Genomic DNA, 108,234 nt, shown 5'->3' with positions numbered 1-108,234 from the left:
GTTAACATTTTCATGGTCGTAATAGGTTCGCGTTAACAGATAATCACTGCCATTGCCGAATAACTTGGTGCTGATGATCCGGCGTCGGCTGTCCCAGGTGAATTCCGTTTTATGCACCCGCTCTTGGTTCAATACATTCGCCGGCTGTGGCGACGCGATGGAGGTCAATTTATTGGTGACGGTAGTGCTCTTCCGTTTGTTCAACCACCATTGAGTCACATCAGCCGCTTCGTACACATGCGTTTCAGTCGATTGATGCGTCACAAACTTTTGGTCGGTGGTCACCGTGGTTTTGCTCAACGGTTGCCCGTAATTGTTCAGGCTTTGTGTACTGGTCACCTGCGATACCAAGCTACCATTCTTAGGTTCGTATCGTTTACTGATGGTTTGTTCCACATACGTTAAATAGGTTTTGTTATCGATTAAACCGGTACCTTTACGATGCGCTCGAACATCCACGCGTAAATCACTGTCGTAAGGGCCATACCATTTGAGGCTGTGTTGAGTATCGGATAACAATCGACTGTCGGAATGGCGATACACTTTGACCGACTTCACCTGACCATTCATCGGAAAGCCCTGCTCAAATTCGGTTTCAGTACGTCGATTGGCCTCAACTTCAATCGCAATGATTTTCTTAAAACCTAAGTAACCGCGCCCATGAAAATTTTGACGGCCGTTTTCGTATTTAAAGCGAACGTTTCGTTTCCCAGCCACGCCATCGCTTTGACTCATTTGGTTGACCACCACCGAACGATTATAAATAAAAGGTTCAGGGTAAACGGGCGCTTCGGTCACCTCGTAAATATTAGCGTTGGCGTCGTTGAGTTTTGAATAACTAAAGTCGGTATGATTGCCTAAAGAATCCGTCACACTCTGCAATTTATCAAAACCATTCGAAACATTATTTCGATGGATTTTGTGAACGCCCCACACGGGATAATGAGCACTAGCATTGGGTCTACCTTGCGCGATGACATCCAAGTCACCGTCCAAATCGGCATCGACAATTTGCAAGTTTAAGTTAGATTCAATATTGGTGGCCGCGCTTTTAAACGTATTCGTCGCTGGATCAAACCAATATTTATTCCACCGATAAACATCCAAGTTATACGGTTGGAACATGCGACACGCTCGTAATTGAAGCATCGCTTCGGCATGGTCGCCATCGGGATTACTGGGTGCCGTAACAATGTTCAAATAGCGGTGCAACTCTAACCATTCGTCAGTCTTCAACAGTCGTTGGTTGCTGTAATACAATTCACGTTCCGCAGCTTCTTCTTCGGACAACACATAGTCGCCAGGAATGTCTTCATAACATTGCTCAACCGTTCGTGACGGCACATAGTCGTAAGTTTTCACACCCGGTGCGTAAAACTCCGTTAGACCATCCATATCCAGGTCACCCGCAACGGTGCCACTGAAGGTTACTGGCAAGTTAATGTTACTGTTCACAAATAAATTTTGCGGGTCACCGGTGTTCCAAAAAAGCGTCGAACCACAAAAGAAATCGGGATAACCGTCGGCATTCATATCCAACAGATAGTTAAACGAGCAACCCGGAATGGTCGTGTTCGACTCATTAAAGGTCGAACCGTTCGATAACAGCACGCGTTTGATATCCGTGCCACTTAAGCGATACACATCGCCTTTACCGTCGGCGTTAATATCGAGTGTCGAATATTTTTTCCAAAACATTTCGATTTCATGGATTTCGCCTTGCGCTGTGTAGCCACTGCCATTGTTTATAAATATTTGAATTCTTAATTCCGCATTTTGCGCGGGACTGGTGGTAAAGCCCGTCGGTGCCAGCAAGTCATCCAATCCATCACCATTGATGTCCAAATGCAATAAACGCAAGCCACTGATGACTTTTATCCCGGTTAAGGTTTCAACAAATTGATCGCTGTTTTTGTCATAGCGAGCCACCGCCAATTCAACCAAAGGCCGAGCGCGATAAGTATGATCAACCACATGACCACTACTGGATTTATGACCTAAGAAATCGGGAATACCGTCACCGTTAAAGTTGATGAACTGGTGCGCCATGTAATTATGTTGCACAAAATAAATTTTATCGGATTTCTCCGGATGCCCTCTTTCGATGTGAATGGTGCCCGGTCCGCTCGAATAGTTGAACGAACTTTTCACTCGATCGTTGTATCCGTCGCCATCAATATCCTGGCCGACTCGAACAAAACCACCAACCATTTGATTGTCGTTGAGCGAAAACAAGTCAACGTTTTCAAATAGGTTCGCATTCGTTTCCTCACCCCAGTTAAACACCGTCGGCATCAGACACTCGCGCTGCCCACTTGCGTCGGTCGCGCAGCGTTTAATGGACTTTAATAAACTCACACCCGAAGTTGCAGAGACCACATACCCCAACAAATATTCGTTCACCAACGTGGTGTTATTGACGTAGGTTTTAATCGCACTCACACGCTTTTTACGCAGGTGCTTACCTCCAGAAACGTACACCATACCGCTGGTCGCATCTTCCTCCCACTCAATCGATACTTTTCGATTGCCCAGCGTATTTTCGAATCCGGTGTATTGAATGTGTTGCAGTCGATGCTCACCGGTTGACGTATTGCGTTGGTACACGTAATCCATGCGATTGCCGTGTACGTCTTGCACTTTATTGATGGCCCAGGCGATTGGTAAACTTTGGCCCGCGTAAACCACTTTGGCATCGTTGGTGCTACCGAAAAAGCGTTGAGTACCGGACTGATCAAGCACTTCAAAATAACGGCTGCTTCCGCTTGAGCGTGCAATCACTTTTATCCAGCTTTCTTTTTCGGTGCGGTAAATTGAGTTTGCGGCACCGTAGCTTCCACCGACCAACACCAACCGTTCACCGTTCAAGCACAATGCGTCTTGGCTGTTAAATTGAATGGCTTTCATTTGATCGTCTTGTGCGAAAGTTTTGGCACAACGCTGAATTTGAGAAACTGCATTTAATGACCAGCCAAACCCGGCTTCACGACTGTCACTTTTACTGGAATAACTCAGAGACACATCAGGCTGCAAACCGGCACGACCGGGTGGCACCACAATTGGCAATTGATACGTTGACGCGCCGCCTTGCACATCGGCAACACCGCCCAAGTCACCGACCACTTCCTCTCCGGTAATTTCGACACCGCCATTACCACTGCCGCCATCGCTTGGATCATCAGATTGAATAAGAACCGACACCTGTCCTACCGCGCTGAATCCAGAACATGCGCTGCTGTTGCAAGCTTTTATGCGAAAGCCATAAGTCCCATTCGTTCGCGTGGTGCTGTAAGTGGTATAGGTTGTGTTGCTGATCACGGTGTTCCATGCGCCGCCGTTAGCTTGCTCCTGCACCGCGTAATACGTCACTTCGCCCGAGGGTTGATTCCAAAACACGTTAACTTGCCCGACATTATCGGCCGTTACCATCGGGGTCGAAGGTATTTCAGGTGGAGGTGTCGACACTCCCACCTTCACCACATTACTGGGTGACGACATACTGCACTCGAGTCCTGAGCCGAATCTGAGAAAACACGCTTCTACTTTGTAGGAATAATTAGCTTGTACACGGTCTGAAACCGTAAAGCTGGATGATGTGTTCGACGAAGCTTGCGTCAGTGTATAGCTGCCACCATTAACGCTTTCATACAGTCGGTGAATGGGTGGATTAGAGGTCGAACGCGTATAGGTAATGGTGTAGGTGCCATCGGCATCCGTAGCCGGCCCTTTGACATTCGTCGCAGGATAAGGCGCAGCGGCCGATAAAGTGGTAGCAAAAAACGCGGCCAAAAACAGACCGAGCGCAGATAAAACGCGGTGCATGAGTGTCCCCTGAAAAATCGGTGTGATACTTTTTTGTTTGCGAAATGTTTTTATTGGCGCAAACGGCTATTCATTTGGTGTCCCTGTGAAGCAACAACTCCCTTTTGAGACGGCGCGAAGTATCGCAAAAGTGGAAAGTTGGCTCAAGTGAGAAATGTCTCAAATGACACTCATACATTCACCATTATAGGTAAATATTCACATGCGAGATAAATCAAAAATCAAACGGAATAATACGCTGTTTTAAGAAACTTTTAACTTCGAGTTCCACTCAATGGGATACACCAATGTTCTTAAACGATCGGCCACTTATTTTGGTGTCATTTGTTTTTCAAGACGAGCGCCGTGATAGCGATCATTCATAAATGGACATTCATTCAGAGTTAAATAAAGGGCGTGAAGCTTTTAAGTTCCAATTTAAAAAACAAGAGTCCTTTAAAAACAAAAAAGCCACTCTCATTAGAGTGGCTTTTTTGTAGTGAATACAATACTTACACTCGTCGACGTCCGATTGCTAATCCAGTTAATCCTAGCAATACAAACCATCCCATTGAACCACTGCTGGCCGGTTGAACGGTATAAGGCACGTCCGATAATCCATCATCTTTTTCAACGATTCGAACGTACTCTAAACGCCAAGTCGCTGCACCGTCATCCGAACTGGTGTATTGAAAAGCAACGGTAATGTTTCCACCAATAAAGTCGGTAATATCAACTTCACCAGACTCTTTCCATTCGCGATTTCCTTCCGACCAAGCCGCTCGACTGGAAATATCAGTCCAGGTAGCTGCACTTACATCACCCGCAAAATCCGTCGAAATTAAAAGTTTTAAGTCATCACCATTGTAGTTTTTGGCAGAGCTGAATTGAACCATCGCTTCATCCCAGTCATTGGCCGTTGTATCAATGGTAGGTGACACCAGCCAGTCATTTGAAAACTCATCTCCACCAAACCCTGATATTTCAGCGAAAGATTTTTCAATGTAAGAACTCGTGCCCCACTCCATATCACTCGCTAAACTAATTGCCGTCCAATCACCAAAAGAATCATTTTCAAACTCTTCATAGCTGTAAACATTAAAATTATCTTCCATAGCGCGACCGGCATAAGCGCCACCCACATTAATGCTTTCTAATTGCCAGGTAGCCGAGCCCGTATCATCCGAAGTGTATTGGAAGGCAAACACTACTTTTTTATTATCAAAGTCTAAATCAGCGATTAAGTCGGACACATCCACTTCACCAGAGTAGGCCCACTCATAGCCACCTTGAGACCAAGTCACTCGATCAGAAATATCAATCCAAGTTGCGGTTTCAACATCAACATAATCTTCTACTTGGCCTTCTGCTTTGTAGTTTGTCGATACCAGTAACTTAATAGCAGGACCTGAAAAGTTCATTGCCGAATAAAAACTGATGGTTGGTGTATTCCAAACGCGAACATCAAAAACTGGAGAAACCAACCAATCATTAGAATCTGCATCGTCTCGGAACCCAGACATTCTAGCGAACTGAGCACCGTTATAAGAGGATTTAGCCCAAGCAAAAGACCCCGACAAATTTTCCACGCGCCATGACTTGAACCCTTTGTCAAAGTTTTCTAGCGTTTCAAATCGTGTTTCTTCGGTTTCAATAACGCCAACGGCTTTACTTCCAATTTCAATGTCATCGAGCTGCCATATAGCAGCGCCCGCATCTGAACTGGTGTATTGAAACGCGAAAGAAACAGCTTTCAATGCATCGGTATTACGCGTTCCATCTTCTTCAGTAATCATTTCCCATAATTTAACACGACCCGAGTCAACCCAATTGTAATCGCCTTCTGACCAGCTGAATAAGTCGGTAATTTCATTCCAAACCACATCAGCTTCATCAACGCCCTCTACTCCATAATTGGTAGAGTAGTAGACTTTCAGTGCATCACCGGAATAACGCGTTGCATTTTTAAATTGAAAGTAAGGGAACCGCCATTCACTCATGTCAAAAGTGGGTGAAATAAGCCAATCGTCAGAAAACTCATCGCCACCATAGCCTGAGATTCTCGCGTAGCCATTTCCATCAAAAGAACCGGCGTACCAGTCACGATTACTTGCTTTACTGACCGCAGTCCAGTCTCCTAAAGAGCCGCCAAATTCTTCTTTGTAAAGAAACTCATTGCTGGGCTCTTCGTCGGTACTGTTAACAAGAATGTTATCGAGCTCCCACTTAGCCGCAGCGCTCGGTGTCGATGTGTACTGAAACGCTAGTCGAATTGCACTTCCTTTGTATTCTGTTAAATCGATAACTCCCGACTCTGTCCAAGCGAAACCACCGCCTGACCATTCTGCCAACTCGGTAATTTCAATCCAGTTAGCACTGGATACCCACTCTACCGACGCACTTTCAGAAACATCCGTAGTGACGAATAATTTTAAATCGTCACCTGAGTATCCTTTCGCTGAATCAAATGTTAAAACAACGTATTGCTCAGAAACACTTGTTAAATCAATTTCATTTGATACAAACCAATCGTTAGAGTCTGCATCGGCTTGATAACCGGAAATAACAGCGAAATTTTCTCCACCGTAAGAACCTCGCTCCCAGTTTTCGATACTCGACAAACTGACTGGAGTCCAATTCCAGGTGTTCAAGTTTTCGTCTTCAAAGTCGTCGCTCATAATTTCCGCAGCATTAACCAACCGTAACGCTGACGCAATGATCACACTTGCGACTAATGCTTTTTTAATTAACATAATATTCACCCTACAATTCTTCTCATACCAAGAAGCTTACAGGCTTCTTGGTATGCGCTTCGTTAATTTAGAAACTGTATTTAAAGCCGGCTTTTAAACGCCAAACCGATTTATCTGCCCGGTACCTGGCAGGAGAACCATACTGAAACCCTCGGAATGGCTCAGTGTACTCATATTGACCATCGGCATTGATATCGTAATCGAACAGTGTTTGAGTGGTATCACCAAAACGATTGTAATAAATGTCGCCACGTGAACTGTCAATTAAGTTTAAGAAGTTTTGGATGGTTAAATAAAACTCACCCTTATCGTCGTTAAATAAACCGGGCAACTCTTGTCGGATCACTAAGTTCATAGTGTTGTTCCAAGGGCTACGATAAGCATTACGTTGCAAATACCCGCCAGAGGTAGGTAAACCGTTCGCTTGTAAATGCTCAATGATTTGCTCGTAAGTCAAGAGGTCATCATCGGGATGGCCGGTTCCAAAATTAACGGCCGGATCATTAGGGCCGGTTGGAATATAAGGTAAATAACTACTGCTGCTATAGAAACGTTCTGGATCACCAAAGTCGCTGTCTCTAAAGGAGCCCATAACCCAACTGTAAGGTCTGCCCGATGCTCTTTGGAAGAAAAGTCCAAAACTGGTTTTGTAGTTTTCGAAAAGCTCGGTACTGTAGTCGATGTTGATTTTTAAACTGTGCTCAGTTTCATAAGACGCTGTGGCAACAGAAGGGTTTTGGCGATCGTAAACCACGGTGTATTGATAGTTCGACTCAGCGGTAGAGTTATCGGAAGAAACAATGTCTTTTACATTTTGGTTGGTATACGAAATATCGAGTCGCAAACCATTGTCCCACATTTTGCTTGCAGAAAAGCTCGAGATGAGACTCTCACCACCTTTGCCATTGGTCATCATGATGTCATAGTGATTTAAGTCACCATTTATTGGCTCATATCGACCGTAAATAGGACGACCGTCTACGGTTGTGCCTACCTGAGCTCGAGCCAAATCAACCCAGCGAGCATCTCTTACGATGTCTTTGTAGATCACTTCAGCGGTTAAGTTCCAGTCATCACCTAAAACACCCAAGTCTTGATTGAAATCTGCCGCTAAACTGTACAGCCAATGTTTAGGCACTCTAAAGTTAGGATCGATAGGCGTTGCATTACCATCGCCAGATGCCATAGTGTTCAGAACATCCTGGTCAACCGATGAAAACGTGGTAATTTCCGTCAGGTATTGTGAGCTATTAATTTGTGAATAGTCAGGAGTAACAATGGTCACACCGTCGTTAGTAAACGCGTTAGAAATCCAAACATTTGGACGACCACCACTGAATAATCCGACACCACCTCTCACAACAATGTCTTCAAACCCACTGTATTTGAAACTCATGCGCGGCAACCACATATCGTGACCGTCTAAGCTTTCATTATTAGCAAAGCCATAACGCTGAACAAAGTTTTGGTTCAGTGTTGGGCGATCCGGTGAATGTATGTGTTCGTATCGTATTCCAAATGACAATTGTAAATCGAGGCTGTAATCCCAGGTATCGTTGATATAAAAGTTATCGTACGTGTAACGGAAGTTAGCCGCTGCGTCGTTAGCGTTATTCGTGTACGCATTTTGATAAACAAAACTCGCTGCCGTACCACCTTCAAACGCAGGCAGATTCGGATCGTTGAGCTCGAAGCCATATAAAGTACCCTCAAACTCTTGCTGAGAATCGAATTCCCAGGTGCCTAACGAGTTCGGAACAAATATATTAAACGCTTCAAGTTCTTCGTGTTGCCAGCCAAAATCAATCGTATGATCATCTAACAAATACTGACCGCTAAAGTTTATCGAAAAGGTATCGTTATGCAGTTCATTTGCGTGGCGATTACGATCGGGTCCCATTCGAATAGTACGAGTGTTTGTATCAATTTGGCCGTTTGCCGGGTTGATGTACTCCATTGGCACATCAATGGACACCGCGCCCATTCCTTTTCCTAACAAAGGGTCTTGCGTATTATCGGACCGTTTATCGGTAATTTTTACTTCCGTCGAAAAATTCGCAGTCCAGTCAGCGTACCAATGAGCAGACATGCTGGTTAACTTGTCGCCCCGATTCATCCACGACGACGTTAAGTTAAAGTCTGCATCGAAATCCGAAGACGTTGCTCGAGACCAACCCGTTGTAACCGTTCCGTCTGTACGTTGGTATGTAAAAGACGTACGGTGAAACTCATTGATATCCCAATCCATTTTTAAAAGAATTTTTTCATCTTCTTCTACAGGTGTTCCATAAAGATTTCCAGGCGTTGCACCGTAATATTGAGTTGCGATATCAACAATTCGCTGTAACACTTCTGCCTGATTAGTACCCGCTTGAGGTGTTAATGCAGGATCTTGGCTACGGTCATACTTTTCATAGTTAAAGTAGTAAAAAAGTTCGTCTTTAATGGCGGGACCACCAATGCCAAATCCCCAAGTGGTTTCATTTAAGTTCTCAATAGAACCTTCTTTCGGATCACCTGCCCAGTCACCATCAACCTTTTCGTAAAAAGCATTTCCTTTAAGTTCATTGGTGCCCGACTTAGTAACTACACTGATTTTACCGCCAGAAAAACCACCTTCAGCCGTATTAAAGGGGTTTGTTTCAATACTAATTTGTTCCACAGCATCGATAGAAATCGGTGAACGTTGAGTGGGGTAACCATTACCGTTTAAACCAAAGTCGTCATCCTGACGAACACCATCAACACTGATACTGTTATAACGAGGGTTGTTGCCCGCGATGCTCATTTTTGCTTCGTTGCCTGTTCCAATATTAACAAGCGGGTTGCGACGCAAAACATCTTTTAAGTCGCGTCCAAAAGACGGCGAGTTAGCAATGTCTTCACTGCTAAACGTACTCGCAGAGCCACTGTTCGGATAACGATAAGCCGAGCGATTCGCAGTAACGGTCACTTTATTGGTGTCATCGAGAGACAGCAGTTGCTCATTGATTTGGAATGGCGAACCGACTTCTAAATAAAGATCGTTTAATTCTTTGTCTTGATAGCTTTCAGAATCAATAATAACGGTGTAAGGGCCACCTACACGCAAGCCACTGACGACAAAAGCACCAGAAGCATTGGGCTTTACGACTTTTTCGGCACCGGTCGGTTCATGTCTGATGGTAATCGTTGTGGTTGGCGCTCCCTCTCCCATTGGGTTTAGGATGAGTCCGCGGATGGAAGATGAGGTGTCACTTGCTGCAAATATTGGCGAAGAAATAGCCAACGTTACAGCACATGCGACCGCTGAAAGCTGTTTGTTCATCATGTTTCCTATATGTTATTGCAAAATGTGATGGTCAGTTTTAAAGCGGCGCGTATCGTAGCATTGAATTGTTACATTTTTAAGAGAAAGATGAATAAAAAGTACACATCAAGTGGATCTTTGCACACAACTGTTTAAAAATTATTCAGAAAAATTTAATTGCACCGAATTGTTTCAAAAATTGTTAAAAAGTCTTCGATAAAGTCACTACTTGAAACCATCTTGCAACATAGGGTATATCATCCTCACGTTCCTTTTTTTTAAAGACACATAACCCTTGTGAATCGCATCATCCTATTATTTCTTTTCGTATTTACGACAACCATTCATTCAATTGGTGAAATATTAACCATCGGATTTGGCTCTTGCGCAAGTCAAAATCATCCCCAACCAATTTGGCCAATCATTAGCCAGCACCAACCCAACTTATTCATTATGCTGGGTGACAACGCTTATATCGATAGCGATAAAGCGGTTGATATGAAAATCGCGTATGAGCAGCTTTCAAGCAACCCAAACTTTAAAAAATTTAGGCAATCCACACCAATAATCGGCACTTGGGACGATCACGACTACGGCGTCAATGATGGTGGAAAAGATTTTCACGCAAAGCAAACCGCTAAAGCCGCTTTTATTAACTTTTTTAACTACTCGGAAGTCAACGCCATTAAAAACGTTGATCAGGGCATTTATCACAGCAAGTGGATAGAACATGATGGGCTTAAAGTGCAGATTATTTTATTAGATACGCGCTGGTATCGCGATGAACTCACTCGCACTTATTTGACTAAAGAGCAACTCGCAAAATTGAGCCTCGGCCCTTACCAACCCAACAGAGATAACTCTCGAACGTTACTGGGTAAACAACAGTGGGGTTGGTTAGAGCATCAGCTTGCTGCTCCAGCGGACTTTCGTATTCTTGTCTCAAGTATACAAGTGATTGCAGAGTTTACGGGATGGGAGTCTTGGGCGAACTTTCCAAATGAACGAGAGAAGTTGTTTCAGTTGCTCGATAAATACACCAAAAATGATATCATTCTACTCAGCGGCGATGTACACCGAGCGGAAATGTCTCAGTTTGATTATAATGGCAAGAAATACAACGAAATAAGCAGCAGTGGACTGGCAGCCAAAACCTATCCTGCAGCGCCCAATCAACATCGACTCGGCGAAGCACTCATCGATGAAAATTTTGGTTTACTTGAAATCTCCCGAAATAAATCGATTGTAACAGTAACAGGTACTTTGCATACGAAAACGGGCTCCGTCCACCAATCAATTTCACTTAAAAAGTAAGGAATACATTTGTGCATGTAAAAAAAGTCAGCTTTTTTTTAATAGTTCTCAGTTGGATTTCACCGCTATCGTTTGCTTCGACTGATGACTTTATTAATAAACTGATTCAACCAGATGAATTATCAATCGTAAAAATTTCACCTTCCGGTAATAAAATTGCCGCTCTAAAACGTATAAAAGACGAAACTCAGTTGATTATTATTGACAGCAATACGTTAAAAGACATCGACTCTTTCGAACTCAATTATCAGGATGAAATCGGCTATTTCTATTGGATATCCGACAGTCGAATCGTATTTCATATCAACAATCGAGCGAGTAACCAACCTGGACGGTTTAATGGCCTGGCAACATTTGGTGAGCTCTACTCTCTGGATCTGGATGCTAAAAAAGGGCAACTCATATTCGGCCTCCGTTATCGATACGCCAAGCAGAAAACCAAAAAAGCGAAAAGAATACAATTAAAGCATCAAGGAGTCAGTGAGTCTTGGGCGGAATTAATTTCCAAACGCCCAAATGATGAAGAGCATATCTTAATATCCTCTAAAGCTTACTCAAAAAACCAGGATAAACTGAAGCGCATTTATAAATTAAACGTTATTAATGCCGACATTGACTTTGTTGCAGAATATCCTGCAATCGATGCATATGTAAGCGTTGGCGAAGATGGAACGCTCTACTCCAGGAACAGCAAAGGAAAAATATTTTTTGACCCTCAAACATCGAAGTGGACTCAAGATAGCAATGAAAAAGTTAATACACCCACGGAAACACAGGCTTCAAATCATATAAGTCCACAAGAATCCACATCGACTTTTGATCATATTGCTGAATTAACAAAGCATTTCAATCAACAGAACGTTGAAATTCAAAACAAAGACAACAGTGAAAATTTATGGATCATCAAGGTAAGTAGCGATATCAATAAAGGCGAATACTACTTATACAACGCTTCTGTACCCAAACTAAAGTTTTTGGGTTTTAAAAATACAGCACTCAAAGACATACCTTTAGCCATGTCGTATCCCTTCAATTTTACAAATTCCAAAGGAATAGAATTGAATGGCATTTTAACGGTCCCAAATGGTTTACAAGCCCACCAACTGCCGGCCATTTTCCTTTCAAAAGACTTCAACCCCCAAATAAAATACAACGCTTTAGTACAACTGTTTGCCCAAATGGGAATTGCGACCATTCAGCTGAATACGGAGCAACGCAAAGGGCTTACCAACACGGAAAAGTTAAGCTTTTATTATAAAGAACAAATTGACGACTATATTTCAGGTATAGAGTATTTAGTTAATAATCAAATTGTGGACCAAAACAAACTCTGCAATATGGCAAAAAGTGAGCTAGCATTGAAGCATCTATTAATGAACACTCAAAAGCCAGATCTGTTTAAATGCTCGATTTACCTGTCTCCCGTGAGCAGCCTGAAAACACTTAAAAACAACGACTATTACCGCATTAAGTTTTTAAAAGACATTGACGATAATTTACTGCAGCCGTTCGACATCACTAACCGTATTTCACTTATAAAGGCGGACTCACTGGTCGTTTTCGGTGACCGACAAAAACGAATTAAAACGGAACAAGCGGAAAATCTGGTTAGACTGTTAGAGGATAACGAAAAACCGGTCATCGAATTGGAGCTAAGTTACGAAGACGACACCATTGAAAATCCCGACAATAAACGGCAATTATATAAAACCATTGAAGCGTTTGTTAGCAAAAACCTTATACAACGATAATTACAGGACCCACTCATGTTGAAACTGAAAGCAGCATCACTATCTTTGTTACTTTGTCTCGTCAGTTCATATGCCTTTAGTTTTGGCCAAACTGGCCACCGAGTCACCGGAGCGATTGCCGAGCAGTATTTATCTGAGAAAGCGCGTAAACAGATTCGCGACATCATTGGTAATGAATCACTGGCCGAAGCGTCAACCTATGTGGATGAAATGAAGTCTAATCCGCAGCACTTCTGGCAAAAAGTGGCTAACTCTTACCATTATGTCACCGTTCCGAAGGGTAAAACCTACCAACAGGTGGGAGCTCCCAGTCATGGCGATGCGGTAACCGCGTTAAAAATGTACCGTGAAGACTTGAAAGGCTCCAAAACGCCACTGGAACAAAAGCAGTTAGCATTAAAATTTATTATTCATATTATTGGCGACTTGCATCAACCTTTACATGCAGGAAACGGCACCGACAAAGGTGGCAACGATTTTAAAGTCGACTTTTTTTGGCAGCCATCTAATCTGCACAGAGTATGGGACAGCGGACTGATTGATCGTCAACAACTCAGTTACACCGAATGGACGCAATGGCTCACGCGCACCATTTCCGAAGACGATAAGAAAGATTGGTACGCCATCGATCCGAAAGACTGGATTGCAGAAAGCATTCAAATTCGCGATACCATTTACCCCAACGATCCTAAAATCAGTTGGGATTACCAATATAAGCACTTACCAACGCTTAAACTACGAATGAAACAGGCCGGTGTTCGCATAGCGCACTATCTTAATGAGATTTTTCGTTAGGCATGTGGAAAGATTTAGACCATTACGCTTTGTAGCCTGTTCCGATAGGAGGTAGCTCTAAATCGCGCTTAAAGAGCGTTCTTACAAACCGACTGAAGTCCTCGAAGGAATAGCTCCATTCGGCTTTTTAGACGCGATAAATCCTAAAAGCCATCTCAAGAATGCCTTTTGAGATGGCATCTCATTTCAAAGTTGCTCTAATCGTTTAAACCTGAGCCAACTTCTCAGCCGCTAATTTTAAAGTTTCATCGTTTTTCGCAAAACAAAGTCGAATCAACTGTTGGTTTTTGGGTGTTTCGTAGAAAACAGAAATTGGAATCGATGCGATGCCTACTTCCTCTGTCATCCACTTGGCAAAGTCCAGTTCAGGCATATCACTCACCTGTCGATAGCTTACCAACTGAAAATAGGTTCCGGCACAAGGCAATAGCTCAAATCGTGTTGGTTCAAGCAACCGCCTTAATAGGTCGCGTTTTTGTTGATAAAACGCAGGCAACTCTTGCCAATGTTCGGGATGTTCCATCAACATGTCTGCGAGAGCCGCCTGGATCGGCGTAATTGTACAAAAAGTAAGATATTGATGCACTTTGCGAAACTCCGCACTTAATTCCGGTGTCGCAATACAGTAACCCACTTTCCATCCGGTAGTATGAAATGTTTTTCCGAAAGAACTGATGACAAAACTGTGTTTGAATAGCTCAGAATATCGATGAACACTTTGATGAATTTGCTCATCAAAAATAATATGCTCGTACACTTCGTCACTGATCAAAAACAAATTTTCACTGAGCACCCGCTGTGCCAGTTGTTCTAAGTCATTTGCAGTTAATACACTGCCACAAGGGTTATGCGGCGTGTTAATAATGATGGTGCTGGTTTTGCGACTGAGTGCTTTGTCGAGCGCAGCAAAATCAATGGTGAAGTCATCGTTTAACGAAACGTGTACCGGTGTTGCACCAGCCAAGCGAATGGCCGGATCGTAGCTGTCATACGCCGGATCAAATACGATCACTTCATCACCGGCTTGTACCACCGTATGAATAGCAGCGAACAAAGCTTCTGTTGCACCCGAAGTAACCGTAACTTCAGCGTCTGCATCAACGCCACGGCCATAACAAAGCTCTGTTTTGCGCGCTATTTGTTGGCGCAAAGCGGGTAGCCCCGTCATAGGCGCGTATTGATTCAAACCTTCAGAAACATAATGAGCGACTCTTTGTTTTAAGAATTCGGGGCCATCAAAGTCTGGAAAACCTTGCGATAAATTAATTGCATTATGTTCCGCCGCCAACTGCGACATTGTTGTAAATATAGTGGTTCCGACTTTTGGAAGCTTACTTTGGCACAGCGTCATCTCGATGACTCCATCAGTGAAAGCGAAGTATTATGACACAGCCTAATAAAATGTCAGTTCGCCGGTTATTTTTTCTTTTGTCAGATTTCCCTTTTACTCAAGTTAAGTCGATGCCGGTGCAAAAGAGCAGCAATGACCAGTATAGTGTTTAAGTGACGTTAACCAAAGAGAAGAGCTGGCGCGATAAAAGCGCCAGGTAATTGGAATAAATCAGCGTCCAATTTCAATTTTACGAGATTGCTGAGGTTCGGTTTTAGGTAAAGTGAGCTCTAATACGCCATCCACTGACTTGGCAGCGATAGCTTCCGTATTAACATTATTCGGTAACGAAAACGAACGGAAAAAACTCCCGTAGCTTCGTTCAACTCGATGCACACCCTCTTTGGTTTCATCCAGTTCCGACTTTCGCTCTCCTTTTATTGTCAAGGTTCCTTCTTGCGCGGTCACTTCAATATCTTCGGGCTTCACCCCCGGGATATCCGCTTTAATAATAAAGCTTTGATCCGTCTCTTGAATATCAACCGCCGGTTGCCAATCGGTGTTCATTAGCGCGCCAGACTCGGCAGGGTATCTTTTATCGAACAGATCATTGATGTCACGATGCAACTGATCAAACATTGACCAAGGCTTATATTTCATCAAGCTCATAATATACCTCCGGTGTTTCAACAATAGAGAATTGGTTTGAACACGCTTGTCTTGGAATGTTCTACCAACGTTATTAAATAATCCGTAAGAAAATATAGATCAAAATCAAATTCTTGCTGGGTTTTCTGGCCTTTCAAAAAATAGTGTGGAAACGGACATTATTAAGCATTCTTTATTATTTTTTGTGATTTTTGTGCGCCGCAACCACAATTATAAGTTATAATTACCCACCTATTGCTGATGACTTGCCATCCGAAAGCTGATATTGCATCAAGCCCATTGGTTTGGCCATTACGTAAAGCGCAGAAAAACGTCGAAAATTCAGGAAGTTCTCCAATGCTGTTGTTGTATTTACAGCGATTCACAACATGTTTTCATAAAAACCACAGACTGATCCAAATCAATCTGTGTATTGGAGCTTCCGTGCACAATCACTTCGTGAAAACCTTAACTTAGACACTTGGAACCAACTATGACTGACACAAACACACCGTCTTATAACTATACGGTGGTACGGCAATTTGCTGTCATGACCGTGATTTGGGGTATTGTGGGTATGGGTGTAGGTGTGCTAATCGCGGCACAACTCTTATGGCCCGATCTCAATATGGATATCCCATGGCTCACCTATTCGCGTTTACGCCCACTGCATACCAACGCGGTAATTTTTGCATTTGGTGGTTGCGCTTTGATGTGTACTTCATTTTATGTGGTACAACGTACTTGCCAAGCGCGTTTGTTCAGTGATTTCTTAGCCAGTTTTGTTTTCTGGGGTTGGCAGTTAGTTATCGTTTTAGCAGCCATCACTTTACCTTTAGGTTTCACTTCTGGAAAAGAATACGCTGAATTGGAATGGCCAATCGATATTCTCATCACATTGGTTTGGGTGGCTTACGCGATCGTCTTTTTTGGAACCATTGTTAATCGCAAAGGCGCTCATATTTACGTCGCCAACTGGTTTTACGGTGCCTTTATCCTCACTGTTGCTGTTCTGCACTTGGTCAATAGCGCGGCGGTTCCCTTAAGTCTCACCAAGTCTTACTCAGCTTACGCCGGCGCCATGGATGCGATGGTCCAGTGGTGGTATGGGCATAATGCGGTGGGCTTTTTCCTAACGGCCGGTTTCTTGGGCATGATGTATTACTATATTCCTAAACAAGCCGAGCGTCCGGTTTACTCTTACCGATTATCCATTGTGCACTTCTGGGCACTCATTGCTATCTATATGTGGGCGGGCCCTCATCACTTGCACTACACCGCTTTGCCCGATTGGGCTCAGTCGTTAGGCATGATTTTCTCTCTCATCTTACTTGCTCCTTCTTGGGGTGGCATGATCAATGGCATCATGACGTTGTCTGGCGCGTGGCATAAGTTACGTACTGACCCCATATTAAAATTCCTAATTGTTTCACTGTCGTTCTATGGCATGTCGACCTTTGAAGGCCCAATGATGGCCATTAAAACCGTCAATGCGCTTTCTCATTACACCGAATGGACCATCGGTCATGTTCACTCTGGCGCATTGGGTTGGGTCGCCTTTATTTCCATTGGTGCCATGTATTACATGCTTCCCCGAATGTTTGGTCAAAAAGAAATGTACAGCATTAAGCTCATTAACTGGCACTTTTGGATAGCGACCGTAGGCGTGGTGTTATACATCTCTTCTATGTGGATCGCCGGTGTGATGGAAGGATTAATGTGGCGCGCCTTCAATGACGACGGAACCTTAACCTATACCTTCGTTCAAGCGCTTGAAGCGAAAAAGCCCTACTACGCGATTCGCCTTGCGGGAGGAGCATTGTTCTTTAGCGGTATGCTGATCATGGCTTACAACATGTTTCGTACCATGTCCGCTCCAAAACCACAAACGGCTACCGAAGCTAAACCTGTTGCCGCCTAAGGAGATCGCGAATGAAACACGAAACGATTGAAAAAAACATCGGTTTAATGGGTTTGCTGACCATCATCGTTATCAGTTTTGGTGGTTTAGCAGAAATTGTCCCATTGTTTTTCCTTAAAGAAACCACAGAACCTGTGGCTGGATTAAAACCTTACACCGCACTGCAAATGGAAGGCCGCGACATCTATATACGAGAAGGGTGTAATGTTTGCCACTCACAAATGGTAAGACCGTTCCGAGCAGAAACAGAACGTTATGGGCCTTATTCCGTTGCCGGAGAGCACGTTTGGGAACACCCTTTCTTGTGGGGTTCCAAACGAACGGGGCCAGACTTGGCACGCGTCGGTGGTCGATATTCGGATGAATGGCATCGCGTCCACCTCATCAACCCACGCGATGTGGTTCCCGAATCCAATATGCCAGGATTCCCATGGTTAGACGAAAACCTAATTGACTCCGAACTCACACCGAAAAAGCTGCGTATTTTTAAAGATCAATTTGGCGTGCCTTATAGCGAAGAGGACATTGCCAATGCCAGCAAAGAGGTAGAAGGTAAAACCGAACTCGACGCAGTAGTGGCTTACTTACAATCGCTCGGTCACGCAGCACGGAAATAACGACGATGGATATCAACCTATTTCGAGGCATAGTAACCGCGATACTGCTGGTGCTTTTTATCGCACTGGTAGTTTGGGTTTACGCCAAAAAACGTAAGTCGGGTTTTGATGATGCGGCGCAAATGCCACTCAATGAAGCCGATGATGGTATTTATTATTCGAGTGAAGAAAAAGCTAGTGACAAGTTACAAGGTGAACAACAATGAGTGAGTTTTGGAGTTGGTGGATCATTATCATCGTCGCAATAATGATTGTTGGGAGTTTTGTTGTCCTCCATCTGACCCGAAAAATGGAAGATAACGGCGAAGAAACCACAGGACATGTATACGACGGTATCGAAGAGTACAACAATCCAATGCCAAAGTGGTGGCTCAATATGTTTTACATCACACTGGTTTTCAGTATTGGATATTTGGTGCTCTACCCCGGTTTGGGTAGCTACGCTGGCTACAAAAAGTGGACGAAAGAAGGAGAATGGCAGCAAGAAGTTGAAGCTGCTGAAGCCCAATACGGTCCTATTTTCGAGCAATACTTAAACACACCTATTGAAAAGCTGGTAAAAGATGAAGACGCCATGGACATGGGCAAACGCATCTTTTTAAACGTGTGTTTTGCCTGTCACGGCAGTGATGCGGCCGGAAGTCCAGGCTATCCGAACCTGACCGATAACGACTGGTTGTACGGTGGCGATCCGGAAACCATCAAGAAAAGTATTATGGAAGGTCGTTCGGGCACAATGACAGCATTCAGTGATAAATTCAACGAAGAACAAATCACTCATCTCACCAGCTACGTAAAAAGCCTTTCTGGATCAACCGCTCCGGAACATGAAGTAAAGTTTGGCGAGCCTTTGTTTAAAGAAAATTGTGTGGTTTGCCATGGTGCTGACGGTAAAGGAAGTCAAGCTGTTGGAGCACCGAACCTGACCGACACCATCTGGTTGTACGGTGGCTCACGTAAAGTCATTGCCCGGACCATTCGTAATGGCCGTCAAGGCAATATGCCAGCACATAAAGACATACTCGGCGAAGCCAAAGTACACTTGGTAGCTGCTTACGTGTACAGCCTTTCTCAAGAAAAGAACTAACGTTTTTTTGCTTGAGGTAGGGTATTTCGTAACTTTTAAACGCTTTGCTTTGGCGGGCTCAGACCACAGGATATTGAATCGATATTCATAATCTGAGCCTTCCGAAGAATCATTGATAAGCTCGAGGACTTTAAGAAAGTGTCCAAGCCGTCTGAACAAGTCAAACGTACTCGCGATCTTTACGTCAGTGCCGAAAAAATTTATCCACGCCAGGTTCATGGTATTTTCGCGCGATTTCGAGTGCTTTCGGTTTGGGCATTACTCGGATTTTTCTATATTGGCCCGTGGTTGACATGGAATGGTCGCCAAGCAATTCTGCTAGATCTCCCCGCAAGACAGTTTCATTTGTTTGGTGTGACCTTTTGGCCACAAGACTTTATTTTCCTCGCTTGGCTATTGATTATCGCAGCGCTCGCGCTCTTCTTTTTTACCTCACTTGCCGGTCGACTCTGGTGCGGATATGCCTGCCCGCAAACGGTATGGACAGAAACCTTTATTTGGATCGAGCGATTTGTTGAAGGCGATCGCAATCAACGCATGAAACTCGACAAGCAACCGTGGGATGCACGAAAGGTGTTTTTGAAAACATCTAAGCACTTTTTATGGTTGTCTTTTGCTTTATTCACCGGTTACACGTTTGTGGGTTATTTTTCTCCCATAAAAGAGCTCACTACCAGTCTTATTGAGTGGACGTTAGGTCCGTGGGAAATGTTTTGGGTCTTCTTTTACGCATTTGCAACGTATGGCAATGCCGGGTGGTTGCGCGAGCAAGTGTGCTTGTACATGTGCCCTTACGCACGTTTCCAAAGTGTAATGTTCGACGAAGATACACTTGTTATTGCGTATGATGAAAAGCGCGGAGAAACACGAGGCCACCGTAAGAAAGCCGACAATGAATATCAATTAAAAGGGTTAGGCGACTGTATCGATTGCAAACAATGTGTGCACGTTTGTCCAACCGGAATCGATATTCGCGACGGTTTGCAATACGAATGCATCGCTTGCGCCGCCTGTATTGATGTATGCGATGACGTCATGGATAAGATGGGTTACGACCGCGGGCTCATTCGGTATTCTACGCAACACGCCATGGAAGGTGGAGAAACCAAAGTTTTGCGACCGAAAACCTGGATCTATGGCGGCTTACTCGGCGTACTACTGATTGGCTTTTTCACGGCCATTGCTTTTCGAACACCGGTAGAAATGGACATCATCAAAGATCGGAATCGACTGTATGTGGAAACGTCTGAAGGTTTGGTAGAAAACATTTATACCGTTAAAATCGCTAATATGGATCAGAAAGATCACAATTACGAGATCGAAATCTCTGGTTTACCGGATATGAAAGTGTCCGGAAATACAAGGTTTCATATTACTTCGGGAGCGGTTAAATCTTTAGCCTTTCGTGTCGCCGTCGATCCGGGCGATTTAACCAGAACGTCGAACACCATTTATTTTTCCATCCGTTCACAAGACGATGCCTCAATTGAACAGAAGGAAGAAGCTCGATTTATCGGCCCCGCATTGGCACGATAAAAAGTCATTAAGCAAGTTACGAGTGACGAATTCATCCAAGCAATAAGTTTTAAAAACGATAACCAAACACGAGCCAAATATGAAACCACCTGTAGAAGACACCAAACCTTGGTACAAACAAGCCTGGCCTTGGTTTTTAATCGCCCTACCCGGCTCGGTAGTGATTGCTGGTATTGCGACTATTATTATCGCGACACAAAACGCCGACAGCTTAGTTAAGTCAGACTACTATAAAGAAGGGCTCGCAATTAACGAATCCATTGAGCGTCAACAAAAAGCGGTCGCTCTTGGCTTAAAGCTTCACTTAACTTACAACAACAATACCCTCACTCTAAAAAGTGAAACTCAAATAACACAACCTCTGCTCTATTTGTTCGTGCAGCATCCCGTGGATGAAAATAAAGACACCACACTGGTAATGAACCCAACTGAAACGCCAGGCGTTTTTCGAGCGACCAATGTGCAACTGGCTTCTGTAAACTATCGACTCAAACTTTACCCACCCGATCAACAATGGGAAGTGCTTTCTCGGTGGCACCCAAAACAGCAGCCCAATTTTCTACTTGAGGCACAATGAGCCGGGTTTGTTTTCACTGTGAACAATCAGTACCGAAAACGCTTGAGCTAACACTCGAATGGCAACAACAAACGCGTTGGTTCTGTTGCTTCGGATGTCACGCAGTAGCGGAAGCCATCATCGAAAACGGGCTCGATGATTATTACCAATTTCGAACAGAAGTTTCCGTTAAACCAGAAAGCTTAATTCCTCAAGAATTACGTGATATCGACTTAATAGATGATCAACGTGTTCAACAATCCTTTGTATCTCGGAACGATGGGCTTTGCAGTACCGAACTGGCTATTGATGGAATGACTTGCGCTGCTTGTAGCTGGTTAATTGAAAGTCGACTGTTAAAAGAAGCCGGTGTTGAGCAAGTTCAGGTGAATCCAATCAGTCACCGACTCAAGCTCAAATGGAATGACGAACAACAACCTTTAAGTAAAGTTATCAAACTAATCCATGGCCTAGGCTATAAAGCCTATCCTTTTCAACAAAACCTGCGCGAGCAAAACTTAAATAAGGAAAATCGAAATTATCTCATACGTTTAGGAGTTGCAGGGTTGGGCATGATGCAAGTGATGATGTTTGCACTTGGACTTTACCTAGGTGACGTTGACAGCATCGATGTCACGCATCAAAATTTTCTGCATTGGATCAGCGGCCTGGTTGCTACACCCATTGTCCTTTATGCCGGGTTTCCCTTTTATCGAAATGCATGGTATGGATTAAAAGCACGACAGCTGGTGATGGATGTACCTGTTGTACTGGCGATATCGCTCGCCTACCTTGCCAGTATTTGGGCGACGATAAAAGGAAATGGCCAAGTCTATTTTGACTCCGTTTCCATGTTTATTTTCTTTTTATTGCTGGGTCGATTTTTAGAACACCGCTTACGCTTAAAGGCAACCATGGCGAGTCAAAATCAACGCCAGTGTTTACCGCTATCCGTTACTGTCATACAGGGTCAAAATCAGCAAGATATTCCACTCCATCAAGTGAGTATTGGTGATCGACTATTGATTCGTCCCGGCGAAACCATTGCCGTTGATGGTTATTTGTATCGAGGTGAAAGTCATGTGAACGAATCACTTCTTACCGGTGAGTCGACACCGAAGAAAAAGGTAACAGGTGATCACTTGCTCGCCGGAAGCATTAACGATGCTCAAGCGTTTCAAATGCAAGTGTCCGCGATTGGAGAAAACACGTACTTTTCCGCATTAGAACGTATGACAGAACAAGCCAGTTTGCATAAACCACCTATTGGGCAATTGGCCGATCGTATTGCGCATTGGTTTGTATTCTCCATTTTATTAATTGTCACTGCGGTATATGGACTCTGGTTTATACATCAACCCGATAAAGCACTTTGGGTAGCACTTAGTGTTTTGGTTGTCAGTTGCCCTTGTGCGTTATCACTGGCAACACCTGCAGCGCTAACTGCAGCTACACACCGCTTAAGTCAATTAGGTTTTTTAATCTTAAAACCCCACACACTACAATCTTTAGCGAATATAGATGTCGCCGCCTTTGATAAAACGGGCACTTTAACTGAAGGTCAATTAAAAATAGAGCGCATCGTCTCGCACAACAACATGAGTAAAGAAGAGGCTTTGCAAATTGCTTGTGCTATGGAGCGCCATCAAACGCATCCCATCGCAAAAACGTTTCACTTATTTGATGAAAGTAATGTGGCACTCGAAGCAATTATCAATCACCCCGGCTCAGGATTGTCCGCACAATCAAGTGAATCAATATTTCGATTAGGTAATGCTCACTTTTGCGGGGTAGAACCCATTGCTTTGGCTCGTGATCAACTGCCTATTTATCTCACAAAAGATCAACTACACATTGCAACGTTTATCCTTTCCGATCGGTTGAAAGAAGACGCGCCTTCACTCATGGATACTTTAAAAAAGCAACATTTGAGAACAGCCTTATTAAGTGGCGATGAGCAAGAACGAGTATCGGCATTAGGAAGCCGCTTATGCATTGATGACACATTAGGAAACTTACGACCAGAGAAAAAGGCTGAACAATTGAAAGTCTATCAAAGCCAAGGACAACGAGTCATGATGGTTGGTGATGGCCTGAATGACTCAATGGTACTGGCACAAGCGGATGTAGGTGTCGCCATAGATACAGCAACAGACATGACACAGCTCAACGCCGACGCCGTTTTAACCAGTAAAAAGCTGACAACTTTAATTGATGCGCTTTCCTTAGCAAAAGAAACCGAACGCATCATCCGGCAAAATCTGTTTTGGGCTTTAGGGTATAACTTTTGTGCTATTCCTTTAGCGGCAGCGGGTTGGATCCCACCTTGGCTGGCAGCGATTGGCATGACGTTAAGCTCTTTGATTGTGGTTTTAAATGCATTGCGATTGAAAAAACTCTAGTGAGACTTTTTCAAGCTTTTATCCATTCGAAAATCAAACGCCTGAATGATGCGAGCATTTTTTGTTATGCTCTTAATGTGAAATAATTTGTTCTTTGTAAGATGGGTGTTAGCCCATCGTTTATAACGAATCAATAATGGGTTACGCAAAGCTCCCCCCATCCTACAAACTACACAATGATTAATCCAACGCAGCACCACAGCAAGCGCACTTTATCGCTCGCTTGTCGATCTTACTAAAGCAAAACAAACATTCTTTTTGCTCTTTAACGTCTTTATTTTCTTCCTTTTTCTGTAATCGATTGATGCCTTTCACAAAGAAAAACGCTATCCATGAAACGATTAAAAAACTCATAATTGCATTGATTAAAAGGCCAAAGTTTAATGTCACCGCACCGTCTTTTTTGGCCTGAATTAAGCTCGAGTACTCACCCCCCATTTTACCTTCTTTTATCACAATAAATAGATCAGCCAAATCAACGCCACTGATCATCACCCCTAAAACTGGGGCGACCAGATCATTAACAAGGCTCGATGCAATGGTTGCAAACGCTCCTCCAACCACAATGCCGATGGCCATATCCAACACATTGCCTTTAAGCGCAAATTTTTTGTATTCGTTTATGATGACCTTCATTTTATGCACCAACCCTCAAAAGTAAAAAAACAAACACCAAACGGTTCAATAAGCATAGACAAGTAAAATGGATAAACCCCATCATTCATCGGCTGATGGGTTACGCTCCGCTCCCCACATCCTACGGCACTCTGCCACTCTTCATTTTTGAATAAAAAAACAGCTTGAAATTTAATCGCTAAGGTAGCAAACTTGACTTAAATAGCACTTACGTACCAATAACTATGATTCAATCAAAGCTCAGTACGATCTTATTTGCTCTTATTAGCGTGTCCCTTTATGGGACATTCGTTTCAACTGCTGCAGCGCAAGACCAATACGCAACCGTTTGTGCGACCTGCCACGGTGCTAAAGGAGAAGGAAACCCGGCATTAAATGCACCGGGGCTCGCCGGCTTAGACGCCGACTACATCAAGCGTCAAATACTCTTATTCAAAAATAAATACCGCGGTACGGCCAGTGATGATTTAAACGGTCAGCAGATGACAGCTTTTGCAGCTATGCTCGATGACAACGCCATTTCTGAAATAGCAACCAACGTCAGTAATTTACCCGCTGTAAACGCTCAAGATGCGATAACGGGTAACAGCGAATCGGGTAAAAAAATCTACCAATCAAACTGTGCGGCTTGCCACGCAGCCGATGCCAATGGTAATCCAGCACTAAATGCCCCCACTTTAAAGGTACAAGGAAACGCCTATTTAGTAGAGCAATTAAAAAAGTTTAAAAATGGGCAACGGGGCGAGCATCCCCAAGATAAATATGGGCAGCAAATGGCAATGATGGCGAAATTATTGGCCAATGAACAAGCCATGCACGATGTCGTTGCCTACATTCAAACGTTATAACGCCTATGCATCAATTTATTTTGTTATTACTCACCATCATTTTGTTGTTTTCAAGCAATTGTGTTGCGAATGACGCAAAAACTAACTGGAAACTTTCAGAATATTGCCCTCCTGGTTTTGAGCCCGTCGAAAATCAATGCATGTTGCGTAACCTCTATCAATTTTACGACTCGCTTAATGGTAAAGGTGTAGGCGGATTAAAAACCGCACTGCCACCACATCGAGATGGCTTTTCACCTCAACAAATCGATCTGGGACGCTATCTCTTTTTTGATCCCTTACTTTCGGCCGATCACTCGATTTCTTGCGCCAGTTGTCATCAACCGGATAAAGGTTTCAGTGACGGAATTGCACAAAGTATCGGTGTTAACAATCGATTAGCCGATCGCTCAGCTCCGAGCTTATGGAACGTCAGCTTTCTGCAATCGTTTTTTTGGGACGCACGCGCAAAAACTTTAGAACAGCAAATGATAGGACCACTCTATGCCGAAAAAGAAATGGCGAATACTCCAGAGCAACTATTAAACGATTTGAACAACAACGCTATTTACCGACAACTGTTTGCTCAAGCTTTTCCCAATCAGTCGGTCATTACTTTGGATCAAATTTACCTTGCGATCGCAGCATTTGAGTCATCGTTAATTTCATTAAACAGCCGATACGATCAATACGCACACGGGTATACTCAAGCACTTTCAAAAAACGAAATTGAAGGATTAAATATTTTTCGTTCCTTTGTCGCACGATGCGCCGAATGCCATACCCCACCATTGTTCACCAATCAACAAGTCGCCGTACTGGGTACACCTGAGCCACCAGGTAAAGCATTTGATGTGGGTGCTGAAAAAACTTACAACAATCCAGATTTGCGAGGCGGCTTTAAAGTACCCAGTTTGCGTAATATTGTTCAGTCGGCCCCTTACATGCATGCTGGACAGTTCAAAACCTTACGTGAAGCTGTCGAGTTTTATACCAAAGGTAGAGGCCATGCGGTGCCAGACGATCAAAATCTACTTTTGCATTGGCATATTTGGGAGCCGAATTTAACCGACACCGAACTGGATAGGTTGGTTGACTTTTTACACACACTAACGGATGAAAGCTTCACGCCAAGAGTTCCCAGTCAACTGCCTTCTGGATTAAACCCTATTTCTCATAATCATCAATTGGTAAGACACCCCCAAAGCAACTCAGAAAGTGTTACAGGAGAAGAATAATGAAAAAATGGCCCGCTCTCTTTCTTATTATTGTCTGTTTAGCGATCGGCTACTTTGTGGGGCAAGCGAATGTCGATAATTCGGGTGTGATTGTTGGTGATGCTAATCGGTATCAACAACAAAGTAATGATACTTCCAATCCGTATGGCAAAGTACCAACGATTATATTGCCCAAAGTGAATGGACAAGAAATCATCGTTAACGATGGCGATTCGATTCAAGCAGCTGTGAATCGTGCACAACCAGGCGATATCATCAAGGTAATGCCTGGAACCTATAAAGAAACGGTGTACATCGACAAAGACAATATCACGTTATCAGGTCAAATTATTAAGGGTGAATGGCCGACACTTGAAGGTGAAAAAAAGCTGAACGACGCTATTTTATACTCTGGCAATAACTTCACCGTAGAAAACTTCAAAATTACCCATTACAAAGGCAATGGTGTAATGGGACAAGCAGGCAATAATTTTATTATTCGCAATAATATCATTATCGATACAGGCGTCTACGGTATCTTTCCTGAGTTTGGTAAAAATGGGTTGGTCGAATACAACGTATTAACGGGTATCGAAGACGCGGCTATTTATGTTGGCATGTGCGATAACATTCATGTTGCCCACAATGAAGTGTATGGCAATGTCGCCGGCATTGAAATTGAAAATACCCGTCACGCCATCGTTGAAAACAATTACGCGCACAACAATACCGGTGGTATTTTGGTCTTCATAACGCCTGGGCTTCCCATAAAAACAACATACGATGTTATTCTTCGCGATAATTTTGTCGTTAATAATAACCATGAAAATTTTGGTGCACCTGGGTCAATAGTAGCGGGAATCCCTCCAGGTACTGGCATACTGATAATGGCTGCCGATGAAGTAACCATGGAAAACAATGTCATTGTTGGAAATGACAATGCTGGCATTCTCATTACCGATCATGGCCATGCTGCTAATTTAACACTCGATCCGGAAGCGGAACCCAACTCAGACAAAATCGCCATTTTAAATAATGTTATGTATAACAATGGGAACAACCCCATTGACGAAATTAAAGCGTTAATGCTGACTAAACTCATGAATCGAGGCCCGGATATTATTAGAGTTGGTGAAAGCAAAGAAAGCTGCATCAATAACCGCCAAAAATACTTAACTTATGGAATCGATGAGTTTGGAAGCTGCGCATTCAACACCACTTACGGCACCACCACCTACTTATTGCCTGAGCCAGTTGAACCGCGTCAAATTGCCGCAGAAGAAAAAGCATTGCGAGTGTATTATGGCGTGTGCGCCGGTTGTCATGCGTATAATGTTCGAATGATAGGGCCTCCTGTTCAAGTCATTCAAGCGCTTTATATGGACAACCCAAGCGGTATTGTCGATTACATCAGTCACCCAGTCAAAAAGCGCGAAGACTATCCGGAAATGCCTCCTCAAAATTACCTATCAGAAGATTTGAGGCTCGCCGTTGCCGAATATATGCTGACGATTACAAAATAATCGAGATGCGAGTTGCGAGTTGCGAGTTGCGAGTTGCGAGTTGCGAGTTGCGAGTTGCGAGTTGCGAGTTGCGAGAATAATGTGAATGTTTAAACTCTACTTTATCAAGATTTTAAATGCCACTACTCGAAACTCGCTGGTGTAACTTGTCTTTTTTTGCCTTATACAAGTTCAATAAAACAACTGTGATCAAACGATTTGCCGCTTTACTTTATGCATAATTTCCCCATTGCTTCGCTTTTAAAACAGTCATCCTTTGCTTTTAACTTGTTCACATACACCACAAAATAATCTCATATAAATATATTTTAAAATATTTTTTTAGTGAAACATTACTGACACAGAGTTTTGTATGCCTTTCGAATAACGACTTCCACCTGAGTGAATAAGTTTTTCTTATGACAACAACAAAAAAATATAAATTGAACTGTGAGCAATGTCACAAATAATACCCCCGTCCCACGACAAAACTCATTCATCTGATCAAGGAGATACAACCATGAAAGCTTTACTGAAAACTTTCGCATTAGGTTCGTTAACATTGGCAAGTTATACATCCTTCGCTAACGACTACATCAACATGAAAGAATTGGACTACAAAAATTTCAGCAATAATACATCAATGCATATTGTTGATACTTACGGTAACAACTGGAAAAAGTACTCCAACTTTTTGGGAAAACAAAACCAATGGGTTTGGACTTCTACTAGCAGCCAAAAAGTATACTGGTACGATGAAAATGGAAACACTCAATTACTCGTCAATTTTGATGATGTTGAAGGAACAGAGTACGCCGTCAACATCGATGGATGCACAGATACCGCCGTATTAACTCGCAAAAACACAAGTCTGCAAGTTCAAGGTGGTACATTTAACGACAGCGTTGAGCTTAATTTATCAGGCCAATGTGCTGATGCAGGTTTAGCCTCTGCCGTTTTTGCAAAGAATGTGGGGTTGGTGGCTTACAGCTATCAAAGCATTGCAGGACCAGTGACCGTTGAGATGACCAGCGCCGAAATTGGCGGCGTTGTTTACCCCATTTTTAACGGCATTGAAGTCTCTGCTCGCTTTCCTGCGGGAAGAGTTATTACCAACCAGCAATCTAAAGTTTCAGCCTATCTAACGGTCGAAAACTTCTCGGATAATGCAGAGTCCTTCCACTTTAATTCTTCACAAACTTTCGATATAGAAATTATTAACAGCAACGGTGAAGTGGTTAACAAATGGTCTGCAAACAAGCACTTTATGATGGCAATGCAAACCATTGAAATTCCTGCAGGCGGCACAAAACGCTTTGGTGGGGAAATTGACCTCGTTGACTTTAACGGTAATGCTTTAGAGATCGGCAGCTACACCCTTCGTATTGAATTAAAGGGAAGCAATCATCCTGACGCAAGTGCATTTGCGCCAGCTTACTACAAAGCCGAGTCGCCTTTATATCTTGATCAAATGGCAACAATTCAACGCCCCTAATAAAAAAACGGAAGGCGAGTATCCTCGCCTTCCATAACACTTAATATTTAATCAATCTCACATTGTAAACTTACCCTAAAAAAATCTCACATTTTTAATCAAAAAATATCAAAAGTATTACTTATCGCAAAATCAATATTCCCATATTAAATATTCCAACCTACACCTACCTACTAAGCACACTTTTTTTTGCCATTAACCCTTCTCACTTCTGCGAGTTATGTATGAATGTATTTTCAAAACCGGTGTATTTACTTGTTCTACTCACATCGTTCAACCCACTTTCATTTTCAATGGAACGAATTCAACAGTATTTGGTGTCGCCACCTGCACTGCCAGAACACTCGCAAACGTATCACGGTCAACCGCGAATTGTAGAAGTCACTTTAACAATCGAAGAAAAAGAAATCGAAATCGATGATGGCGTGTTCGCTCAAGCACTCACCTACAACGGCACCGTTCCAGCGCCTATCATGGTATTGCATCAAGACGATTATTTAGAGCTGACACTGATCAACCCATCAACAAACTCCATGCTTCATAACATCGACTTTCATGCCGCTACCGGGGCAATGGGCGGCGGAACCTTGACTCGCATAAACCCAGGAGAACAGACTATTTTACGCTTTAAAGCAACTAAACCAGGTGTTTTTGTCTATCATTGTGCTCCAGGCGGAAGCATTACTCCCTTTCATGTTGTTGCAGGTATGAATGGTGCTGTGATGGTATTACCCAAAAATGGTTTACGAGATGCAAAAAATCGTAAAATCACTTATGACAAAGCTTATTACCTAGGAGAACAAGATTTTTATATTCCACAAGATGCACAGGGAAATTTTGTCCGATATTCCGATCTACATACTGCAGTGAGTCCTACCGAAACGGTAATGAGATCTTTAACACCATCACATGTTGTGTTTAATGGTCGTGTTGGGGCACTTACGGGTACCAATGCTCTTCAAGCCGCCGTCGGTGAAAAAGTATTATTCATTCACTCTCAAGCCAATAGAGATTCTCGCCCACACATCATTGGGGGTCATGCCGACTTGGTTTGGCAAGGTGGCTCTTTTTCTAACGCGCCACTCCAAGACATGGAAACGTGGTTTGTACCGGGTGGTGCAGCCGTTGCTGCATTATATGAATTTAAACAACCGGGTATACATGCCTATGTCAACCACAACTTAATAGAAGCCGTTTTACTAGGAGCGTTAGCGCACATTAATGTTATTGGGGAATGGGATAATGATTTAATGATGCAAGTTCAACCACCGACTCCCATTTCAAACTAAGTTTTAGTCTGCTTTTAAAATGACAAATAACAACCTTTACCAAAGCTGTTATGGTAACCAGTGTACTCTAGTGCTATCCCGGTATTTTCACCTTGTGAATCAAAATTGACTTTACCAGTGACACCTACAAACTGTAATTGACCATGCAATGCTAACATTTCTGACAATGCCCGATAATTTAAGTAACTGATTTCATTGCCATCTTGAGCAGTCGCTCGACGAATTGCCGTCGGAAGCGCCAAGTCGAACTTTTCACTAAGCGATAATGCAATTGCCGATAAATAAACGGAATCGTAAACGGATGCAGCATAAAAATGCCGACTGTTTGTTTCAAGATAAGCATTTATATCTCGATTGAGTTCGGCCACTTTTTCTTTCAGAATTTTTATCGACAAACCATAAACACACGCATGCTTACCAGAATCACGCATCGTATAATTTGTGTACTCAGGTATAAATATGGGCGGTATCGGCTCTTGTTGAAATTGAATGATTTTTGCAATAACGGCCCATTGTGTTTTCTCAAAGATCAATGGCAAAAAGTAAGCTTCGACCTTCCGTTTTTTTGATTCGTCCAACTCTTCTTTAAGGGAATATTTTGCATAATCAATTGTTGACTTAAGGCCTTTCTGGTAACCAATCTTAACGCCGTAATGTTGTGATAGGTCTTCAATATTTCTCAAAAAGTCAATTCCATAACGATCATCTTGATAAAAAACAGCAACACGCTTAAGGTTTAAGCGATTCATTAGAGAAAGCACACTTTCCGACATTTTCCGATTGTTCGCGGATATTCGAAATATCAAGTCATCGTCTTTCATTTGACTAATATCGGAAGCGGTTGCGCTTGCTAAAATGAGGGGCACTTGGCTTGGAATCGCCGCTTTTATGGCAACTGAATTGACAAGGCTGGAATACATAGGACCAATAAACAGTTTAACCCGATACTTTTCGATCATTTGGTTAGCAACGTTCGCAGCATTAACAATATCGGCGGCACTGTCGCCTCGAATCAACACCAGCTTTTTTCCTAACACGCCTCCATTTTTATTAATCTCTGCCACGGCCATATCCGCAGCTCGAATATATTTAGCAAATAACTCTGGCGACTCCGAAAACGGTACCAAAATACCTATATTGACTGAATCGTAAGCCGGTGCATTATCCTTTTCATAAAATATTCCTAACGGCTTTTTTTCTCGTAATGAAACAGACATCAACTCTTTTAAACTGTAATTAAACAGAGCGTTATCCGATTCGCCGTCATCACCGAAAGTGCATGACATCCAAATCGAAATGACCGTTAATAAAACACCAACTCGAAACAAACTCACCTACACATCACTCTTTAGAATACTCAGAGTCAGCTGTCGACTGTCTTCGCTTACTCCCCACATAGCGTCACCCATACCCTGTATTCATTCAATTAAGTTGTTCATCACATAAAGTACCGAAGTCACTGTGATACGACTTATCTTCTAATACAATGCCTTCCCGATCACCCAATTCATCAAACGCAACCTCTCCACTCAAACCGGAATATTTAAATAGCGCTTCATTTTTCGGCCATTCTTTATCCAACATCACCTGAGAGTAATCAAGCGTTTGACCACCAATGTTTGTTATTGCTCGAAGGGACGCCTTCAATGATTTTCCCAACTCACGTTGTTTCAAACTTGCTGCAACAATTAAGTAAACAGAATCATAAACCAATGCGGTATAAAAGTGATGTTTCCCAACTTTTAAATACTCTTGTATTTTTTGGTTTATAACCGCCACCTTCGCTTCGTCGGTTGCAACGGAAACACCAAAAACGCACATGATTTTCGTATCCGTTTTTGGAAACTTGCCTTCGGCATAATTGGAATATTCGGGAAGATAAATGGAAGGTGATGGTCCATCATACGATTTCATAATATACTCGATAAGATCCAGTTGTTTCTTCTCGTATGTAATCGGTAAATAAAAAGCCTCAACATTTTTCTTTTTTGCCGTAGCAATATCTTCTTTAAAGTCATAAATGGAGTAGTCCACAACCTCTCGAATCGCTTTAACATAAGAAAGCTCAATAAACTGCGATTTTTTATTGGCTTTAAATAAATGAAATAAATCTATTCCATACTCATCGTTTTGATAAAAGACCGCCAGTCGCTTAATATTTCGTTTAAGAAGCTGATTAACCGAAGCGTCAGAAATTTGTTTATTGGTTGGCGCGACTCGGAAGATCAAATCATTATCCGGAATGGTTGAAATATGTGTTGCGGAAGCACTGGCTAATAGGATGGGTACTTCGTTAGGTACTGTCACTTGTAAAGCAACCAGCTCCACAAGGCTGGAGTAGACGGGGCCGATAATCGCTATTACTCGATACTTCGAGACCATTTCTTTAGCGACTGCGGTCGCCGCTTTAACGCTAGATGCGCTGTCTCCGGCCACTAAATACACTTTTTTACCACCAATCCCCCCCAACTTGTTCACTTCAGCAACGGCTATTTGGGCACCTGCTAGGAGTTTCGCAGATATTACGGGAGACGAGGAAAATGGAACAATCATTCCGATATTAATGCTGCTCTTACCCGGTTTTTCCTTATCAATGGAAAAAATACCCAGTGATTTACGTTCCTGAAGAGAAACGGCCAGCAGCTCTTTGAGTGTTAAGTCCATTAACTCGTTACCCACATCGGTCTGGGCGTTACTTCCAATGGCAAAAACAGGCAGGTTCAATAGCAGAAATATACTCAAACTCTTGGTGAACCGCATGAACCCTGGCCTTTCTTGCATAACTTTAATATAACTTTAGCACTAAACGCAGCGACATCAATTCTCATCTACGCAATCACTAAAGACTTATCCCATTGAATTTATTGAATTATTATCAACTATATTGAGCGCACTATTGTTGCAAGTCGTTTATCCGTTTATGATCGCCCGACTAATACATGAGGAAACCTAATTTGGAAGTTATTTACTGGCTTATCCCAATAGCCATCTTATTATTGGCTCTGGCAATTGCCGCTTTTATTTGGGCTGTAAAGTCTGATCAATATTCCGATTTGGAGTCTCCTGCCTATAAAATACTTTTTGATGATGACTCGGAAAACCCAGCCCCCCGCAATACCGAAAAGTCAGACAAAGACCAACAAAAAAACGATGATAGACCCCATTAATATTCGCCCTATGTCCCGGCGCAATCATCTCGCTTTTACATTAATAGGCGTTATTGGTTTTATCACAGCACTCCTATTAATGCAGTCCGGCGTCAGAATACCCGCCTATACGTTACTCCTTATCGGGTTTATGTTCCTAATATTTGGTGTTTCTAAATGGATGGAGCCCGAGTTCAGCTTTCAATTAAATGAACGGGAGTTACGGTGGTTTTTTAGGCAAGGTGAGATTCGTTTAAGTTGGGCCAACATCATCGATCTCACCCCTTTGCATGTCAACAAAGGCCAAGGTGAAACGGAATTACATTATTTGGGGCTCAAGGTGTGGGATCTTTCACCCGTAATTCACTCTATTTCACCCAGGCTGGCGAGATCTCTTTTTCATGAGTACCGGAGTTTACTGCATGTCGCTTTATTAGAAGCTCAGTTTCGAAGCGATGACATCACCCATTTGCAAGAAGATGCAGAAAGCTGGCGTATGAAAGATGGCACTAAAGTGACCGGATTAAAGGGTATGTTCGCCGCTCGGTTATCACAACTTAAACGAAACTTAGGTGCCGACCTTTATATTCCTTTAACGTCGCTTGATCGAAATCCGCACGACTTTATTCGATTGGTCAAAGAATATAAAAGTCGTACTACCGAAAGCCACACTGAACAAAAACCATCACAACTCAAACCACACAATGACTGAATCAATTTTAACGGGATTATTACTGGGGCTGGGAGGCAGCTTACACTGCGTAGGAATGTGCGGAGCAATTGTTACTGCACTCTCATTTTCGGCTCGCAACCAATCTTTTGTACAATCCAGCATCACCAATGCATTCTACAATCTTGGTCGTATTAGCACCTACGCTATTTTGGGAGTTCTCGCTGGAGTAATCAGCAATATTTCAGAAACGTTCGGAGGGTTAAGTGCGCTACGAGTGCTCGCAGGAGTATTAATGATTTTGACAGCTTTGTATTTAACCCAATGGTGGACGGGGTTACTGCTGTTAGAAAAAACCGGACAAAAGCTGTGGCAAAAAATAAAACCATTAACACAAAAAATTACGCCCTCCGCCTCGCCTTTTCACGCTTTACTTTCGGGCATGCTTTGGGGGCTCATTCCTTGCGGTTTGGTTTATTCTGCGCTCGGTATCGCTACTGCTCAAGGCGGAATTTCACAAGGTGTTGGCTTTATGCTAGCGTTTGGTATCGGAACATTCGCTCCCATGTTACTGATGGGCATTGGTTTTAGCAGTATTGCTCAATGGTTACGTAAAGCTTGGATAAGGTATTTTTTAGCGGCGATGATGGCCCTGTTTGGCGTTTGGGGAATTTATTCTGTGTTTGCGCATGGAGAACACTCCGATCATTCCAACCACTCGGCACATACTATAGAGCATTCTCAGCACCCGATAGATTCTTCACCTAATAACGAAAATCATCAACATCATCACTCACTTTCAATTGTAAAACTGAAAACACTATGAACATACAAAACGCTCCCAAAAACAATCCTTTTGTTTTATTTAGCGATTGGCTCAGCGCCGCAAAAGAATTGGATGACGTCTATTATTGCGGTATGAATATCGCGACCGTCGACCATCAAGGTAAGCCGACGACCCGTGTTGTACTTTTAAAAGAGTTCGATGAACAAGGCTTTGTTTTTTATACCAACTACAACAGCCGAAAAGGAAAAGAATTGGCGCAAAACCCCAATATTTGCGCTAACTTTTGGTGGAAAGAGTTTCAACGTCAAATTCGTATTGAAGGCGTGGTTGAAAAAGTCAGTGGAGAGCAATCCAATCGTTATTTTTACTCTCGACCAGAAGGGAGTCAGCTTGCCGCTATCGCCTCACAACAGAGTGAAACCATTGATTCTTTGGAAAAACTCGAAACTAACTTTAAAAACATCATCGATGCATACAAAAATAAGCCCATTGAGCGCCCAAAGCACTGGGGAGGGTATCGCATTGTCCCCACTTCTATCGAGTTTTGGCAGGGTCTTGACCACAGACTGCACCATCGATTGCGTTATGTAAAAACAGATAGCGGTTGGCGTACGGAGTTTTTGCAACCTTAAGGGAAAGTAAAACCTCGTAGGATGTGGTGGAGCGCAGCGAAACCCATCAATAAAATCTTTCTTTTACTCTCTTTAAATTTCGTAACGTTAAATCATTTCATTGATGAGCTGGGCTCCCATTCATCCTAAGGCTCCTGGCTTCAATGAGTATTCCAACATTTAACTACGAAACTTGGAGCCAGCAACATCCACCGCGAATACAACGTTCACAGTCACTTCTTCCCCCTCCGCATTTTTAAATGTCATCTCCCCCTCCCCTTTAAAACAAGGATGACGCGTAGGGTTTAAAACAAAAACCTCAAACGATAATTGACCCGAACCAGTGAATGACTTTCCCTCAAACCAAGGTTTGTTTAATTGCAACACCGCATGATCATCATCATTCTTTTTCGCGCCTATATCTAATTGGTAGACATTTCCCGGAGAGTAATCGATTTCTGTTTTTCGATGCGCTACAGAAAGTTGTCCTAGTTCTTGGCGAAAAGGTGTTTGGAGATAAAAATAAATGCTTTCACCAATGAACGCCCAATATCGACCACCGCGCTCTCCTTTCGCAGAGCCTTTATAGGCACCAGTCCATTTCACTTCGTATCCCAATTTTGTTGAACTGCTGCAAGAATAAGGGTTTTCTGCTTTCACGACGCTCGTACAAAGCGTCATTACCAGAACCAATACCTTAAAGTGCATCCCGCCAAATTGCATATTCGCCTCATTTTTGTCTTATTTCTCAATAAATTATACGCGATGATTCATTACTCGGCGATGCTCTAATCTAATTTCACCGAATATGATTTGAATTTCCACCAAAACAAAACACTCGGTTTGACTCTACAACCAACCGATATATCTCATTTGTTCTATACTTATGTCCAGGCAGATTGAGGATATGGCTCATAATGATGTTAAAAATGTTCTTCATATTCACTGCTTTTATTTCCATTTTTGCCCATAACGCAGCAAGCAGCGAATCTCATCAAGTCATTATCGCCGAAAATAATTGGAGCAGCCAATTAGTTGTTGCTCATATTCTAGGTAACATCCTTAAAAAACAGGGCGTTACGATTACTTATCGTCCCACCGATACTTACCGCCAATTTGAGGCCATGTCTTACGGATTGATACACATTCAAGTGGAGGTTTGGGAAGGCACCATGAAGCGTGACTTTGAAAACGAACTAGAAAAAGGAAAAATTGAAGACCTTGGCCAATATACCGCATTCTCGCGAGAAGAGTGGTGGGTCCCTGAATACGTACTAAACCTCTGCCCTGACCTACCCAACTGGAAAGCTTTAAGAAAATGCAGCAAGTTATTTCAAACCGCGGATACCTTTGGAAGAGGAAGGCTACTCACCGGACCATGGGAAAAACACTTTCAAGAACGAATTGATGCACTAAAACTGGAGCTTATTGTACACGTTGCCTCACAAGCAGAAACGCTTTGGGCAGAACTCGAAGTCGCTTACAGCCAACAACGACCGATACTTATTTTTAACTGGACACCCAACTCCATCGAGCACATGTATAAAGGCCAATTTATCGAATTCCCAGAGTTTCATTCAGATTGTATCGACGATGCGAATTGGGGCATCAATCCCGCACGGACTCACGACTGTGGAAACCCCAAGTCGGGCTGGATAAAAAAGGCAAGCTGGAAAAACCTAAAAAATCATTCACCCTGTGCTTATGATGTGACTAAAAATATGGATTTCAACAATGAGGAATTATCCGAAATCGCAGCACTTGTTGATTTCGAGGGGTATTCAAAGGAGTCTGCAGCCAAACGGTGGATCCAAGAAAACCAATCGAAGTGGCTGCTTTGGATAACCGCGAATTGTCACCATGAGAACTAAGCACAAATTCAACTCTTCCTTAAAGGGCATTCGAGTTCGAATGTACTCTGGAGTGATACTGCTACTGTCGATCATATTGTTAATCAGTATCGTTGCGACTGTGACGTTTCAGCGGATACAAGCCACCTTTTCCGATGTCATTACTCCTAGTGTCAATGCCGTTGTATTCACGACGCAACTGTTTGATGTCAGCCAATCGTTAACGGACTTCGCGCCACGTATGGTACTCAGTAGTCAGCATGCCAGCCTTTTAAACTTAACGTTACAATTTCTAAACCAGTACCAAGAGTTCATGACCTCATACAAAGAGGTTCAACGAAACCAAAAGCACCGAAGCGAGCACTTTCGGGCCCTTAAAAACCTGGCTCACGACATCGAAAAGCTTATTCGACAAATTGACTTAACCATTGCACAAAGAATCGAAACCAATACAAACCTCGAACGAATCACCCCTACCTTTATCCGTTTATTTCAAAACCTTCATAAGCAACTTCAAAAACTGCCGAGCGATAACGCAGAAGTACACCTCGAAAGCTGGCTTGATGAAATGCAAAGCGCAATCACACTACTGCTGTCCATCAGTCGTGAAAATAAGCCGAGCCTTGCCTCAGAAAGGAGAGAGTCCATTCGAAAAAAACTTAACAATGCATTACTAGAAATAAGAAAAATCGAAAACCTTACCAGTATTGACTTTGCCAGCCAACAAAGCAGGCTTAACGACCTTATTTTAGGTGAAAATGGTTATTTTTCATTACAAACCAAACTGATCACCACGCAAAAACTCGTGCGACAATTGCTGCTCAAAGAAAGAAACCTATCAAGCAAGCTAAACCAAACGGTACTTGCCTTAGCCGAGTCAATACGATTACAAGTTTTAAATAATAAAGAAAAAGCCGACAGTACATTACGACTTTCTTGGCAAGTAATAATTTCTCTTCTTTTACTTTCCATTTTCATTGCATTTATTATTCTCGTTTACTTAAATAGAAACGTGATTAAGCGGTTTAATAACCTACTGCTCAATATCAGCGGCTACATCAATAACCGTACTCCACTCGATAAATTACAAGGCAACGATGAACTCAACCAAATTCATCGAGCTCTCGAAGTACTCATAAAAAAAGTAGAGTCCAGAGAAGAAAAGCTCAAGGCCTTGGCAACGCAAGACCACTTAACTCAAGTGGCTAATCGCAGAGCCTTTTTAGAACAAGCGGAATACGAAGTAGAACGAGCGAAACGGTTGAATCACAAAGTGTGCGTGTTAGTAATCGATATCGATCACTTTAAAAAAGTAAATGATGAAAATGGGCATGAAATCGGCGACCGAGCACTTATTCAAGTCGCCAAAATTTGCCAAACTCAAGTTCGTAGCATTGATACCTTTGCTCGGCTTGGCGGCGAAGAGTTCGCTGCGCTACTCATTGAAACCAACCTTCAAGAAGCGCTCATTTGTGCAGAGCGCTTGCGCAAAGCGATCGACACCATTCCTCTCATTTTAAGTCACAAAGTGATTCAAATGAGTATTAGCATTGGTGCAGCAGAGAGCCAAGGTGAATCTGTTACAGACCTGATAAACCGAGCCGACAAAGCGCTTTATCAAGCAAAATCACTGGGTCGAAACAGAGTAGCAAGCGGTTAGTCATCAATGGTTGACTTTAAAACCAATGCTTACTCAGCTACTTTCGCTTTTTTAAATTGAGAAGCCAAAGCAATTAACGCGACCAGCACACCACCTGCAAGCACACCAACTAAAGCATTGATCAACACCGGAATCATAAAACTTAAAACCGCGCCTACCGTTGGAATAGCTTTGGCCCAATTTTCCAAAAAGAGTATCGGATCGGTTAAAAACGGTAAGCCATGAACCAAAATACCACCTCCAACCAGAAACATGGCCAAGGTGCCGATAACCGCTAAAGCTTTCATTAAAAAAGGCGCAAAAACTAACAATGCTTTACCCATCCAATGCTTTAAGCGCCCGAACAAATGTTGTACATCAGACTTGATTAGGTAATATCCTGCATCATCCAATTTTACGATTAATGCAACGAGACCGTATACACCCACCGTCATTAACAAGGCGATGGCACAAACGACACCCACTTGAACAGTGAACGTTGACGTTTTAACCGCACCTAAAGCAATGACAATAATTTCTGCCGACAAGATAAAGTCCGTACGAATCGCGCCTTTAATTTTCTTCTTTTCAAAAGCGACCATGTCGACCTTGGGGTTACGTATGGCTTCTCTCACTTCCTTTTGTTCGTTTTCTTCTTCAGACTTGTGAAACCACTTGTGGTAGATTTTTTCAAAGCCTTCGTAACACAAATAGGCACCGCCTATCATTAATAAAGGTGTGATTAATATCGGGAGAAATGCACTGATTAATAATGCCGAAGGTACAAGGATTAATTTATTTTTAAATGACCCTTTAGCAACCGCCCAAACCACAGGAATTTCACGTTCTGCGCGAACACCCGACACCTGCTCTGCGTTGAGTGCAAGATCATCCCCTAAAACGCCTGCCGTTTTTTTTGCGGCCACTTTGCTCATGACAGCCACATCGTCAAGGACCGTCGCAATATCATCCAATAAAGCTAATAAACTGACTCCCGCCATAACAGGGTTCTCCAAATCGAATTAAATACCCCTCAACTCGGGATAATGGATAAAAAGCGGGTAAATGTTTTATTTTTGGCTTAGTCAAGGACGACTTTTTAACCATTGCGTACGGGAAGCGCTTCAATGGCAACGAAAAAAAATAAAACGATTATCTGCTCAAAACTCCAAGTTTGCTTATCCCGAATTCAGGCTAATTAAGATACTTGGTCTTTATCATACCCGAATTATTACCGATAATGTTCTTCAGTGTCATTATCCGCTGTCTATAAATTATGAAGCCGTACCTATTCTTGTGCCTTTATTTGTTGTTGATCTTTTCGACACAGCCCTTGTTTGCGCAACAGGAATCACAGCCTTTGCCACAGTTGGTTATCTTGCTATACCACCATATCGATGACAAAACACCCGCAGCAACATCAACCAAAGTCGCTGAATTTAAAGCCCATCTCGACTATTTAAAATCGAATCAATTCACCGTTCTGCCTTTGAACAAAGCGCTTGATGCTTTATTTAATGGCAAACCTTTACCAGAAAAGTCGGTCGCTATCACCTTCGATGATGGCTACCGTTCCATTTACGAAACAGCGTGGCCCATGCTTCAAACGTACGAATACCCTTTTACCCTATTCATCGATACTGCCAGTATCGATAAGCAATATTCGTCCATGATGAAGTGGCATGAGCTTAAGCAAATGCAAAAGAAAGGCGTAACCATCGCCAATCATACCGTTCACCATTCTCACTTGCTTTCGCTATCCACCGAAAGTGCTTTGCAGGAAATAAAAAGCGCCCAACATCGTTTAAAGCTGATGTTGGGCACCGGCGAAAAGCTCTTCGCTTATCCTTACGGTGAATACAGTCGAGCCTTGGCTCAGCAGCTTAAAAAAGAAGGCTGGTATGCATTGGCGCAGTTTTCGAGCCCGGTTTCACGTTACAGTGATCCACAGGCCATTCCTCGATTTTCCTTTTCAGGCTCTTACGCAGAGATGAAGTCATTTGCGTTAAAAGTCAACTCAGTCGCCATGCCTGTTGTGAACATAGAGCCGGAAGATCCCTACTTACTCAACGCACAAAAATCATTCGCTCTAAAACTGGACTATCTTCCATTTGCAACAAACAGCGTCCGCTGCTTTTTTAATGGTCATGTCATTCCCCAGCTAAAATGGATGGATCACCAGCTCCATATCACACTAGATACCCTTCCACCTGAAGGCCGCTCCCGTATCAACTGTACTGCCCCCGCACCAAACAACCGGTATTTTTGGCAATCCATTCCGATTTTTGTAAAGCCCCTTCACAATCAATGGCCCGATTAAACCCATCTTTAATATTGTAAAAAAATATTAATCAACTACGCTTATTGTTTTTAGCCTTTAATATCAATAGGTTAGATAGAATTCCATTAACGTTTGAGAACTCGCACGGATTCAAACTCTGTGCGAGACTATGGCTTGATTGCCTGACTAGGTGGTCACCCCAAAAGCTTTCACCTCAAGAAGTCGAGATAACAAGATGAATAAACTCAAACTCTCGTTGGCTATATCAGTATTGACCTATGGCAGTTTATCAGCGGCATTCGCCGATCAAACCAGCCATGTGTACGGCTTACATGATCGTAGCAACAATCAAATTGCCTTTACCAACGCCACGGTCTTTACCGAGCCAGGCAAGTCCATTACCAACGCCACACTGGTGATCGATGATGGTCGAATCGTCAGCATTGAAGCTAAAGGCAAAGTGCCAGCAACTGCGCAAGTGGTCGATGCGACAAACCATATCATTTATCCCGGATTCATTGATCCTTACAGTGATTATGTTTTCGGCAAAGCAAACAACGAATCTACCTATCGAGATTCTCCGCAATACGAAGGCACACGTAAAGGCGGCAATGCTTGGAACGATGCCATTCACGCGCAAATGAACTGGGTTACCGACTTTGTTGCCGATGAATCGGCTGCAAAAACATACATCAATAACGGCTTCACAACCGTACAAAGTGCAAAAATAGATGGCATTTTTCAAGGCCAAGCGGTAACGCTTTCTCTTGGCCAAGGTATACCCAACGAATTAATTTACAACGCCCATGCGCGCCACTTTGGCTCTTTTGATAAAGGCAGTTCGGAACAGGCATACCCCAGCTCATTAATGGGAAGTATTGCACTGATCAAACAAACGTTAAGTGATGCCAACTGGTACCAAAAAGCATTGGGTAAAACCGATTCTTTAATAACGGGAGAGCCTGTTGAATACAATGCAGCTCTTGAAAGCCTGGCTGAGCTCAACAAGGTGGGAATGATATTCAATGCGGAAAATCATTTATCAACATTAAGAGCCGACAAGCTATTCGACGCATTCAAAATTAACGTCGCTTACATCGCCAACGGACATGAGTACGCCGTAATTGACGATATAAAAAACACACAAGCGACGTTCATTCTGACACCACAATTTCCCGAAAAGCCTGCCGTAGGTAGTTTCGAATCTCAATTGGATGTCTCACTGGCTGAGTTAAGGCATTGGGAACGTGCCCCTACAAACCCGGCTGTTTTAGCGAACAACAATATTCCCTTTGCTTTCACTCAGTTCGGCTTAAAAGAGAAAAAAGATTTCTGGAAAAACATTAAAACCGCCATCAAACATGGATTGTCAGAAAAAGCCGCTCTTGCAGCATTAACCACGGTGCCAGCTAGGCTTGCTAATGTCGCCGAGAGCAGCGGAAAAATAGCCGCAGGCATGCGTGCGGATCTGGTCATTGCGGATGGAAATTTATTCAAAAATGGAAAAATTAAAAGTCTTTATTTACAAGGTCAAGAGCACCCCATTATTCCTCTCGATATCACCGACTTTTCAGGAACCTACGCGTTGCAGCTGGGTGAGGTATCGCTGAATTTGGAGTTAAAACAAGACAAGCAAAAGGTGGCTGGCACACTCATTAAAGAAGAAGATAAGTCCACTATTGAGGTTCACCAAACAATCGGTAACCAAATACAATTTTCGGTCGACACAAGTCAATTGGGTATTGAAGGCATACAACGATTCAGTTTGCGGTTGAGTAACGAAAAGCTAACGGGCTTTTACCTATCTCCTTCAGCAGAAAAAATAATGGTGAACAGCGCACGTCAAACAACCGCCCAGGAGTCAAAACCAAGTAATGAAAGCTCAACGATTGAATACATCGGTCAATTAACGTATCCCAATCGTGCATTTGGGCTTAGTCAACAACCCAAGCAACAAAATTTACATATTAAAAATGCCATTGTTTGGACTTCAGAAGCAACCGGCGTTTTACCAAACACCGACCTGCTCATTGAAGATGGAGAAATTGCTGAAATTGGCACGAACTTAAAAACACCTCGAGGGTTTACCGTAATCGATGCAACGGGAAAACACATCACCGCGGGTATCATCGATGAACACTCGCATATTGCAATAAGCAATGGTGTGAACGAAGGCAGCGATGCCATAACAGCGGAAGTACGCATTGGTGATGTCGTGAATCCAGAAGACATCAATATTTACCGAGCACTTGCTGGCGGTACAACCACCGCACAGCTTCTACATGGTTCGGCCAATCCGATTGGCGGTCAGGCTCAAGTGATTAAATTACGTTGGGGGCAAAACGCCGAAGGCTTAAAATTTAAACAAGCACCCGGCTCTATAAAATTTGCACTGGGAGAAAACGTAAAACAAAGCAACTGGGGCGATAAATTTACCGTTCGTTATCCGCAAACCCGAATGGGTGTGGATACCGTTGTCAGAGATGCTTTTACGCGAGCGTTGGAATACAAAAGTGCTTGGGAAAAATACGACGATCTAAGTCGTAGCGAAAAGCAACGCACCGCACCACCGCGAAAAAATTATCGTTTGGATACGCTTTTGGAAATTATGGAAAGCAAACGCTTTGTTCATTCTCATTCGTACGTTGCTTCCGAAATATTAAGTTTAATGAAAATAGCTGAAGATTTCGGTTTTCGCATTCAAACCTTTACCCATATTCTCGAAGGGTACAAAGTCGCCGAAGAAATGGCAAAACACGGCGCGAGCGCTTCAACTTTTGCGGACTGGTGGGCGTATAAGTTTGAAGTTTACGATGCCATTCCTGGTAACACCTGCTTGATGATGGAAAAAGGCGTCAATGTTTCGATCAACTCCGACAGTGGTGACTTGATTCGACGACTTAACACCGAGGCGGCAAAATCCATCCATTATTGTGGAATGAAGCCTACGGATGCGATAAAAATGGCAACCATAAACCCTGCAAAACAATTAAAAATCGATCAATACACCGGTAGCCTTAAAGAAGGAAAACACGCCGACTTTGTTATTTGGAGCGGCAACCCGCTTTCGATTTATTCAAAAGTGGAACAAACATGGATAGAAGGTCGAAAATATTTTGATCGAGAGCGAGACGCAGAGCTTCAAATACAGTTGGCACAAGAGAAAAACCGCTTAATTCAGAAAGCATTACGCGACGATAAGTCGAATGAGAGTAACGGCAACGACAAGAGCAGCAAAGAAAAAGCCACTGCGCAAACGGTTGCACTAACCGCAGTCAATTTTTACCTGTTGAAAGATGAACCTGCCTGGCACTGCGAAGACAACTTCGACTACTGGCGCTGGAAGGCATTAAATAGCCAGCAAAACCATCTTCAACACGGAGGGCATTAATCATGAACCTATTCAAAATTCACAATGCAATGATTGCATGGCTTTTGACCGTTTCGATTCCAGCGATGTCCACCGACATCGTTCCTGGTAGTGAACAGTCTCAACCCATTTTAATTAAAAATGCCACGCTTTATACTGTCACCCAAGGCGTTAAAAAGTCTCACGATCTTCTGTTTGCCGATGGCGTCATTCAACAAATCGGTGAAAACCTTTCGGCACCAGAAAATAGTAGAGTGATCGATGGAACAGGTAAACATGTTTATCCGGGTTTAATTGGGCTAACCTCTCATCTGGGATTAGTTGAAATAGAAGCCGTGCGTGCCACACGTGACTTAGCAGAAACTGGTACAGCTACGCCTGAAGTCAAAGCGCATATCGCTTACAACGCCGATTCTGAGCTGATCCCTACGGTACGCAGCAATGGCATCACTCACATCCAAGTCACACCCTTAGGCAGTGGATTAAATGGCCAATCATCGTTGGTACACCTCGATGGCTGGAACTGGCAAGACGCACTGGTAAAAGCACAAACCGGTATGCATTTGGTTTGGCCTCAGGTAGGCATTAATAAAAATTACTGGGAAAAGCGTACACCGGAAAAGCAAAAAGAAGACAACGAAAAAGCTCAAAAGCAATTAAAAGACATGTTCGAACAGATTAAAGCATACGTTAAAGCGCGAGATGCCGATTCTGACTCAGCCATTGACTTGCGTTGGGAAGCCATGCGACCAGTGATTAAAGGAACACTGCCTTTGTTTGTGTATGCCTATGACTACCGGCAAATCGAACAGGCCATTCATTTTGCACAAAAAGAGTCGATTAAAATTGTGATTGTCGGCGCTATCGACGCTGACAAAGCAATTGGGCTTTTAAAGGCCAGCAATACGCCCGTTGTTTATACATCACCCTGGGGACGGCCCGCACGCAGTGATGAAGCGATCGATCGCGCGTTTCGTACTCCGTCAATTCTGGAACAAAACGGAGTTAATTACGCACTAGCCATTGAAGGCAGTTGGAATGTGCGAGACTTACCCTTTGCAGCGGGACAATCCATCGCTTATGGTGTATCACCAACTACGGCACTTAAATCGGTTACGCTCGAAGCCGCAAAAATATTAGGTGTTGATGATAAGCTGGGCTCTCTCGACACCGGTAAGCAAGCTAACCTAGTGATCAGCAGCGGCGATCTTTTTGACCACTTAACACATAAAGTGGAAACGCTGTTTATCGAAGGCCGAGAAGTGGATTTAGATAATCGCCAAAAACGCTTGTATCAGAAGTATTCGAAGAAAAAATAAATTTATCGAAAAATTGAATACGCACATGGATGTGCGCTTCAAGCTCAAATTAATAGGCCTTTGCGAGATGTCGTCTATAATATAACCCAAGCAATAGAGTTTTCGACATTCTGGTGACTCAAACGCTTTGGGTAAAAAATAAATTTTAAACATGGCCTACCTAATCGAATGGACAGTATTTTCCTAATATTTATATTCGAAGCCGTCATAATACTGTCTGCTATCACGGCGATTGTTGGGCACTACATACGCTCTCGCTTTAAAGACTTACGTCATGAAATTGATCGTAAGCAGAAAAAAATTGATCGGTTAAATAACAACATTAGTTTGCTGACCATGCAACTGGGCGAGGCGAGAACAGAAATCAGCAGCATCAGCTCAAACGATATCGATGCTTATTTAAAAGAGTGCATGAGCACCACTCGACAAATCATCATTCATCGCTATGGCAAAAACAATGCCGTCGCTCAAGAAAACAACCAAGCCCTATCACGACTTTCACTCGTGTTTCGGTATAAAATGCTGGAAGCTGAATACGATGCATTAACCGAAACCGATAGCCAGTCCTTAATCTGTGATAAAGTCATTAACGAAATCCGACCGTTAATTAAACGCTTCTTGTTACAACAATTCAAAGACACGACAGCTAAGGTTAGTGACAATGCTTTTCATTTATTGCAAAGTCAAAATAAAGAACTTCAAGAACAAGTAAACGACCTTCAGGAATACAAAGATTCCCTACAGGAGCTTTTGCGAAACGCCACCACACATCAACGCAGTAGTACAGGCCTCATTCAAAAAATTCAATATCAAGCGGGATTAGAAGGCGCTTCAGATGAACTCAATGAGCTAATGCAGTCACTCAATCGGCAGTTATTGGTATTTGGTGAATCCATTGGTGCTAGTGATACTAGTATCGATAAGGACTCAACTACGTTTGACAGTTTTCAAGACAATCAAGATTTGAGCGCTGTCATTGACAACAGCAGCGACGAACTGGCCAAGCTCAAGTCGATTATCGCAAACCAAAGAAAGCTTCTCGAACTTCAAGGAACACAACTACCCGAGCAAGATTCTGAAACACAAAAACGCCTCCGTGAATTTGAAATGATAATCAAAGAGTCCGACATGTGCATACAAACCCTTGAAGCGGAGCTGGATAAAACCAAGTCACAACTCATGTCATTTGTAAAAAAAGCAATGGAGTATAAAGATCAAAAGAGCAAGTCGACCATCTTAAAGTCAAAAAACTCAGAATTAAAAATTCATATTGACGAGCTCTCCCACGAAAACAGCCGACTGCAAAAAGAACTAACGAAACAGAAAAGTGCAATCAATCAACTAACACAGCAAATGGGCGACTCGGACAAATCTAAAAAAATGATTGCTAAGCTACAACAGGATGTGGAGCAAAAACGCCTTCAAATAGGACGCCTTGAACTGGAAAAAGCGATGATAGAACACCAGTTTATGGAGCTTCATGAGCTCGATGAAGAAGTCACCAAAAAAGAAGCCGCCTACCGACGACTTCTGCTGGAGCACAAAATGCTGGAACAAAGTTATCTGGAACTGTTAGATTCGGATAATGAATAAACGAAAATACTTTACGCCTATTTTAACAGCTCTAGTTTATATATTGATACAATTGTAATACCAAACTCTTAAACCGTAGCTTCGAAAGACCGACGGATGTCGCAGAATGGATGGAGCGATAACGTAGCCCATTAACTTCTGAAAATGATAAATTTTTAGCATTTTTTTGTTTCGTATTAATTTATTAATGATGATGGGTTGCATCCATCCTACGCCTGTTAACACTGGCGCGTATTAGAGTAAACTTCATACGGTTAAATAGAAAAAGCAATAAAGTCTCCTTTAAAAACAAAGACTAAAAGTAAGCCAGCAAATACACTTGCTATAGAAATAGGTTTCACCCATTTTCCTTTATAAACACCTTTATTTTGGTACTTATATTTATCTGGAGTGAGATCGATATCACCAGTGCTAGGCCCTATTTCGAACGACCATGGGATTTCACCCGTTTTATAGTGCTTTATACCACTATAAATTAAAACCGCACCGATAATTTGAAAAAAGGTTATTTCCATTAAACTTCCTTCATACTACGTACCGCAAACCGCATTTGCCTTAATTATCGTATAGAAGTCGTAGAATGGGTGGAGCGATAGCGTTACCCATCCACGAGCTATCTATTTAAAATTAGATATCAAGTCCATCATTGCACTTTGATCAACCTGAATCATCCCCCTCTTTGGTCGGTCTAAGTCTATAATTATAAAAACGATTAAAGTAATTAATGTCGATACAAGCACTATTGGTGCAAATACTCTCTTTCCACTTAAACCTGCGGAATACCCCATTATCCCGCCTGATGAAATAAACACTAGAAATAATAGAACTAATACAACTTCAGGCACCTGCATTTTCAGAAGCGCATTTCTCTTCCCTTGACTATCAAATACATCATTCAAAGACTTTACAAATACTCCAGTAGTCACAGCACGAGGATCATCTTCTGTTGCAGACACAGCTAAAGACCAGAGTTTATCTTGTATTTCAGAAATATTTTCATTATATACCGCTCTCTCTTCCATTCTAGTTAAGTCTATTCGTGCAATCTCAACTCTCAACTTGACATAGTCCTGAAGCAAATCGACAGCTTCACTTTGATATGTTTCTGGTAATAGCTTAGTTCTCAGTATTGCCGTACCGATCGAATTTGCTTCATCAATCAAGGCCATACTTCTATTGTCGTACCTCTGCATCGACATACTAAATGTAAAACCCAACAGCAATGCTAGAAGACCTAAAATGCTCGCTTGAATTGAACCCGTTAACGACTTAACTTCATCATCTGTACGAGCCTGAACAAATCGACCTACTCGATAGCCAACTTCATTTAAAACTACAATCGCAGCAAATAATAAAAAAGCAATAGAAATACTACTAAATCCATATAACCAATTTACTTGACCCATAAATACTCCCATTGAATTTAGAAAATAACGAATACTTTATCTAGTCAACATTCTGTTAAAAGCCAGCTAACACTAATTTCAATCCGCTTTTTTAGAGTCAGGAATATTAACTTCAATCGCTGGAATCGAACTAAGCTCTAACGATGTCGAAGCAAGACTTATTTTCTGATTAAAGAGTTCAAAAATCTCTAATATTTTGGTACATATTTTATCTTTAGTACTACGACGTAATTTATAGTCAACCACATACCGTAAAGAGTATTCCACCCCATGATCTTTCATAACTAAAGTAACCATCGGCTCAAGCCTTGCATCTTCTAACATATATTTCTCTGTCATTTGTCGCCATTGTTCTTTCAATTTATTTACGTAAGAATCCGTAACCTCATTCAAAATTTTAAAAAATTCAATTCGAGCTAATTCATAGTCACTTCCATATTTAACAGTTAAAGAAATTTCGTCCCAAAGAAATGGAAAGTCAGATGAATAATTAAACACTGGTTCTTTAAAAATAAAGCTATTAGCAACACGAACCACACGTCCATTATATTGATCACCATTAATCCAACCGCCACATTCCATAATTGTAGTTCGTAAAATGCCAATGTCGATCACGTCACCCCTAATGCCACCAAGTTGAACTCTATCACCAACGTTATAGAAACGTCCGAACGACATTGCAACCCAACCCGCTACACTTGAGATCACTTCTTGTAACGCAAAAGCGACTCCCGCACCAGCGACACCAAAAAACACGGTCAAACCCGAAAGTTTATCGCTAAATACAATTGAAAGTAGAAAAATTGCAGCAATATATCCGAAAAAGGTTATAAGCTTTCTTAAGCGATAGCGCCTTTCTGAACTTTCAATATATCGACCTAAAACACGTTGTGAACTTCGAACTACTGCGAATACAGCTATTATTACAAATAAAGTCGCAATAATTTTTCCAACGACAGGATCAAATAGCCATTGTTCTAATAACTCATTCATTCTTTGAATACACTTTTAACATCCACAATGTGACTTGATATAATGACATACTAATAGTATTTGGAGGGCATTTAGGTATAAATATGCTAGAAAAAGCAAAAAATCAAGGCTTTATTTTTTTCAAAATTAACAGCAAGTTATTTTTACGTTTATATGAAGAAGTGATTTAAGTCGTAAGGTGAGTTGAGTAGCAGAAGTCGTAGGATGGGTGGAGCGATAGCGTAACCCGTCATAAATTATATAACGATATTGACAAACTTTAAGCCTCCATTAAATTATTTGAAAATTTTAATGGGTTAGCACCCTTCTTATGAGCTAAAAACAATAAGTCTTCGTTAACTTTAATTTCGACAAGCTCAGTTAGCGTACAGGAAAAGATTTAGCATTCACTGAGCGTTGTCGAATGGAATTACCTAGAAGCGTCATCTCGTGAAGTTAATGACTATCCTCCAAAATAAATGATTTTTCAGCAGCCTGCTTTTTAATAGCCAAGGACAAAGCTTCATCCATACTCGCTTCTGTAGTTGCTTGTAGCTTTTTTTTCTCCGCAACAAACGCAGCTCTCGCTTCACCCAATTGCTTGATTTTCGATTGAATAGCTTTGCGCTCTTCCGCTTTTGAAGCAACGTATTTCTCTCGCTCTTCCAGCTTCATGGCACGCATAGGCTCTGGTAATTCGGAGTCTTTAACCGATGATAAATCAACCTCTTTTTCTTCCAACGCATCAACCAGATCCCATGATTTATTGTTGTAGTATGCACTGGATTTAGATTTTGCCCGTTTCGCCAACAACGCACCGGAAACTTTACTGGCATTAAGATCTTGCTTCATTTGTCGCTCTGCGCTTTCTTGCCCCTTAGTTCCATACGGAATATAAGTTTGATTCAGCTTGGCGTTAAGCTCGGCAATTTCTTTATCTTGAGGCGCTTGAATATGCACAACCTGTTGATCGGCATTGATGCTCATGTAGCTGCCATCGGCTAGAACTGCACCGGATTGCCAGGTTTCGCTAATACCCTGATTGTAGTGACCCGCGTAAATGGTATTCACCGCAATGCCTTTCTTTTTCGCAGCGGCGATAGCTTCTCGATAATGGACTGGCCCTTGAGTAAAGGGTTCGTTACCGGCAATAAAAATGGATTTAATGTCATTTGGTGACGCGCTCCACTGTAGCTGCTCAACCGCTGTTTTAATAGCGTAACCGCAATATTCATCACCGCCGTTGGTGGTGAGTGAAAACAACCCTTCCGACACACGATCCAACTCGGTAGTAAAGCTGTTCAGCTTACGCACATAACCTTTACTCTTTGCGTTACCCGTATTGCCATAATCGAACAAGGCAACTTCCAGAATAGGTGTCATACCGTTGCGTTTAGCGGATGAAAACTCATTAACCACTTGCCAGAGCTGGTTTCGAGTTTGATTGATCAACCCGTCCATACTATTGCTGGTATCGAGTAAAATAGCCAATTGAATTCTCGGTCGCTCATTAGGTTTTACAATTTGAATAGGTGGCTTTCGTTTGATTGGCTCTACTTGTGAAGGGGACTTTAAGCTTTCTTTTGTGTTATTGATTGCTTGATTTTCCGTACTATGGCTGATTGATGCACTACCAATTAAAGTCGCTATGGCTAATGATATTAACGTTCTAACGCTTTTGGGTCGGGTATCCATGTTTTCACTCCTGAGCTAGTATTGATGGAATAACTACAGGATACGAAATTGTATGGATGACTATTAGACATCCAAACGTAAATTGTTAATAGTAAAAGTTTACATTTTGTTTACATTGCTATTTAAACATATTTAAAGTGGCACTTTTCAGAGCAAAATAACGAAAGGTATTTCAGGTATTGGTAGGATGTGGTGGAGCGCAGCGTAACCCATCAAAAACTTGTTCCCCATTAATTTTTATTTAAGCGATGGGTTATCACCACCCTACGCTTACTGCCCCATATCACAAGCTTTAACAACCTGCCTTTCAACCATCAAATACTCTTACTTAAACCACTAACTCTCAACTTCAAAAAAGAACTGTCCACCACCATAATTTTCAATATTAACCAAAAAATTCTTACGGTAATCCGATGGCGACGAGTTAATTTTAACAATTTTAGGAAACGGTGTATAAACCATCTGCATTCGATACAAGTTCAATTCCGTATGCGTATCCGAATCGTATATCAGGGTACTCAGAATATTCATAATACGCTCGGTGGACGAAACAATTTTATCGGGTACTTTGTTTTCATTAATAGCTACAATAACGTCTTGCGACTCCATGCCAATAAATGCACCGCCCATGCAACACGTGGTGGGAAGGTCAAGCGTAACCACACAGCGTATGCGTTTATCGCTATCACAAAACAAACCAACCGAAAATGGCATTTGTTCTTCACTCAGAGGTTGCACTTTATCTTCAAATATTTGAAATTTGGTACGATAAAAAGCACCAAATAATTTTTGCAAGGTTTGCGTTTGTGGAAAAACAATACTAGAACCGGGACCTTCCTTAATTCCTGCTAGCACCGGAAGTATGGCTTCTTTTAGTGACGCCACAGTAAACGGTTTGTTAACAATAAACAATGCGCCAGACTCCTTCGCACTTTGCAAGTTTTCAACCGCCGTTTCAGTGGTCACCAAACCCACCTTCACTTCCAACTCTTCGGCACGAAGCTTTTGCAATAACTCCAGCCCGTTCATTTCGGGCATATGCCAATCACATAGCACTAAGTCAGGTTGCCAACTTTTTATAATATCGTAAGCTTCTTTTCCGTTTTCAGCGCATCGATATTCACAGTCTTTATAGCCAGCTTTAATTAAAACTCGCTTAACAATGTTTTGCATTGCCAAGCTGTCATCAACAATTAAAAACTTCATGAAGCTGCATCCTTGAGTCGATGTTTGCCAATGGAAAGCTTCATTATTTTATCCTTTACACCGAATACAGCGCAAACGTCTGGGGAAATTGATTCGAACGAGCTTTGACATTGAACCATCGGCAGTCCTTGTTCGCAATGAGTGCTTAAATGTTGAATAAGAGAGCCCGCCAAAACGTTTATGCATTCACCTAGAGCATCTCTTCTTTCATTTTCTGAAGTTTCCTGAAGTTTTTTATCGAAAAAATCTTCAGCAATTTTATTAACGGTTACAGAGGAGCACTCGAGCGTAAGCTGATAATTCGCTTCATTTTCAACAAGCACTACAGAAGCACACCAACACTCATTTGATCCATCAGTTGTATAACAACTGGCATCTAATAAAGACACCTCCCAACCGAGTAGTGATTCAAAGACCGAATGAGCGGCTTGTATAAGATCATCAACAACAATATGTTGCAGACTAGACTTCATGATGTAATTGCTTCTAACTCTTTTTAATCATTTAAGTAAATTATCTCAAGAAAAACAAAATCGCCGATGCTTCTAAATATTACATCTCAAACTCAATTATGGCTCAGAATAATTTATATACAAACTTGCGAGTGAATCTTAAACAATTATCTCGTAAAATTATTTTGCACTGCAATTAAACGGTCATCAAAAAGAAAAATTTACGTCATTCAGTTTTCAAAATCTCGTTGCAAAATACATAAATTAAGAGCTCCATATTACTACTCAAAAAGATAGTGCATTTGACTTGCACTCGTGATTGTTATTGCGGTGTTGATCAATATGATCATTAGTATGGCAATCGCCAAAATAGCGCACAGCAAGTGTTTAAAGAATGTCGCACTTCCTTAGCGCATACCGCGCCGTGAAACTTTTGAGTAATAGAAAACGTATGTTTGGAACTCTTAATTAAACTATGCGTGTTAAGTGTTCTTTATTTTCTTACCAATATTTACAGTTGCTTTTTGTTTGAAAAATAAAAGATCATTCAACGCCAAGTTCACCGCACTGGTGAATTTAAAACCATCAGAGATTCGTCTCTGAGTTCTCAACCGATAATTATAAAATACAGGTAATTCCTATGAATCAACGTGCTTTTAAACGAGCTCTGGCTTTGTTGGCTGGTGCGGGGTTCGCTGTGTCTGTTACAGCGGCACCACCAACAAGCTATTACGACTCAGTCAACACTTCTAACGGAACAGCGCTGCACCAATCATTACATGAAATCATTGATGATCATCAACGCTTTCCCTATACAAGTAGCAATACCGACACCTGGGATATTCTGGAAGCGGCCGATGAAGATCCAAACAACAGTAATAATGTGTTAGATATTTATAAAAATGCGAGTTACTCGAAAGTCGGCGGCGGTAATAGCTTTTACAACAGAGAGCATTCTTGGCCTAAGTCTTACGGTTTTCCAAACGATGGCAGCAGTAACTATCCTTACACCGATGCACATCATCTATTTATTTCTGATAGCAGCTACAACTCCAGTCGCAGCAACAAACCTTACGACTTTTGTAGCACCTCATGTGATGAGAAGCCAACCGACTACAACAACAATCAAGGTGGTACTTCAACACAATCAAATTGGACAACCGGCTCGTTGACAAACGGAAAGTGGGAAACCTGGATTGGTCGTCGTGGCGATGTTGCTCGAGCGTTAATGTACCTCGCGGTGCGCTACGAAGGGGACAGTCATGGTGTAACCGGTATTTCGGAACCGGATTTGCGTTTAACGGATGATTTAAACCTGATTGCACAATCCAATACCGGCAGTAATATTTCCGTTGCCTACATGGGTTTAAAATCGGTGCTGTTGCAATGGCATCAACAAGATCCCGTTGACGATATGGAGCGCCGTCGCAATGATGTGGTTTTCAGTCATCAAGGCAATCGCAATCCATTTATTGATCATCCCGAATACGCCATTTGCGTTTTCTCTAACGACTGTTCGCATTTGGGCGGGGGTTCTGGTGATACGACCCCACCGGCTTCACCTACAGGTTTATCCGCGAACGGAGGACAGGCGCAAATCAGTTTAAGCTGGACCGCAAATACCGAAAGTGACCTTAACGGTTACTATGTGTATCGAAGCGATGCTGGGGCAAACAACTTCACTCGCATCACTTCCAATTTGATCACCAGCACCCACTTTGTTGACACTTCTTTGCCTGCCAACACGAGTTACGACTATTACATTACCGCAATCGATACCAGCTTTAACGAATCGAGTGCCAGCGTCATTGTTAGCGCGACTACAGATGCTTCGGGTGGCAATTCCAATGGTGAAGTCTGGATCAATGAATTCCATTACGATAACGAAGGCACCGACACAAATGAGTTTGTTGAAGTTGCCGGAACCGCTGGGCTGGACTTGAACGGCTGGCAATTAATGGGTTACAACGGAAACGGTGGTGCAAATTACAGCAGCGTAAGCCTTTCAGGCATTTTACCCGATCAAGAAAACGGCTTTGGTACGTTGCAATTCGCATTTGCGGGATTACAAAACGGTGCGCCCGATGGCATCGCATTGGTTGATAATAACGGCAACGCCGTGCAATTCATTAGCTACGAAGGCAGTTTTACGGCAACCTCGGGGCCGGCTTCAGGAATGACATCGCAAGATGTGGGTGTAAGCGAAACGTCGTCAACGCCAGTGGGTTACTCGCTTCAATTAAGTGGAAGCGGCAGCAGTTACTCTGACTTTACCTGGCAAACCGCCAGCGTGAACACGGCTGGAAGCATTAACACCAACCAAAGTTACACCGGTGGAGGCCCAACACAACCCACCGCAGAATTTACCTTCAACTGTACTAACCTGACTTGCTCTTTCGATGCCAGTAACAGTAGCTCACCTGCGGGTGGTATCGATACGTACACCTGGGACTTTGGCGATGGAGTGACTGCAACCGGCGTTCAGGTCAATCACACTTTTAACATAGCAGGCGACTACACGGTCACGCTCGATATTTTAGCGGTCGATGGTGGTACCGATAGCACCAGCCAAACGCTAACGGTAACCGATGCAAGCGGCCCGCAAGACAGTGCAGCGTGGATTAACGAGTTCCATTACGACAACGCAGGTTCCGATACCAATGAGTTTGTTGAAATTGCCGGTACGGCAGGTCTGTCTTTAGAAGGGTGGCAATTGCTTGGCTACAACGGCAACGGTGGCAGTGTATATCGCACCATCGATTTAACCGGCGTTATCCCGAATCAGAGCAACGGTTTTGGTACTTTGCATTTCGAGTTTAGTGGTATGCAAAACGGCGCACCCGATGGTATTGCCTTAATGGATAACAGCGGCAATGTGGTGCAATTCATCAGCTACGAAGGCAGCTTTACCGCTACTAACGGTCCAGCCAATGGTATGGCATCGGTCGATGTTGAAGTTCGCGAAACATCATCCACTCCGGAAGGCTTCTCATTACAGCTCGGTGGTTCCGGAAGTCAATACACCGACTTTACTTGGCAAGCTGCAGCCACGCACACCGCAGGCTTGGTGAATAACAACCAGAGCTTTGTGGCTGTCCCTACTCAACCAACGGCAGAATACACGGTTAGCTGTACCGAACTCACGTGTACTTTCGACGCAAGTAACAGCAGTTCACCCGCCGGTGGTATAGCCACTTACACCTGGCAATTTGGTGACGGAAACGCTGCCAATGGTGTGGTAGTTGACTACTCCTTTGCAGCAGCTGGCAACTACACCATAAATCTGAGTATTGTGGCCATTGATGGTGGCATTGACAGTACCGAGCAAACGGTTACCGTAACCGAACCGAGTGTGCCCACTTACTATGAGAACGATCATCCGTTCTTTGTGTATGACTGGTTTCCGGTGTATAGCGGATTGGATGTCTTGGTTTCTTCTGAAAAAAGTACAGCAACAGTAACCGTTAACTTATCGCATTCTTATCGTGGTGATATCAGTTTACGGCTTTATTCTCCGTCAGGTCACTACTATGTGTTAAAGCGCAGCAACCGATACGATAGCAACGCTAACGTTAACGAAAGTTTCACCGTTGACTTAATGGGTGATACTCAAGGTACCTGGATTTTGAAAGTAAAAGATCATTATTTGGGTGATTGGGGTGTACTTGAAAATTGGTCGATGCAATTCTAACGACCGCTCGAAGGATCCGGTTGCGCCGGATCCTTCATTTTATTCCAGATCATTTTGCCGAATCATTAATTGAATTTCTTTTACGTACGCCTCTCTGCGCGTGGAATAGTTTACTAATCCCTTCGCTAACTTTGCACCGGAGATTTTACCCTCCTCTTCCGCCATGATTTCTCGAAGCTGTCGAAACTCTTTGTAGGCATGAAACGTATTTAAGTTCATCATATAACTACGAACAGAGTCGACGGGTGAATTGAAAACGGCCACTTCATAGGTTTCTCCCAATGGCCGATTTTTTGGAACGATTCCGCACCCCTTTTTAAAACACCACTGACCGAATAAGTTATTACCTTTGCGTGCAAAACGAGAGCGCCCCCATGCCGATTCATTGGCAGCTTGCGCTAGCACTAAAGATTCAGGAATGGGCCTAACTCTTCTCGACAGTTGAGTCAAAATGGCACCTTTCCGTTCTCGTTTATCAACGTCGATCCGGTATTTTTCCGCGAGTGCTTTTACCTCGTCCCACTGACGTTGTGACAGATATTTTTTGTGTCCATAAATTTCAAGAAAGCGCTCCAGTTCGTGCTTATCTCGCATTATTTCGCTATTCACAATTTGAACGAGTGGCCTTAAAAAGCTAAAAAAAGCTTCTTTGCGATCTCGCACAACGGTGTATTCGGAAAAATCAGGTAGGCCTGATTCAGGGTACACGTCGGACTCTTTCACTGTGGGTTTTAACAGATGAGACTTGGGAAGCGCAAACAGCCAGTACATAATTAAGGCCGTTATACACAAACTGAGCATAAACAGCCGGAATGTTCTGTCGTTTTCAATTCCGTATACCTGCATAGCAATCCTGTGACTCATATGGGATAGGGATCGGCGCGCACCTTACCACAACGGTAAAAAACAGCAACCGTATGACACTGATGCAGTCATAATTACACCAAAACCGTCTAAAATCCTTATACACTTGTAATATTTCTAGCAAAATGCGTCAAAATTATCCATAATCGCGCGTTTTTTCGCTTCAAGGCTCCACAATGCATACAACCACCGGACAATGGCAACTCGGTTTATTTTTGTCTTTAGTTACCGCAATTTTATGGGGCATCTTGCCAATTGCGCTAAAAGGGCTTTTAAAATATACCGATGCAGTCACCATCACTTGGTACCGGTTTTTAATTGCCAGCATTGTTTTAGGCGGTTACCTCGCTTATAAAAATCGTCTTCCAAACCTCAGAAAACTGAAAAGCAAAACGTTGCTTTTATTAGCAGTCATTGTTATCGGCGGCTTATTAGGCAATTACATTGTCTATATGTTCGGGCTTTCATTGACCACACCAGAAGGCGCTCAAGTCATGATTCAGAGCGCGCCAATGCTGTTACTACTCGGAGGCCTGATCATATTTAAAGAAAGTTTTAACCGCTGGCAATGGAGTGGACTCATTACCTTTTGTGCTGGGTTGGTTTTGTTTTTTAATCAACGATTTGACGAATTCTTAGCTGCGGAGGGTGAGTATACTTGGGGTATTTTTCTTGTTTTCATTGCAGGCGTGTTGTGGGCGGCTTACGCGCTGGCTCAAAAACAAATGTTGAAAAATTACCCTTCCGAAGAAATCATGATCATGATTTACATTGTGGGTATTATTGTATTTTTACCAGGAAGCGCACCAAAAGATGCTCTAGAACTCGACTCCATTGGATGGTCTCTACTGATTTTTAGCGGAGCCAATACGTTGATCGCTTATGGCGCCTTTTCAGAAGCACTTGATCATTGGGAAGCTTCACGAGTCAGTGCCACCTTGGCCATTACCCCCTTATTGACATTGTTTTTTATGCAGCTAACCGGGTATTTGTTTCCAGGTTACATCGAAGCTGAACCGATCAATGCGTTGAGTATAATTGGGGCTTTAATGGTAGTACTGGGGTCGGCAGTTACCGCATTGAGTAAAAATAAATAGTCACATTCGATAATACGCTTACTGCGATTGATTTCAATCGTATTTGTTCACTCACGTATTTCCTTCTGAGTTGCTGCCAGTTCTCTCATTAACTAAAACGCCACTGCGCAATTCACCTGGCTAAACTTTAATTTAGACCTATACTTTATGAACTCACTACAACAAGACGATTCTTCGATATATTAAATATCGTATCTGCTTTTAGGCATTGGTTGTATTCAATAGGTTACTTTTTTAATGTCACAAGATAACTCAGCCTTTAATTGGCAGGATGCACTTTCTGAAACCTATACGACCTTTTCGCGAGAGGTTATCGAATACCTACCGCAAATTTTAGGTGCTCTTTTTCTTTTTCTCATCGGTTGGACGCTCGCCTTTCTCCTTCGAATACTCGCGCGAAAAATGATTGGTGTTTTAGAACACATACTTTTACGTTCAGCTCGAAAATACGGTATTTCTCGCTCTAAAGGCCCTTCATACTCTCGTATTGGTGGCAATATTGTTTTTTGGATAGTTTTAATCTTTTTTGCGACGGCATCTGCCAATATGTTGGAGTGGAAAATTCTTGATGGTGTTACCGCTCAATTATTGGTACACCTTCCAAATGTGCTTACTGGCTTATTTATTATTTTATTAGGCTTTGCACTGGGCAACTTAACGTATTTAGGTGTTGCTAAAGCATCCGATGCTTCAGCAGCTCAACGCTCCAGTCGACTGGCTCGGTTCGCACAATTTGCCGTTGTTTTTATCGCCATCATCATTGGTGTTGAGCAATTAGGCATTCACGTTGAATTTCTAACAACCACATTCATAGTCATATTGGGTGTATTGCTTTCTGGTTTAGCATTTGGATTTGCGCTTGGGGCCAAAAGTTTTGTCGCCAATGTTATCGGTTCGCAAACCATGAGCAAACACATTAAAGTCGGACAATCTATTGAGTTAAATAACATAAAGGGGGAGCTGCTTGAAATTACCCCCACTACTTTGATTATTGAAACCGACAAAGGTTGGGCTACCATTCCAGCAAAACTGTTTCATGAACAAGTGAGTCAAATTATTTTAGAGTCGGGAAGCTCTTCCTCTCAAACACCTCACTCTACACCTCCGCCAAGCGAAGAACATCATGAATAACCTAGAGGAAATTCTCAAGGCCTTTATTCAAAAACACCCCGAAGCCGCAGCACGTGAATTAGAACTTCAACCAAAAGAAAGTGCGGTTCATTTAATTAAATCTTTGCCCGCTAATTACGCAATTAAACTCATCGAGTTTATGCTTCCACTCTATTCCTCTGCCGTATTATCGGAACTTGATCCCGATGTAGCAGCCGACTTAATCGCGGATCTAAACGCCAATCATATCGCCAATATACTTAGAAGTACGAAGCCAACCGTACGCGATAAATTGCTTGATAACCTTCCGGAAAAAAAAGCCGTGCTTTGCCGGCTTTTGCTAAATTATACACAAAGTATTGTTGGATTTTGGATGCGTCCTGACGTTTTAATGCTTTACGATGACAGTACAGTTCAAAAATCATTGTTTCAATACACGAAAACCAATAGCTTATTGATTAACAATGGACTTGCCGTTATTAATCAAAAAAAACAGTTTAAAGGCATCGTAAAATTTGTTGATTTATTGCTAGCAAAAAAAGAAACCAAAATTGCTCAATTACCTTTATTCACAATGCCAGTAATTTCAAGCCGCTTGAGCCTCGCTTCAGCACATCACCATATGGGTTGGGAAAAATATGATGTTCTTCCTGTTCATAACCGATACCAGGAGCTTATAGGATTGTTACATCACTGCGATTTGCGCCGTGGCCTATTGCAATTCCAACACGCAAGCCAAGCGGTTAAGCATAAAGATTTATTTGAGCAAATCACAAAAGCTTACTCAACATCATTATTGTCCATGTTCGATTTGTTTGAAGGACACAACCCAAGATCACGTTAACTGGAGGCTTGGTATGCCTATCGATTCAACAAACGAATCTTCTGCATTGCAGCCAGAAAATGAAAATTCGGTAAATGCATTAACTCGGGCATTTTTTCGGGATTTCCCATTTGATGCAGCAAAAAAACTCGAATCTTTGGAGCCTGAGCAGTTCGCCCAAGTTTTTGTAGAGCAACCCGCTATTTTACGATTTCGCGTTTGGGAGTACATAACCCCATCGTCAGCGGCTTCTATCATTTTACTGTTACCTGATGACATCGCGCTCGAACTGCTTTTACTCATGGATGCCGGCCCTTGTGCATCATTATTGAGCCGCTTAGACAAAACGGCTCGGGAGCGGTATCTCTCGTTAATGACAGCCAATCAAGCCAAAGAACTTCGCGAGTTATTGGACTATCCAGTGGACAGTGCTGGCTACATGATGGATACCCAAGTTATTACAATGAATATGGACACAACTGTTGAAGTTGCCATGTCGCAAATTATTCGCAGTCCTTCTAATAGGCGGCAAAGCATCTACACATTAACGGATGACATGCGGTTACACAGCCGAGTTGACCTCGTTGACTTAATTGGAACCGATCCAGACCTTCGCATCAGTCAACTCAGTCAGCCTGTTACTTTGTTTGTGCATGCACTTGACCCAAAAGATGACGTTGTTGACAAACTTCAAAAAAATGCCATCGACGTGTTACCCGTTGTTGATATCCATAACCGGTTGTTAGGAGTCATTAGGGGAGCTAATGCCATCGGCGCAATTAAAGAAAATATAGCGGCCGACTTACAAACCATGGTAGGAGCAAGTGCAGACGAGCGAGCCCTTTCTAGTAGCTTTTTCGCAGTTCGAAAACGTCAGCCCTGGCTGCAAATTAACTTATTAACAGGTTTTTTGGCCGCTTCTGTTGTCGGTATGTTTGAAAGCACCATTGCACAGTTTACTGCACTTGCTGTACTCATGCCGATAGCGGCAGGACAATCCGGTAATACGGGAGCTCAAGCGCTTGCCGTTACGATGCGAGGTCTTACTTTACGAGAAATAACCATTCGCCACTGGCTACCGGTGATGTTTAAAGAAGCCAGTGCTGGATTGATGAATGGTTTAGCCATTGCCGTCACCTGTGCAATTGGCGTTTATTATTGGAGTAACAGTTTTGGATTGGCTCTGGTTCTTGCGTTGTCGATGATTATATCGATGACCATTGCAGGAACAGCCGGCTCTCTGGTACCGATTTGTTTAAAAAAGTTAGGCCAGGATCCTGCTCAGTCTTCTTCTATAATATTAACAACCATTACTGACATTGCTGGCTTTATGTCTTTTCTTGGTATAGCGACGGCGTTAGCAAGTATGCTTCATTGATATTAGTCAACTTTAGTGGCTAAAAACTGTTTTAATATGAGTCAGTATTCACTAAGCGAAAAACGTCAATACATTCAATCTATTGCAACTAGAGGTAAATCCGATGAAGCTCGCGATACTCTCTTGCGGTCCAACGGCATACAGTACCAAACGTTTAAAAGAGGCCGCCTTGCAACGAGGTCATAAAGTTAAGGTGTTGAATACACTAAAATTTGCAATCGACCTTCAACGCAATGAACCCGACTTATTCTATAAGCAAAAAGTGCTTAGTCATTACGATGCGGTACTCCCACGGATCGGTGCTTCCATTACTTATTACGGAACAGCCGTTGTTCGACAGTTTCAAGAGATGGATATCTTTTGTGCCAATACGGCACATGGCATTAGCAATTCGCGCGATAAATTACGCAGCTTGCAAATACTCAGCCGACATCATATAGGCATACCAAGAACAACATTTGTCCGCGATAAAAAAGACGTGCTTCCGGCAATTGAACGGGTTGGTGGAGCCCCTGTTATTATTAAGCTCATTGAAGGTACTCAAGGTATCGGTGTTTTGTTGGCAGAGTCGGTTAAAGCGGCTGAGTCAATCATTGAGCTTTTACAAAGCCAAAAACAAAATGTGTTAATTCAAAAGTTCGTCGCAGAAAGTAAAGGAAAAGATATTCGCGCCTTTGTCGTTGGCGATCAGGTTGTTGCTGCAATGAGGCGCGTTGCTCAAGGACAAGAGTTTCGAAGTAACGTTCACCGTGGTGGTGTTGCAGAACCTATTGATCTGCCAAAGGAATACATAGATACAGCCGTTCGCGCAGCGCAAATTACCGGGCTTCGCATTGCTGGTGTGGACATGCTTGAAGGTAAATCGGGCCCACAAATTATGGAAGTTAACTCCTCGCCCGGCCTAGAAGGCATCGAAACCTGCACCGGTCTCGACATCGCTGGCGCGGTCATTGACTACATTGCACAACAAGTCGATTTTCCTGAAATCGATATTCGTCAGCGACTTACTGTGAGTAAAGGTTATGGCGTGAGTGAAATATATATTCCGGAAGGTTCAAAATTTGTCGGCTTAAGCATTGCCGATACAAAATTGAGAGAACAAGATATTAATGTTTTAACGTTGTATCGCGGCGAGAAAACCATTCCCAACCCTAAATCAGAACGCATCTTAGAGCCTAATGATAAGCTACTTTGCTTTGGTAAAATGGAATCCATGCGAGGCTTGGTTCCTGAAAAAGTTCGTCGTCGCCGACGTCCTAAAGTGACCGAGTTACACAACAAGTCAGAATAACTTCGGCTTTTAGAGAAACAATTTTCGCAGTTAAAGCCATGTCGTAATGGATAGGTCAATATTTTCATTGACCTATGTGGGATGGGTGTTAACTCATCTTTTTTAAAGCAACCGTTGATGGGTTTCGCAAAGCTTCAACCATCCTACAAAAAGCAATAGAATATAGGTCACTTCAAAAATGCTAGCGAAGGGTAAGTATTGATTTCTGCCATCGGCCAATTTCGGATATATTTCAGTCTAAACCTTTAAACAATCATACTATTTAGTATTTACTCTTGCTAAGATCAACAACCCAGACTTTGTGATACTCTTTAAAATTTGAATGACTATTCTTTAGCAAAGCCAGAATCATTGCCCAACGAGTGTGGCCTTCAAGTATCTGATAAGGTAAAACCATTTTTTCACCTGGACGACTTTTCGGATGTGATAGATGGCCTCCATTTTCACCAACAATAATCGGACATGGAAAGGTGCCATTACTAATCATATATTTCACAACATAAATTTCATCAATAGCGGACTGCTCACTTGAACTTAACCAGTTAATTCCTTTTTCTAGATACTGCTTTCGCTCATCGTCAAAGTGACTAATTTTAGCTAAGTCTTCTTTCGAAAATGTCTTTAATGAAAACCGCCAACTTTTCAGATCATACTTAGACCATTTTTCAATGAAGCATTCATTGTGCTCAAAAGGCCACTGTTTGATTACACATTTTGGGAAGTTTGATAGAGCACAAGGCCATTTTTTCAAATAGCTATCAAATGATTCATTGGAATCGACTTTTTGTGGAATCTTATTTGACAACATTGCAACTCCGATTCTATTATCTATTGTTCGCTATAAAAATAGCACAACACAAGTAGCATGGGTGTTAACCCATCTTTTAAAAATAATCATTGATGGGTTACGCAAAGCTTCACCCATCCTACAGAATACAACATACTTTATCGAAGCCACTAAAAAGGGTGGTGAGCGTTAGATTCTTACTCCCCTATTTCGAAGCTTTAACATTTAGAGTTAACTTAATCTATACCAAGTGCATTCTTAAATTGTTTTACAATATTATCTTCAAAACCAACAAGTGTAACCGCAGGCGCATTTTTATTTTCTTTTATAAAGCTTGATACTTCTTTCGCAGCAATTTGACAGGCACGTTCAATTGGAAATCGATACGCTCCGCAGCTTATCGCTGGAAAAGCAATCGTTTTAATTTCATGTTCAATTGCGAGTTTCATACAGTTTCGATAACACGATGCAAGTAACGACTCTTCATTTTTTTGACCGCCAAACCAAACAGGGCCAACCGTATGGATCACATATTTAGCTGGAAGATTGTAGCCTTTCGTTATTTTTGCATCACCCGTGTTACAACCTCCTAAAGTTTTGCATTCAGATAATAACTCTGGGCCTGCAGCTCGATGTATAGCTCCATCGACTCCACCTCCACCGCAAAGAGATGAATTAGCCGCATTAACGATTGCGTCGACAATCAACCTAGTAATATCACCTTTTAATACTTCTACCTTGCTCATAATTGACTCCTTAAATTTTAATTAGAATTCGATAATCACACTTCTCTATTGAGCTTTTACATTCATGTATTGCACCGGAACATGATCAACCAGCCAGACATTATTATCACTGACATAAAATTCATAACCATCTTTGTACATGCTTTCGGCATCTACTTCGATAATTATAGGTTTTCCGTAACGCAAGCCAACCGACATAGCAGTTTGCTCATTACTTGTCAGATGAACATGATGACGATTCATTTTTCGAATCCCTTCGTTCATAATCAAGCCCAGATTCTTCGATGCAGTACCGTGTAAAAGCACTTTTGGAGGTTGCATGGGTTGCAATGCCAAATCAACTTTGAGGCTATGGCCTTGACTTGCTCGAATTTTCTTTCCATCGTTACTAATAGAAAATCGCTTTTTATCATTCTCAGCGACTACTTCATCCAGTATTTCTCGTGTAATCTCGACTCCTGAAATTGCTGATTTCTCGATCAATTGTGAGATTGATGCCCACCCATTATTATCGAGCTTCAAACCAATTTGTTCGGGTTTATGCCTCAAAATAAAACTCAAATATTTCGACACTTTTTTATTTCTCACTTACTTATCCTTTTAACTACAAGTCACTTAAACTTAACAACTTCTCGATACTCACCTATAACCTCTATTTTTCCAATGATATTGTCGTTTAGTGCCTCGAGATCTTCCGCTGGTATCCACCACTCCGTATGATGACTTGCACCAACTGTTTTTATCGGGTACTTGTCCACAAACTCTTTTCTTACCTTGAATTTGGTTACAAACCCAATCCCCTTATCTTTTACATTCCAATTATTAACTTCAATTGCGTACTGCTCGTTAGTCACAGGATAAAAAATAGGTTGCTCAGGCAATCGTGCTGGCCATCGTTTGTAGCCGCTATCAATCACCAATTGTAATTCATTTCTTCCTGTAGGTCGGTACATCGTGACCGTTTCTATATTCAATGTCATTTCCTTCTCCTCTAACGTTAATTCTAAATGCAATTAACTATATCTTGCCGCCACAGGCAACCAACGCCCTTTACCAAAACTTCGTTTTTGTACTCGAATAATGGGTGGTGCCTGTCGCCTTTTAAACTCCGCTCTATCGACCATACGATGTATTTTTTTAATCTCATCGTCAGGTATTGAGTACTGCTCAATGATTTGCAAACATTGGTTTTGTTCATCTGCACTCATTAAATCGCCTTCAATGTATACTTTTAATATGGCGTCGAGCAGCGGGTAATCGGGTAATGAATCACTATCAAACTGCCCTTCTGACAATTCCGCACTGGGCTTTTTATCAATGATGGCTAGAGGAACCACTACTCGGCCTTTCAGCCCATTAATGTATTGTGCTAACGCATACACTTCCATTTTATAAAGGTCACCTAACGGATTTACTCCGCCATTCATATCACCATACAAAGTGGCGTATCCCACACTCATTTCACTTTTATTTCCAGTAGAGACAACCAATGCACCGAAATGATTACTGTATTCCATGAGTATGCGCCCACGGATCCGTGCTTGCATATTCTCCATTGTTAATCGTGAAGGCTGAACTCCAGACATACGTTCAAAGTTGGCAACCGCTAGTTTAAACTCCTCCGCAATTGGCGCTTCAATCAGGTTAATACTAAGATTTTCGCAAAGTGATTTAGAATCGTTCACACTCCCAGCGGATGAAAACTTAGATGGCATAGTTATCGCGGTTACATTTTCCGCACCTAATGCTTCAGTACAAATGGCTAATGTAACGGCAGAATCAATACCACCAGATGAGCCAACCACAACTTTATTAAAATTGCACTTTCGAACGTAATCGCGCAGGCCTAGTACCGTTTGATTCCATAACACATCAATTTCGGTAGACTGAATGTTTGGAACGATGTCGTAATGAGCATCTAAACAGTATTCGCCGATAGCCTCTTTAAACGCAGGCAATTGGTAAACCAACTTTCCTTTTTCATTCACGACAAAACTGTTCCCATCAAACACCAATTCATCATTTCCGCCAATTTGATTCACATAAATTACCGGCGCAGACGTTTTTCGCGCGACTCTATAAATAACAGCGAAACGCTCCTCTGCTTTACCAATATTGTTCGGCGAAGCATTAATGCTGATTACAGCATCCAGGCTCTCGTTCTGTAATGCTTTTACCGGATCATTTTGATAACTTAACGTGTGTGTCTTTGACCAGGCATCTTCACAAATTAAAAAGCCTATTCTTCGGCCATGTGATTCAAAAATACCAGGCTCAGTCCCGGCTTCAAAATGACGCGCTTCATCAAACACGTTATACGTGGGGAGCAGTTGTTTATGGTACTCATAAACATGCTTGCCATTCATTAGAACCGTTAACGCGTTGTGTACGCTTTTTCCTATTTTTGAAGTGCTTCTTGCTGCAAAGCCAACCACTATGCCACAAGCATTATTTCGAGTTGCGTCAGCTAATTGCTGTAATGCTTGATACTGACGATCGATTACAGACTTTCTTAGTACCAAGTCTTGCGGGTAATAGCCTGTAAGAGCCAACTCCGTACAAATCAGCAATGCATCCTCTTGCTTTACGCTTTGATAAACTTCCAATATTTTATTAACATTTCCCGCTATATCGCCCACAATAAAGTTAAGCTGCGCTAATACAAACTTCATCATCTTCTCCACTAGCACTTATTTTTTACTATTTTTCTCATTTTTTAATTCAAAAACTTGGCGTAAATAAGCCAAATAGGCTTCATCTTTACACATGGTTTTTCCTGGGCTGTCACTTATTTTTGCGACAGGTTGCCCGTTACATTGAATCATTTTCATCACAATATTTAAGGGTGTTACGCCAACATCGTGCGTTAAATTGGTACCAATTCCAAATACTAGATTTGTCGTATCGTGAAACTCAGTTAATAGTTCAAAAGCCAGAGGGATATTTAAGCTATCACTAAATACCAGCGTTTTTGACTTTGGATCGATACCGAGAACGCGATAATGCTCAATCATTTTATTAGCCCACTCAAAAGGACAACCACTGTCGTGTCTTACTCCATCAAACAACTTAGCAAAATAACGATCGAAATCACGAATAAAGGCATCTACACCCACAACATCGGTAAGAGCGATTCCCAAATCACCACGATACTCTTTTGCCCAAGTCTCTAACGCAACTTTTTGACTGTCAGCCAAACGCGGACCTAATGCTTGGAACGCTTGTAAATATTCATGCGCCATCGTTCCTAGTGGCTTCAACCCTAGTTCACGAGCGTAATAAACATTGCTGGAGCCAACCAGGTTTCGATGAATACTACGCCGTAAATGCTCCAATATATGTTGCTGCCATTGCCTGCTGAAGCGGCGGCGTGTTCCGAATTCCATTAACTTGAGCTTTTCTCCTAGCGGATGCGACTTGATCAAGTTTGTCTTTTCAATCAACCGATGTTGTCCTTCCTTCATGTCCAAATTGCTATGGTGACTTCTCGAAAAAACCTCTTCAATAATAGCGAGAACAGGCACTTCAAAAAGAATGGTGTGTAACCAAGGACCACGTACTCGAATATCCAGTTTCCCATCTTCATCTTTACCAATATGCACATATTGTTCGTTCAATTGAAACAACTTTAAAAACTGAACAAAATCGGGCTTTAAGTAATAAATGCTATTCAAGTAATGAGTTTCATTTTCAGTGAACTTAAGCTGACACAGATTTGAAATTTCTTTTCGAATCTCTGCTATTAATGGCATTAAATCAACACCGGGTGTACGGCACTTAAACAAATACTCCACTTCAGCTGCTGGGTGATGATGTAATACCGTTTGCATCATGGTGAGTTTGTACAAGTCGGTATCCAGTAATGAACGAATGACAGGCTTGTTTGAATCACCATTATTCAAAAAGTTTTGATTCGCCATTTTAAAGCCCTCTGAGCTGCTGAGTGGTATTGACGATATGAATACCCACTTGACTCATTTCATCTAAAGCGGTTGAAACCGTTTCGTCCGCGATACCTCGACATGCTTCGAGATTAACATACACCTCAAACCCCGCTTCTCTTAACTGCAATGCGGTCGTTTTTACACAGTAATCCGTTGCCAACCCACCAACAATAACGTTTTCAATTTGTCGCGTTTTTAGAAATTCGATGACGCCTGTGCTTAACGTATTTGCCAGATCGTGATAACAGGCTCCGTAAGGATGCATATCGAGCTCGACGCCTTTCCATACAAAATAATCGTATTCGGCTGGCTTTGGTAATCCGGCTATTAATTCGAAACCTTTGGTACCAGGCACCGCATGTTGATTCCACGCAATATCGACATTATCACCTTCTACTGGCGTAAACATTGGTTTATCGTCGCTGGCTACCCATACCGCTTTTGGACTGTGTGCATCTTTAGAGCCCAGCCTTAAAGCGGCTAACAGAGCTTGCTGATTAAGAGCATCGACAATGTCGGTTCCACCTGAAACCGGCAATTCATCAGGACACTCTGGAGTAAAAGCGTATTGTGCATCAACATCGAAAGATGCGGTTTTGTCGCGATTTAAAGCTTTCATATTTCTCTCTCCTTCCAGTTCAATCATAGACCAGAGTGTGTAATCTCCGTGCCTTGATTTAATATAGCACTTAATATACTATTAATAGTACACATGATGCACTATTATGTCAACAGGAGCGAAAAATGACGATCAGGCAAGTAGGTATTATCGGCTCTGCGTTTAACCCTCCGCATCTTGGCCACAAAGATGTTATTGAGCAGGTTGAGCACGAATTTGATGAAATCGTTCTGGTTCCCAGCTTTCGGCACGCGTTTGGAAAGCGTATGATTCCCTACCCTTACCGGCTGGCTATGACCAATACAATGGTGGATGTTTTATGCGAAGAGAAACAGCGGCAACATAAACCGATTCCCACCATTTTAACGTCCAGCATTGAGCAGGAAATTGCGCGCGGAAAAACCGGACCTGTGTACACCTTTGATGTATTGGAAGCAATTGAAGACAATTATCGAAACGATAATCTCAACTGCGAACTAACTTTTGTGCTAGGACCTGACAATGCCGCTTTCGAAAACTGGAGTCGATTTTACAACTACAAAGAAATCAGAAAACGGTGGAACCTGAGAGTGGTAAGCGAACGAAAACACATTCGTAGTAGTGACATCCGCTCACTGATTGCGAATTATCAACGACCGCTTCATTTATTTCAGGCAAGATTTTCTGCATTTTTAGATCAAGCTGTTGCCAATTACATTTTTAACCACAAACTTTATGGAGTAAATGCGTGAGTAAAATTAAGAGAAGTGACATTATTAAAAAGACCGAAATATGTCACGATGCCTTTTTTCAATTAAAGCGACATACCGTTCAGTACCCTCGTTTTAACGGTGAACTGAGCCGAGAGCATAAGCGAGAAGTGCTGGTTCGCCGACCTACTGTTGCCGCCCTGGTTTATGATTCCGACACCAATAAAATACTACTAACCCAGCAATTTCGTGTCGGCCCATTAGAAAATGATGACGACCCTTGGATTTTTGAACTTCCAGCTGGCATTGTTGAACCCGGTGAAGACAAAATTGAAGCCATTAAAAGAGAAGTGCTGGAAGAAACCGGCTATACAATCGAAAAGCTGGAGCCGATTGGAGAATTTTACTTAAGTGCAGGTGGCACCAATGAAGTTTCAACGATTTACGCGGCAAAAACTCAGTTGAGTCACCAGGGCATACATGGTGCAGTTGGAGAAAACGAAGATATTAAAACATATGTAGTCGAACTGGACCACGCATTAACGATGTTGAAATCACAAAAAATGAGTGCGACTTCTGCCATAGCGCTTTACTGGTTTTCCGCACAACAATTGAAAAACAAAACGGCTTGCTGATATTGAGCGTTACAATTATGACTATTGATAAAAAAGAACAAGAATTTCTTAAACAGTACAACATTCATGATTACGATGTACCACTAACCAGTGTGGATATCGTTATCTTTACAGTAATCGATAACAACGTAAATGTATTGCTAACCAAACGCAATGACTATCCATTTAAAAATCAATGGGCGATACCCGGAGGCTTTGTTGATATCCACAAAGATAAAACCCTGGAGCAAACCGCATTACGAAAGCTCAAACAAAAAACCGGTTACGATGCACCTTACCTAGAGCAGTTGGGTGCGAAGGGTAATGGGACTCGCGACCCTAGAGGTTGGTCGGTCACTGTCACTTATTTTGCTCTGGTTAATGCTGACGAAGTGAACTTTGCCGATGACTGCCGCTGGTGCAAATTAAACGATGATGGAGAAGCCGAACAAGCTCTAGCCTTTGACCATAATCTACTCATCGATGACGCTTTTCAACGCTTAAGAAATAAAGCGCAATACTCAACCATTGTTCTTCATGTATTACCGGAAAAATTCACTTTGTCTGAATTGCAATCGGCCTACGAAATTATTTTAGGTGGCAAACTGAATAAGTCAGGATTTCGACGGCGAATCATCAACAGCCATGTTATTGAAGAGTTAGTAGGTGAATTGAAACAAACAGCTACTCGAAAAGCACAGCTTTATCGAAAATCAGGAGAGGAAGACTTACATTTTTATATGCGGGAGATTTATGCTCGTTAAATGTTCTAGTACTTCACATTTAACGAGATTTTGAACTTATCGCACATCCCTTGTTGTTTTCAGCCTCTAGCAGATGCTGTCAGTAAGTTTTGATAACCTACTTCGGAATGAAAACAAATTTATATAACACTGAATCGGTAAATTCAATATCTCCAAAGTCGAGTGTTTGAACAACTTTAAGTATACAGTTTTCTAAATCGGGATGATTAAGTTCCGATTTAATCAATTTCAATTTGGTAACTCTACCTTCAGAGTTGATTACAAGCTGAAATACAAAGTCACCTTTAAGCGTGTTGTTGGATTTAAGTTCTATGTCGTATAGTTCTAAAATTCGACTCATTTCTCTTTCAAAAGTTTTCCTTATGATTTCAATTGGGATGCCTTTGGACGTATTGCTTCCTTGAGGTGTAGTATTAGGTTCAGCGAAAACTTGTACGCAAGCAACCGCGAGTAAGAATATGAATAATCTAACTTTACTAAAATACGTTTTTTTGTTCATGGTATGTACTTACTCTGTAATACGCCGAGCTAAAACGCTCGACGAGAATAACGATATATGGCATTTTTAGCGACTCGTTATATGCGAATTACTGATTATTTTGTCAACAAAACTATTTAACTCAGAAATTGTCCGAATAACATGCAGTGATTTGTTAGCTGATAGTTTTTCCAACCTTTGCATGAATTCATCATTCCAAAATCTAGGGCAAAGCTTTAATGTTTTATAGCTCTCAAGCGTTCCCTTTAATACGGAACTTCCATCAGGCCAACCTTTTGGCTTTTTATACAACCCATTGATGAACCGCTTTGTCACTAACCAATAGGTGGTCAAGTATGGCAGCTCAATATAGACCAAAGTATCAGCTACTTCTAATCGTCTGTTAAATGAATCCAACGAATTCATAGGACCAAAACCTTCTATGATCCACTCTTCAGAAGAGAGGATATTCTCATGAATCTCTTCGTAGCTTTTCTTGTCTATCTCTTGACCATTTTTTTGATATAAAATTGCATCTAGCGCATACAATTTTATTCCGGTAGCCAATGCTAGTTTTTTACTTAAGGTGGACTTCCCATTACCTGGTTTGCCAAAAACTGCCACTTTTTTCATTCTAAATCCACCGATTTAACTTAACTGAAGAGGCAAAAACTCAAAGCTCGCCTGCGGGAAAGGTCGAAAAATGGTTAGTGAACCTTTAGATTCACCAACTTTGTAGAATATATGATAATTCGAAAAAATTGCTTCATAAGTTTTTATTCATTCGCTTATGTTGAAAGACGAGTAATTCAATGTCAATAAGGAGTTTAATGTTAGCGCTTATAAATTACTATCAACAGCCACTAGCCAACATCATCAATGTCAAGTCATCTTCCCAGTCGCTGATATCGGATTCAAATTTTGCTTTTAGCCAGTTTAGCTGTTCCTTTAAAGGCAGGTTTTTCGACTGCAAAACCCATTGAATAAACTCTTTGGTGCCCAGTTCAGAACCATCACTTTTACGAGCCTCTGTTATACCATCCGTGTACAAATACAGTCGGTGTTGGTCAAAACGCAAAATATCAGGTTGATAATCGATTCCTTCCAAAACACCCAATGGCGGCCCTTGTGCTTCGATTTGTTGAATACCTTGACTGCTAATTTGTAGAGGCGGAATATGACCCGCATTGACAATTTCCAACTGGCATTGATTGAGATCCAGCTGGCCAGCAACAAACGTAACAAACATACCACGTACCGATGTTTCAAAAATTTCGTCGTTAATGAGCCGTGTAATGGTTTTTAAATCTTTATTGACTTTACTCAAACAACGATACAACGAAATGGTTTTTGCCATAACTAATGCGGCATGAGTTCCTTTTCCAGAAACATCACCTAAACAAAATGTGATAGTGCCATTTTTATGTTCGTAATAATCAAAAAAGTCACCGGACAATGTTTTGGCAGGAATGTTAATGGCTGCGACATGTTCTCTTTCCGAAATATCCGATTGTAAGCTTTGTTGAATTTCACGAGCAACTTCAAGCTCCTCATTGAGCTTTACCGCTAACTGATCTCGTTCATTCAGTGCTTGTTGCAGTTGCCAAGTGAGTTCTTGATAGCTCAAATTATCTTCTGCCAGTTTTTTATTGGCAAGGTGGAATACTTCATCAAGGTCCACCTGAGAGACTTTTCCCAACGCCATTGAGTCAGATGCCGCTTGCGCATTTTCTGTTAATTCAGAAAAAAACTGATCGAACATTTCATCGTTTAATTGCGGGAATTGCTCCCGCAAAATATTTAATGATTTAGACTTACTGCAACTGTGCAGCAAGGCAACACTCCAATCAGCCATCATAAGTGCCCGGCTCAGCAAATTACTTACATTTGGCTGATGATGAAGTGCAATGGCTTCGCTGTACAAAGCGGGTAACTGCCATTTATTTAGCAGTGAAGCGCCTAACTGAAAGTGAGTGTCGTCAAATATTTGTTGTTCCATTTTCAGACGATCATCGGGTGCGTTAGCAATCATCGATGGCCAGCGCTCCGCTTTCTTCGGGTTGAGTATGAATAAAATTAAAAAACCTAAGTCAGCTAATAAACCACATGTGAAAGCTTCCGATTTTTGACTGGTGGAAAGCGAGTTCTCACTCAAATGCTCCAACCACATTTGGCAAGCCACTGCCCGATACAGTGCGTCATTCCAAAACGGATAGGTATCGATATTATCAATAGGGTTTCCAGCAAAAGATTCTTTAATGGCAAAGCACAAGGTAATGTTTTTTACGACGGCTAACCCCATCGCAACAATGGCGTGTGAAACCGACTCAATTGTTTGCGAAAAGCCATAATACGAAGAATTAGCTAAGCTGAGTAAGCGACTGGAAATAACCGGATGAGTGGAAATGAGCTGAGTAAATGGCTCTACCTCAATATCTGGGTCTGTGCAGGCTTTAATCAATTGAAACGTCGCCTCATCAGGAAGCGGAATATCTTCGGGGTTGATGGTTGATGAGTTAGACACGTCAATTTCCTGAGCTGGAGAGCTTACTCAAGTACTGTTAAGCATAGCCGATGGGAGACGAAACCTCAGCATAAAATATAAAAGGCGCTGAAACAGCGCCTTTTATCACAATCGTTAACGATTATTTTCGTTTCTTAGGAGGCAAGTCCGTACAAGTGCCTTCTAATACTTCAGCTGAAAAACCTACGGATTCAGACAAGGTTGGATGCGGATGAATGGTCAACGCCAAGTCCTCTGCGTCACAACCCATCTCAATGGCTAATGCCACTTCTGCGATCAATTCTCCAGCGTTTACTCCTACAATTCCGCCACCAATGATTCGGCCGGTGCTTTTATCATAAATGGTTTTTGTGAAGCCTTCCTGACGGCCTACACCAATCGCTCGACCACTGGCCGCCCAAGGGAAAGCGCCGACTTCCACTTCAATGCCTTTCTCTTTCGCTTCTTTTTCAGTAACTCCAACCCAGGCAATTTCCGGATCAGTGTATGCAACCGACGGTATGCACAGCGGCTCAAAGAAATGCTTTTTACCTGCAATAACCTCTGCCGCAACATGTGCTTCGTGGACCGCTTTGTGCGCCAACATTGGTTGGCCTACGATATCGCCAATTGCGTAGATGTGTGGAACATTTGTTCGTAATTGTTTATCAACCGCAATGAAGCCTCGCTCATCGCAGTTTACACCCGCTGTAGCGCAATCCAGTAAATCACCATTCGGTCGACGTCCAACCGCAGAAAGAATTCGATCGTACTTAACCGGTTTCTCAGGTGCATTTTTACCTTCAAAAGTGACGTAAAGCCCATCTTTTTTTGCTTCAACTTTAGTCACGCTGGTTTGCAACATGATGTTGTCGTATTTTTTGGAAACATACTTTTGTAAAACTTTGACAATATCTTTATCGGCGGCAGGAATCAGTTGATCGGCCATTTCAACCACATCGATTTTAGCGCCAAACGCGCGGTAAACCGTCGCCATTTCTAGGCCAATAATACCGCCACCCAATACCAGCATTTTTCCTGGCACCTCTTCCAATTGCAATGCACCAGTCGAGTCCATAATGCGAGGGTCATCAGGAAGGAAAGGCAGTTGAACCACTCGAGAGCCAGCCGCAATAATACAGTTATCAAAGGTCACCGTTTGCGCTTTTCCATCGTCGCCGGTAACCGTAAAGCTATTGGCTGACGCAAATTTGGCAACACCTTGCACAACTTTGACCTTGCGCATTTTGGCCATGCCAGCCAAGCCTTTAGTTAACTGGCCGACAACGCCGTCTTTGTAGTCTCGAATTTTATTGATATCGAGTTTGGGCTTACCAAACTTAACGCCGTGCGCAGACATTTCTTCGGCTTCATCAATCACTTTTGCGGTATGCAGTAATGCTTTTGATGGGATACAGCCAACATTCAAACAAACACCGCCCAATGTGGAATATTTTTCGATAAGAACAACATCCATTCCTAAGTCGGCAGCACGAAACGCTGCGGAATATCCCCCTGGACCGGCGCCCAGAACCACCACTTGACCGTGAATATCACCTTTACTCATGTGACCCTCTGTTAAATTTTTTGTGCGTTAGCGAAAAAGTGTGCGAATTGTAGCGCAAGCGCGCTAGTTTCCCAAATTTATCATTGTCTTCAGCTCCTCCAAATAAGAAGTGCTGAAGTCATCGTTTTACAATAATACGCGGCGAATATCGGCCAGAGTTTGTGCAAGATGAACACTAAACCGCGCTGCATCAGCACCATCGATTACTCGATGATCATAAGAAAGCGACATGGGTAACATCAGCCGAGGAACAAACTCCTTACCGTTCCACACAGGTTTCATTTGATTTTTACTCAGCCCTAAAATTGCCACGTTAGGCCATGCAACAATGGGAGTAAACGACGTTCCACCAATGCCACCCAGCGAAGATATGGTAAAAGTGCTGCCAGCCATTGCATCGGCACCGAGCTTTTTCTCTCGTGCTTTTGCACTTAAGTCAGCCAACTCTGTTGCAATCTCATAAACTGATTTTTGATCCACATCACGTACAACCGGAACCACCAATCCATCCGGAGTATCAGCAGCAACACCAATATGAAAATATTTTTTCAAAATTAAATTTTCACCGTCGTTCGCTAGCGACGAGTTAAAACGTGGAAAAGCTTTCAAACTACTAACCAGTGCTTTCATTACAAACGCAAGCGGTGTTAAACGCACACCCGATTTAAGCGCTTCGTCTTTCATCGACTTACGGAAAGCTTCCAGTTCAGTGATATCGGCTTCTTCATGCTGTGTGACATGCGGAATGGTGATCCAGTTACGATGTAAGTTCACACTGCTGATTTTCTGAATGCGTGATAACGGCTGCTGTTCCACTTCACCCCATTTGCTGAAATCTATTTCAGGCATTTCAGGCATCGCAAATGAACCAGTCGCCGCTGTCGCTTTAGGACGGGATAACTCATACTTCACAAAGTTTTGAACGTCTTGCTTGGTAACTCTTTGCTTGTTTCCTGTACCGCTCACTTTCGACAAATCCACACCCAGTTCGCGTGCAAAACGTCTTACTGCAGGGCTGGCGTGTACCAACCCTTCGGTTTTTGAGCGATTTTGTTGAGGGTAATCTGGAACCGGTGCTTTTTTCGGTGGAGCAGCCGTAACATTGGATGTCTCAGTTACCGTTGGAGAGGGTTGTGGAGCACTTTCCATTTGTTGGGAAGGCTCGTCGGCCACGCCAACTACGCGCATTTTACCAATTAAAGAGCCTTTACTGACTTTGTCGCCAACGGAAATACGCAGTTCAGTAATTTTACCTGCATGCGAAGAAGGCACTTCCATGGTCGCTTTATCGGTTTCCAACACTATTAAGCTGTCATTTTCCTGAACCTCGTCACCTTCGGAGACACACAGCTCAATGACATCGACATCACTGGCATCACCAATGTCTGGCACATGTATCTCAATTTCACTGCCGGATTCTGAGTCGCTTTTTGCGCTCACCGGACTATCAGCAACGGCTCTTTTTTCACTGGCCAGTTCCGATACGGCATCAATTGCTTTTTCGTCATCTTCACTGGTATCTGTGGAAGGATCGACCAATAAAATCAAGTCACCTTCAGAAACCTTATCGCCTACCGATAATTTTATTTCCGTAACCACTCCCGACTTTGAAGACGGTACTTCCATTGTTGCTTTGTCGGTTTCTAAAGTGATCAAAGGATCTTCTTTCTTAATCGTATCACCCACCGACACCAATACTTCGATCACGTCGACATCGGCACTGTCGCCAATATCCGGTACTTTTACTTCAACAAAATTCGCCACAATATTCTCCGTGATTCTTTATTTTTCGACGTCAATACTGCTTTTTAATTATGCAGTCAGTGGATTGGGCTTATTGATATCAATTTGATACTTCTCAAGAGCCTTCGCGACCTGTTTTCGATCGACGAGTCCCTCTTCCGCCAACGCCATTAATGCCGCAACCACTACGTAGTGACGATCCACTTCAAAGAAGTTACGTAAGTTCGCGCGACTGTCCGAGCGTCCGAAACCATCCGTTCCCAACACTTTGTATTTACCAGGAACCCAGTTTCGAATTTGATCGGCGTACACTTTCATATAATCGGTAGCAGCAACAACCGGACCGGTTTGACCTTCAAGGCACTGCGTAACAAATGCTTTTGTCGGCTCATCCGTTGGGTGCAACATATTGTGTCTGTCGGCGTGTAAACCATCGCGACGTAACTCATTAAAGCTGGTCACACTCCAAATATCGGATTCTATTTTCCAATCTTTTTTCAACAACTCTGCAGCGGCAATCACTTCACGTAAAATAGTGCCAGACCCTAACAGCTGAACCCGCGCTTGATCTTTCTTCGCTTTGGCACCGGCCTTAAACAAATACATGCCTTTGATGATGCCTTCTTCGGCACCTTCCGGCATCGCAGGCTGTTCGTAGTTTTCATTCATGGTGGTCAGGTAGTAATACACATTTTCCTGATTTTCATACATGCGGCGCATACCATCGCGAATGATCAATGCCAACTCATAAGCAAAGGTGGGATCGTAGCTCACACAATTAGGAATGGTGGATGCCAAAATGTGACTGTGACCGTCCTGATGCTGAAGCCCTTCTCCGTTTAATGTGGTTCGGCCGGCGGTTGCACCAATCAAAAAGCCTCGCGCCTGCATATCACCCGCCATCCAGGCTAAATCACCAATGCGCTGGAAACCGAACATCGAGTAATAAATATAAAATGGGATCATTGGCAGGTTGTTTGTGGAATAACTGGTAGCCGCTGCCATCCAGCTGGAAAAGGCTCCGGCTTCGTTAATCCCTTCCTCAAGGATTTGACCTTTTTTATCTTCGCGATAAAACATGACTTGATCCGAATCCACAGGTTCGTACAACTGCCCGACTGAGGAATAAATACCGTATTGGCGGAACATCCCTTCCATGCCAAACGTACGTGCTTCATCGGGCACTATGGGTACAATGCGATTCGACAGTTTTTTATCTTTTAATAGAATATTCAAAATACGAACGAAAGCCATGGTGGTCGAAATTTCGCGACCGTCGGAGCCTTTTGTCACCGCTTCAAACGCTTTTAATGGCGGCACCTCGAGTGCGTCTGACTTTGCGCGACGGTGCGGCAGGTGACCTCCTAATGCTTTACGGCGCTCTCGTAAGTATTTGATCTCTGGGCTGTCTTCACCTGGGTGATAAAATGGGATTTCTTCCAAATGCTCATCGGCGATTGGAATATTGAAGCGATCGCGGAATTGCTTCAATGCTTCAAGGTTCATCTTTTTCACTTGGTGAGAAATGTTTTTACCCTCACCACTTTCACCCATACCGTAACCTTTTACCGTTTTCGCAAGAATGACCGTGGGTTGACCTTCGTGATTCACAGCGCGATGGTAGGCCGCGTAAACTTTTGTTGGATCATGGCCACCACGGTTTAATCGCCATATGTCTTGATCCGACATATTGGCGACCATTTCTAATAATTTAGGGTGTTTGCCAAAGAAATAATCGCGGGTGAACTTACCACCTTTCGCTTTGTAGTTTTGATACTCACCATCAACCGTTTCTTCCATGGTTTGCAACAACAAACCATCGGTATCACGAGCAATTAATGGATCCCAATAGCGCCCCCAAATCACCTTTAATACATTCCAACCGGCACCCCGAAAGTCGCCTTCGAGTTCCTGAATGATTTTACCGTTGCCTCGCACTGGGCCATCCAGTCGTTGCAAATTACAGTTAATAACAAAAATTAAGTTATCGAGTTTTTCTCGCCCGGCTAACGCGATGGCACCTAAAGACTCCGGCTCATCCATTTCGCCGTCACCGAGAAAAGCCCAAACTTTTCGACCTTTGGTTTTCGCCAAGCCGCGATTTTCCAAATATTTTAAAAAACGCGCTTGATAAATAGCAGCAATAGGTCCAAGCCCCATTGAAACGGTTGGGAACTGCCAGAAGTCGGGCATCAACCATGGGTGTGGATAAGAGGACAAGCCTTTGCCATCGGTTTCTTGACGAAACGCTCCCAGTTGCTCTTCGTTTAAGCGGCCTTCGAGGTAAGCGCGTGCGTAAATACCCGGTGAGGCATGCCCTTGAAAATAGACAAGATCACCATCGAAGTCTTCCGTATCACCACGGAAAAAGTGATTAAAACCAACATCGTAAAGCGTAGCTGAAGAGGCAAAGCTTGAAAGATGCCCCCCCAACTCCAGATCCTTCTTGGTGGCCTGTAATACAATGGCAATAGCATTCCAACGTATTAAAGAACGTAATCGACGCTCCATTTCCTGATCACCGGGAATATGAGCTTCTTGCGATGGTGGGATGGTATTGAGATACGCAGTGGTTGCATCGTAAGGGATGTGCGCGCCTGACCGCCGAGCTTTATCAATTAAGCGCTCTAACAAATAGTGCGCGCGTTCAACACCTTCTTCTTCCAGCACCGCTTCCAGTGATTCGAGCCATTCCTGCGTTTCGATCGGATCGACATCGTTTTTGGAATCAACCGCCATGAACTGGTTTCCTCTTTATTGTTCGTTTAGTACCTATTGGTACTTGAAAAGTAAGTAAAGACTAATTTTTCGGCCTTCGCGAGTCATCGCTTCTAAGAAGTGGCTTCAGGGAAACCATTGAAGGCGTTTCGTCATGACCGAGGTGCTCGCTCAAAACAAGCAAAGGATTAATTTGGGGTCGTATGATACCAGAGCAATAAGCAAATTGAAGACGTACCAGTGCTTTTTTGTAATTTTTTTACACGATTTTTGAAAGTAATGCGCGTCAGTTTACGGTCATTTGGAATAATCTTACAAATAACGATGACAAATCGCACCAAATTGGTGCTTATGAAAGTACAATTGCGAGTTGCGAGTTGCGAGTTGCAAGAAAAGAGTGAGTTCATAAACCTGGCAGTCAAATTGCTTATTTACTAGAAACTCGTAACTCGATACTCGAAACTGCTTTTCTCCACTCCCTTATTGATCAAAGCTGAAAGAAAAAGCCCAACGCCACTAACACCATCAACAGCAATAAACTGCGTTCGCATAAATGACGTGCAGCAGCCAGTGGTGGATCCGACTCAGCCAAAGCAAGCGCCTCTAATGCGGTATCTTCCACCAGTCGCCGGTTTTCAATCTGCCCATCAAACAGATGACTTTTGATCAGGCTAAACCCGCGTACAAAGTTACCCGTCATCAAATATAAAAAACAACTGACTCTTGCAGGGATCCAGTCAGCCCAATGAAACCACTGTCGCCAGAGTAGGGTTAACGCATTTTCAGAGTCATCACTAGGTTCGTTATTCGCAAGATGCTCAATCAAGCGATACGATAAGGCCGCAACAGGACCGAGAAGAATAAACCAGACGATCACACCAAAATACCCTCGGTGAGTAAAGTATAACAACGCTGTGGCGGCTTCTTTTCCTGTCTGCTCATCTCCAACTTTGAGATGATAAAACTGACTCAAACTCTGAGGGCCTAAACACCAAAATAAAACCACTAAACTGAGTAAAAACTCCAACAGCAATCCTAACAATCCGTGTTGCCCATTAATTAATAAAGCTGCCACAATGATCGGCGGTAATAAAATGATTAAAGCGACTCCATTAACATTCATGCTTTGTGCTTTATCGAATCGTGCGCGCCACTTATGCGCATACTGCTCGATCCATTGATGCTGACGCATTTGAGCCAGCTGGCTCAAAAAGGTTTCCAATAGTAAAGCGGCTACCAAAACGAGAAGTGTCATAAATTTCCAAGTGTAGCGAATGTCATCGACTGTGAGTGGATAATAGTTTGAAGAAATAGTCCCAGTCAAATGCAGGGCCGGGATCGGTTTTACGGTCCGGCGCGATATCTTTATGACCGACAATATTTTCCGTCGTTATTTCAGGGTATCGCTGTTGTAAAACTCGCGTTAACTCCACCAATGATTGGTATTGTTTTACGGTATACGACTGATCGTCGGTACCTTCTAATTCAATGCCAATGGAAAAATCATTGCAATTGCTTTGACCATTCCATTCCGAAACACCAGCGTGCCAAGCTCGTTTATCGCAATCGACAAATTGTGTCACCGCACCATCGCGTTCAATTAAAAAATGACTGGATACCTTTAAATCGGCAATCGTTTGAAAATAAGGATGTCGGTTGGTATCTAACTTACCCAGAAAAAAATCTTGAATATAGCCACCACCGAACTCTCCAGGAGGCAAACTGATGTTGTGAATCACCAAAAGCCTGATATTCGTTTTTGACGGGCGTTGGTTAAAGTGAGGACTGGCCAGTTGACGTGCGAGCGAGTAAATCAATTAATTTTCACTTAATCTTAAAGGTTTTGCTTATTACACCTTCGTCAATTAAGGAAATCAAGCTTCTTTCATAGTGCGCAAATTAGTGATTACTGACTCTAAAGCACGATCAAACAATGCGGCATCATCGAGCACAGAAATTATCCCTTGCTTTAAGCCCGCTGCTAAATTTTGCCGATTTAATTCGGCGATTTTCATCCCGGTACGATTCACGAAAATGTATTTATTCGCAGACGAAATAAAGGCGGCTAATTTGCAGCGTTGCGTTTCCTTTTTTTCATTGAGCATTTCTACCCAAGTACCGGCTTGCATGTGCTCTACCTGATTATATACAGGGTCATTATCAGCAACAGGAAATTCAAGTCCCTCCAGTGATTGCTCGTTCGAGTTTTCATTTGTAACCTCGTCGGCAACGGGCAAAGACAGTTCTTTAATCGTTTCTTCGGTCGCGGTTTCGCCGATAACGGCGTTCGCTTCAGGTGGTTTCGGTTGAGTTGCGAGGTTACCGGGCTCTTGTTTTGCAGGTAATGGCAAGTCCAAAATTTGACGATGGCAATCTTCAAGCTCTTCCAGCAACTGACTGGCACGATAGGTATTGAACGAAATTTTGTCCATGCCCAATTTTAAATTTTTGACCAGACTGCTCATGATTTTTTTTAGTTTGTCTTTAGCTTCTTGCGTATTTTTAGGCTGTACACTCCAAACTAAAAACTCCGCAACTTTTATTGCTTTTTCCCAACCTTCATTGTTATCCGCTTTTAATCGTTCAAGAAAAAGCACGTTGGTCCAAGCTTCTTTTAAAATATGTTTTACCGGTTCAGCAATAACACGGCTGTGGCACATACGGACTATTTCCGCATTTACTCGCTGACGGGCACTATCGGCTCGTGCTTTTCCTTCTTCCGCTTCTTTCATTCGCTTTTCAAGAAGCTTCGCGCGACGTAAATCGGTTTCTTTAAATCGTTCGATTTCTTGTAAGAGTGTATCGAACAAGCCAATATCCGACTTAAACTCACTGATGACGCGTTCAACCACTTCGGTAACTTTTTCCATAAGTGGGTCAACCATTAGGTTTTTCGCAGGGCTCCATCCAATGCCCAAACGAGCTAATTCGTTCAATAATAATCTTGCTGGATGATTGCGACTGCTGAAGAAATTTCGATCAACCAAGCCAACTTTAAGCATGGGTATTTGCAACCGAGAAATAACCGCTTTCAAATCGGCATGCAGATTTTTGTCTTCCAACATGACATCGAACAACAATGTAATGATATCGATCACATCGTCGTTAACACTGCCAATGGTTCCGCCATTGACTTGTCCACCGGTTGCAGGCAGTAAATTTCCAATCACGGACTTTAGCTGCGCCGACGTATGTAAATCTTTAGGAGAATAGCCCTGGTCTTGTTGAAGATTCGTTAGGGCCGATACCAGTTGCTCTGTATTAATGACCGGCTGCTGGTCGTGATAAGCCACTTTTCGTGAGGAAAGCAAGTCTTGTAATGTGTTAAAGACTTCTTCGCGAATGTCTTCGCGATCCAGTTCTCGTGAGCCAGAGGGTGCTTGATTTTGTTGCCCTTCAGAAGAACGACGAGAAGCTTGACGATGTTGACGTGGTATCACATGGTGCAGATCGGGCAATATACCTTTTTCTGCGAACTCGGCATTAATTTCATTGTAGATGTTTTCGAGTTCGCCTAGCACACTGCGCTCAAAGAGTTTAAAAACAACCAATCTCGATTCAATATCCAGATCCAAGTGCTTACTAGCAACTCGAAAAGCCTCACAAATACTGCGGGGATCGAGCGGGTTATTTTTCTCTTCGACACTGACGGTGGTACAAAGAGTATCAAGTCGCGTAACGATATGACTCAATGGCGTCGCGCATTGCGTACGAGCTTTGTTCACCATAGCATCGAGAGCCAAATCTTCTTCGAGATCGTCCTCTTTAACTAATGAAAAGCTATCCATGGAAAAAGCTTCGACATTGTCGTGCTCTGCCCGCTCATTACCAATAAGGCTCAAAGTAAAGCGATTTCCGAATTCTTGTTTGAAGGTGTTAACCAGTCCTTGTCGCTTGATTCGAACTTGGCGCATGGCATTGAAAAACGTCACTTCATTGGACTTATCCGCCATATCGAACAATTTATCGTCAGCCGAGTCCAGCATAAGATTTAAACAACGCAGTAACTCCTTTTCTGCCAATCGTTCAATATCCTTCAACAAGTTGGGCACCTTGGCTTGGCTTGCCGAGCTTTCCACTGTGTTAAATCGAACTATTTGTGGCTTTTTACTCACGTTGGATAACCTTTACTCAGTCAAATTCATTCAAAAGATTTCACCATCGCCCTGATATAGACGTAAGCTTTACCACTTGGTTGTGGCAAAGTTCCTTGAGAAAATCATGAGAAGGTCCTTCACACCGCAGCCCTACATCTCAATTGAAGATTTACCGATCTTCCTAGCCGTGGGTGAACGCTATTGGAGAGGTTCGCGTTAACCTTAATTCAGCTCTAAAATATACGCTGTGATGAGATTCACGATTTTACAATGAATATGACAATTATTGTGAGTTTTCGCTCCGAAGTGACAAAATTTTTCAGTCGACTTTTTCATCGCATTTACCAATCCTCAAAGATTAGCTGAATTAATTTGCTAAAATATGGATCCTTATGCCCAAGCAACCTAAAATAGCCGCTTAATTTACTCACCGCCACAGTAACACGTCGCAAATGCAATTAAATCAAGAACTTATTCAATACATACAAGCCACTGTTAAAACGTCATTAGCCGAAGACTTGGGCGGTTGGCCCGGTCGTGATCTTTCTGCCGAGTTAGTTCCCGAAAAAACTCAAGCGTCTGCTCGACTCATCAGTCGCGAAAAAGCGACCATTTGCGGCATCCCTTGGATGGAAGAAGTGTTCCGTTATTTAGATCCGGAATTAAAACTAAACTGGCATATAAAAGAAGGCGATAAAGTCGACGCCAATCAGAGCCTACTGGAAATCAAAGGAAATGCTCGAGCTATCCTCACCGGTGAACGTACTGCGATGAATTTTTTACAAACACTTTCCGGTACCGCTACCATCACCTCTCAATATGTTGAAAAGCTTTTTGGGACTCATTGCAAACTTTTGGACACCCGAAAAACCATACCAGGATTACGGTTGGCACAAAAATATGCCGTGAAAGTGGGAGGTGGAGAGAACCATCGAATCGGACTCTTTGACGCCTTTCTGATTAAAGAAAATCATATTGCCACCGCTGGCGGAATTAAGAAGGCAATAGCGTTAGCACGAGAAAATCACCCTGATATTAAGCTAGAGGTTGAAGTCGAAAACTTTGAGGAGCTTCAACAAGCTCTTGCTGCGAATGCAGATGTAATAATGCTGGATAACTTTTCAATCGAACAGATGAAGCAAGCGGTTAAGATTAATAAGAGTCATCCAAACAGCGCTCAACTTGAAGCTTCTGGTGATGTGACGTTAACCTCACTACGCTCTATCGCTGAGACCGGCGTCGACTTTATTTCAGTTGGCGCTTTGACGAAACATGTGCGTGCAGTAGACTTGAGTCTTCGTGTAGAGATGGTTTAGATTACTCATCTATCATCACAAACCTTACCATTAATCTTACAATAAAGAGCAGAGCTTAAAGATTGCCTTTGCTTGACTCTTTTAACATTTTAAGTTGTCGCTCCCAAGGATCAATATCCAAAAAACCAATAATTTCTGACGAACTTTTATCAATAACCGCCGACATGATTTTTTTCTTACCCAGAACAGGAAGGAGCCCTACATCCAACTCCGCTACAGAGCTTTTTCTAATTATGTGATTCAAGTTTTCGTGCTCTTGAGCATTTAAGCTTAATGCTTCTATTGAAAAACTGTTTTCTTTGATCATTTCTCTAAAGCTGTCATTAATCGGTTCGTAGTATTCTGAGTGAAACTCTACATCCTTACCTCCTTGCATCACTTTTTCAACCATTTTACTTTTTTCTACCGGATCAGTTAAATATACCGCAATACTCCTGGGCCCTATAAAACTGAGCGACTTGAGAGAGTCAAATTGAATTTTGTCAACCTCTACTTCTGAAGCCGAAACAATAACAAAACGGTCCTTAGAAAATACCTGAAAAACTGGACGGGAATTTACCACTATATTTATTCCATACGCCAAAAATAACATTTGTAAGCTAACTATTATTATCAAGTCTTTTTTAAGACTCTTTTTTTGGGGTTTGTATACAATAAACGTTAAAAATGGGCCAATAATAAGGTCTACGATCAATAAAATAGTGAGTACATGACTACCTCCTTCCAATTGAAAGTATGGAGGTGGATACATCAAGTAAACCATACTCCCAACCACTAGGCTCAACATAACAGCTGTCAAAAATAAGTGTATTCCACTGGCCTTTAACTTTAAGGAAAAAAGCTCAAATATTGCGCTCATGTCATTATTTGTCCTTTTAATTGACAATTTCTGTCACATCACTTTACTTGTTTCAAATTATTAATGTAAATATATCACACTCTTTCTTTTAAAATCAGTATGTTAAAAAGTTGGCACCCTTAATGCTTACATAGAACCTGAAATGAAATTGGTTATAACTAACCATTAAACTTTTAGCTTAAACAGGAGCGAACCATGAGACAAACTCAAAAAGGCTTTACATTAATTGAATTAATGATCGTTGTTGCCATTATTGGTATTTTGGCTGCGGTAGCACTTCCTGCATACCAAGACTATACCGTTCGTGCAAAAGTATCAGAAGGCGCAATCGCCGCCAGTGCTATTAAAGTTGGTGTTTCTGAAATGCTTGCTAATAGTGGTATGGCTGGAGTTGGTCGTTATGCAGCTGAAATTGCAGCTGATCAAGCCAACTTAATTACCGATAAAATTACGGCAATCGCAGTTAACGCTGGTACAGGCGAAATTACGGTAACTATGGGTGGAATACCACAGCTCGGAGCAGGTACAGATGTTCTAGCTTATGTGCCTTCAATCAACGGAGCTGCGATTTCGAACGCCAACTCTACTGGTAGCATTCAATGGGCTTGTAACCCTGTAGCAGTCGCTCCTCGTTTGGCTGCAGCTACAACTATTATTGCTAAATATTTACCTGCTGAGTGTCGTTAGTAAACAGGCCTTTACTTCTCTTAAAAACGAAAGCCCCAATTGGGGTTTTCGTTTTTAAGAACCACCACAATTATCAATAGAATTTCTAAAGTTTGAATACCTTTCTAGTCATTCAATTTACTGAAAGTCCCAGTAAAGTACAATCTTACCCCAATTCACTATTATCAAATAAAACGTTTTGTCACTTTTCTGTTTTAATTTAAGGAACTTTTCTTAAATTAATGCTATAAATTACGGAAATTATTGATTTTTTAGTCTGGAATGGCCGTCCATCGATGCAATCTAGCAATATCGTAAGTGGTTTAACACGTAGATTAGTAAGCGAAGGCTTACTGACCGAAAGTGATGCAGAAGAAGCCACGTCAAATGCAGTTAAAAGTAATACTCCTGTGGTCAAGTTCATTGTTGACCAGGGTTTTGTAGAACCTTTAACTTTAGCAAATATCGCCTCATTCGAGTTTGGTGTCCCTTTGTTTGATCTGGACGCTATTGATTATGAACTACTTCCCAAAGGCGTTGTAGAAGAAAAACTTATTACTAAACATCATGCAATGCCTCTTTATAAGAGAGGAAAACGACTGTTTGTGGCCGTTTCAGATCCAACAAACTTAGTTGCTCTCGATGAGTTTCAGTTTCATAGCAAACTTACAGTTGAAGCAGTACTCGTAGAGGATGATAAGCTCTCAAAAGTTATAGACAAAGTACTTGAAGAACAAGAAAGCCAAAGCCTTGCTGAATTTGATGATGCAGATTTGGATAACCTAGACGTTGAAGGAGGCGAAGTAGAAGCCAAAGAAGATGATGCTTCGGGTTCAGATGATGCTCCTATAGTTCGTTTTGTAAATAAAATATTGCTAGACGCGATAAAAAAAGGGGCTTCTGACTTACATTTTGAGCCTTACGAAAAGAACTTTAGAGTCCGTTTTCGCATTGATGGAATATTGCACGAGGTTTCAAGTCCACCGGTCAATTTATCCAGTCGTATTGCCGCTCGATTAAAAGTAATGTCTCGCTTGGATATATCTGAAAGACGTGTACCGCAAGATGGTCGGATAAAGCTTAAGTTATCCAAAAACAAAGCCATAGACTTTCGTGTCAGTACTCTTCCTACTCTTTTTGGCGAAAAAATAGTCATGCGTATACTGGATCCTTCAAGTGCCATGTTAGGTATTGAAGTTCTTGGTTACGAAGATGATCAGAGAAAGCTTTATGAAGATGCACTATTTAAACCTCAAGGAATGGTTCTCGTGACCGGACCAACAGGGTCGGGTAAGACCGTATCTTTGTATACAGGTGTAAATATGCTCAATGCTCCGGAACGAAATATTTCCACAGCGGAAGATCCTGTAGAAATTAACCTAAGCGGTGTAAACCAAGTAAATGTTAATCCCAAAGCAGGATTAACATTCGCTTCTGCACTCAGAGCATTCTTACGACAAGATCCCGATGTCATTCTTGTTGGTGAAATACGAGACTTGGAAACCGCCGAAATTGCAATAAAAGCGGCTCAAACAGGTCATATGGTTTTATCAACACTTCACACGAATAGTGCTCCAGAAACACTGACACGGCTCGTTAATATGGGTGTTCAACCCTTTAATATTGCTACCAGTGTAAACTTAGTAATTGCACAGCGACTTGCTAGACGACTGTGTAATAATTGCAAACAAACCATTGATGTGCCAAAAGAAGCGCAAGTCGAGTTTGGCTTTTTGGAGGAGCAAGTTGGCACATTCGAAATATTTGAACCAGTTGGTTGTGATAATTGCACAAATGGGTATAAAGGACGAGTAGGTATTTACCAAGTAATGCCCGTTTCGGAAGAAATGGGGAGAATCATAATGGAAGGTGGAAATGCTATAGATATCGCCGACCAGGCACAAAAAGAAGGCGTAAATGATCTGCGTCAGTCAGGCCTGCTTAAAATCATTAAAGGTCTAACGTCTATGGAAGAAATTAACCGTGTAACACAGGATTAATATCATGGCAGTGGCTACGAAAACAGCAACTACAAAGAAAAGCAACGCACCAAAAGTAACAATATTTTCGTATAATGGTGTGGATAAAAAAGGTAACAAAATTTCAGGTGAAATCGTTGCCGACACCTTAGCAATTGCAAAAGCTCAACTTCGCAAACAAGGCGTTATACCACAAAAAGTAACCAAAAAAGCTCAACCATTATTTGGAGCTGGCAAAAAGCCAATTAAGCCTGTTGACATTGCGGTAATCTCTCGTCAATTAGCCACAATGATGAAAGCCGGCGTGCCATTGGTTCAATCTTTTGAAATTATTGGAAAAGGCCATGAAAATCCATCTGTTCAAGATTTGATTTTAGACGTCAAAGCAAATATTGAATCGGGATCATCAATGGCAGAGTCATTGAAAAAGCATCCAAGATACTTTGATGAACTGTTTTGTGACTTGGTTTCTGCGGGAGAGCAATCCGGAGCTCTAGAAAACATGTTGGATCGTATTGCGACCTATAAAGAAAAAACAGAAGCTTTGAAATCAAAAATTAAAAAAGCCCTATTTTATCCCACAGCCGTAGTGATAGTCGCTTTTCTTGTTACTGCGTTGTTGCTTATTTTTGTTGTTCCACAATTTCAAGACGTTTTCAGCAGTTTCGGTGCAGAGCTCCCCGCTTTCACACAATTGGTAATTGGTTTGTCTGAGTGGATGCAGAACTATTGGTATATCATGTTAGGGCTTATTATTGCGGCCATTTTTGTTCTCAAAACATTGAATCAACGCTCCGAAGAGTTTCGAAATGGGAAAGATAAATTAATGTTAAAGCTTCCTGTAATTGGCGCAATTTTAAACAAGGCCGCGGTAGCCAGATTTGCACGAACGCTGTCAACTACGTTTGCAGCAGGTGTACCTTTGGTTGAAGCATTAGAATCAGCGGCAGGCGCATCAGGAAATTACGTATACCGAACTGGACTACTGAGAATTCGAGAAGATGTAATGACCGGTATGCAAATGAACCTTTCCATGACCAACAGTCGTTTATTTCCAAATATGGTCAATCAAATGGTAGCAATAGGTGAGGAGTCAGGCGCTGTAGACTCGATGTTAACCAAAATTGCGGATATTTACGAACAGGAAGTAGACGACGCAGTTGATGGTTTAAGCGCGTTACTCGAGCCTTTAATTATGGCAGTCTTAGGTGTGCTTGTCGGTGGTTTAATCGTCGCCATGTACTTACCAATCTTCCAATTGGGCGCAGTGGTTTAATGCAAATACTAGAAACATTACAAAACAACTCAACCGTTTTTATCATCACTCTCACAATTGCCGGCCTTATGGTCGGCAGTTTTTTAAACGTGGTGATTTTTAGGTATCCGATCATGCAATTCCGTGAGTGGGGGAGCATGGCGAAAGACATCTTAATTGAGCAAGGCTATAAAATAACGGGAGAGCCCAAAGATCCTAATATTCGTGACGAGAAATTCAACATTGTTTTCCCACGCTCACGTTGTCCTCAATGCGGTCATTTAATTAAATCTTGGGAAAACATTCCGGTGTTCAGTTACCTGTTTCAAGCTGGAAAATGCACGCAATGCAAAACCCAAATATCGGTCCGTTATCCTTTTATTGAACTTTTAACCGGCACCACTTTTGCCTGGGTTGCGTTTCAATTTGGTTGGAGCTGGCAAACGTTACTCTACTTGACATTATCCAGCTTATTTATCGTTCAAATTTTTATCGATATTGATCATAAAATTCTCCCAGATCCCATCAATTACATTTTACTCTGGTTGGGATTAGGTGCTGCAGCGATAGGTTTAACAATCCCCTTATCAGACGCCGTTATCGGTGCGTTAGTTGGTTATTTATCGCTGTGGAGTTTTTATTGGTTGTTTAAGTTACTGACTAAAAAAGAAGGTATGGGGTATGGTGACTTTAAACTCCTAGCCGCCATTGGTGCTTTTGTTGGCTATCAGAAGTTATTACTCGTTATAATCATGTCTGCGGGTGTAGGCGCAATTTTGGGTATCACTTTAATGTTACTGAAAGTCAATGATCGCAATACACAAATTCCATTCGGCCCTTACCTGGCAATAGCCGGTTGGATCACCCTCTTTTGGGGAGATGCCATTATGCGTTATTACTTTCATACCGCGGGTATTTAGTTCTGGCTTATGTTAGAGCATGTTTACCTTTCATTTATCGTCACTGCTGGATTGACGAAGTTTTAGACACAACAGTGATGACAAATGAAAGATAAACACGCTCTAAGAATAGGATTGACGGGAGGCATCGGAAGCGGCAAATCAACCGTCGCGAACTTGTTTCGATTAAAAAATATAGAAGTCATTGATGCCGATAAAATTTCGCGCGATTTGGTCCGTAAAGGTTCGCTAGCCCTAAAAGAAATCGAACAAAAATTTGGTCATCAATTATTATTAGAGAATGGTGAGCTCGATCGCAAAGCATTGAGAGTGAGAGTCTTTAATAATCCAGATGACTTGCAATGGTTAAATCAATGTCTTCATCCGAAAATTCGAAGCGAAATTAATGCGCAAGTTGAGCAAGCTTCAAGTCGTTATATCATTCTCGACATTCCACTTTTGTTTGAAAATAGTCTAGAACACTTAGTCGATCGCATATTGGTCGTTGATTTACCTGAGTCACAACAAATTGAGCGCGTTCAACAACGCGATAATAATAACGAGACGCTGGTAAAATCGATAATGGCGCAGCAAGTCAGTCGAGAGAAGCGCTTGAGTCATGCCGATGATGTGCTGGATAACTCTGGTTCACTTGAAAATCTAAAACACCAAGTTGAACAACTCCATCAAAAATACCTGGTGCTCGCCGAAAATGCCTGACCAATTGATATACGAGTTTCCACTCACACAACCCTATCGTCATTTTTTACGGTTAGAAAGTGCGTTCAAGCATTTCGAGCAACTCTTAACGCAAGAGTCTTCCGCATCATTACAAGCCGCACTGCTTACTTTAATTAACACACTCGATTTTTTAGTGCGCATTGATATTAAAACGGAAATCATTAAAGAGTTGGAATTTCAATCTCAGCAATACATTGGATTAAAAGATAATCCTGCGGTCGATGGTGCTAAGCTCGATAACTTTCTACAACAATTACAGAAACTGCACCGTTGGGCGATTCATTATCGTGGTCGCTTGGGCGATGATTTACGCGAGTTGCCTTTTCTGCACAATTGCTTAAGTAAACAAAGCTTACATACTGGCGTGGTAGCTTGTGATTCGCCGGAACTAGCCAGTTTTTGCGCTCAACCATTTTCACAAATGCGCCAACAATTACAAGGCTGGCAACTTAAGCTCGATGGCTTGAAAACGAGTTTGACGGTGATTTTACGCCTGACACGCGAACTTTCTGGCTTTACAACAGGCAGCGCGCCATTAGGCGACTTTTTGATAGAAAAACCGAACCCGGGGAATACCTTATTACGCGTCCAACTCCCTGTAGAGAAAAAGGTATTTCCAGAGGTCAGCGCGGGAAAACACCGCATATCCATTCACTTTTACGCACTGGACGATAGCCCTCAAAAAATTAAAGTACGCTCACCGGTTAATTTTAAGTACGCTACTTGTGGTTGGCGCGAATAATTCGTCTAAACTTTTAAGAATGTGCAGTACTGCGACATTAACCGATTTACGCCAATGCATCGGCCTATTAGCCATATCTTCGAATATTCTCGATTGGGATCCTTATGCTTGTTGAAATGCTGATTCTAGCGGCATCGTCTGCAACAGCAGCAAAAGCCAACAGTGACGATATATTCAAGCTCGACTTCGATCAACTGCTCCAAATCGAAGTCAGTGTCGTTTCCAGCAAAAAAGAGGCCATAAAGGACTCTCCCGCCGTTGTATCCGTTTACAGCCACGATGACTTAAAAAGCTTTGGTTTGAATACTTTAGGTGAAATGTTGTCTTTTATACCCGGAATTACCGTTCAGGATTCAGCCATTGGTACGCAAACCGTTATGATGAGGGGTATTGTTGAAGCATTTAACCAAAAAGTTTTATTTTTACTGAACGGCGTCCCCTATTGGCAACCTTCCCATGGTGACAATGCGCTTTTAGGACTAGGCGTACAAAATATTGATCGAATCGAAGTCATTCGCGGTCCGGGTAGTGTTCAATACGGAACCAACGCATCGGGGGGCGTTATCAATGTTATTACACGATCTGAAGACCTACCCAAAATTCAAGGCAGTTTTACTGATCAAGATCGTTATAACGCGGGTGTGTATTTTCACCAATATTTAGGCGAACAAGGCAATATCGTATTAAGTGCAGAAAAACAATGGGATAATGGGTATTCTGCGTTATTTACTGGACGACCTGTCCCACCGTTTTACCCATCGGATACTCCCACAGACGGATACATTAATAAACGCCATCTATACCAAAACATTTATTTGTCTTTTCACGATAAAGACAGTCACTACTTTATTCATGCCTTTGATTCGGAAACCAACGGTGTAGCCGCGATAGCCTCCATTATTAATCGAAATGACTTAAATTATAAAGGTCGATTGCTTCATATCGGCGAAAGCTGGGAGAGTGACAGTGTTACACTTTCCACCAATGTCGACTACAACAATTTTTATCTTGCTATTCCAACCGATAATTTATTTGGTGGCACTGAAAACGGTGTTCAAAATTATGGCAGTGGCAGTAAAAACCAATGGATTCGATTACAAGGTCAAGTGGAGTTTCCATTAACCGATTCACTGCGCTTGCAAACAGGAACGGAGTACGAGCGTCGACAAATGGGCCTTTATCGAAATACCGACCTTAATGGTGTTATTCGTGCACGTACAGCAGAACCAAAAACAGTCAATGAGTCAGCTTTGTTTTCGCAGCTACAATACGAGCTCGGTCACTGGAGCACGTTTGTTGGATTTCGATACATCGATAACGAAGCCTCTGGAGAAAAGCTCACTCCTCGAGCAACCCTGGTTTATTCGTGGGATGAAAAACAATCCCTCAAGTTCATTTATGGCGAAGGCTATAATTCACCTAACTTTTTACAAACGGGCATAAATATTCCACCCGATGCTTTATTAGGCAATCCAGACTTAGTTGCTGAAACCATATCAACACTTGATATTGCCTATTCTTATAGCCGCAAAGACTTACACTGGGTTGCTAATATCTATTATTTGGAAGCAGAAGATTTCATACAACGTGTTCCACAAGCGGATGGTACCGGTGTCGAATTTGCCAATGCAGGCAATTTCGACCGCTACGGCTTTGAAGTCGATTTTCAGTATGCCACTGATGAATGGCGTTTGTTTACTAATCTTTCTTATCAATATCAGGGTAATCGAATTATTGAAAACGACAATACTGCGTATTTTGTCCCTCGCTACACGTTTAACGTTGGCGCCAGTAAAGCGTTAAGTTCGTTTAGCCAATTGGGTTTCTCTTATCGTTATATTGGAGAACGAACTGAAGCCAAAGCCATTCAATTGCTGAATTTAAATTACACTTATCATATGGATAAGTGGCAATGGCGAGTAACGCTCAATAACGTGCTTCAAGACACCCAACGACACTCAGCCATACAAGATTTCAACCCAAATAGTTTAATTCAAGGAGGTAATGATAAAACCGAGTTGCAAATACAAATTAGTCACCGTTTTTGATAAAATGCTAATTTGTTGTTCTCGTTGAAATGTGCTCCACACAATGAAAAAAGATTTACTGGTCAGTTGCCCTAACTGTAAAAGGTCCGTTGCATGGAATGAACAATTTCCTTTCCGCCCTTTTTGTTCTGAGCGGTGTAAATTAATCGATCTTGGAGAATGGGCCGACGAAAGTCATAAGATTCCCGGCGAAAAAGCGCCTCCTAAAGAGGAGGATTACTATTAAAGTCCTTCAAAGTTTAAACGTTGATAATCTATCCAAGGCCATATTGAAGTCTCCTCCAGAGCAAGACAGCACAAATCGGCAATAACCCGGTAACCCGGTCCAGGTAGAGTTATTAATTACCAGATTTTTTGATTGAAATAATCGCGTGCAAATTTCATCACCTGCTCGAGTCGCGTCTTCTGCACTCATGTTACTTGTATCAACGGGACTCGCAACCAGAAAAAGCCCGCCCTGAGGAAGAATAACCTGCCACCCATTTTGTTCCAGCACATCGCTCAACTTTTGTGCTCTATCCGCCAGTGTACTGATTTGCGATTTAAGATGCTCCATCAGTACTGGCTCAGCATTAAGTTGAGCATCCAACAGCTTACGTACCGCATAACAGAGCGTAAAATGAGGTTGATGAATCATTAAATCATTTAAAGATTTTGCTAATAGGTTATTTGAGCTCCAGCAATAACCAAATCGCAACCCTCCAGCGGCAAACTCTTTTGAAATGCCACCGAGTAGTAATAATCGAGAATTACCATTTCTCAATACTGACTCTACAACAGAAGATAAATCGTAGCTTGATGCAAGTTCAAACTCTAGCCCTGAAAATATCGAATCCAAAATTACAGTTGATTGATACCGTTCGGCAATTTCCAATAACTCACAGAGCTCCTGCTCCGAATAAGTAATTCCTGTAGGATTCACTATTGGGCCATTAATAAATAGCCAACTCCGAGCATTTTGCTTTAAGTGAGCTCTTAAAGTACTTGGTTCAATCTTAAACTGATTATCGATTCGGGTCTCAAGAATGCTAACGTCAACACCTTTATATTGAGCGGCTGCAACAAAATACCCGTAACTGCCAGCCGGTATGATGAGCCTTTGCTTTTCTTCCGCGCAAATATCCAACAATGCAGAATAAAGCGGCGCCACACCATTACCTAAAACCAAAGCGTTAGCAAATTGCGTTGGCAAACTAAAGCGGCGGCGCAACAATTCCAAAATGGCCGCTTGTGGAGCGTCCTCTTCACGAGTGCATTTACGTACTAAGTAACTTTCAAATAGAGCTTGTTTTAGTTGCTCTGGAGCAGGCAGTTCATTTTCACCGAAGTCCAATCGAATGGTTTCGTGGTCAAAGGGCAAATGATTGCCCTCTATTGCAGGATGACTAAATGCTTTCTTTGCAAGGTTCGAAAGTTTAGGAATGAAAACAGAGCTCGTATTTTTTTCTTTTTCGATAACTCGATAGGCTCTCGTTCGTTGAAAATAAAGCAGCTCTTCGAGTAAATGCGCGTAGTAAAGCTGCTTCATTAATGGTGTTCGGCTATAGGTCAACTCAGCCGCATCGGCAAGGCGTTTTAACAAGATCGCGTTTTTACTTACTGTAAAGTTGATTGAGTAATTTTGATAAACGCGATTATTAATCAGACCGCCCATAAGTAATAAATTATCTGGCATGATCTGCTTGGATAAATACCGATACAAGCCAGTGAGTTTTGGCTCGCTGCTCAACTCAATACTCTGAGTAATGTCGACCAGCAATAAAACGTTGTGTTCTTTGACACACTCAAGTAACTCTTCAACTAACGGACTGGATTGCGCCTCAAACGTATCGAATTGTGTAATAACTAACTGTGGTTTTAAACGTGCAATCAATTCTACCAAATACTCTACCGGCTCTGGCGACTCAATAATTTCTGAGTCTGTATCACTCCATTGTTTTGGTAACAGGTGATTCAAGCTTCGATCAACCAGCGTTAACTTAGGCCTTAAATTATTCATTAAGCTGCTAATCAATTCGCGCCTTCCAGGCGTTATTAAGAGTTCATCATCGGAAATATCCACTCGCAAATAAAATCGAAAAAATTCCGCTAATTGCTGACGAAAATACACAAGTCCTTGTGTTGCCTGATAAGGATAATGAACAATTCTATTGAGATAACTGGCTAAAAAAGCTAAAAATGAATAACGTTCTTCAGCGTCTCCCACATTATCAAACGTTAAATCCAGCGCGCTTCGTATACTATCTTTATTTAATTTATTAATCGCACGAAAAATCGCTTTTACCTTTTCAGGGTAAATCAGATTTGCTTCGTAAACATCCACGGAGTGATAAATTTTACCACCCGCTTTTGCATAGCGGTCTGCTGTTCGAGCATCGATACAAACATCAGAGTTATCCGACATGTAAAATTCAAATCGGTGTCCTGTGTGTTTTTCGATATCCACCAATGCATCAATATCGGTATCCGCAGCTTGCTCGACCTGAGTTTGCCATACTCGGCGAACTTGAAACCCACGTCGTCGCATCAGTCGTTCCAATACAGAGCGTCCGGGACGACCACCTAAGTTTAAAATTAATTTGCCATCCGCTTTTAACTTCGGTATCGCTTGCTCCACTGCGCTTGCAATCAACCCCAAGCCAAACTGGTCTTCAATATAACCTTGCTTCGCAAAATAATTACTCAGTGAATACAGATAATCATCACTGGCAGATTCTGCGATTAAGTTTTCCATCACTTCGGGTTCAGGATTTAACACCTGAGGAATACAGCCTATAATTTTATCGAATTTCTCCTCTAAATTGTCGAAGAAATGCAATAGGTTCGACTCATGAAATGAAACTCTATCGAGTAACGATCGATTATCAATAAAGTGTCTTTCCACCCCATTTTCATCAAACGCATTCAAAAACAAATTCAATCGCGCACAAGTGATGGCCTTAGGGTTTATATCAACACCATAAATTTTACTTGGTGCGTAACGTAAGGCTAAAGCAATTACGATCCACCCTATTCCACACCCAAGTTCAACCAAGTGCCTATTTTGATATTCATTAACGGGATAACGGATCAAGCCTTCGTAAAAGGTAAACGACCAAGACTCAGGCAAAAATGTGCTAGGAAATTGAAGTAATTTCAATGTAATTGGCGAATCGTTGTGATCAAGAATATTTTGTTGTAAGGCTTGAAAGTTAAGAGTGGGTTGTAAGCTTTTTGACGCGCTAATGTTAAGCGCATGGTTGGCAATTTGATGCAGCCGTTTTACCGCGGCGGTGCGTGTATTTTCCTGCTCCAACTCAATTAAAAGCTGCTTAAATGCCTGATAAGATTCAGCACTGGAGCGTCGAGAAATATCTAAAAATTCGTCCAGCTTATTATTCATCTATAATGACTCTGGTTGACAGACCTAATAATAGACTTGATAAATGCTTCGCCAAGGCTTGTCGATAAGCCTCGTTACCGCTGGAAAATACATTTACCCAGCCTTTACTAATCCAGTATAGGCTTTATTTAATGCCTGTTGCAGATCAGCAATAATATCTTCGCAATGTTCTAACCCTACCGACAATCGAATCAAAGTATCACTGATGCCTGCTTCGCGCCGTTGTTCGGGTTCGTAGGGTGAATGTGTCATGGAAGCCGGGTGCTGGATCAAGGTTTCAGCATCACCCAAACTGACAGCACGTTTGCACATGTTTAACTGATCCATAAACTGTATCGCGTTTTCAAAATGTCCATCCATCTCAAAGGCTATTACACCACCGCCCGCTTTCATCTGTTTACCGATTAACGAGTACCCTTCGTGACTGGGCAATCCGGGGTAAAAAACTTTCTTTACAAAAGAGTGATTCTCAAGAAATTTCGCAACTTTTAATGCATTCTCACAATGACGCTCAACACGAATATGAAGAGTTTTTAATCCACGAATGATCAACCAAGCATCATGTGGACTGATCACGGCTCCCATGTCCTTTAACGTGGTCATTTTTATTTCATTGACCATCATTTGATCGCCACACACAATTCCTGCAATCACATCACCATGACCGTTTAAATATTTGGTCGCGCTGTGAATGACAAGATCGATACCATGATCGACGGGCTGCTGTAATATGGGTGACATAAAGGTATTGTCCACCACCGTTTTCAACCCTTTGGCTTTGCCTACACGCGCCAGCATATCAAGGTCGATACACACCAAATTTGGATTGATCGGTGTTTCCGCATAAATCATTTTGGTGTTGTCTTTTATCGCTCTCCGGATCGCCATTTCGTTGCGAATATCAACAAAACTAACTTCGATTCCCAAATCACGACATTTGTGTTCAAGCAGTGCATAAGTGCAACCGTACAGCGCATTGGATGCGACAATATGATCACCGGCCTTAACAATAGCGAAAATGGTTGCAGATACGGCTCCCATACCCGAACCCAAGGCTACGGCATCTTCAGAACCTTCTAATGCTGCCATTCGTTGTTCGAGCTCCCTTACTGTCGGGTTGCCAAGGCGACCATAAATGTAACCTTGCTCATCGCCGTTGAAACGGGCTCCACCCTGCGAGGTATTCTCAAAAACATAGGTAGAGGTTTGGAAAATCGGAGTACTTAATGCACCGAACTGATGGTCCTGGACTTTTCCAGCATGAATGGTATTGGTTTCAATGTGTTGTGACTTCATAAGTGACCTGATTACAGTATTTTTAACCCTACTCGCTATCCAATTCCAATACCGTTGTCGATTTATATTCTTTTAAAACCAGGCTGGTATGGATGCGAGCGATCCCCGGCATAGGGATCAGCTTTTTCGATATAAATGCTTCTAACCCTTGAGTATTGCGCAGAACCACCTTTAACAAATAGTCGTATTCTCCGGTTACATTGTGGCATTCCAGTACTTCAGGCATGGCAACAATACGCTCTAGAATATCGTTAATTTGCTGGTGCTGATGCAAAGCCAAGGTCAACTGAATAAAACTCAGAGTATCGTGTCCGGTTTTGTGACGATCCAGCACGGCGACAAAGCGATCAATAACGCCTTGTTTTTCCAAGCGTCTTAGCCGTGTTAACGTCGCCGGCGGAGAAAGATGAACCTTTTCGGCAATCTCCACATTGCTGATCCGACCCTGAGTTTGCAAAACCTTTAATATCGCAATATCAGCCGCATCTAAATCTATGGTTGAATGTAGCACCAGCGCTCTCCTTCGTTAAGATATTGAAGCAAAAAACCAACAATTCCTTATTTTATTAATCAATTATCAATAAATACATATTTTTATTTATATAGCAGTTAGAATATAGGGCTTCCAGCGAATAAAGTTTCAAGTGCAGTGCAGCATTCTTTCGTTTTAAGCTCTAGTTTTACTTATTCCGATTTCGGGTTAACTTAAAGCATAACTCTTATTTTGGGAGCATTTCATATGAAGGTTATTGTCGATTTCACACTCATTCCTTTAGGAGCGGGATTGTCTCTGTCACCTTATATTGCCGAATGCCAAAAAGTCTTAGAAAAGGCCGGGCTGGAGCATCAACTGCATGCCTACGGTACCAATATTTGCGAAGAATGGGATGCCGTATTTAACGCAATAAAAACCTGTCATCAAAAAGTTCATGAAATGGGTGCACCTAGAATTACTACTACCCTAAAGCTGGGAACGAGAACGGATAAACAACAAACGTTGCAAGAACGGGTAGACTCGGTGCTCACCCAGCTTTAAATAATACACTCGGAATCCGTAAATGATCTCGAATTTGATTTACGGGTTATCTTTTTCCCAATGAAATACTGCGCGATTTGGCTCGTGATCACTCAAGCCTCCAAAATCCAAAATTTCATAGGATTCGAGACTTAATCGATAATCTGGGTCACTGTCTCGATACAAAATTTGATCGGTATCCGCCTTAAATGGGTAAGCGCAATTGACAATCGAATCGTCGGTACCGGAAATGAAATCCTGACAAGCTAATCGTAATCCCGTCACACTCAAAAAGCTTTCCCAAATATTTTGATAGTCATCTTTCGCCGAGTTATCTGCCCATTTGGCATTAAAATCGCCGCCTAAAATAATGGTGGCACCAATGGAGTAACTGTTAATAAAATCGGCCAGTTGCTCAAACTGAGCACGCTTGGCTTTAACATCAAAATTTTTAGAGCCCGCTTCCATATGAGTATTGTAAACGTGTATTTTAAAATCGTTGGTAATTTCATGAATAGCAACAGTGAATCCTTTTTCCGTTAAACAGTCGGGGCTGCCACCGATAATATCGTTATTACACTCTTCATATTCTTCCGCTTCAAAGTTGATCAGGCTGTAATCGTTGTCATCACGGTTACTCATGTCAAATGGAAAATCCGAAAGACGCAACAAACCATCACCAAAAGAAAACAGTGTGCCGCGCCAATGCTTTGAACGATACGGATAGGCATGCTTGGTGATGCGACTTTCGTCTCTCACAAAGCTATGTTTTTTCGCAGTAAACATTTCCTGCATCAATACAATATTAAAATTTGATTCATTTAACTTGTTGAGTAACTTTTTGAACTTTTTATTGGAGTTTCCTCCCAGACACTTTGGAAATCCATCGACGTTATAGATTACGGTATCAAACCGCCCCGAGTTGCCACCATAAGTTGGCGCTCCTGATTCACCATAATCGTACCCGCGCGTACTTTTCGTTCCTGTGTCATCCACTTCGTAATCCCAGCAAAAATAATCCGCTGCGCGAAGCGATGAATGGAGTAATGCGAAGGCAGCAGCCGAACCTATTAGACTCAATATTTTTATTTTCATTTTTATCACCTAACTCATTTTCTCAATAATACTCAAGAGCTAAAGGTAGCTTAATACATAAAGCTTTCCATGAGTGTGAAATATATTTTTACTTAATATTTATAGAGGAGATTAAAATTAGAAACGCATTCGTTTGATTAGGATATATTTACCATTGACAACTTTTAAAAATCACGTGTCGATAACTCATCATCTTACTTTAATATTCATCAAACTCTTGAAACTGCTGCTGCAAACGAGCGACTTCGTCGTCAAAGTCCTGAGCTAATAACGGATTTTCATCATTTAAACGAGACTCAACGTCTGGTAACTTAACAGAAAAGGCGACGCCAGTTCGATCTAACGGCTTAAAACACACCTTAAAGGCCTTGCGCTTGTTTTTAATTTCGATCTGCCAGCCGGGTACAAATGGACTAAAAGGATCAAGAAAGCAGTAGTCTTCATTGTCATGAAGGCCTGAAAAATGATGTGTTTGCTCGTGAGTTGTAACGGAAACTTCAACACTAATCACTGCGATCGCATACTCCCATGAAATTAGGGGCTCCGTTGTTTCATGATCAGCCTCTCGAACGCAAAGTGTCGCATCATCGATTATTATTTGTATCACTTTTGTAATCACGACATCGTTTGCAGTGAGCAGTCGAAGCGTTACGGTTTGTTTAGGGTTTTCAATATTCAATATGTCGATGCGACCTTCATAACCTTTTACAATTTCATTCACAAAAAACAATCCGAGTCCTTTGCCATGATGCTCCTTTACTCGACGCGTTGAATAACCCAATTGGAATATTTGCTCTTTTTGTTCTTCTTCAATTGTTTGCCCTCGGTTATAAACCAATACTTCAACGATCCCTTCGTGCTTGATTAGTTGTATCGCAATTTTATCTGTTGATTGCTTGCTTTTTCTCTTACCATGAAAAAATTGTGCATTTTTAATCAGGTTTTCGAAGAGTAGAACCAAATGATTCGGGTTGCCAAGCAAATCATGTGTTTCATCAATGCCTATACGAAAAGAGTCCAATTCCAGAAATTGCTCCGACACCTCGGAAGAGTTCAGAAAACTATTGAGTTTTTCAAATTCATCTTGTTCCAGAATGGCTTTTAAAGTCTGTACAATTGCAAATACCGGTTGAAAATTCGGTTCAAATGGTAAAGCGGTTGTATCTGACTTATTTTTATTCAGCTCTCGTTGGTAATAATGTTCTTCGCAAGCGATTAAATGATTCGCTATATGTAAGGCAATATTGTCTGCGGTTGAAAGATCCAGTAAATCCCACAAATAGCGTATTGCACCTAATGCTTCTTCGTAAAGCTCTCGAGACCTATTCGCTGTTGCTGCATCTTCTTTCTGTTCGGTTGCTTGATGTGATTTATCGCCTTCTAACTGCGTTGTGTTAGCACTTGACCTGTCTTCTTGCTCTTTTTCCTCAATATTGTCAGACTGTTGCTCCAGCGCATAAACTAATGCCGACTTTACTTTGTCGTAACTGATTACTCCGTTATGTCGAACCTCGGCAGCAATACTTTTAAAATGCAAAAACTTTTCATCGTACTCTATGTATTCGAGCAATTTATCACTGATAAACAGTTTGAGTTTGTCGGCGTGACTGGAGTAAACATGGGCTTTTTCTTGCAAGCGTTTTTTACTTTGCCATAAGTCGTCAATCTCCAGATTTAAATGTTCGATAGATGCTTTAATCTTATTCTGACGTCGAACAAAAAAAACAATATCAGAAACTAATAAATACAGATACACAGCCAGTACCGACCATTGAAAAACCGGTGTTTTGACTTCTTCAATTAAATAATAAGGCGTGATCAACTCAGGTTGCATTAATAACAAAAAATAACTTAACAACAATACGCTAGCGAGTAAGCTGACCCAGGGAAAATGAAAGTTGAGTACCTGCTTGATACGACGGGCTTGTTGTGTGAGTTGTTGATGGTTGGGCTCTTGTGTCATTTTGGTAGTTTCCAGCAGTAAGCGTGCTCATCACCAAAGGTAACAATGCCCAAATCCTGTTGACACAGCTCTATAAAGCTTTCTTTTTTTGCCGCTTGCGCGGCTTGCTCAAAAGAGTGTCGTAGCGTTTTAATGTGTTGACGGTAGCTGGCGTAACTGAATGCATCCATTTGTAACTCTTCTGCCATTTGCTCGATATTAACGGGTCGAGGTGAACGCTCTACCAGAACTTTCAGTATTTTTCGCGGTGTCGGAGCCAAAGGTCTTTGCGAATTAACTGGATTCATTAACTTCTGGTTGTGCCAGTAACAATGCCAGTTGGTTAAATCAATCGTTAACGGGCCATGTGTTAATGCATCAGCAGTAGAATCAGAATGTTCTCCGGGCGAACTTATTTTCTGATGCCGCAATACTGCCTGAATACGCCAACACAATACAGCTTCGACATTATTTTGATGCTTGGCGATAAAATCCTGCGCGATGGCTTGCTCTAATACCTGTTGCTCTATGCCTGTGCCGCTGTGTTCCGATAAGTAAATGATGGGTAACGTTGGCCACTTTTTCTTCAAGGTTCGCGATACGGTAAAGCCCGCATTATCGTTACCGGCCATATTGGCATCGAGTATGGCAATGTCTGGAGGCTCGCTCAAATTGTGCACTGCCTGACAGGCAGCTTCAGCAAATTTATACACTTGCAATTCATTGTTGCCGCCATCTCCAAAATCAGTGGTTTGTAACACCGACTTGAATTTATCTATCCAGTGCGATTGGTCTTCAACCCAGAATATTATTGCCATCAGCTTCAGTTATTGTTAGCGGTGAATAGTCACTCCCTTTGGGCGTAACTGATAGATTGTCATATCTCCCGTTACGGTTGCCGGATCAAATGCTTCGCCTGCATCTTCTGCCATATGCTTCAAATAGGCTATAGCCTTCTCTTGGGTCATGGGTAATGCTTCGAGCTTACCTGTCGCGAAAGCCATTTTTCCTTTTGCGTTAAACGGAAACACCATCTCTCCATCGTTTACCTTAATTCGTAAACGATGATCACCGCTACTCAATACCATCCAACAACCTTTTTTGTCACATACAGAATCCACTTTTCCTTTCACTGTCACTTCTTGGGCGACGTATTGCTCAGGATTCGATAATATAGTGTCGATATTAATAACCTTATCGATATTGGCGCCAAGGCCAAATATCTCATTTTTCTCAACCTCATTAGCCAATACACTACCACTTAAAACAAGTAAGCAAACTAATTTGAATATTTTCTTCATTGATGGGATCCCTTAGCTGTTGATTAACCTATTATTCTGTCACTGATACCATAAAATCGCCAGTCAGGAAAACCCGACGGTAAAAAACATCGAAAAACTCCATCGGTTTGATCGAACAACTCAGGTTGTTGTCACCGTTGGTCTTCTCTACAATAGCCACATCCTTTCCTAAGCCCCTGATTTGGACGATTTGTTAGTATGGATGGTCGCAAGCAACCTTTTCATTTGTTAATACTGATGGCCATTGTAATGCCCTTGGCATTTTCAAGTTGGGTCACACTTCTCAATAATTTTGCAATCGATGCGGCACAGTTTACCGGTCAGGAAATGGGTAACCTGCAAAGTATTCGAGAGGTTCCGGGCTTTTTGGCATTTACTGCAATCTTCATTCTCGCCTTTTTACAGGAGCAACGATTTGCTCTTGTCAGCTTGCTCATTTTAGCCATTGGCGTTATGGCTACTCCGTTTTATCCTTCGGCACTTGGACTCTATTTAACAACCTTCATCATGTCGATCGGCTTTCATTACTTTGAAACCCTAAATCAGTCGCTAAAATGGCAGTGGCTGGAGAAGTCGACAGCCGCTGCACAAATGGGCAAGTTAATTTCCATCGGTTCGATTTGTTCTCTGGTCGTTTATTCCTTTATCTGGGTTGCCGACAACTTACTTCAATTATCTTATACGCAAATGTACTTAATCACTTCAGGGAGTGCATTGTTATTAGTCCTTTATATGATGATAGCGTTTCCCATGTTCAAAGCTCCGGTTGAACAAAAGAAAAAGTTAATTGTAAAAAGTAAATACTGGCTGTATTACGCACTCACCTTTATGAGTGGTGCTCGACGACAGATATTTATGGTTTTCGCCGGATTTATGATGGTGGAAAAATTTGGTTATGACGTTGGTGATATCGCACTGCTTTATCTGATCAATCATGCTTTCAATTATTTGTTTGCGGAACGTATTGGCCGATGGATAGGTCGAGTCGGCGAAAGACGCGCACTGTTGGTCGAATATATTGGATTGGCATTAGTTTTTATCGGTTACGCGCTGGTAGAGGATCGCTATATAGCCGCCGGTCTTTACGTAGTTGATCACTTGTTTTTTGCGATGGCAATTGCAATAAAAACCTACTTTCAGAAGATTGCCGAGCCGGAAGATATGGCCGCGACTTCGGCGGTCAGTTTTACCATCAATCATATTGCGGCGGTTATTATTCCTGCCAGTTTCGGAATTATCTGGATATTTTATCCTCCACTGGTGTTTTATATCGGTGCCGGAATGGCAATTATCTCGCTTTGTTTGAGTCGGTTTATTCCGACGCTACCGTCTCAAACCAATCGAGTGCACATGTTCTTTAAACAAGTTGATGAAGTTCAAGCTAAACTTTAAATTGAATTTTATTCACATCTGGAAGAAAAAAGGTTTTATTTGGATGTTGTTCTATTTAACTAATCGAATAGAATATTCACTTATCCTTCATTACCTGCTCTTTAATATCTATCCACCTCAAAGCGCTTTTAACCGTAGTAAACATTCCAATTTTATGAAACGCATCCGACGCTAGCATTTGATATTCACTCAATACCAAGTTCAACTCTTTGTCTTTTGTGACAAAAGCGATTTTGTTCACATGAGAGGAAAACTGCCAGTTCAAGTTATCAGCTCGTTCTATTTCAACTAAGTCAAGATGACCTAACTCAATGTTTGAAACTTTGGATAAATCCCAAAGTTCATCCATATCGGGAGTATAATTGTCGGACTCGTAGATTTGACGATTTAAACGAAGCACCTGTTCCTTTAAAACATGTCCGCTCAACTCGATAATTACGAGCTTTTTAGATGGCTCTATGAAAATATTTTCCATTTGCAAACGTAGATTTTCTGAGATAGAACAGACCATTATATAGCGGAACAACATTTTATTGAAAAGGAAATACTCATTATCTTTGCCAACCTACTGGTTGACAAAGATATACCCTTCGTTTTAATTAATCACAAAGCTCGATTTTTTAAATGGTTACTAGTAATAATTCAGCGCCTTCGTTTTTCCACGAAATATCCAATAAGACAAAACGGAATAGGCAACAATCACAGGCAACACAATAGCAACCCCATAAAACACAAATCGAAGAGACTCTGTAGCACTTACAGCGTCTTTGGCTAATAGTGTTCCTGGAATCACATACGGATAATAGCTAAAGGCAAAACCAAGTAAACACAATAAAAATAATGCCACCGTACAAACAAAGGGTAACCAGCATGCTTTGTCATCCTGCACTGGAACGTGCTTTAAGTACTGATCGCTAATGATCAGCAACAAACTGCACATCATAGGAATGGGAAACAAAAGTAATGCATCGGGCAAACTAAACCATCGCTCCGCGACCTGGGCGTTAATGATGGGATTCA

General features: G+C 42.1%; 88 protein-coding genes and 1 pseudogene (1 of these 89 cut by a window edge). 46 read left to right on the top strand and 43 right to left on the bottom strand.

The genetic code is table 11. The features are described from left to right. From ACTUJY_RS13425 to ACTUJY_RS13415, 3 genes are all read right to left on the bottom strand, one after another. Positions 1-3,822 (bottom strand): SpvB/TcaC N-terminal domain-containing protein (locus tag ACTUJY_RS13425; protein WP_463616613.1); only part of this gene is annotated, 3,822 nt, incomplete at its 3' end. Positions 3,823-4,313: 491 nt separating this feature from the next. After that, entirely contained in the window at positions 4,314-6,554 is a 2,241-nt protein-coding gene (locus ACTUJY_RS13420; protein ID WP_463616612.1) for a choice-of-anchor J domain-containing protein, read from the bottom strand. A gap of 67 nt (positions 6,555-6,621) precedes the next feature. Then, complete coding sequence (locus tag ACTUJY_RS13415) at positions 6,622-9,861, bottom strand: TonB-dependent receptor (RefSeq protein ID WP_463616611.1); 3,240 nt, start codon at positions 9,859-9,861, stop codon at positions 6,622-6,624. Positions 9,862-10,140: 279 nt separating this feature from the next. Here ACTUJY_RS13415 and ACTUJY_RS13410 point away from each other — a divergent pair, with 279 nt between their 5' ends. From ACTUJY_RS13410 to ACTUJY_RS13400, 3 genes are read left to right on the top strand one after another with little or no spacing between them, the layout of a single operon-like run. Then, positions 10,141-11,157, top strand: a complete 1,017-nt coding sequence (locus ACTUJY_RS13410) for an alkaline phosphatase D family protein (RefSeq protein ID WP_463616610.1) — start codon at positions 10,141-10,143, stop codon at positions 11,155-11,157. 11 nt (positions 11,158-11,168) lie between these two features. Continuing rightward, positions 11,169-12,908: an alpha/beta hydrolase family protein gene (locus ACTUJY_RS13405; protein WP_463616609.1), complete on the top strand. Its 1,740-nt coding sequence runs from the start codon at positions 11,169-11,171 to the stop codon at positions 12,906-12,908. Positions 12,909-12,923: 15 nt separating this feature from the next. Further along, positions 12,924-13,703 carry a S1/P1 nuclease gene (locus tag ACTUJY_RS13400; RefSeq protein ID WP_463616608.1) on the top strand — a complete coding sequence of 260 codons (780 nt, stop codon included), beginning with the start codon at positions 12,924-12,926 and terminating at the stop codon, positions 13,701-13,703. 205 nt (positions 13,704-13,908) lie between these two features. Here ACTUJY_RS13400 and ACTUJY_RS13395 read toward each other — a convergent pair whose 3' ends face one another. Together ACTUJY_RS13395 and ACTUJY_RS13390 are read right to left on the bottom strand one after the other, a co-directional pair. Continuing rightward, the gene (locus ACTUJY_RS13395) at positions 13,909-15,054 is read right to left on the bottom strand and encodes a pyridoxal phosphate-dependent aminotransferase (protein ID WP_463616607.1); all 1,146 of its coding nucleotides are present in this window, start codon (positions 15,052-15,054) and stop codon (positions 13,909-13,911) included. A 210-nt stretch (positions 15,055-15,264) separates the two neighbouring features. Continuing rightward, entirely contained in the window at positions 15,265-15,702 is a 438-nt protein-coding gene (locus tag ACTUJY_RS13390; protein ID WP_463616606.1) for an Hsp20/alpha crystallin family protein, read from the bottom strand. A 472-nt stretch (positions 15,703-16,174) separates the two neighbouring features. Between ACTUJY_RS13390 and ccoN the strand changes: the two genes are divergently transcribed. From ccoN to ACTUJY_RS13355, 7 genes are all read left to right on the top strand, one after another. After that, positions 16,175-17,602 carry a cytochrome-c oxidase, cbb3-type subunit I gene (ccoN, locus tag ACTUJY_RS13385; protein WP_463616605.1) on the top strand — a complete coding sequence of 476 codons (1,428 nt, stop codon included), beginning with the start codon at positions 16,175-16,177 and terminating at the stop codon, positions 17,600-17,602. 11 nt (positions 17,603-17,613) lie between these two features. Beyond that, a complete protein-coding gene (ccoO, locus tag ACTUJY_RS13380) occupies positions 17,614-18,219 on the top strand; it encodes a cytochrome-c oxidase, cbb3-type subunit II (RefSeq protein WP_463616604.1) in 606 nt (201 codons plus the stop codon). Between the two features lie 5 nt (positions 18,220-18,224). Further along, positions 18,225-18,425, top strand: coding sequence for a cbb3-type cytochrome oxidase subunit 3 (locus ACTUJY_RS13375; RefSeq protein WP_463616603.1), 201 nt, complete (start codon positions 18,225-18,227; stop codon positions 18,423-18,425). Continuing rightward, positions 18,422-19,306 (top strand): cytochrome-c oxidase, cbb3-type subunit III, encoded by an 885-nt coding sequence (ccoP, locus tag ACTUJY_RS13370; RefSeq protein WP_463616602.1) that lies wholly within the window; start codon positions 18,422-18,424, stop codon positions 19,304-19,306. The genes ACTUJY_RS13375 and ccoP overlap by 4 nt, the downstream gene beginning before the upstream one ends. 138 nt (positions 19,307-19,444) lie before the next feature. Continuing rightward, the gene (gene ccoG, locus ACTUJY_RS13365; RefSeq protein WP_463616601.1) at positions 19,445-20,842 is read left to right on the top strand and encodes a cytochrome c oxidase accessory protein CcoG; all 1,398 of its coding nucleotides are present in this window, start codon (positions 19,445-19,447) and stop codon (positions 20,840-20,842) included. A 79-nt stretch (positions 20,843-20,921) separates the two neighbouring features. Beyond that, positions 20,922-21,419 (top strand): FixH family protein, encoded by a 498-nt coding sequence (locus ACTUJY_RS13360; protein WP_463616600.1) that lies wholly within the window; start codon positions 20,922-20,924, stop codon positions 21,417-21,419. Continuing rightward, positions 21,416-23,800 (top strand): heavy metal translocating P-type ATPase, encoded by a 2,385-nt coding sequence (locus tag ACTUJY_RS13355; RefSeq protein ID WP_463616599.1) that lies wholly within the window; start codon positions 21,416-21,418, stop codon positions 23,798-23,800. Before ACTUJY_RS13360 ends, ACTUJY_RS13355 begins: the two co-directional genes overlap by 4 nt. A gap of 180 nt (positions 23,801-23,980) precedes the next feature. On the opposite strand, the gene mscL is transcribed toward ACTUJY_RS13355, so the two are convergent. Then, a complete protein-coding gene (mscL, locus tag ACTUJY_RS13350; protein WP_463616598.1) occupies positions 23,981-24,436 on the bottom strand; it encodes a large conductance mechanosensitive channel protein MscL in 456 nt (151 codons plus the stop codon). A gap of 224 nt (positions 24,437-24,660) precedes the next feature. On the opposite strand from mscL, the gene ACTUJY_RS13345 reads away from it, so the two are divergent. From ACTUJY_RS13345 to nirK, 5 genes are all read left to right on the top strand, one after another. Further along, the gene (locus tag ACTUJY_RS13345; protein ID WP_463616597.1) at positions 24,661-25,284 is read left to right on the top strand and encodes a c-type cytochrome; all 624 of its coding nucleotides are present in this window, start codon (positions 24,661-24,663) and stop codon (positions 25,282-25,284) included. 5 nt (positions 25,285-25,289) lie between these two features. Continuing rightward, positions 25,290-26,501, top strand: a complete 1,212-nt coding sequence (locus ACTUJY_RS13340) for a cytochrome-c peroxidase (protein WP_463616596.1) — start codon at positions 25,290-25,292, stop codon at positions 26,499-26,501. Next, complete coding sequence (locus tag ACTUJY_RS13335; RefSeq protein ID WP_463616595.1) at positions 26,501-28,003, top strand: parallel beta-helix domain-containing protein; 1,503 nt, start codon at positions 26,501-26,503, stop codon at positions 28,001-28,003. Before ACTUJY_RS13340 ends, ACTUJY_RS13335 begins: the two co-directional genes overlap by 1 nt. A gap of 499 nt (positions 28,004-28,502) precedes the next feature. Then, complete coding sequence (locus tag ACTUJY_RS13330) at positions 28,503-29,477, top strand: BsuPI-related putative proteinase inhibitor (RefSeq protein ID WP_463616594.1); 975 nt, start codon at positions 28,503-28,505, stop codon at positions 29,475-29,477. A gap of 224 nt (positions 29,478-29,701) precedes the next feature. Next, a complete protein-coding gene (gene nirK, locus ACTUJY_RS13325) occupies positions 29,702-30,766 on the top strand; it encodes a copper-containing nitrite reductase (protein WP_463616593.1) in 1,065 nt (354 codons plus the stop codon). 14 nt (positions 30,767-30,780) lie between these two features. Here the strand turns inward: nirK and ACTUJY_RS13320 are convergent, their stop codons facing one another. Both ACTUJY_RS13320 and ACTUJY_RS13315 read right to left on the bottom strand, forming a co-directional pair. After that, positions 30,781-32,100: an ABC transporter substrate-binding protein gene (locus ACTUJY_RS13320; protein WP_463616592.1), complete on the bottom strand. Its 1,320-nt coding sequence runs from the start codon at positions 32,098-32,100 to the stop codon at positions 30,781-30,783. Positions 32,101-32,188: 88 nt separating this feature from the next. Next, positions 32,189-33,526 (bottom strand): ABC transporter substrate-binding protein, encoded by a 1,338-nt coding sequence (locus ACTUJY_RS13315; RefSeq protein ID WP_463616591.1) that lies wholly within the window; start codon positions 33,524-33,526, stop codon positions 32,189-32,191. Between the two features lie 194 nt (positions 33,527-33,720). Between ACTUJY_RS13315 and ccoS the strand changes: the two genes are divergently transcribed. From ccoS to pdxH, 4 genes are read left to right on the top strand one after another with little or no spacing between them, the layout of a single operon-like run. Next, positions 33,721-33,933, top strand: coding sequence for a cbb3-type cytochrome oxidase assembly protein CcoS (gene ccoS, locus ACTUJY_RS13310; RefSeq protein WP_463616590.1), 213 nt, complete (start codon positions 33,721-33,723; stop codon positions 33,931-33,933). Beyond that, on the top strand, positions 33,917-34,624 hold the full coding sequence (locus ACTUJY_RS13305) for a DUF2982 domain-containing protein (protein WP_463616589.1): 708 nt from the start codon (positions 33,917-33,919) through the stop codon (positions 34,622-34,624). Before ccoS ends, ACTUJY_RS13305 begins: the two co-directional genes overlap by 17 nt. Beyond that, on the top strand, positions 34,617-35,408 hold the full coding sequence (locus ACTUJY_RS13300; protein ID WP_463616588.1) for a sulfite exporter TauE/SafE family protein: 792 nt from the start codon (positions 34,617-34,619) through the stop codon (positions 35,406-35,408). The genes ACTUJY_RS13305 and ACTUJY_RS13300 overlap by 8 nt, the downstream gene beginning before the upstream one ends. After that, on the top strand, positions 35,405-36,001 hold the full coding sequence (gene pdxH / locus ACTUJY_RS13295) for a pyridoxamine 5'-phosphate oxidase (protein WP_463616587.1): 597 nt from the start codon (positions 35,405-35,407) through the stop codon (positions 35,999-36,001). The genes ACTUJY_RS13300 and pdxH overlap by 4 nt, the downstream gene beginning before the upstream one ends. A gap of 159 nt (positions 36,002-36,160) precedes the next feature. Here pdxH and ACTUJY_RS13290 read toward each other — a convergent pair whose 3' ends face one another. Next, positions 36,161-36,703 carry a hypothetical protein gene (locus tag ACTUJY_RS13290; RefSeq protein WP_463616586.1) on the bottom strand — a complete coding sequence of 181 codons (543 nt, stop codon included), beginning with the start codon at positions 36,701-36,703 and terminating at the stop codon, positions 36,161-36,163. A 194-nt stretch (positions 36,704-36,897) separates the two neighbouring features. Here ACTUJY_RS13290 and ACTUJY_RS13285 point away from each other — a divergent pair, with 194 nt between their 5' ends. Next, positions 36,898-37,851 carry an ABC transporter substrate-binding protein gene (locus ACTUJY_RS13285; protein ID WP_463616585.1) on the top strand — a complete coding sequence of 318 codons (954 nt, stop codon included), beginning with the start codon at positions 36,898-36,900 and terminating at the stop codon, positions 37,849-37,851. Beyond that, positions 37,841-39,490, top strand: coding sequence for a diguanylate cyclase (locus ACTUJY_RS13280; RefSeq protein ID WP_463616584.1), 1,650 nt, complete (start codon positions 37,841-37,843; stop codon positions 39,488-39,490). Before ACTUJY_RS13285 ends, ACTUJY_RS13280 begins: the two co-directional genes overlap by 11 nt. Before the next feature lie 29 nt (positions 39,491-39,519). Here ACTUJY_RS13280 and ACTUJY_RS13275 read toward each other — a convergent pair whose 3' ends face one another. After that, positions 39,520-40,470 carry a DUF808 domain-containing protein gene (locus tag ACTUJY_RS13275; RefSeq protein ID WP_463616583.1) on the bottom strand — a complete coding sequence of 317 codons (951 nt, stop codon included), beginning with the start codon at positions 40,468-40,470 and terminating at the stop codon, positions 39,520-39,522. A 359-nt stretch (positions 40,471-40,829) separates the two neighbouring features. Between ACTUJY_RS13275 and ACTUJY_RS13270 the strand changes: the two genes are divergently transcribed. The 4 genes from ACTUJY_RS13270 (at position 40,830) to ACTUJY_RS13255 (ending at position 48,032) form a co-directional block, all read left to right on the top strand. Further along, positions 40,830-41,789: a polysaccharide deacetylase family protein gene (locus ACTUJY_RS13270; protein ID WP_463616582.1), complete on the top strand. Its 960-nt coding sequence runs from the start codon at positions 40,830-40,832 to the stop codon at positions 41,787-41,789. Positions 41,790-41,985: 196 nt separating this feature from the next. Next, on the top strand, positions 41,986-45,141 hold the full coding sequence (locus tag ACTUJY_RS13265; protein ID WP_463616581.1) for an amidohydrolase family protein: 3,156 nt from the start codon (positions 41,986-41,988) through the stop codon (positions 45,139-45,141). Positions 45,142-45,143: 2 nt separating this feature from the next. After that, positions 45,144-46,439: an amidohydrolase family protein gene (locus tag ACTUJY_RS13260; protein WP_463616580.1), complete on the top strand. Its 1,296-nt coding sequence runs from the start codon at positions 45,144-45,146 to the stop codon at positions 46,437-46,439. A gap of 168 nt (positions 46,440-46,607) precedes the next feature. Then, the gene (locus ACTUJY_RS13255; protein WP_463616579.1) at positions 46,608-48,032 is read left to right on the top strand and encodes a hypothetical protein; all 1,425 of its coding nucleotides are present in this window, start codon (positions 46,608-46,610) and stop codon (positions 48,030-48,032) included. A gap of 254 nt (positions 48,033-48,286) precedes the next feature. On the opposite strand, the gene ACTUJY_RS13250 is transcribed toward ACTUJY_RS13255, so the two are convergent. The 6 genes from ACTUJY_RS13250 to ACTUJY_RS13225 form a co-directional block, all read right to left on the bottom strand. Beyond that, a complete protein-coding gene (locus ACTUJY_RS13250) occupies positions 48,287-48,547 on the bottom strand; it encodes a hypothetical protein (protein WP_463616578.1) in 261 nt (86 codons plus the stop codon). 102 nt (positions 48,548-48,649) lie between these two features. After that, positions 48,650-49,438 carry a bestrophin-like domain gene (locus ACTUJY_RS13245; RefSeq protein ID WP_463616577.1) on the bottom strand — a complete coding sequence of 263 codons (789 nt, stop codon included), beginning with the start codon at positions 49,436-49,438 and terminating at the stop codon, positions 48,650-48,652. Positions 49,439-49,516: 78 nt separating this feature from the next. After that, on the bottom strand, positions 49,517-50,431 hold the full coding sequence (locus ACTUJY_RS13240; protein WP_463616576.1) for a mechanosensitive ion channel family protein: 915 nt from the start codon (positions 50,429-50,431) through the stop codon (positions 49,517-49,519). A 435-nt stretch (positions 50,432-50,866) separates the two neighbouring features. Then, complete coding sequence (locus ACTUJY_RS13235) at positions 50,867-52,105, bottom strand: VWA domain-containing protein (protein WP_463616575.1); 1,239 nt, start codon at positions 52,103-52,105, stop codon at positions 50,867-50,869. Between the two features lie 336 nt (positions 52,106-52,441). Beyond that, on the bottom strand, positions 52,442-53,311 hold the full coding sequence (locus ACTUJY_RS13230) for a response regulator (RefSeq protein WP_463616574.1): 870 nt from the start codon (positions 53,309-53,311) through the stop codon (positions 52,442-52,444). Further along, complete coding sequence (locus ACTUJY_RS13225; protein ID WP_463616573.1) at positions 53,308-53,784, bottom strand: chemotaxis protein CheX; 477 nt, start codon at positions 53,782-53,784, stop codon at positions 53,308-53,310. The genes ACTUJY_RS13230 and ACTUJY_RS13225 overlap by 4 nt, the downstream gene beginning before the upstream one ends. A gap of 619 nt (positions 53,785-54,403) precedes the next feature. Here ACTUJY_RS13225 and ACTUJY_RS13220 point away from each other — a divergent pair. Next, positions 54,404-57,454, top strand: coding sequence for an endonuclease (locus tag ACTUJY_RS13220; protein ID WP_463616572.1), 3,051 nt, complete (start codon positions 54,404-54,406; stop codon positions 57,452-57,454). Between the two features lie 39 nt (positions 57,455-57,493). On the opposite strand, the gene ACTUJY_RS13215 is transcribed toward ACTUJY_RS13220, so the two are convergent. Further along, positions 57,494-58,300, bottom strand: coding sequence for a glucosaminidase domain-containing protein (locus ACTUJY_RS13215; RefSeq protein ID WP_463616571.1), 807 nt, complete (start codon positions 58,298-58,300; stop codon positions 57,494-57,496). Positions 58,301-58,494: 194 nt separating this feature from the next. On the opposite strand from ACTUJY_RS13215, the gene ACTUJY_RS13210 reads away from it, so the two are divergent. The 6 genes and pseudogenes from ACTUJY_RS13210 to ACTUJY_RS13185 all read left to right on the top strand — a co-directional run bounded on the left by ACTUJY_RS13210 (position 58,495) and on the right by ACTUJY_RS13185 (position 64,017). Continuing rightward, positions 58,495-59,415, top strand: coding sequence for a DMT family transporter (locus ACTUJY_RS13210; RefSeq protein WP_463616570.1), 921 nt, complete (start codon positions 58,495-58,497; stop codon positions 59,413-59,415). Positions 59,416-59,652: 237 nt separating this feature from the next. After that, entirely contained in the window at positions 59,653-60,546 is an 894-nt protein-coding gene (locus ACTUJY_RS13205; protein WP_463616569.1) for a mechanosensitive ion channel family protein, read from the top strand. Then, positions 60,539-61,369, top strand: coding sequence for a magnesium transporter MgtE N-terminal domain-containing protein (locus ACTUJY_RS13200; protein WP_463616568.1), 831 nt, complete (start codon positions 60,539-60,541; stop codon positions 61,367-61,369). The genes ACTUJY_RS13205 and ACTUJY_RS13200 overlap by 8 nt, the downstream gene beginning before the upstream one ends. Positions 61,370-61,382: 13 nt before the next feature. After that, on the top strand, positions 61,383-62,726 hold the full coding sequence (locus ACTUJY_RS13195) for a magnesium transporter (protein ID WP_463616567.1): 1,344 nt from the start codon (positions 61,383-61,385) through the stop codon (positions 62,724-62,726). Positions 62,727-62,829: 103 nt separating this feature from the next. After that, positions 62,830-63,687 (top strand): annotated as a pseudogene (locus tag ACTUJY_RS13190) (ATP-grasp domain-containing protein); the annotation flags it as partial. 48 nt (positions 63,688-63,735) lie between these two features. Further along, the gene (locus ACTUJY_RS13185; RefSeq protein WP_463616614.1) at positions 63,736-64,017 is read left to right on the top strand and encodes a cation:proton antiporter regulatory subunit; all 282 of its coding nucleotides are present in this window, start codon (positions 63,736-63,738) and stop codon (positions 64,015-64,017) included. 262 nt (positions 64,018-64,279) lie between these two features. Here ACTUJY_RS13185 and ACTUJY_RS13180 read toward each other — a convergent pair whose 3' ends face one another. The 7 genes from ACTUJY_RS13180 to ACTUJY_RS13150 form a co-directional block, all read right to left on the bottom strand. Beyond that, positions 64,280-64,825, bottom strand: coding sequence for a hypothetical protein (locus ACTUJY_RS13180; protein ID WP_463616566.1), 546 nt, complete (start codon positions 64,823-64,825; stop codon positions 64,280-64,282). A 215-nt stretch (positions 64,826-65,040) separates the two neighbouring features. Beyond that, positions 65,041-65,550 carry an O-acetyl-ADP-ribose deacetylase gene (locus tag ACTUJY_RS13175; protein WP_463616565.1) on the bottom strand — a complete coding sequence of 170 codons (510 nt, stop codon included), beginning with the start codon at positions 65,548-65,550 and terminating at the stop codon, positions 65,041-65,043. A 45-nt stretch (positions 65,551-65,595) separates the two neighbouring features. After that, positions 65,596-66,138: an RNA 2'-phosphotransferase gene (locus ACTUJY_RS13170; protein WP_463616564.1), complete on the bottom strand. Its 543-nt coding sequence runs from the start codon at positions 66,136-66,138 to the stop codon at positions 65,596-65,598. A gap of 23 nt (positions 66,139-66,161) precedes the next feature. Beyond that, the gene (locus ACTUJY_RS13165; RefSeq protein ID WP_463616563.1) at positions 66,162-66,530 is read right to left on the bottom strand and encodes a hypothetical protein; all 369 of its coding nucleotides are present in this window, start codon (positions 66,528-66,530) and stop codon (positions 66,162-66,164) included. 33 nt (positions 66,531-66,563) lie between these two features. Then, positions 66,564-68,222 carry an NAD+ synthase gene (locus ACTUJY_RS13160; protein WP_463616562.1) on the bottom strand — a complete coding sequence of 553 codons (1,659 nt, stop codon included), beginning with the start codon at positions 68,220-68,222 and terminating at the stop codon, positions 66,564-66,566. 18 nt (positions 68,223-68,240) lie between these two features. Beyond that, positions 68,241-69,470, bottom strand: coding sequence for a nicotinate phosphoribosyltransferase (pncB, locus tag ACTUJY_RS13155; protein ID WP_463616561.1), 1,230 nt, complete (start codon positions 69,468-69,470; stop codon positions 68,241-68,243). A 1-nt stretch (position 69,471) separates the two neighbouring features. Next, positions 69,472-70,113 (bottom strand): isochorismatase family protein, encoded by a 642-nt coding sequence (locus tag ACTUJY_RS13150; RefSeq protein ID WP_463616560.1) that lies wholly within the window; start codon positions 70,111-70,113, stop codon positions 69,472-69,474. A gap of 125 nt (positions 70,114-70,238) precedes the next feature. On the opposite strand from ACTUJY_RS13150, the gene ACTUJY_RS13145 reads away from it, so the two are divergent. From ACTUJY_RS13145 to ACTUJY_RS13135, 3 genes are read left to right on the top strand one after another with little or no spacing between them, the layout of a single operon-like run. Continuing rightward, positions 70,239-70,844 (top strand): adenylyltransferase/cytidyltransferase family protein, encoded by a 606-nt coding sequence (locus tag ACTUJY_RS13145; RefSeq protein ID WP_463616559.1) that lies wholly within the window; start codon positions 70,239-70,241, stop codon positions 70,842-70,844. Then, positions 70,841-71,437 (top strand): NUDIX domain-containing protein, encoded by a 597-nt coding sequence (locus tag ACTUJY_RS13140; protein ID WP_463616558.1) that lies wholly within the window; start codon positions 70,841-70,843, stop codon positions 71,435-71,437. The genes ACTUJY_RS13145 and ACTUJY_RS13140 overlap by 4 nt, the downstream gene beginning before the upstream one ends. Positions 71,438-71,454: 17 nt before the next feature. Continuing rightward, entirely contained in the window at positions 71,455-72,180 is a 726-nt protein-coding gene (locus ACTUJY_RS13135) for an NUDIX hydrolase (RefSeq protein WP_463616557.1), read from the top strand. Positions 72,181-72,277: 97 nt separating this feature from the next. Here the strand turns inward: ACTUJY_RS13135 and ACTUJY_RS13130 are convergent, their stop codons facing one another. From ACTUJY_RS13130 to ACTUJY_RS13090, 9 genes are all read right to left on the bottom strand, one after another. Beyond that, positions 72,278-72,679, bottom strand: coding sequence for an AgmX/PglI C-terminal domain-containing protein (locus ACTUJY_RS13130; RefSeq protein WP_463616556.1), 402 nt, complete (start codon positions 72,677-72,679; stop codon positions 72,278-72,280). 66 nt (positions 72,680-72,745) lie between these two features. Next, a complete protein-coding gene (locus ACTUJY_RS13125) occupies positions 72,746-73,291 on the bottom strand; it encodes a P-loop NTPase family protein (RefSeq protein WP_463616555.1) in 546 nt (181 codons plus the stop codon). A 220-nt stretch (positions 73,292-73,511) separates the two neighbouring features. Then, positions 73,512-75,182: an HDOD domain-containing protein gene (locus ACTUJY_RS13120; RefSeq protein WP_463616554.1), complete on the bottom strand. Its 1,671-nt coding sequence runs from the start codon at positions 75,180-75,182 to the stop codon at positions 73,512-73,514. Between the two features lie 121 nt (positions 75,183-75,303). Continuing rightward, positions 75,304-76,728: a dihydrolipoyl dehydrogenase gene (gene lpdA, locus ACTUJY_RS13115; RefSeq protein WP_463616553.1), complete on the bottom strand. Its 1,425-nt coding sequence runs from the start codon at positions 76,726-76,728 to the stop codon at positions 75,304-75,306. A gap of 126 nt (positions 76,729-76,854) precedes the next feature. Beyond that, entirely contained in the window at positions 76,855-78,492 is a 1,638-nt protein-coding gene (aceF, locus tag ACTUJY_RS13110) for a dihydrolipoyllysine-residue acetyltransferase (RefSeq protein ID WP_463616552.1), read from the bottom strand. Between the two features lie 48 nt (positions 78,493-78,540). After that, positions 78,541-81,210, bottom strand: a complete 2,670-nt coding sequence (aceE, locus tag ACTUJY_RS13105) for a pyruvate dehydrogenase (acetyl-transferring), homodimeric type (protein ID WP_463616551.1) — start codon at positions 81,208-81,210, stop codon at positions 78,541-78,543. A 466-nt stretch (positions 81,211-81,676) separates the two neighbouring features. After that, positions 81,677-82,444 carry a regulatory signaling modulator protein AmpE gene (gene ampE, locus ACTUJY_RS13100; protein ID WP_463616550.1) on the bottom strand — a complete coding sequence of 256 codons (768 nt, stop codon included), beginning with the start codon at positions 82,442-82,444 and terminating at the stop codon, positions 81,677-81,679. A 22-nt stretch (positions 82,445-82,466) separates the two neighbouring features. Next, the gene (ampD, locus tag ACTUJY_RS13095) at positions 82,467-83,006 is read right to left on the bottom strand and encodes a 1,6-anhydro-N-acetylmuramyl-L-alanine amidase AmpD (protein ID WP_463616549.1); all 540 of its coding nucleotides are present in this window, start codon (positions 83,004-83,006) and stop codon (positions 82,467-82,469) included. 57 nt (positions 83,007-83,063) lie between these two features. After that, on the bottom strand, positions 83,064-85,304 hold the full coding sequence (locus ACTUJY_RS13090) for a DUF1631 domain-containing protein (protein WP_463616548.1): 2,241 nt from the start codon (positions 85,302-85,304) through the stop codon (positions 83,064-83,066). Positions 85,305-85,738: 434 nt separating this feature from the next. Here ACTUJY_RS13090 and nadC point away from each other — a divergent pair, with 434 nt between their 5' ends. Next, the gene (gene nadC / locus ACTUJY_RS13085; RefSeq protein WP_463616547.1) at positions 85,739-86,602 is read left to right on the top strand and encodes a carboxylating nicotinate-nucleotide diphosphorylase; all 864 of its coding nucleotides are present in this window, start codon (positions 85,739-85,741) and stop codon (positions 86,600-86,602) included. A 55-nt stretch (positions 86,603-86,657) separates the two neighbouring features. Here nadC and ACTUJY_RS13080 read toward each other — a convergent pair whose 3' ends face one another. Then, on the bottom strand, positions 86,658-87,461 hold the full coding sequence (locus ACTUJY_RS13080; RefSeq protein WP_463616546.1) for a hypothetical protein: 804 nt from the start codon (positions 87,459-87,461) through the stop codon (positions 86,658-86,660). Between the two features lie 195 nt (positions 87,462-87,656). Between ACTUJY_RS13080 and ACTUJY_RS13075 the strand changes: the two genes are divergently transcribed. The 8 genes from ACTUJY_RS13075 (at position 87,657) to yacG (ending at position 96,017) form a co-directional block, all read left to right on the top strand. After that, positions 87,657-88,148: a pilin gene (locus ACTUJY_RS13075; RefSeq protein ID WP_463616545.1), complete on the top strand. Its 492-nt coding sequence runs from the start codon at positions 87,657-87,659 to the stop codon at positions 88,146-88,148. A gap of 275 nt (positions 88,149-88,423) precedes the next feature. After that, on the top strand, positions 88,424-90,127 hold the full coding sequence (gene pilB / locus ACTUJY_RS13070; RefSeq protein WP_463616544.1) for a type IV-A pilus assembly ATPase PilB: 1,704 nt from the start codon (positions 88,424-88,426) through the stop codon (positions 90,125-90,127). A gap of 4 nt (positions 90,128-90,131) precedes the next feature. Then, positions 90,132-91,382 (top strand): type II secretion system F family protein, encoded by a 1,251-nt coding sequence (locus ACTUJY_RS13065; RefSeq protein ID WP_463616543.1) that lies wholly within the window; start codon positions 90,132-90,134, stop codon positions 91,380-91,382. Then, the gene (locus ACTUJY_RS13060) at positions 91,382-92,281 is read left to right on the top strand and encodes a prepilin peptidase (RefSeq protein ID WP_463616542.1); all 900 of its coding nucleotides are present in this window, start codon (positions 91,382-91,384) and stop codon (positions 92,279-92,281) included. Before ACTUJY_RS13065 ends, ACTUJY_RS13060 begins: the two co-directional genes overlap by 1 nt. An 84-nt stretch (positions 92,282-92,365) precedes the next feature. After that, positions 92,366-92,980 (top strand): dephospho-CoA kinase, encoded by a 615-nt coding sequence (gene coaE, locus ACTUJY_RS13055; protein ID WP_463616541.1) that lies wholly within the window; start codon positions 92,366-92,368, stop codon positions 92,978-92,980. Further along, positions 92,973-93,743: a cell division protein ZapD gene (gene zapD, locus ACTUJY_RS13050; RefSeq protein ID WP_463616540.1), complete on the top strand. Its 771-nt coding sequence runs from the start codon at positions 92,973-92,975 to the stop codon at positions 93,741-93,743. Before coaE ends, zapD begins: the two co-directional genes overlap by 8 nt. A gap of 104 nt (positions 93,744-93,847) precedes the next feature. Beyond that, positions 93,848-95,791, top strand: coding sequence for a TonB-dependent receptor plug domain-containing protein (locus ACTUJY_RS13045; RefSeq protein WP_463616539.1), 1,944 nt, complete (start codon positions 93,848-93,850; stop codon positions 95,789-95,791). Positions 95,792-95,834: 43 nt separating this feature from the next. Beyond that, a complete protein-coding gene (yacG, locus tag ACTUJY_RS13040; RefSeq protein WP_463616538.1) occupies positions 95,835-96,017 on the top strand; it encodes a DNA gyrase inhibitor YacG in 183 nt (60 codons plus the stop codon). A gap of 6 nt (positions 96,018-96,023) precedes the next feature. Here yacG and ACTUJY_RS13035 read toward each other — a convergent pair whose 3' ends face one another. The 3 genes from ACTUJY_RS13035 to ACTUJY_RS13025 all read right to left on the bottom strand — a co-directional run bounded on the left by ACTUJY_RS13035 (position 96,024) and on the right by ACTUJY_RS13025 (position 100,980). Next, positions 96,024-99,173: an aminotransferase class I/II-fold pyridoxal phosphate-dependent enzyme gene (locus ACTUJY_RS13035; RefSeq protein WP_463616537.1), complete on the bottom strand. Its 3,150-nt coding sequence runs from the start codon at positions 99,171-99,173 to the stop codon at positions 96,024-96,026. 93 nt (positions 99,174-99,266) lie between these two features. Continuing rightward, on the bottom strand, positions 99,267-100,469 hold the full coding sequence (gene megL, locus ACTUJY_RS13030) for a methionine gamma-lyase (protein WP_463616536.1): 1,203 nt from the start codon (positions 100,467-100,469) through the stop codon (positions 99,267-99,269). Between the two features lie 28 nt (positions 100,470-100,497). Continuing rightward, positions 100,498-100,980: an Lrp/AsnC family transcriptional regulator gene (locus ACTUJY_RS13025; RefSeq protein ID WP_463616535.1), complete on the bottom strand. Its 483-nt coding sequence runs from the start codon at positions 100,978-100,980 to the stop codon at positions 100,498-100,500. Between the two features lie 228 nt (positions 100,981-101,208). On the opposite strand from ACTUJY_RS13025, the gene ACTUJY_RS13020 reads away from it, so the two are divergent. Continuing rightward, positions 101,209-101,505 (top strand): MTH1187 family thiamine-binding protein, encoded by a 297-nt coding sequence (locus ACTUJY_RS13020; protein ID WP_463616534.1) that lies wholly within the window; start codon positions 101,209-101,211, stop codon positions 101,503-101,505. 39 nt (positions 101,506-101,544) lie between these two features. Here ACTUJY_RS13020 and ACTUJY_RS13015 read toward each other — a convergent pair whose 3' ends face one another. The 4 genes from ACTUJY_RS13015 to ACTUJY_RS13000 form a co-directional block, all read right to left on the bottom strand. Continuing rightward, positions 101,545-102,579: an exonuclease/endonuclease/phosphatase family protein gene (locus tag ACTUJY_RS13015; RefSeq protein ID WP_463616533.1), complete on the bottom strand. Its 1,035-nt coding sequence runs from the start codon at positions 102,577-102,579 to the stop codon at positions 101,545-101,547. 199 nt (positions 102,580-102,778) lie between these two features. Next, positions 102,779-104,542 carry an ATP-binding protein gene (locus ACTUJY_RS13010; RefSeq protein ID WP_463616532.1) on the bottom strand — a complete coding sequence of 588 codons (1,764 nt, stop codon included), beginning with the start codon at positions 104,540-104,542 and terminating at the stop codon, positions 102,779-102,781. After that, entirely contained in the window at positions 104,539-105,339 is an 801-nt protein-coding gene (locus ACTUJY_RS13005) for a response regulator transcription factor (RefSeq protein ID WP_463616531.1), read from the bottom strand. The genes ACTUJY_RS13010 and ACTUJY_RS13005 overlap by 4 nt, the downstream gene beginning before the upstream one ends. 15 nt (positions 105,340-105,354) lie before the next feature. Then, the gene (locus ACTUJY_RS13000; protein WP_463616530.1) at positions 105,355-105,822 is read right to left on the bottom strand and encodes a DUF4920 domain-containing protein; all 468 of its coding nucleotides are present in this window, start codon (positions 105,820-105,822) and stop codon (positions 105,355-105,357) included. 198 nt (positions 105,823-106,020) lie between these two features. Between ACTUJY_RS13000 and ACTUJY_RS12995 the strand changes: the two genes are divergently transcribed. After that, entirely contained in the window at positions 106,021-107,214 is a 1,194-nt protein-coding gene (locus ACTUJY_RS12995) for an MFS transporter (protein WP_463616529.1), read from the top strand. Positions 107,215-107,290: 76 nt separating this feature from the next. Here the strand turns inward: ACTUJY_RS12995 and ACTUJY_RS12990 are convergent, their stop codons facing one another. Further along, positions 107,291-107,689, bottom strand: coding sequence for a hypothetical protein (locus ACTUJY_RS12990; RefSeq protein ID WP_463616528.1), 399 nt, complete (start codon positions 107,687-107,689; stop codon positions 107,291-107,293). A gap of 156 nt (positions 107,690-107,845) precedes the next feature. Beyond that, on the bottom strand, positions 107,846-108,234 hold the 3' end of the coding sequence (locus ACTUJY_RS12985) for a cytochrome d ubiquinol oxidase subunit II (protein ID WP_463616527.1). The gene runs 607 nt beyond the window's last position; the window shows 389 of its 996 coding nt (coding positions 608-996); its start codon lies off the right edge, out of view; it ends in the stop codon at positions 107,846-107,848.

The sequence above is a fragment of the Pleionea sp. WD8-19 genome (assembly GCF_055326765.1).
The sequence above is the reverse complement of the archived record's forward strand: the minus strand, read 5'-3'. Positions and strand labels throughout refer to the sequence as shown.

Bases quoted from the DNA above. Each gene is read 5' to 3' on its own strand.
- ACTUJY_RS13420 (WP_463616612.1), bottom strand. From the start codon at position 6,554: ATGTTAATTAAAAAAGCATTAGTCGCAAGTGTGATCATTGCGTCAGCG.
- ACTUJY_RS13415 (WP_463616611.1), bottom strand. From the start codon at position 9,861: ATGAACAAACAGCTTTCAGCGGTCGCATGTGCTGTAACGTTGGCTATT.
- ACTUJY_RS13400 (WP_463616608.1), top strand. From the start codon at position 12,924: ATGTTGAAACTGAAAGCAGCATCACTATCTTTGTTACTTTGTCTCGTC.
- ACTUJY_RS13395 (WP_463616607.1), bottom strand. From the start codon at position 15,054: ATGACGCTGTGCCAAAGTAAGCTTCCAAAAGTCGGAACCACTATATTT.
- ACTUJY_RS13390 (WP_463616606.1), bottom strand. From the start codon at position 15,702: ATGAGCTTGATGAAATATAAGCCTTGGTCAATGTTTGATCAGTTGCAT.
- ccoN (WP_463616605.1), top strand. From the start codon at position 16,175: ATGACTGACACAAACACACCGTCTTATAACTATACGGTGGTACGGCAA.
- ccoO (WP_463616604.1), top strand. From the start codon at position 17,614: ATGAAACACGAAACGATTGAAAAAAACATCGGTTTAATGGGTTTGCTG.
- ACTUJY_RS13375 (WP_463616603.1), top strand. From the start codon at position 18,225: ATGGATATCAACCTATTTCGAGGCATAGTAACCGCGATACTGCTGGTG.
- ccoP (WP_463616602.1), top strand. From the start codon at position 18,422: ATGAGTGAGTTTTGGAGTTGGTGGATCATTATCATCGTCGCAATAATG.
- ACTUJY_RS13360 (WP_463616600.1), top strand. From the start codon at position 20,922: ATGAAACCACCTGTAGAAGACACCAAACCTTGGTACAAACAAGCCTGG.
- ACTUJY_RS13355 (WP_463616599.1), top strand. From the start codon at position 21,416: ATGAGCCGGGTTTGTTTTCACTGTGAACAATCAGTACCGAAAACGCTT.
- mscL (WP_463616598.1), bottom strand. From the start codon at position 24,436: ATGAAGGTCATCATAAACGAATACAAAAAATTTGCGCTTAAAGGCAAT.
- ACTUJY_RS13345 (WP_463616597.1), top strand. From the start codon at position 24,661: ATGATTCAATCAAAGCTCAGTACGATCTTATTTGCTCTTATTAGCGTG.
- ACTUJY_RS13340 (WP_463616596.1), top strand. From the start codon at position 25,290: ATGCATCAATTTATTTTGTTATTACTCACCATCATTTTGTTGTTTTCA.
- ACTUJY_RS13335 (WP_463616595.1), top strand. From the start codon at position 26,501: ATGAAAAAATGGCCCGCTCTCTTTCTTATTATTGTCTGTTTAGCGATC.
- ACTUJY_RS13330 (WP_463616594.1), top strand. From the start codon at position 28,503: ATGAAAGCTTTACTGAAAACTTTCGCATTAGGTTCGTTAACATTGGCA.
- nirK (WP_463616593.1), top strand. From the start codon at position 29,702: ATGAATGTATTTTCAAAACCGGTGTATTTACTTGTTCTACTCACATCG.
- ACTUJY_RS13315 (WP_463616591.1), bottom strand. From the start codon at position 33,526: ATGCGGTTCACCAAGAGTTTGAGTATATTTCTGCTATTGAACCTGCCT.
- ACTUJY_RS13305 (WP_463616589.1), top strand. From the start codon at position 33,917: ATGATAGACCCCATTAATATTCGCCCTATGTCCCGGCGCAATCATCTC.
- ACTUJY_RS13300 (WP_463616588.1), top strand. From the start codon at position 34,617: ATGACTGAATCAATTTTAACGGGATTATTACTGGGGCTGGGAGGCAGC.
- pdxH (WP_463616587.1), top strand. From the start codon at position 35,405: ATGAACATACAAAACGCTCCCAAAAACAATCCTTTTGTTTTATTTAGC.
- ACTUJY_RS13290 (WP_463616586.1), bottom strand. From the start codon at position 36,703: ATGCAATTTGGCGGGATGCACTTTAAGGTATTGGTTCTGGTAATGACG.
- ACTUJY_RS13285 (WP_463616585.1), top strand. From the start codon at position 36,898: ATGATGTTAAAAATGTTCTTCATATTCACTGCTTTTATTTCCATTTTT.
- ACTUJY_RS13280 (WP_463616584.1), top strand. From the start codon at position 37,841: ATGAGAACTAAGCACAAATTCAACTCTTCCTTAAAGGGCATTCGAGTT.
- ACTUJY_RS13275 (WP_463616583.1), bottom strand. From the start codon at position 40,470: ATGGCGGGAGTCAGTTTATTAGCTTTATTGGATGATATTGCGACGGTC.
- ACTUJY_RS13265 (WP_463616581.1), top strand. From the start codon at position 41,986: ATGAATAAACTCAAACTCTCGTTGGCTATATCAGTATTGACCTATGGC.
- ACTUJY_RS13260 (WP_463616580.1), top strand. From the start codon at position 45,144: ATGAACCTATTCAAAATTCACAATGCAATGATTGCATGGCTTTTGACC.
- ACTUJY_RS13255 (WP_463616579.1), top strand. From the start codon at position 46,608: ATGGACAGTATTTTCCTAATATTTATATTCGAAGCCGTCATAATACTG.
- ACTUJY_RS13250 (WP_463616578.1), bottom strand. From the start codon at position 48,547: ATGGAAATAACCTTTTTTCAAATTATCGGTGCGGTTTTAATTTATAGT.
- ACTUJY_RS13245 (WP_463616577.1), bottom strand. From the start codon at position 49,438: ATGGGTCAAGTAAATTGGTTATATGGATTTAGTAGTATTTCTATTGCT.
- ACTUJY_RS13240 (WP_463616576.1), bottom strand. From the start codon at position 50,431: ATGAATGAGTTATTAGAACAATGGCTATTTGATCCTGTCGTTGGAAAA.
- ACTUJY_RS13235 (WP_463616575.1), bottom strand. From the start codon at position 52,105: ATGGATACCCGACCCAAAAGCGTTAGAACGTTAATATCATTAGCCATA.
- ACTUJY_RS13230 (WP_463616574.1), bottom strand. From the start codon at position 53,311: ATGAAGTTTTTAATTGTTGATGACAGCTTGGCAATGCAAAACATTGTT.
- ACTUJY_RS13225 (WP_463616573.1), bottom strand. From the start codon at position 53,784: ATGAAGTCTAGTCTGCAACATATTGTTGTTGATGATCTTATACAAGCC.
- ACTUJY_RS13220 (WP_463616572.1), top strand. From the start codon at position 54,404: ATGAATCAACGTGCTTTTAAACGAGCTCTGGCTTTGTTGGCTGGTGCG.
- ACTUJY_RS13215 (WP_463616571.1), bottom strand. From the start codon at position 58,300: ATGCAGGTATACGGAATTGAAAACGACAGAACATTCCGGCTGTTTATG.
- ACTUJY_RS13210 (WP_463616570.1), top strand. From the start codon at position 58,495: ATGCATACAACCACCGGACAATGGCAACTCGGTTTATTTTTGTCTTTA.
- ACTUJY_RS13205 (WP_463616569.1), top strand. From the start codon at position 59,653: ATGTCACAAGATAACTCAGCCTTTAATTGGCAGGATGCACTTTCTGAA.
- ACTUJY_RS13200 (WP_463616568.1), top strand. From the start codon at position 60,539: ATGAATAACCTAGAGGAAATTCTCAAGGCCTTTATTCAAAAACACCCC.
- ACTUJY_RS13195 (WP_463616567.1), top strand. From the start codon at position 61,383: ATGCCTATCGATTCAACAAACGAATCTTCTGCATTGCAGCCAGAAAAT.
- ACTUJY_RS13180 (WP_463616566.1), bottom strand. From the start codon at position 64,825: ATGTTGTCAAATAAGATTCCACAAAAAGTCGATTCCAATGAATCATTT.
- ACTUJY_RS13175 (WP_463616565.1), bottom strand. From the start codon at position 65,550: ATGAGCAAGGTAGAAGTATTAAAAGGTGATATTACTAGGTTGATTGTC.
- ACTUJY_RS13165 (WP_463616563.1), bottom strand. From the start codon at position 66,530: ATGACATTGAATATAGAAACGGTCACGATGTACCGACCTACAGGAAGA.
- ACTUJY_RS13160 (WP_463616562.1), bottom strand. From the start codon at position 68,222: ATGAAGTTTGTATTAGCGCAGCTTAACTTTATTGTGGGCGATATAGCG.
- pncB (WP_463616561.1), bottom strand. From the start codon at position 69,470: ATGGCGAATCAAAACTTTTTGAATAATGGTGATTCAAACAAGCCTGTC.
- ACTUJY_RS13150 (WP_463616560.1), bottom strand. From the start codon at position 70,113: ATGAAAGCTTTAAATCGCGACAAAACCGCATCTTTCGATGTTGATGCA.
- ACTUJY_RS13145 (WP_463616559.1), top strand. From the start codon at position 70,239: ATGACGATCAGGCAAGTAGGTATTATCGGCTCTGCGTTTAACCCTCCG.
- ACTUJY_RS13135 (WP_463616557.1), top strand. From the start codon at position 71,455: ATGACTATTGATAAAAAAGAACAAGAATTTCTTAAACAGTACAACATT.
- ACTUJY_RS13130 (WP_463616556.1), bottom strand. From the start codon at position 72,679: ATGAACAAAAAAACGTATTTTAGTAAAGTTAGATTATTCATATTCTTA.
- ACTUJY_RS13125 (WP_463616555.1), bottom strand. From the start codon at position 73,291: ATGAAAAAAGTGGCAGTTTTTGGCAAACCAGGTAATGGGAAGTCCACC.
- lpdA (WP_463616553.1), bottom strand. From the start codon at position 76,728: ATGAGTAAAGGTGATATTCACGGTCAAGTGGTGGTTCTGGGCGCCGGT.
- aceE (WP_463616551.1), bottom strand. From the start codon at position 81,210: ATGGCGGTTGATTCCAAAAACGATGTCGATCCGATCGAAACGCAGGAA.
- ampE (WP_463616550.1), bottom strand. From the start codon at position 82,444: ATGACACTTCTCGTTTTGGTAGCCGCTTTACTATTGGAAACCTTTTTG.
- nadC (WP_463616547.1), top strand. From the start codon at position 85,739: ATGCAATTAAATCAAGAACTTATTCAATACATACAAGCCACTGTTAAA.
- ACTUJY_RS13080 (WP_463616546.1), bottom strand. From the start codon at position 87,461: ATGAGCGCAATATTTGAGCTTTTTTCCTTAAAGTTAAAGGCCAGTGGA.
- ACTUJY_RS13075 (WP_463616545.1), top strand. From the start codon at position 87,657: ATGAGACAAACTCAAAAAGGCTTTACATTAATTGAATTAATGATCGTT.
- pilB (WP_463616544.1), top strand. From the start codon at position 88,424: ATGCAATCTAGCAATATCGTAAGTGGTTTAACACGTAGATTAGTAAGC.
- ACTUJY_RS13065 (WP_463616543.1), top strand. From the start codon at position 90,132: ATGGCAGTGGCTACGAAAACAGCAACTACAAAGAAAAGCAACGCACCA.
- ACTUJY_RS13060 (WP_463616542.1), top strand. From the start codon at position 91,382: ATGCAAATACTAGAAACATTACAAAACAACTCAACCGTTTTTATCATC.
- coaE (WP_463616541.1), top strand. From the start codon at position 92,366: ATGAAAGATAAACACGCTCTAAGAATAGGATTGACGGGAGGCATCGGA.
- zapD (WP_463616540.1), top strand. From the start codon at position 92,973: ATGCCTGACCAATTGATATACGAGTTTCCACTCACACAACCCTATCGT.
- ACTUJY_RS13045 (WP_463616539.1), top strand. From the start codon at position 93,848: ATGCTTGTTGAAATGCTGATTCTAGCGGCATCGTCTGCAACAGCAGCA.
- yacG (WP_463616538.1), top strand. From the start codon at position 95,835: ATGAAAAAAGATTTACTGGTCAGTTGCCCTAACTGTAAAAGGTCCGTT.
- ACTUJY_RS13035 (WP_463616537.1), bottom strand. From the start codon at position 99,173: ATGAATAATAAGCTGGACGAATTTTTAGATATTTCTCGACGCTCCAGT.
- megL (WP_463616536.1), bottom strand. From the start codon at position 100,469: ATGAAGTCACAACACATTGAAACCAATACCATTCATGCTGGAAAAGTC.
- ACTUJY_RS13020 (WP_463616534.1), top strand. From the start codon at position 101,209: ATGAAGGTTATTGTCGATTTCACACTCATTCCTTTAGGAGCGGGATTG.
- ACTUJY_RS13015 (WP_463616533.1), bottom strand. From the start codon at position 102,579: ATGAAAATAAAAATATTGAGTCTAATAGGTTCGGCTGCTGCCTTCGCA.
- ACTUJY_RS13010 (WP_463616532.1), bottom strand. From the start codon at position 104,542: ATGACACAAGAGCCCAACCATCAACAACTCACACAACAAGCCCGTCGT.
- ACTUJY_RS13005 (WP_463616531.1), bottom strand. From the start codon at position 105,339: ATGGCAATAATATTCTGGGTTGAAGACCAATCGCACTGGATAGATAAA.
- ACTUJY_RS13000 (WP_463616530.1), bottom strand. From the start codon at position 105,822: ATGAAGAAAATATTCAAATTAGTTTGCTTACTTGTTTTAAGTGGTAGT.
- ACTUJY_RS12995 (WP_463616529.1), top strand. From the start codon at position 106,021: ATGGATGGTCGCAAGCAACCTTTTCATTTGTTAATACTGATGGCCATT.
- ACTUJY_RS12990 (WP_463616528.1), bottom strand. From the start codon at position 107,689: ATGGAAAATATTTTCATAGAGCCATCTAAAAAGCTCGTAATTATCGAG.